The 112,347-nt window shown below is 43.5% G+C and carries 125 protein-coding genes and 2 tRNA genes (2 of these 127 only partly in view); 33 read left to right on the forward strand and 94 right to left on the reverse strand.

Annotation, left to right across the window (positions count from 1 at the left end):
- From ahpC to ICV36_RS07720, 4 genes are all read left to right on the forward strand, one after another.
- Positions 1-509, forward strand: the 3' portion of a protein-coding gene (ahpC, locus tag ICV36_RS07705; protein WP_215379060.1) for an alkyl hydroperoxide reductase subunit C. It extends 55 nt beyond the left edge of the window; only the last 509 of its 564 coding nucleotides appear in the window; its start codon lies off the left edge, out of view; its stop codon occupies positions 507-509.
- A 96-nt stretch (positions 510-605) separates the two neighbouring features.
- Positions 606-2,183 (forward strand): alkyl hydroperoxide reductase subunit F, encoded by a 1,578-nt coding sequence (ahpF, locus tag ICV36_RS07710; RefSeq protein ID WP_215400127.1) that lies wholly within the window; start codon positions 606-608, stop codon positions 2,181-2,183.
- 142 nt (positions 2,184-2,325) lie between these two features.
- Complete coding sequence (locus ICV36_RS07715) at positions 2,326-2,961, forward strand: NAD(P)H-dependent oxidoreductase (protein WP_215400128.1); 636 nt, start codon at positions 2,326-2,328, stop codon at positions 2,959-2,961.
- Positions 2,962-3,143: 182 nt separating this feature from the next.
- Positions 3,144-4,862, forward strand: a complete 1,719-nt coding sequence (locus ICV36_RS07720) for an amidohydrolase (protein WP_215400129.1) — start codon at positions 3,144-3,146, stop codon at positions 4,860-4,862.
- A gap of 72 nt (positions 4,863-4,934) precedes the next feature.
- On the opposite strand, the gene ICV36_RS07725 is transcribed toward ICV36_RS07720, so the two are convergent.
- The 5 genes from ICV36_RS07725 to ICV36_RS07745 all read right to left on the reverse strand — a co-directional run bounded on the left by ICV36_RS07725 (position 4,935) and on the right by ICV36_RS07745 (position 9,918).
- Positions 4,935-5,510, reverse strand: a complete 576-nt coding sequence (locus tag ICV36_RS07725; RefSeq protein ID WP_215400130.1) for a phasin family protein — start codon at positions 5,508-5,510, stop codon at positions 4,935-4,937.
- A 233-nt stretch (positions 5,511-5,743) separates the two neighbouring features.
- The gene (locus ICV36_RS07730; protein WP_215400131.1) at positions 5,744-6,439 is read right to left on the reverse strand and encodes a nitroreductase; all 696 of its coding nucleotides are present in this window, start codon (positions 6,437-6,439) and stop codon (positions 5,744-5,746) included.
- A 33-nt stretch (positions 6,440-6,472) separates the two neighbouring features.
- Positions 6,473-8,668, reverse strand: a complete 2,196-nt coding sequence (locus tag ICV36_RS07735; protein WP_215401606.1) for an OsmC domain/YcaO domain-containing protein — start codon at positions 8,666-8,668, stop codon at positions 6,473-6,475.
- A gap of 96 nt (positions 8,669-8,764) precedes the next feature.
- Complete coding sequence (locus ICV36_RS07740; protein WP_215400132.1) at positions 8,765-9,193, reverse strand: DUF2244 domain-containing protein; 429 nt, start codon at positions 9,191-9,193, stop codon at positions 8,765-8,767.
- Positions 9,194-9,231: 38 nt separating this feature from the next.
- Positions 9,232-9,918, reverse strand: a complete 687-nt coding sequence (locus ICV36_RS07745; RefSeq protein WP_215401607.1) for a cupin domain-containing protein — start codon at positions 9,916-9,918, stop codon at positions 9,232-9,234.
- Positions 9,919-10,075: 157 nt separating this feature from the next.
- Between ICV36_RS07745 and ICV36_RS07750 the strand changes: the two genes are divergently transcribed.
- From ICV36_RS07750 to ICV36_RS07765, 4 genes are all read left to right on the forward strand, one after another.
- Positions 10,076-10,771 carry an SDR family NAD(P)-dependent oxidoreductase gene (locus tag ICV36_RS07750; RefSeq protein ID WP_215400133.1) on the forward strand — a complete coding sequence of 232 codons (696 nt, stop codon included), beginning with the start codon at positions 10,076-10,078 and terminating at the stop codon, positions 10,769-10,771.
- Positions 10,772-10,882: 111 nt separating this feature from the next.
- Positions 10,883-11,467: a DNA-3-methyladenine glycosylase I gene (locus tag ICV36_RS07755; RefSeq protein ID WP_215400134.1), complete on the forward strand. Its 585-nt coding sequence runs from the start codon at positions 10,883-10,885 to the stop codon at positions 11,465-11,467.
- Positions 11,468-11,587: 120 nt separating this feature from the next.
- Positions 11,588-12,565 (forward strand): hypothetical protein, encoded by a 978-nt coding sequence (locus ICV36_RS07760; RefSeq protein WP_215400135.1) that lies wholly within the window; start codon positions 11,588-11,590, stop codon positions 12,563-12,565.
- 51 nt (positions 12,566-12,616) lie between these two features.
- Positions 12,617-13,978: a TAXI family TRAP transporter solute-binding subunit gene (locus ICV36_RS07765; RefSeq protein ID WP_215400136.1), complete on the forward strand. Its 1,362-nt coding sequence runs from the start codon at positions 12,617-12,619 to the stop codon at positions 13,976-13,978.
- 278 nt (positions 13,979-14,256) lie between these two features.
- On the opposite strand, the gene ICV36_RS07770 is transcribed toward ICV36_RS07765, so the two are convergent.
- The 3 genes from ICV36_RS07770 to ICV36_RS07780 all read right to left on the reverse strand — a co-directional run bounded on the left by ICV36_RS07770 (position 14,257) and on the right by ICV36_RS07780 (position 16,498).
- Positions 14,257-14,331, reverse strand: a tRNA-Gly gene (locus tag ICV36_RS07770).
- 22 nt (positions 14,332-14,353) lie between these two features.
- Positions 14,354-16,255 carry a molecular chaperone HtpG gene (gene htpG, locus ICV36_RS07775; RefSeq protein ID WP_215400137.1) on the reverse strand — a complete coding sequence of 634 codons (1,902 nt, stop codon included), beginning with the start codon at positions 16,253-16,255 and terminating at the stop codon, positions 14,354-14,356.
- Positions 16,256-16,339: 84 nt separating this feature from the next.
- The gene (locus ICV36_RS07780; RefSeq protein WP_215400138.1) at positions 16,340-16,498 is read right to left on the reverse strand and encodes a hypothetical protein; all 159 of its coding nucleotides are present in this window, start codon (positions 16,496-16,498) and stop codon (positions 16,340-16,342) included.
- Between the two features lie 226 nt (positions 16,499-16,724).
- Between ICV36_RS07780 and ICV36_RS07785 the strand changes: the two genes are divergently transcribed.
- Entirely contained in the window at positions 16,725-17,189 is a 465-nt protein-coding gene (locus ICV36_RS07785) for an Hsp20 family protein (protein WP_215400139.1), read from the forward strand.
- A gap of 97 nt (positions 17,190-17,286) precedes the next feature.
- On the opposite strand, the gene ICV36_RS07790 is transcribed toward ICV36_RS07785, so the two are convergent.
- On the reverse strand, positions 17,287-17,964 hold the full coding sequence (locus tag ICV36_RS07790; RefSeq protein WP_215400140.1) for a tetratricopeptide repeat protein: 678 nt from the start codon (positions 17,962-17,964) through the stop codon (positions 17,287-17,289).
- 91 nt (positions 17,965-18,055) lie between these two features.
- The gene (locus ICV36_RS07795) at positions 18,056-18,811 is read right to left on the reverse strand and encodes a hypothetical protein (protein ID WP_215400141.1); all 756 of its coding nucleotides are present in this window, start codon (positions 18,809-18,811) and stop codon (positions 18,056-18,058) included.
- Positions 18,812-19,143: 332 nt separating this feature from the next.
- Between ICV36_RS07795 and ICV36_RS07800 the strand changes: the two genes are divergently transcribed.
- On the forward strand, positions 19,144-19,515 hold the full coding sequence (locus ICV36_RS07800) for a hypothetical protein (RefSeq protein WP_215400142.1): 372 nt from the start codon (positions 19,144-19,146) through the stop codon (positions 19,513-19,515).
- 1 nt (position 19,516) lies between these two features.
- On the opposite strand, the gene ICV36_RS07805 is transcribed toward ICV36_RS07800, so the two are convergent.
- On the reverse strand, positions 19,517-20,074 hold the full coding sequence (locus tag ICV36_RS07805) for a hypothetical protein (RefSeq protein ID WP_215400143.1): 558 nt from the start codon (positions 20,072-20,074) through the stop codon (positions 19,517-19,519).
- A gap of 96 nt (positions 20,075-20,170) precedes the next feature.
- Here ICV36_RS07805 and ICV36_RS07810 point away from each other — a divergent pair, with 96 nt between their 5' ends.
- Positions 20,171-20,512, forward strand: a complete 342-nt coding sequence (locus ICV36_RS07810) for a hypothetical protein (protein WP_215400144.1) — start codon at positions 20,171-20,173, stop codon at positions 20,510-20,512.
- An 18-nt stretch (positions 20,513-20,530) separates the two neighbouring features.
- On the opposite strand, the gene ICV36_RS07815 is transcribed toward ICV36_RS07810, so the two are convergent.
- The 5 genes from ICV36_RS07815 to ICV36_RS07835 all read right to left on the reverse strand — a co-directional run bounded on the left by ICV36_RS07815 (position 20,531) and on the right by ICV36_RS07835 (position 23,853).
- On the reverse strand, positions 20,531-20,746 hold the full coding sequence (locus tag ICV36_RS07815) for a hypothetical protein (protein WP_215400145.1): 216 nt from the start codon (positions 20,744-20,746) through the stop codon (positions 20,531-20,533).
- Between the two features lie 494 nt (positions 20,747-21,240).
- Positions 21,241-21,588: a hypothetical protein gene (locus ICV36_RS07820; RefSeq protein ID WP_215400146.1), complete on the reverse strand. Its 348-nt coding sequence runs from the start codon at positions 21,586-21,588 to the stop codon at positions 21,241-21,243.
- Between the two features lie 14 nt (positions 21,589-21,602).
- Positions 21,603-22,151: a hypothetical protein gene (locus ICV36_RS07825; protein WP_215400147.1), complete on the reverse strand. Its 549-nt coding sequence runs from the start codon at positions 22,149-22,151 to the stop codon at positions 21,603-21,605.
- The gene (locus tag ICV36_RS07830) at positions 22,148-23,395 is read right to left on the reverse strand and encodes a hypothetical protein (protein WP_215400148.1); all 1,248 of its coding nucleotides are present in this window, start codon (positions 23,393-23,395) and stop codon (positions 22,148-22,150) included. Before ICV36_RS07830 ends, ICV36_RS07825 begins: the two co-directional genes overlap by 4 nt.
- Before the next feature lie 95 nt (positions 23,396-23,490).
- Positions 23,491-23,853, reverse strand: coding sequence for a hypothetical protein (locus ICV36_RS07835; protein ID WP_215400149.1), 363 nt, complete (start codon positions 23,851-23,853; stop codon positions 23,491-23,493).
- Between the two features lie 137 nt (positions 23,854-23,990).
- Here ICV36_RS07835 and ICV36_RS07840 point away from each other — a divergent pair, with 137 nt between their 5' ends.
- Positions 23,991-24,557, forward strand: a complete 567-nt coding sequence (locus tag ICV36_RS07840) for a YggT family protein (protein WP_256438075.1) — start codon at positions 23,991-23,993, stop codon at positions 24,555-24,557.
- An 8-nt stretch (positions 24,558-24,565) separates the two neighbouring features.
- Here the strand turns inward: ICV36_RS07840 and ICV36_RS07845 are convergent, their stop codons facing one another.
- From ICV36_RS07845 to ICV36_RS07860, 4 genes are read right to left on the reverse strand one after another with little or no spacing between them, the layout of a single operon-like run.
- Entirely contained in the window at positions 24,566-25,477 is a 912-nt protein-coding gene (locus ICV36_RS07845; protein WP_215400151.1) for a ParA family protein, read from the reverse strand.
- A gap of 26 nt (positions 25,478-25,503) precedes the next feature.
- Complete coding sequence (locus tag ICV36_RS07850; RefSeq protein WP_215400152.1) at positions 25,504-25,917, reverse strand: polymer-forming cytoskeletal protein; 414 nt, start codon at positions 25,915-25,917, stop codon at positions 25,504-25,506.
- 12 nt (positions 25,918-25,929) lie between these two features.
- Positions 25,930-26,406: a polymer-forming cytoskeletal protein gene (locus ICV36_RS07855; protein WP_215400153.1), complete on the reverse strand. Its 477-nt coding sequence runs from the start codon at positions 26,404-26,406 to the stop codon at positions 25,930-25,932.
- Positions 26,407-26,436: 30 nt separating this feature from the next.
- Complete coding sequence (locus ICV36_RS07860; protein ID WP_215400154.1) at positions 26,437-26,775, reverse strand: polymer-forming cytoskeletal protein; 339 nt, start codon at positions 26,773-26,775, stop codon at positions 26,437-26,439.
- A gap of 101 nt (positions 26,776-26,876) precedes the next feature.
- On the opposite strand from ICV36_RS07860, the gene ICV36_RS07865 reads away from it, so the two are divergent.
- The gene (locus ICV36_RS07865; protein WP_215400155.1) at positions 26,877-27,344 is read left to right on the forward strand and encodes a surface-adhesin E family protein; all 468 of its coding nucleotides are present in this window, start codon (positions 26,877-26,879) and stop codon (positions 27,342-27,344) included.
- Between the two features lie 49 nt (positions 27,345-27,393).
- Here the strand turns inward: ICV36_RS07865 and ICV36_RS07870 are convergent, their stop codons facing one another.
- Complete coding sequence (locus tag ICV36_RS07870; protein WP_215400156.1) at positions 27,394-27,759, reverse strand: hypothetical protein; 366 nt, start codon at positions 27,757-27,759, stop codon at positions 27,394-27,396.
- A gap of 109 nt (positions 27,760-27,868) precedes the next feature.
- Here ICV36_RS07870 and ICV36_RS07875 point away from each other — a divergent pair, with 109 nt between their 5' ends.
- Positions 27,869-28,804: a M23 family metallopeptidase gene (locus ICV36_RS07875; protein WP_215400157.1), complete on the forward strand. Its 936-nt coding sequence runs from the start codon at positions 27,869-27,871 to the stop codon at positions 28,802-28,804.
- A gap of 42 nt (positions 28,805-28,846) precedes the next feature.
- Here ICV36_RS07875 and ICV36_RS07880 read toward each other — a convergent pair whose 3' ends face one another.
- A complete protein-coding gene (locus tag ICV36_RS07880; RefSeq protein ID WP_215400158.1) occupies positions 28,847-29,221 on the reverse strand; it encodes a hypothetical protein in 375 nt (124 codons plus the stop codon).
- Between the two features lie 385 nt (positions 29,222-29,606).
- On the opposite strand from ICV36_RS07880, the gene ICV36_RS07885 reads away from it, so the two are divergent.
- Positions 29,607-30,173: a hypothetical protein gene (locus tag ICV36_RS07885; RefSeq protein WP_215400159.1), complete on the forward strand. Its 567-nt coding sequence runs from the start codon at positions 29,607-29,609 to the stop codon at positions 30,171-30,173.
- Positions 30,174-30,181: 8 nt separating this feature from the next.
- On the opposite strand, the gene ICV36_RS07890 is transcribed toward ICV36_RS07885, so the two are convergent.
- The 32 genes from ICV36_RS07890 to fliF form a co-directional block, all read right to left on the reverse strand.
- Positions 30,182-31,315 (reverse strand): flagellar biosynthesis protein FlhB, encoded by a 1,134-nt coding sequence (locus ICV36_RS07890; RefSeq protein ID WP_215400160.1) that lies wholly within the window; start codon positions 31,313-31,315, stop codon positions 30,182-30,184.
- Positions 31,316-31,371: 56 nt separating this feature from the next.
- Complete coding sequence (locus tag ICV36_RS07895) at positions 31,372-31,965, reverse strand: tetratricopeptide repeat protein (protein WP_215400161.1); 594 nt, start codon at positions 31,963-31,965, stop codon at positions 31,372-31,374.
- Positions 31,966-31,979: 14 nt separating this feature from the next.
- Positions 31,980-32,381 carry a hypothetical protein gene (locus ICV36_RS07900; protein ID WP_215400162.1) on the reverse strand — a complete coding sequence of 134 codons (402 nt, stop codon included), beginning with the start codon at positions 32,379-32,381 and terminating at the stop codon, positions 31,980-31,982.
- Between the two features lie 27 nt (positions 32,382-32,408).
- Positions 32,409-33,107: a hypothetical protein gene (locus ICV36_RS07905; RefSeq protein WP_215400163.1), complete on the reverse strand. Its 699-nt coding sequence runs from the start codon at positions 33,105-33,107 to the stop codon at positions 32,409-32,411.
- Positions 33,108-33,216: 109 nt separating this feature from the next.
- On the reverse strand, positions 33,217-34,251 hold the full coding sequence (motB, locus tag ICV36_RS07910; RefSeq protein WP_215400164.1) for a flagellar motor protein MotB: 1,035 nt from the start codon (positions 34,249-34,251) through the stop codon (positions 33,217-33,219).
- Positions 34,252-34,256: 5 nt separating this feature from the next.
- Positions 34,257-35,117 (reverse strand): flagellar motor stator protein MotA, encoded by an 861-nt coding sequence (gene motA / locus ICV36_RS07915; RefSeq protein ID WP_215400165.1) that lies wholly within the window; start codon positions 35,115-35,117, stop codon positions 34,257-34,259.
- Positions 35,118-35,136: 19 nt separating this feature from the next.
- On the reverse strand, positions 35,137-36,003 hold the full coding sequence (locus ICV36_RS07920; RefSeq protein WP_371743198.1) for a flagellin: 867 nt from the start codon (positions 36,001-36,003) through the stop codon (positions 35,137-35,139).
- Positions 36,004-36,013: 10 nt separating this feature from the next.
- On the reverse strand, positions 36,014-37,510 hold the full coding sequence (gene flgK, locus ICV36_RS07925; RefSeq protein WP_215400167.1) for a flagellar hook-associated protein FlgK: 1,497 nt from the start codon (positions 37,508-37,510) through the stop codon (positions 36,014-36,016).
- A gap of 13 nt (positions 37,511-37,523) precedes the next feature.
- Complete coding sequence (locus tag ICV36_RS07930; protein ID WP_215400168.1) at positions 37,524-37,967, reverse strand: hypothetical protein; 444 nt, start codon at positions 37,965-37,967, stop codon at positions 37,524-37,526.
- The gene (locus tag ICV36_RS07935; RefSeq protein WP_251374969.1) at positions 37,967-39,091 is read right to left on the reverse strand and encodes a flagellar basal body P-ring protein FlgI; all 1,125 of its coding nucleotides are present in this window, start codon (positions 39,089-39,091) and stop codon (positions 37,967-37,969) included. Before ICV36_RS07935 ends, ICV36_RS07930 begins: the two co-directional genes overlap by 1 nt.
- Positions 39,092-39,098: 7 nt before the next feature.
- Entirely contained in the window at positions 39,099-39,821 is a 723-nt protein-coding gene (locus ICV36_RS07940) for a flagellar basal body L-ring protein FlgH (protein ID WP_215400169.1), read from the reverse strand.
- On the reverse strand, positions 39,821-40,609 hold the full coding sequence (gene flgG / locus ICV36_RS07945) for a flagellar basal-body rod protein FlgG (protein ID WP_215400170.1): 789 nt from the start codon (positions 40,607-40,609) through the stop codon (positions 39,821-39,823). The genes ICV36_RS07940 and flgG overlap by 1 nt, the downstream gene beginning before the upstream one ends.
- 24 nt (positions 40,610-40,633) lie before the next feature.
- A complete protein-coding gene (locus tag ICV36_RS07950) occupies positions 40,634-41,395 on the reverse strand; it encodes a flagellar basal body rod protein FlgF (RefSeq protein WP_215400171.1) in 762 nt (253 codons plus the stop codon).
- A 20-nt stretch (positions 41,396-41,415) separates the two neighbouring features.
- Positions 41,416-43,503: a flagellar hook-basal body complex protein gene (locus tag ICV36_RS07955; protein WP_215400172.1), complete on the reverse strand. Its 2,088-nt coding sequence runs from the start codon at positions 43,501-43,503 to the stop codon at positions 41,416-41,418.
- A gap of 59 nt (positions 43,504-43,562) precedes the next feature.
- A complete protein-coding gene (locus tag ICV36_RS07960; protein WP_215400173.1) occupies positions 43,563-44,261 on the reverse strand; it encodes a flagellar hook assembly protein FlgD in 699 nt (232 codons plus the stop codon).
- A gap of 37 nt (positions 44,262-44,298) precedes the next feature.
- On the reverse strand, positions 44,299-44,706 hold the full coding sequence (flgC, locus tag ICV36_RS07965) for a flagellar basal body rod protein FlgC (protein ID WP_215401609.1): 408 nt from the start codon (positions 44,704-44,706) through the stop codon (positions 44,299-44,301).
- Positions 44,700-45,116, reverse strand: a complete 417-nt coding sequence (gene flgB, locus ICV36_RS07970) for a flagellar basal body rod protein FlgB (protein ID WP_215400174.1) — start codon at positions 45,114-45,116, stop codon at positions 44,700-44,702. Before flgB ends, flgC begins: the two co-directional genes overlap by 7 nt.
- A 292-nt stretch (positions 45,117-45,408) precedes the next feature.
- Positions 45,409-46,479, reverse strand: a complete 1,071-nt coding sequence (locus ICV36_RS07975; protein ID WP_251374971.1) for a carbonic anhydrase — start codon at positions 46,477-46,479, stop codon at positions 45,409-45,411.
- Between the two features lie 83 nt (positions 46,480-46,562).
- Positions 46,563-47,222 carry a hypothetical protein gene (locus ICV36_RS07980; RefSeq protein WP_215400175.1) on the reverse strand — a complete coding sequence of 220 codons (660 nt, stop codon included), beginning with the start codon at positions 47,220-47,222 and terminating at the stop codon, positions 46,563-46,565.
- A 103-nt stretch (positions 47,223-47,325) separates the two neighbouring features.
- Entirely contained in the window at positions 47,326-48,108 is a 783-nt protein-coding gene (locus ICV36_RS07985; RefSeq protein WP_215400176.1) for a flagellar biosynthetic protein FliR, read from the reverse strand.
- A 2-nt stretch (positions 48,109-48,110) separates the two neighbouring features.
- Complete coding sequence (locus ICV36_RS07990; RefSeq protein WP_215400177.1) at positions 48,111-48,380, reverse strand: flagellar biosynthetic protein FliQ; 270 nt, start codon at positions 48,378-48,380, stop codon at positions 48,111-48,113.
- Between the two features lie 5 nt (positions 48,381-48,385).
- The gene (gene fliP / locus ICV36_RS07995) at positions 48,386-49,132 is read right to left on the reverse strand and encodes a flagellar type III secretion system pore protein FliP (protein WP_251374974.1); all 747 of its coding nucleotides are present in this window, start codon (positions 49,130-49,132) and stop codon (positions 48,386-48,388) included.
- Positions 49,129-49,446: a flagellar biosynthetic protein FliO gene (fliO, locus tag ICV36_RS08000; RefSeq protein WP_215400178.1), complete on the reverse strand. Its 318-nt coding sequence runs from the start codon at positions 49,444-49,446 to the stop codon at positions 49,129-49,131. Before fliO ends, fliP begins: the two co-directional genes overlap by 4 nt.
- A 27-nt stretch (positions 49,447-49,473) precedes the next feature.
- Positions 49,474-49,851, reverse strand: a complete 378-nt coding sequence (gene fliN, locus ICV36_RS08005) for a flagellar motor switch protein FliN (RefSeq protein WP_215400179.1) — start codon at positions 49,849-49,851, stop codon at positions 49,474-49,476.
- A 40-nt stretch (positions 49,852-49,891) separates the two neighbouring features.
- Positions 49,892-50,995 carry a flagellar motor switch protein FliM gene (fliM, locus tag ICV36_RS08010; RefSeq protein WP_215400180.1) on the reverse strand — a complete coding sequence of 368 codons (1,104 nt, stop codon included), beginning with the start codon at positions 50,993-50,995 and terminating at the stop codon, positions 49,892-49,894.
- Positions 50,996-51,028: 33 nt separating this feature from the next.
- Positions 51,029-51,781, reverse strand: a complete 753-nt coding sequence (locus tag ICV36_RS08015; RefSeq protein WP_215400181.1) for a flagellar basal body-associated FliL family protein — start codon at positions 51,779-51,781, stop codon at positions 51,029-51,031.
- Between the two features lie 32 nt (positions 51,782-51,813).
- The gene (locus ICV36_RS08020) at positions 51,814-53,385 is read right to left on the reverse strand and encodes a flagellar hook-length control protein FliK (protein WP_215400182.1); all 1,572 of its coding nucleotides are present in this window, start codon (positions 53,383-53,385) and stop codon (positions 51,814-51,816) included.
- Between the two features lie 26 nt (positions 53,386-53,411).
- Positions 53,412-53,858, reverse strand: a complete 447-nt coding sequence (locus ICV36_RS08025) for a flagellar export protein FliJ (RefSeq protein WP_215400183.1) — start codon at positions 53,856-53,858, stop codon at positions 53,412-53,414.
- Positions 53,859-53,874: 16 nt separating this feature from the next.
- Positions 53,875-55,263, reverse strand: coding sequence for a FliI/YscN family ATPase (locus tag ICV36_RS08030; RefSeq protein ID WP_215400184.1), 1,389 nt, complete (start codon positions 55,261-55,263; stop codon positions 53,875-53,877).
- Positions 55,260-56,054, reverse strand: a complete 795-nt coding sequence (locus ICV36_RS08035; RefSeq protein ID WP_215400185.1) for a FliH/SctL family protein — start codon at positions 56,052-56,054, stop codon at positions 55,260-55,262. Before ICV36_RS08035 ends, ICV36_RS08030 begins: the two co-directional genes overlap by 4 nt.
- Positions 56,041-57,138 (reverse strand): flagellar motor switch protein FliG, encoded by a 1,098-nt coding sequence (gene fliG / locus ICV36_RS08040; protein WP_215400186.1) that lies wholly within the window; start codon positions 57,136-57,138, stop codon positions 56,041-56,043. The genes ICV36_RS08035 and fliG overlap by 14 nt, the downstream gene beginning before the upstream one ends.
- 17 nt (positions 57,139-57,155) lie before the next feature.
- Positions 57,156-59,105, reverse strand: a complete 1,950-nt coding sequence (gene fliF / locus ICV36_RS08045; RefSeq protein WP_215400187.1) for a flagellar basal-body MS-ring/collar protein FliF — start codon at positions 59,103-59,105, stop codon at positions 57,156-57,158.
- A 176-nt stretch (positions 59,106-59,281) separates the two neighbouring features.
- Here fliF and ICV36_RS08050 point away from each other — a divergent pair, with 176 nt between their 5' ends.
- The 5 genes from ICV36_RS08050 to ICV36_RS08070 are packed head-to-tail and all read left to right on the forward strand — an operon-like array spanning position 59,282 to position 64,069.
- The gene (locus ICV36_RS08050) at positions 59,282-60,427 is read left to right on the forward strand and encodes a PAS domain-containing sensor histidine kinase (protein ID WP_215400188.1); all 1,146 of its coding nucleotides are present in this window, start codon (positions 59,282-59,284) and stop codon (positions 60,425-60,427) included.
- 41 nt (positions 60,428-60,468) lie between these two features.
- A complete protein-coding gene (locus ICV36_RS08055) occupies positions 60,469-61,986 on the forward strand; it encodes a sigma-54 dependent transcriptional regulator (protein WP_215400189.1) in 1,518 nt (505 codons plus the stop codon).
- A 46-nt stretch (positions 61,987-62,032) separates the two neighbouring features.
- A complete protein-coding gene (fliE, locus tag ICV36_RS08060) occupies positions 62,033-62,356 on the forward strand; it encodes a flagellar hook-basal body complex protein FliE (protein ID WP_215400190.1) in 324 nt (107 codons plus the stop codon).
- 43 nt (positions 62,357-62,399) lie between these two features.
- Positions 62,400-63,359 carry a hypothetical protein gene (locus ICV36_RS08065; protein WP_215400191.1) on the forward strand — a complete coding sequence of 320 codons (960 nt, stop codon included), beginning with the start codon at positions 62,400-62,402 and terminating at the stop codon, positions 63,357-63,359.
- Positions 63,356-64,069 carry a hypothetical protein gene (locus ICV36_RS08070; RefSeq protein ID WP_215400192.1) on the forward strand — a complete coding sequence of 238 codons (714 nt, stop codon included), beginning with the start codon at positions 63,356-63,358 and terminating at the stop codon, positions 64,067-64,069. The genes ICV36_RS08065 and ICV36_RS08070 overlap by 4 nt, the downstream gene beginning before the upstream one ends.
- Positions 64,070-64,177: 108 nt before the next feature.
- Here ICV36_RS08070 and ICV36_RS08075 read toward each other — a convergent pair whose 3' ends face one another.
- From ICV36_RS08075 to ICV36_RS08115, 9 genes are all read right to left on the reverse strand, one after another.
- The gene (locus ICV36_RS08075) at positions 64,178-64,438 is read right to left on the reverse strand and encodes an EscU/YscU/HrcU family type III secretion system export apparatus switch protein (RefSeq protein WP_215400193.1); all 261 of its coding nucleotides are present in this window, start codon (positions 64,436-64,438) and stop codon (positions 64,178-64,180) included.
- Positions 64,431-65,504, reverse strand: a complete 1,074-nt coding sequence (locus tag ICV36_RS08080; RefSeq protein ID WP_215400194.1) for a hypothetical protein — start codon at positions 65,502-65,504, stop codon at positions 64,431-64,433. The genes ICV36_RS08075 and ICV36_RS08080 overlap by 8 nt, the downstream gene beginning before the upstream one ends.
- A 61-nt stretch (positions 65,505-65,565) precedes the next feature.
- Positions 65,566-66,009 carry a flagellar export chaperone FliS gene (gene fliS / locus ICV36_RS08085; protein WP_215400195.1) on the reverse strand — a complete coding sequence of 148 codons (444 nt, stop codon included), beginning with the start codon at positions 66,007-66,009 and terminating at the stop codon, positions 65,566-65,568.
- Positions 66,010-66,017: 8 nt separating this feature from the next.
- Entirely contained in the window at positions 66,018-67,751 is a 1,734-nt protein-coding gene (gene fliD / locus ICV36_RS08090; RefSeq protein WP_215400196.1) for a flagellar filament capping protein FliD, read from the reverse strand.
- A gap of 68 nt (positions 67,752-67,819) precedes the next feature.
- On the reverse strand, positions 67,820-68,212 hold the full coding sequence (locus tag ICV36_RS08095; protein ID WP_215400197.1) for a flagellar protein FlaG: 393 nt from the start codon (positions 68,210-68,212) through the stop codon (positions 67,820-67,822).
- 72 nt (positions 68,213-68,284) lie between these two features.
- Entirely contained in the window at positions 68,285-69,523 is a 1,239-nt protein-coding gene (locus tag ICV36_RS08100) for a flagellin (protein WP_215400198.1), read from the reverse strand.
- Between the two features lie 171 nt (positions 69,524-69,694).
- Complete coding sequence (locus tag ICV36_RS08105; RefSeq protein ID WP_215400197.1) at positions 69,695-70,087, reverse strand: flagellar protein FlaG; 393 nt, start codon at positions 70,085-70,087, stop codon at positions 69,695-69,697.
- A gap of 72 nt (positions 70,088-70,159) precedes the next feature.
- On the reverse strand, positions 70,160-71,392 hold the full coding sequence (locus ICV36_RS08110; protein WP_215400199.1) for a flagellin: 1,233 nt from the start codon (positions 71,390-71,392) through the stop codon (positions 70,160-70,162).
- Positions 71,393-71,685: 293 nt separating this feature from the next.
- Positions 71,686-73,599: a tetratricopeptide repeat protein gene (locus ICV36_RS08115; RefSeq protein ID WP_215400200.1), complete on the reverse strand. Its 1,914-nt coding sequence runs from the start codon at positions 73,597-73,599 to the stop codon at positions 71,686-71,688.
- Positions 73,600-73,841: 242 nt separating this feature from the next.
- Here ICV36_RS08115 and ICV36_RS08120 point away from each other — a divergent pair, with 242 nt between their 5' ends.
- The 5 genes from ICV36_RS08120 (at position 73,842) to ICV36_RS08140 (ending at position 82,066) form a co-directional block, all read left to right on the forward strand.
- Positions 73,842-76,400 carry a flagellin gene (locus tag ICV36_RS08120; protein ID WP_215400201.1) on the forward strand — a complete coding sequence of 853 codons (2,559 nt, stop codon included), beginning with the start codon at positions 73,842-73,844 and terminating at the stop codon, positions 76,398-76,400.
- 343 nt (positions 76,401-76,743) lie between these two features.
- On the forward strand, positions 76,744-78,834 hold the full coding sequence (flhA, locus tag ICV36_RS08125; protein ID WP_215400202.1) for a flagellar biosynthesis protein FlhA: 2,091 nt from the start codon (positions 76,744-76,746) through the stop codon (positions 78,832-78,834).
- Between the two features lie 34 nt (positions 78,835-78,868).
- Positions 78,869-80,515: a flagellar biosynthesis protein FlhF gene (gene flhF / locus ICV36_RS08130; protein WP_215400203.1), complete on the forward strand. Its 1,647-nt coding sequence runs from the start codon at positions 78,869-78,871 to the stop codon at positions 80,513-80,515.
- Positions 80,512-81,330, forward strand: a complete 819-nt coding sequence (locus ICV36_RS08135) for a hypothetical protein (RefSeq protein ID WP_215400204.1) — start codon at positions 80,512-80,514, stop codon at positions 81,328-81,330. Before flhF ends, ICV36_RS08135 begins: the two co-directional genes overlap by 4 nt.
- A 46-nt stretch (positions 81,331-81,376) precedes the next feature.
- On the forward strand, positions 81,377-82,066 hold the full coding sequence (locus ICV36_RS08140) for a FliA/WhiG family RNA polymerase sigma factor (RefSeq protein ID WP_215400205.1): 690 nt from the start codon (positions 81,377-81,379) through the stop codon (positions 82,064-82,066).
- Between the two features lie 24 nt (positions 82,067-82,090).
- Here ICV36_RS08140 and ICV36_RS08145 read toward each other — a convergent pair whose 3' ends face one another.
- From ICV36_RS08145 to ICV36_RS08200, 12 genes are all read right to left on the reverse strand, one after another.
- Positions 82,091-82,777, reverse strand: coding sequence for a tetratricopeptide repeat protein (locus ICV36_RS08145; RefSeq protein ID WP_215400206.1), 687 nt, complete (start codon positions 82,775-82,777; stop codon positions 82,091-82,093).
- 49 nt (positions 82,778-82,826) lie between these two features.
- Positions 82,827-83,240: a hypothetical protein gene (locus ICV36_RS08150; RefSeq protein WP_215400207.1), complete on the reverse strand. Its 414-nt coding sequence runs from the start codon at positions 83,238-83,240 to the stop codon at positions 82,827-82,829.
- A 38-nt stretch (positions 83,241-83,278) separates the two neighbouring features.
- Positions 83,279-83,614 carry a flagellar biosynthesis anti-sigma factor FlgM gene (gene flgM, locus ICV36_RS08155; RefSeq protein ID WP_215400208.1) on the reverse strand — a complete coding sequence of 112 codons (336 nt, stop codon included), beginning with the start codon at positions 83,612-83,614 and terminating at the stop codon, positions 83,279-83,281.
- A 95-nt stretch (positions 83,615-83,709) separates the two neighbouring features.
- A complete protein-coding gene (gene flgA / locus ICV36_RS08160; protein ID WP_215400209.1) occupies positions 83,710-84,393 on the reverse strand; it encodes a flagellar basal body P-ring formation chaperone FlgA in 684 nt (227 codons plus the stop codon).
- The gene (locus ICV36_RS08165) at positions 84,390-85,988 is read right to left on the reverse strand and encodes a hypothetical protein (protein WP_215400210.1); all 1,599 of its coding nucleotides are present in this window, start codon (positions 85,986-85,988) and stop codon (positions 84,390-84,392) included. The genes flgA and ICV36_RS08165 overlap by 4 nt, the downstream gene beginning before the upstream one ends.
- A gap of 32 nt (positions 85,989-86,020) precedes the next feature.
- Positions 86,021-88,027, reverse strand: coding sequence for a hypothetical protein (locus ICV36_RS08170; protein WP_215400211.1), 2,007 nt, complete (start codon positions 88,025-88,027; stop codon positions 86,021-86,023).
- Between the two features lie 43 nt (positions 88,028-88,070).
- The gene (locus ICV36_RS08175; protein ID WP_215400212.1) at positions 88,071-88,478 is read right to left on the reverse strand and encodes a hypothetical protein; all 408 of its coding nucleotides are present in this window, start codon (positions 88,476-88,478) and stop codon (positions 88,071-88,073) included.
- Positions 88,475-89,452 (reverse strand): PDZ domain-containing protein, encoded by a 978-nt coding sequence (locus tag ICV36_RS08180; RefSeq protein ID WP_215400213.1) that lies wholly within the window; start codon positions 89,450-89,452, stop codon positions 88,475-88,477. The genes ICV36_RS08175 and ICV36_RS08180 overlap by 4 nt, the downstream gene beginning before the upstream one ends.
- Positions 89,453-89,509: 57 nt before the next feature.
- Positions 89,510-90,319 carry a hypothetical protein gene (locus tag ICV36_RS08185; RefSeq protein WP_215400214.1) on the reverse strand — a complete coding sequence of 270 codons (810 nt, stop codon included), beginning with the start codon at positions 90,317-90,319 and terminating at the stop codon, positions 89,510-89,512.
- A gap of 44 nt (positions 90,320-90,363) precedes the next feature.
- The gene (locus ICV36_RS08190; protein ID WP_215400215.1) at positions 90,364-91,122 is read right to left on the reverse strand and encodes a hypothetical protein; all 759 of its coding nucleotides are present in this window, start codon (positions 91,120-91,122) and stop codon (positions 90,364-90,366) included.
- Between the two features lie 9 nt (positions 91,123-91,131).
- Entirely contained in the window at positions 91,132-91,581 is a 450-nt protein-coding gene (locus ICV36_RS08195; protein ID WP_215400216.1) for a surface-adhesin E family protein, read from the reverse strand.
- A 105-nt stretch (positions 91,582-91,686) separates the two neighbouring features.
- Positions 91,687-91,869: a hypothetical protein gene (locus ICV36_RS08200; protein WP_215400217.1), complete on the reverse strand. Its 183-nt coding sequence runs from the start codon at positions 91,867-91,869 to the stop codon at positions 91,687-91,689.
- A 348-nt stretch (positions 91,870-92,217) separates the two neighbouring features.
- On the opposite strand from ICV36_RS08200, the gene rpoN reads away from it, so the two are divergent.
- The gene (gene rpoN / locus ICV36_RS08205) at positions 92,218-93,606 is read left to right on the forward strand and encodes an RNA polymerase factor sigma-54 (protein WP_215400218.1); all 1,389 of its coding nucleotides are present in this window, start codon (positions 92,218-92,220) and stop codon (positions 93,604-93,606) included.
- A gap of 20 nt (positions 93,607-93,626) precedes the next feature.
- Here the strand turns inward: rpoN and ICV36_RS08210 are convergent, their stop codons facing one another.
- Genes ICV36_RS08210 through ICV36_RS08220 form a run of 3 tightly spaced genes read right to left on the reverse strand, consistent with a single transcriptional unit; the run spans position 93,627 to position 95,374 of the window.
- A complete protein-coding gene (locus tag ICV36_RS08210; RefSeq protein WP_215400219.1) occupies positions 93,627-94,334 on the reverse strand; it encodes a GGDEF domain-containing protein in 708 nt (235 codons plus the stop codon).
- On the reverse strand, positions 94,335-94,832 hold the full coding sequence (locus tag ICV36_RS08215) for a hypothetical protein (protein ID WP_215400220.1): 498 nt from the start codon (positions 94,830-94,832) through the stop codon (positions 94,335-94,337). It lies immediately after the preceding gene.
- Positions 94,829-95,374 (reverse strand): hypothetical protein, encoded by a 546-nt coding sequence (locus ICV36_RS08220; protein ID WP_215400221.1) that lies wholly within the window; start codon positions 95,372-95,374, stop codon positions 94,829-94,831. Before ICV36_RS08220 ends, ICV36_RS08215 begins: the two co-directional genes overlap by 4 nt.
- A gap of 244 nt (positions 95,375-95,618) precedes the next feature.
- On the opposite strand from ICV36_RS08220, the gene ICV36_RS08225 reads away from it, so the two are divergent.
- Positions 95,619-95,891 carry a hypothetical protein gene (locus ICV36_RS08225; RefSeq protein ID WP_215400222.1) on the forward strand — a complete coding sequence of 91 codons (273 nt, stop codon included), beginning with the start codon at positions 95,619-95,621 and terminating at the stop codon, positions 95,889-95,891.
- A 21-nt stretch (positions 95,892-95,912) separates the two neighbouring features.
- On the opposite strand, the gene ICV36_RS08230 is transcribed toward ICV36_RS08225, so the two are convergent.
- Genes ICV36_RS08230 through ICV36_RS08240 form a run of 3 tightly spaced genes read right to left on the reverse strand, consistent with a single transcriptional unit; the run spans position 95,913 to position 97,853 of the window.
- Positions 95,913-96,347 (reverse strand): hypothetical protein, encoded by a 435-nt coding sequence (locus ICV36_RS08230; RefSeq protein ID WP_215400223.1) that lies wholly within the window; start codon positions 96,345-96,347, stop codon positions 95,913-95,915.
- Between the two features lie 25 nt (positions 96,348-96,372).
- The gene (locus ICV36_RS08235) at positions 96,373-96,846 is read right to left on the reverse strand and encodes a polymer-forming cytoskeletal protein (protein ID WP_215400224.1); all 474 of its coding nucleotides are present in this window, start codon (positions 96,844-96,846) and stop codon (positions 96,373-96,375) included.
- A 35-nt stretch (positions 96,847-96,881) separates the two neighbouring features.
- Positions 96,882-97,853 (reverse strand): helix-turn-helix transcriptional regulator, encoded by a 972-nt coding sequence (locus ICV36_RS08240; protein ID WP_215400225.1) that lies wholly within the window; start codon positions 97,851-97,853, stop codon positions 96,882-96,884.
- A 243-nt stretch (positions 97,854-98,096) separates the two neighbouring features.
- Between ICV36_RS08240 and ICV36_RS08245 the strand changes: the two genes are divergently transcribed.
- Together ICV36_RS08245 and ICV36_RS08250 are read left to right on the forward strand one after the other, a co-directional pair.
- Positions 98,097-98,429, forward strand: a complete 333-nt coding sequence (locus ICV36_RS08245) for a hypothetical protein (protein ID WP_215400226.1) — start codon at positions 98,097-98,099, stop codon at positions 98,427-98,429.
- A gap of 90 nt (positions 98,430-98,519) precedes the next feature.
- Positions 98,520-98,915 carry a polymer-forming cytoskeletal protein gene (locus ICV36_RS08250; RefSeq protein WP_215400227.1) on the forward strand — a complete coding sequence of 132 codons (396 nt, stop codon included), beginning with the start codon at positions 98,520-98,522 and terminating at the stop codon, positions 98,913-98,915.
- Between the two features lie 40 nt (positions 98,916-98,955).
- Here ICV36_RS08250 and ICV36_RS08255 read toward each other — a convergent pair whose 3' ends face one another.
- The 8 genes from ICV36_RS08255 to ICV36_RS08290 all read right to left on the reverse strand — a co-directional run bounded on the left by ICV36_RS08255 (position 98,956) and on the right by ICV36_RS08290 (position 104,630).
- A complete protein-coding gene (locus tag ICV36_RS08255; RefSeq protein ID WP_215400228.1) occupies positions 98,956-99,843 on the reverse strand; it encodes a hypothetical protein in 888 nt (295 codons plus the stop codon).
- 42 nt (positions 99,844-99,885) lie between these two features.
- A complete protein-coding gene (locus ICV36_RS08260; protein ID WP_215400229.1) occupies positions 99,886-100,338 on the reverse strand; it encodes a polymer-forming cytoskeletal protein in 453 nt (150 codons plus the stop codon).
- Positions 100,339-100,652: 314 nt separating this feature from the next.
- The gene (locus ICV36_RS08265) at positions 100,653-101,291 is read right to left on the reverse strand and encodes a cytochrome b/b6 domain-containing protein (RefSeq protein ID WP_215400230.1); all 639 of its coding nucleotides are present in this window, start codon (positions 101,289-101,291) and stop codon (positions 100,653-100,655) included.
- Complete coding sequence (locus tag ICV36_RS08270) at positions 101,288-101,746, reverse strand: diheme cytochrome c (RefSeq protein ID WP_251374976.1); 459 nt, start codon at positions 101,744-101,746, stop codon at positions 101,288-101,290. The genes ICV36_RS08265 and ICV36_RS08270 overlap by 4 nt, the downstream gene beginning before the upstream one ends.
- A gap of 7 nt (positions 101,747-101,753) precedes the next feature.
- The gene (locus ICV36_RS08275) at positions 101,754-102,131 is read right to left on the reverse strand and encodes a DUF1924 domain-containing protein (RefSeq protein ID WP_215400231.1); all 378 of its coding nucleotides are present in this window, start codon (positions 102,129-102,131) and stop codon (positions 101,754-101,756) included.
- A 772-nt stretch (positions 102,132-102,903) separates the two neighbouring features.
- Positions 102,904-103,866 (reverse strand): DUF6803 family protein, encoded by a 963-nt coding sequence (locus ICV36_RS08280; protein ID WP_215400232.1) that lies wholly within the window; start codon positions 103,864-103,866, stop codon positions 102,904-102,906.
- A 70-nt stretch (positions 103,867-103,936) separates the two neighbouring features.
- Entirely contained in the window at positions 103,937-104,335 is a 399-nt protein-coding gene (locus tag ICV36_RS08285) for a hypothetical protein (RefSeq protein WP_215400233.1), read from the reverse strand.
- A gap of 16 nt (positions 104,336-104,351) precedes the next feature.
- Positions 104,352-104,630: a heavy-metal-associated domain-containing protein gene (locus ICV36_RS08290; RefSeq protein WP_215400234.1), complete on the reverse strand. Its 279-nt coding sequence runs from the start codon at positions 104,628-104,630 to the stop codon at positions 104,352-104,354.
- A 65-nt stretch (positions 104,631-104,695) separates the two neighbouring features.
- Here ICV36_RS08290 and ICV36_RS08295 point away from each other — a divergent pair, with 65 nt between their 5' ends.
- Complete coding sequence (locus ICV36_RS08295) at positions 104,696-105,310, forward strand: Crp/Fnr family transcriptional regulator (protein ID WP_215400235.1); 615 nt, start codon at positions 104,696-104,698, stop codon at positions 105,308-105,310.
- A gap of 126 nt (positions 105,311-105,436) precedes the next feature.
- On the opposite strand, the gene ICV36_RS08300 is transcribed toward ICV36_RS08295, so the two are convergent.
- Positions 105,437-105,513: transfer RNA gene (locus tag ICV36_RS08300), tRNA-Ile, on the reverse strand.
- A 112-nt stretch (positions 105,514-105,625) separates the two neighbouring features.
- On the opposite strand from ICV36_RS08300, the gene ICV36_RS08305 reads away from it, so the two are divergent.
- Both ICV36_RS08305 and ICV36_RS08310 read left to right on the forward strand, forming a co-directional pair.
- On the forward strand, positions 105,626-105,856 hold the full coding sequence (locus ICV36_RS08305; protein WP_215400236.1) for an AbrB/MazE/SpoVT family DNA-binding domain-containing protein: 231 nt from the start codon (positions 105,626-105,628) through the stop codon (positions 105,854-105,856).
- Positions 105,846-106,250: a PIN domain-containing protein gene (locus ICV36_RS08310; RefSeq protein WP_215400237.1), complete on the forward strand. Its 405-nt coding sequence runs from the start codon at positions 105,846-105,848 to the stop codon at positions 106,248-106,250. Before ICV36_RS08305 ends, ICV36_RS08310 begins: the two co-directional genes overlap by 11 nt.
- A 26-nt stretch (positions 106,251-106,276) precedes the next feature.
- On the opposite strand, the gene rpoD is transcribed toward ICV36_RS08310, so the two are convergent.
- The 4 genes from rpoD to rpsU all read right to left on the reverse strand — a co-directional run bounded on the left by rpoD (position 106,277) and on the right by rpsU (position 111,890).
- Entirely contained in the window at positions 106,277-108,853 is a 2,577-nt protein-coding gene (rpoD, locus tag ICV36_RS08315; protein ID WP_215400238.1) for an RNA polymerase sigma factor RpoD, read from the reverse strand.
- 243 nt (positions 108,854-109,096) lie between these two features.
- Positions 109,097-111,064 (reverse strand): DNA primase, encoded by a 1,968-nt coding sequence (gene dnaG / locus ICV36_RS08320; protein ID WP_215400239.1) that lies wholly within the window; start codon positions 111,062-111,064, stop codon positions 109,097-109,099.
- Between the two features lie 36 nt (positions 111,065-111,100).
- Positions 111,101-111,547: a GatB/YqeY domain-containing protein gene (locus ICV36_RS08325; RefSeq protein ID WP_215400240.1), complete on the reverse strand. Its 447-nt coding sequence runs from the start codon at positions 111,545-111,547 to the stop codon at positions 111,101-111,103.
- 130 nt (positions 111,548-111,677) lie between these two features.
- Positions 111,678-111,890, reverse strand: a complete 213-nt coding sequence (gene rpsU, locus ICV36_RS08330; RefSeq protein ID WP_011903537.1) for a 30S ribosomal protein S21 — start codon at positions 111,888-111,890, stop codon at positions 111,678-111,680.
- A gap of 77 nt (positions 111,891-111,967) precedes the next feature.
- On the opposite strand from rpsU, the gene tsaD reads away from it, so the two are divergent.
- Positions 111,968-112,347, forward strand: partial view of a tRNA (adenosine(37)-N6)-threonylcarbamoyltransferase complex transferase subunit TsaD gene (tsaD, locus tag ICV36_RS08335; RefSeq protein WP_215400241.1) — the 5' portion only. The gene runs 694 nt beyond the window's last position; only the first 380 of its 1,074 coding nucleotides appear in the window; its start codon is at positions 111,968-111,970; its stop codon lies off the right edge, out of view.

The following is a 112,347-nucleotide window of genomic DNA, read 5'->3' on the forward strand; positions in this document are numbered from 1 at the left end:
GCAAGTTCGTCACCGTTACTGATGAAACTCTCAAAGGTCACTGGTCAGTACTGATTTTCATGCCAGCAGCTTTCACTTTTAACTGCCCAACAGAAATCGAAGATGCGGCTGAGAACTATGCTGAATTTCAAAAGCTAGGTGCAGAAGTGTATATCGTGACAACCGATACTCATTTCTCACACAAAGTTTGGCATGAGACATCACCTGCCGTTGGAAAAGCAAAGTTCCCACTCGTTGGCGATCCAACACATACATTGACAAATGCTTTTGGTGTTCACATCCCTGAAGCTGGCTTGGCTTTACGTGGCACATTCATCATTAATCCAGAGGGCGTGATCAAGACTGCAGAGATTCACTCAAACGAAATCGCTCGTGATGTGTCTGAAACATTGCGCAAGCTAAAAGCTGCACAGTACACGGCCGCGCACCCAGGCGAAGTTTGCCCAGCGAAGTGGAAAGAAGGCGCAGCTACATTGACACCATCTCTAGACCTCGTAGGCAAGATCTAAGTTAAAGCCTTAAACAATAGACTCTCTTAAGAGAGTCTATTGGAGAGGACAAGAGCCTGCCCAATAGACTCACCTAAAAATACCAAGGAATTCATCATGCTCGATACCAATATCAAATCTCAGCTAAAGGTGTATTTTGAAAAGATTGTTAGCCCAATCGTTCTCGTAGCTAGCGTGGATGACAGCGATAGCTCAAAGCAAATGCTAGAGCTCTTAAACGAAGTGGCTGAGCAATCTGACAAGATCATTGTCAAAACAGATGGTGCTGCCGAACACAAGCCTAGTTTTACCGTTAGCACGTTAGATCACGAAGCACGCATTACTTTTGCAGGCTTGCCTATGGGTCATGAGATGACCTCATTCATCTTGGCAATCCTGCAAGCGAGTGGCTACCCAGCAAAAGTTGAGCAAGAAATCATTGAGCGCATCACCAAACTTGATGCAAAACTCAACTTCCAGACATTCATTTCCTTGTCATGCCACAACTGCCCTGACGTTGTGCAGGCCTTGAACTTGATGGCAGCCCTCAATCCAAACGTCACTCATGAAATGGTTGACGGCGCCCTTTACCAAGGCTTGGTAGATCAATACCAAATCATGGCCGTACCAACCGTGATTTTGAATGGCGAAGTATTTGGTCAAGGCCGCATGAGTGTTGAAGAGATTGTTGCCAAGCTCGATACTGCCAGCCCCAAGGAGGCGGCTGCAAAGCTCTCCGCTAAAGATCCATTTGATGTGTTAGTGATTGGTGGTGGCCCTGCTGGTTCTGCTGCTGCAATTTATGCCGCACGGAAAGGTATTCGCACCGGTATCGTTGCTGAACGCTTTGGTGGTCAAGTAATGGATACCATGGGTATCGAAAACTTCATCTCTGTAAAAGAGACCGAAGGTCCAAAACTAGTTCAAGCACTTGAGCAGCATGTGAAGAGTTATGAAGTTGACATCATGAACTTGCAGCGCGCTAATGCATTGCGTAAAACCGCAAATGGACTTGAAGTGGAATTGGCTAATGGTGCAGTTTTGAGCAGTAAATCAGTCATCATCAGTACTGGAGCACGTTGGAGAGAAATGAATGTTCCTGGCGAACAGGAATACCGCGGCAAAGGGGTCGCCTACTGCCCCCACTGCGATGGTCCCTTATTTAAAGGCAAGCGTGTAGCTGTAATCGGCGGCGGGAACTCTGGCGTTGAGGCAGCAATTGATTTAGCAGGCATTGTTAGCCATGTCACCTTGATTGAGTTTGATAGCAAACTGCGTGCCGATGCCGTCCTACAGAAGAAAATGGCAAGCCTGCCAAATGTCACCGTCATCATGAGTGCGCTTACCAAAGAAGTATTGGGCGAAGGCGGCAAAGTAAATGGCTTGCGCTATCTTGATCGCATCAATAATACCGAGCATATGATCGCGCTTGAAGGCATCTTTGTACAAATTGGATTATTGCCCAACACCGATTGGCTCAAAGGCACTATTGACCTCTCTAAACATGGTGAAGTGATCGTTGATGCCAAAGGTGAAACCTCATTACCAGGCGTATTTGCCGCCGGTGATTGCACGACAGTTCCATACAAACAAATCATTATTGCAATGGGCGAAGGCGCAAAAGCATCTCTCGGTGCATTTGATTACTTGATTCGCTCATCTGTTGCCGAGCCAGAAGAAGCGGTTGCCGCTTAAGAGTTTCAAGAGCGTCTGTATTAAATCAAAGGGGTCTTAGGACCCCTTTGTTATCAATAAATGAATTACCTGTTATTCAGGCTATCAAGATATAAATTACACTGAATCATCTTTTCGCACTATAAAATTCAAAGGAGTATGAATGAGCTTGATCGACAAATTACAGTGGCGTTATGCAACCAAGAAAATGGATCCTACAAAATCCGTACCTCTAGCAAAGGTAGAGCAAATTCTGGAAGCTATTCGTTTGACTGCTAGCTCTAGTGGTTTACAGCCCTATGAGGTCCTTGTGATTACCAATAAAGCGATTCGCGAAAAAATCAAAGCAATCTCATGGGATCAAACCCAAGTTGTGGATTCTTCTCACCTGCTCGTTTTTGCTGCTTGGGATACTTATACGGCCGACCGGATTAATCATTCATTTGATATGACGGAGAAGTTACGCAACTTCAAGAGCGAGGCTGGTGACATCTATCGCCAAAAGCTTCTCGCCGGATACACCACAAGAGATGCTGAAACCAACTTCAATCATGCTGCAAAGCAAGCATATATTGGCCTTGGTACCGCCCTTATCGCCGCCGCTTACGAACAAGTGGACTCAACACCAATGGAAGGTTTTGATGCTGCTGCTCTAGATGAAATCCTCGACCTCAAGTCAAAAGGATTACGTAGCGTTGTGATGCTACCCCTCGGTTACAGAAAGACAGATGAGGACTGGTTAGTAAACCTGAAAAAAGTAAGAAGGCCCAAGGAAAACTTTATTACTTGGATAGAGTAGATACAAAAGTGCCATGATAAAAGCCAGCCAGCGTGCTGGCTTTTTAACTTACAACCCATGAATACCTCAAATTTCCCATTAACCTCTGTGGGGATTGATCTATATCAACGTATCCGTAGTGGATACTGCTTAAATGTTTCAATCTATTCATCACTACTTCCACTCTAGAAAAGGCGTATCCCATGCACAGCCGATTTAAAACCGCCCTTATTAGCTACCTAACACTGCTGATCTGTTTTAGTCATTCTATCCAAGCGTCTGAACAAGCTGATACCGTTTTTATCAATGGTCAGATTGAAACACTTAATGCAAAACAACCTAAAGCAAGTGCTGTGGCTGTTAAAGATGAAACGTTTATAGCAGTTGGGTCGAATCAAAAAATAAAAGCATTCATAGGGCCCAATACCAAGGTAATTGATCTTCAGAAGAAATTGGCAGTCCCTGGCTTGGTAGATGCGCATACACACCCCATGGAAACCATTTGGCTCAAAGAGACATGGGTTGATGCCCGTTATCCAGGTACACCCTCAGTGAAGCAAGCGCTGTTGAATATTGCCGCACGCGTTAAAACAACACCACAAGATCAATGGATTTATGTTGCTGGGGTCTCTGCTAGTGAAAATAAGTTTGCAGAAAAGCGTCTCCCCACTAAAGCAGAATTAGACCAAGTGGCTCCGAATAACCCAGTCATCATGGCTAATGGTGCGCACATGGCAATTGCTAATAGTGCCGCTCTTGTAAAAATGGGAATCAAAAAAGGGGTAACAAAACTCCGCCATGGAGCCGGCGTACTCGCTGACAAGGATGGCGAACCTAACGGCGTTATCACCGATGGCATGGGTGACATTCCTGGCAGCCCAACCCCGCAAGAAATCGCCCGCTATTACGCAACCGATATTGCTAAATTCTGGAATTCCTATGGTTTCACTTCCGTGATGGCAATCACACCAGCTGCCGCAATACCAGTAATGCAAAGTGTTTCAGTCAGCACCCCCACGCCGAATATTCGCTATACCGCATCAGTATGGGCTGCGCCGAATGGCGAAGGCATGCCAAAAGATTTAAGTGTTTTTGAAATGCCCAGTAAGGCAAATCCCGCCTACTACCGCTTTGCTGCAATCAAAGCATGGGTAGATGGGGAGAATGATTGCAGAACAGGCTTCATGTATGAACCTTATGTTGGCGTACAAGATACTGACCCACCTGGTGGCAAAGGCACCTTGGTCACCAACCAACAATTAGCAAATCAATTTTCCGCCTTAGCAAATCAAAACCAGAAAATTAGTATGCTGCATTGTTCTGGTGATGCAGCAGCCGATATCGGGCTCAATGCATACGAGTTGGTCAGCAAAAATCAAACCAGCAATACCATTAAACGAATAGAGCACTTTGGAATGTTTCAATTAACCCCAGAACAGCTAAAACGGGGCGTAGCACTTAAGAAGAATAATTTTCACCTCTCATCTCAGCCAATTTGGCTATTAGAGTTAGTCAATGCAGATTATGAAAATATGGGCGCCAAAAGATCCAAGACCGGCTACCAATTTAAAACCATGATCAATGCTGGCCTAGAACCAGCTGCAAGTACTGATATGACCGGCATTTACTTGGGCAACATCGATCCATTCAAGGCAATATATGCAACCGTTACAAGACAGTCTGATGCGGGAGTCTTTGAGCCTCAAGAGGCAATCACCGTTCGAGACGCCCTAAGAATGTGGACAATTTGGCCAGCCAAGTCGGTTGGCGAGGATAAGGTCAAGGGCACGATTGAGGTCGGCAAATATGCCGATATGACCATACTTTCTGACAATATTTTTACCATTCCCAAAAGTGCTTTGAAAGATGTCAAAGCGTCAATGACGGTCGTTGGTGGTAGGGTCGTCTACAAAGCTGAGTAATTGCTGAATCAGAAAAGATAAAAGCCACCCGAAGGTGGCTTTTATTTGCAGCAAAATTAACTAACTGGTTAATTAAGCAGAAGCTTTGCGGCTTTTAGCGGCTGGCTTAGCAACAGCGTATTGACCTTGAATGTTAGCCAAAGCAGCATCAACACTTTTCTCAAAGTTAGCGAATGCGTCAGTTGCAGTTGCACGAACCTGGTCGAACTGTTGGAGTGAAGACTCAAATGCAGTTTTGAATGCAGAAACAAATGCCTCAGAACCAGTAGGAGCTGTCTTAGTAGCTTCTTTAACAAACTTAACCAAATCAGCGCGTGCGTCATCGATAGAAGCGTCAACTACTTGAGCAACTTCTTTATTGCCGTTACGAACTACTTGGTTTACTTTAGCTTGGTAAGCAGCAGCGTATTTAGCAGCTTCTTGAGCAGCTTCAGGCTGAGCTAATTTAGCCAATTGTTGTGGATCCTTGATTGCCAACAATTGTGAGCTTGTATCTTGAGCAGCAACTAAAGCATCTTTAGCAGCAGCTTGGTTGATTTCAGCTAATTCTTGAGCGCTTTCAACGGCAACTTGTGCCAAATGTTTAGCGTTTTCGATAGCTTTAGCTTGTGCAGCAGCGAATTGGTCGTTTAATTGAGTTTGAAACATGATGAATCCTTTACATAGTGTTAGAACAAAATTTGTTGCGATGCACCATTGTAAGAGCCCCATTTTCCAAAAGCAAGGTATTTTTGTTGCAAAGCAACATATTTTTACTAAACCCCATTTCAAGGCTTTAAATGAGGTTTTTCAAGGGCTTAGCTAAGGCTAAAAATGTAGAAATGAGTGGATCTGAGGCCAAAACTGATCAAAAACTGACCACAATCCACAGCCCAGGAAAGCTACTTTACCCAGGTAGTAAAGTCCTCGGCGCTCACTCTAGGGGTATGAAAGCTGTTCACCAGCTCATTTGTATCGGCATAGCCAAGCGCCATACCGCAAACCAGCATTTCATTCTCTTGAGCGCCAATAGCGGGCAAGATGATCTTCGCATAATCATTCCACGCAGCTTGTGGGCAAGTATCCAAACCCTCACCTCTTGCTGCGACCATGATGTTTTGCAAGAACATTCCATAGTCAAGCATTGAACCCCTGCCAAGCTCTTTATCGATAGTAAAAAACAAACAGACGGGAGCACCAAACGCTTCAAAGTTTTTGCGATGCTGAGCATGCATCTTATCTTTATCACCCTTGGTAATTCCTAGTAGCCCATATAAGCCCCAGCCATTTTCACGACGTCTATCGATATAGGGACTAAACCATTTTGCAGGGTAATAGTCATAAGCCGGTTGAAATTCTTTTGCTAACTCTGGATTTGCGGCGATAGCGTCATAAGCTGTGCAAACTTTGCCGCACAACTCTTTTAGCGATTCACCCTCTACAACATATGCTTTCCAAGGTTGTGTGTTGGTGCCAGAAGGTGCGCGTGATGCAATATTCAAAAGCCTCAGAATGACATCGTTTGAGACCACATCTTTTGTAAATGCCCGCACAGACATGCGAGATGTAATCGCTTCAGCTGGAGTTAATGATTTCATCGCTTACCCTCTAATTTTTAAATACAAATACCGTTAAACCGCCTTGCTAGCTCGGGCCTTATGCAGCTTTCTGTAGCTATCTATTAGGCGATGGTGCCTATCAAGACCTTCCAATTTCATGCTGGTTGGCGTCAACCCAAAGAAGCGGATGCTACCATCGATTGAGCCCAAAACAGCATCCATCCTAGCGTCACCATACATGCGACGAAAACTCCCTTCATAGTCGTTCATCTCTAATTCGTCATCGAGAAGAACCTCAAGGGCAGCGTCTAGGGCCTGATAAAACAATTTGCGGTCAACCGTATTGTCGTTGTACTGAAGAAAAGCACCGACCAAGTCATGCGCCTCTTCAAATTGCCTTAAAGCCATATGAATTAAAAGTTTTAATTCGAGAACGGTAAGTTGACCCCATACGCTATTCTCATCAAATTCAATACCTATCAGAGTAGCGATATCACCATACTCATCCAGCTCGTTATTCTCAAGACGATCTAGCAGGTCTGCAAGACTGGCATCATCCAACTTATGTAAATGCAAAATATCATTGCGGAATAACAATGCTTTATTTGTGTTATCCCAAATTAAATCCTCTATCGGGTAGATCTCAGAATAGCTTGGCACCAAAATTCGGCATGCCGTAGCGCCCAATTGATCATATTCAGCCACATAGACTTCTTTACCCATCTTTTTCAAGATGCCAAATAAAGCCTCTGCCTCTTTAGCGTTTGAGTCAGTCCCTTTGCTTGAGAAATCCCAATCTACGAACTCAAAATCCGACTTAGCACTGAAGAAACGCCAAGATACGATGCCACTGGAATCAATAAAGTGCTCTACAAAGTTATTGGGTTCAGTAACAGCTTCGCTAGCAAAGGTAGGAGGCGGCAAATCATTAAGGCCCTCCAAACTTCGACCTTGTAATAACTCAGTCAAACTTCGCTCAAGCGCAACCTCTAGACTTGGGTGTGCGCCAAAAGAGGCAAAGACACCGCCTGTGCGTGGATTCATCAAAGTAACACACATCACTGGATAAACGCCCCCAAGTGACGCATCTTTAACAAATATTGGGAAACCCTGCTCTTCTAGACTTTGGATACCAGCCAAAATACCGGGATACCTAGCCAGCACTTCCTTAGGGACATCTGGAAGCGCAATTTCACCTTCCAGAATTTCACGCTTGACTGCTCGCTCAAAAATCTCAGATAGGCATTGCACTTGCGCTTCAGCTAGCGTATTCCCAGCACTCATCCCATTACTGACGAACAAATTTTCAATGAGATTAGATGGAAAATACACGGTCGCACCATCTGATTGACGAACATAAGGCAACGAACAGATGCCGCGCTGTACGTTTCCAGAATTGGTATCGACCAGATGGGATGCACGTAACTCACCGTCTGGGTTATAGATTCTTAAACAGTAGTCATCCAAGATTTCTGTCGGCAAAGCATCTTTCTTGCCAGGCTTAAACCAACACTCGTTGGGGTAATGCACAAACTCTGCATTAGCAATATCCTCACCCCAATAAGAGCCAGCATAAAAATGGTTATTACTCAGGCGCTCGATATATTCACCCAGAGCGGATGCCAACGCACTTTCCTTAGTTGCGCCTTTGCCGTTGGTAAAGCACATTGGCGAATGTGCATCACGAATATGCAAGGACCAGACATTTGGAATGAGGTTGCGCCACGAAGCAATTTCAATCTTGATTCCCAGATTGGCCAGTAAGGCGGACATATTGGCGATTGTCTGCTCTAGCGGAAGGTCTTTACCAATAATATGAGTACTGGATCCAGCATTAGGCTTGAGAGTCAGTAGACTTTGCGCATCAGCATCTAAATTAGCCACCTCTTCGATAATAAATTCTGGTCCAGCCTGAACCACCTTCTTGACAGTGCAACGCTCGATAGAACGCAAAATACCTTGGCGGTCAGCGGCAGAGATATCTGCTGGCAATTCAACTTGAATCTTAAATATCTGTTTATAGCGATTTTCCGGATCAACAATATTGTTTTGCGAGAGGCGAATATTCTCAGTAGATAAATTACGGGTCTCGCAGTACAGCTTCACAAAGTAAGCTGCACATAAAGCAGAGGAAGCTAAAAAGTAATCAAATGGTCCGGGAGCAGAACCATCACCCTTGTAACGAATAGGCTGGTCAGCAATGACCGTGAAGTCATCGAACTTCGCCTCTAGACGAAGCTTATCGAGAAAGTTGACCTTAATTTCCATGGGGATGATTCCAAAACACTGCGAAAGATGACATAAGGCACCATTATCCACCCCAAAACCAATGCTGTGCAGCATCAGCCCCTATTTGAGCAGGCCTTATCCTAAGTGCAAACGTACTGAGGCAATGATGGGCGTCTGCTGCTCTGGTCTCAAAAACTGGCCTAATTCCACACGGAGTTTAGATTGACTGATATGGAATGTCTTTGATCCCGGTAGCGGCGATTCAATTTTTGCCCACTGTGTATTGAATTCATACACGGTTTCTTTATAGCCAATAAATTTTTTAATAGTGAGGCGTTTACCATCAATCTCAATCGTTTCACTATCAAGCGCATGCCTACAGTAAATTAAAAAACCAAGTGTTACCGCACTCAACTCCAATGCAGTAAAAATCAAGATAACCCAAACACCTGCTAAAAAGAAGCCTGTTGCGACCGCCACCGAAAGACATAGTAAAGCAACATAAAACTTCAAAAGCTGCTTTGGTGTTAGTGCGCAATTTCTGCGCATTTGCCAACGTTTCATAACTTGATCAATGAAGACTGATTGATGAGATTTAAGGGCTAGCGATAGGGTGTGGCTGACTTGCTATCACCACCATCTAAAAGATGGCCAGTCTTTACAAAAATAGTGCAACCTTCTTTGCTAAAAGGTTGGTGTAGACTCATGTGTGGACTCCTTATCCATGAACCGGCAGGATAGCGCCCATGCTCATCTTCAAATACACCATCGACGACAAAGATTTCTTCACCGCCATAATGCCTATGCGGAGTAAAGTAAGTTTGCGGATCCCAACGAACTAGGGTTGAGCCGCTCCCCTGCTGCATCAGCGGCATTACATTCAGACCAGGAACCATGCCCTGATACCAGGGAGAAGTTTTAGTATCAACAACCTCCCGCACCTTTTGATCCAAACCAAGATGGCGCAATTTCACAAAGAGAGTACAGCCAGATTTACTAAATGGCGCATGAGAAGATCCTGGTGGATTCATTAGATAGGTGCCAGCAGAGTAGTCACCGGTCTCATCACTAAAGACACCATCCAGAACCAAAATCTCCTCACCAAATTCATGAGTATGGGCTTTGAATTGTGTTCCTGGTTGATAGCGGACTATAGAAGTTGCCTTGGCCACCTCATCGCCTATGCGATCGAGCATGCGTCTTTCCACCCCTAGCTCAGGACTCGGCACCCAAGGCAGGTCGTGATGATTAATTACCACCCTTTTGCTGTAATCAGAATGAATATTCACTAGATATACATCGCTTATATGTAAACATCCTAAAGCATAGCAAGCAAACAGAAACTGTGCTTGAGCAACATTAACCCCTGCGTACATAAATTAACGAACTGCGCTACAGTCTCTTTAATAGATCAAAACTGCCTAATAGCCCCCTCTTAAAAACTTTATGAGCTTACTTCCAAACCCATTTAATGCACTCATTATTGGGGCCTCAGGCACTATAGGGTCCCATTTTGTGAAACTACTAGAGAATCATTCCTCTTGCTCAAAGGTGATTGGCATCCATCGAAATTCACCTCATGCAATTGACTATTCTCATCCAGAGACTATTGAGCAATCCGCAAATAGCTTGGCCGAGTTCGGGCCATTTCAGTTAGTCATCAATACCATTGGGACACTGCACTCCGAACAATGGATGCCTGAGAAGAAGTTGGATGACTTGAATCAGGATCAACTAAGCGAAATGTTTAATACCAATACCATTGGCCCAGCTTTAACCATAAAGCGCTTTTCAAAACTGCTAGATCCGAAGCATGGGGTTATGGCAACACTATCTGCCAAAGTAGGCAGCATTGAAGATAACCGTCTTGGCGGCTGGTATAGCTACAGAGCTTCAAAAGCCGCACTCAATATGATCATTAAAACTGCTGCAATCGAATTTGCAAGGACAAAGCCCAATATTGCGCTTATTGCCCTCCACCCCGGTACCGTCAACTCAGGATTATCACAACCATTTCGCGGGCAACAAATTGGCAGGGATCCCCTAGAAGCAGTGAATGATATGTTTAACGTCCTTGCGAAAGTTAACAAAGAAGATTCTGGAAGCTTTTTGACATATGCCGGAGAAAAACTCCCCTGGTAAAAAGGTGTCATACCTACCGCGCCCTGAGCTGTTCATTTCAATGATGACCAGAACTCAAATCAGGTTAAGCGCTTTTTACTGCAATTCATATAACCATCTTAGAATCATGGCATGAAACCACTCGTTCGCTGTCCATGGTGTGAAAGTTTTGATCTGTATCGGCAATATCACGATACTGAATGGGGCGTTCCCCTTCGTGACAGCAGGCAGCTATTTGAATTGCTGATATTAGAGGGCGCCCAGGCCGGTCTTTCTTGGTCAACCGTCCTCAAGAAGCGCGAATCTTATCGTGAAGCCTTTGATTTCTTTGATCCAAAGAAAATTGCTAAATATAACGATAAAAAGATTTCTGAATTATTGACAAACCCTGGAATTATTCGCAATCGATTAAAGGTGGCTGCCGCCATAGGCAATGCTAAAGCGTATTTGGCATTAGAAAAAAGTGGTCAGCCATTTAATGAATTTATTTGGTCGTTTGTAAAAAATAACCCCATTCAAAATACACACCAATCTTTGAATAATGTACCCGCAAGATCCGCTGAATCTGATGCAATGAGCAAAGCACTTCTAAAAGCAGGATTCAAGTTTGTTGGCACAACAATTTGTTATGCATTTATGCAAGCCAGCGGAATGATCAACGACCACCTCACATCTTGTCATCGATATGCTGCAGTGAAAAAGATGTCAAAAAAATAGCGCCTACTAAAGGAGCTCTATACAAAAAAGTCCGACGGAAGCTTGATGTAAATCAAACTTAAGAGAGTCTGCCATCCGGCAAAGGAAGTAGTATTGACGACTAAATTAAAAGGAATACATATGCTTGATTCTCAATACTTTTCGGCTGCCCACGCAACACCTTACTATCAAGATGAATTTTTTAACATCTGGAAGTTTCCCACAACAAAGGGAAAGAAGAAGCAAGAGAAGCCCATTATTTTAAATTACTCAATAATGACCCGCGCCTATGGAACTATTTGCAATCGCGATAATTTTGTAGAGTACTTTAATCATGAAGGCTTTGATGTTTATTTAATGGATTGGGGAAAAGATTCATTATTTACCCTGAGCGGATGGGGTGTAGACAAAATTTGCGATGAGTTACGGGATAAAGCAGTTCTGCCTCTTTTGAAAGAATATAAAACAGACAGCCTTAATATTTTTGGCATTTGTATTGGCGGGATGCTTGCGGCGCATATGATTAATAAAAATATGCAAGATGATCCTAAATTTGCCAAAAAGTTTAACAAAATTGCATTTTATGGCTCACCCATCTTAGGTGCTCGCGACCTTGGTATCGCTAAAACTTTTTTAACTTTTTACAAGCAAATGAAGCCGTTTCGCAAATCAATGCATGAAACTGGAATTTCCTTGTTCACGCTGGATGCCTATCTTTTACAGGGCATTAGCAAGTCGTTGCTTGAATGGTCATGGAATCAATTTGCCGAAGAAGGCTCCAAGACTCTATCTGAAATGGTAGGCTTAACATTAAAAGACCGCTGGGTACCTTTTGCTGCTTTCATGGATTTACTTGAAGAGGCATTCGAAAAAACCCAAGTCGAAGATGGCAATGGCTTCCATTTTAAGGGTAATGTAAAGAATATTCATTTTTATAATATGGTCGGCGATAGCGATGTTTTAGTTATGCCTTCAGCCTCTATTGTTGAATATGGATCTACAGTCCCCCAGCAGTTCGCCTCTTTTGAACAGGATATATTTGTAGGTGGTCACTTTATCTTTGCCCAGCCGGGATTTCAAAAGGAAAAGAAACGCCTAGCCGAATGGTTTTCTGCATAAAAATGCCCAAAGCCATCTCATAGTAGATGGCTTTTTAATGATTCAAAATATATGAACACATTTTCATATCTTAAATTAATCTTTAAAGAAGAATTATTAGCGATTAAAGAGCTCTTGGTAGAGCAACGCTGGCTAATAGTATTGCTAATTGTTTTCCTAGGAAGTCTAATTTATTACCTAAACCCTTTTCCACCTCGCACCATCTCTATTGCCGCCGGGGATAAAAATGGTGCTTACTGGAAGACGGCAGAGGCCTATGCGCAGTACTTTCATGAAAATGGCGTTGAACTCAAAATCGTTGAGGCGGCTGGCTCTATAGAAGATGCTAATTTACTTGAAGATTCTGGGAGGAATATTCAAGTAGCCTTTGTGCAGGGCGGTGCATTAGATTCAAAGCTTGCTGAAAAATTTTATTCCTTAGGTAGCATCGCTTATGAGCCCATGTGGGTTTTTTATAGGAAAGAATTAATTAATGCGCCAAATAACTTAACCGATCTAACTAAATTTCGCATCGGAGTTGGACCCAAGCTTGGCGGCACCCAAAAACTATTTCATGATGCAATGCAACTAAATGGAATAGATGTGAATGCTATTGCAGGAATTAGCTACAGCTCTTACCAAAAAAATTTAGAGGACTTTTTATCAGGCAAGCTTGATGTGCTTATCAAGGTCGCTGCCTATCATGACCAGTCCATACAAACACTATTAAGAGATCGAAATGTCCGATTGATGTCTATCTCAGATTCTGATGCATACCAGAAAAACTTACCTTATTTATATTCATTAAAAATTCCAAGAAACTCAATTGACATTGAACGAGGGATCCCTAATGCCCCAATTTCACTGATTGCGACTACCAGCTCCATCATCATCAATAAAAGTTTGCACCCAGACATACAAATGCTACTTCTTGTTGCCAGCAGAGATCTTCAACGGTCATCACAATATCTTTTCTTTGCTAGTCGAGGAGAATTTCCAGCTTATGTAGACCCAACTATTGAAGCTAGTCCAACGGCTCTTCACTATTATGACTACGGCGTTCCTCCGGGAATGCGCTATCTTCCATTTTGGTTGGCTGGATTTATTAATCGGATGTGGATTTTAATTCTTTCCATTATTGCTTTTACATACCCGCTTGCAAAATTAAACTTTCAATTAAGAGAAATTCGATACCGGATCAAACACCGCAGACTTTACGAAGAACTGCTCGAAACAGAGCTTTTCTTATGTGAGAATGATCCCCCAATTGCCGAGCTTAAAAGAATGGCAGGAAGACTAAAACATTTAAACCGAGAAGCCATCCAAATTAGAGTTCCAGTTGGCTCAGAAGTTGAATATTTTAATTTACTTCAAGCAATAGAACTCCTTCGCAGCAAAACAAATGAAAAAATTGACTCAATCTCATGCTCTTAATTGCTCAACTATAAAAAATTAGAATCCCAACCAAAAAATTTATTCAATTCTTTTATTAGCACCTGAAGCATCAAACAAAAGCCACTCCGAAGAGTGGCTTTTGTTTCTGGTGAGCCCACCAGGACTTGAACCTGGGACCAAAGGATTATGAGAGCAGAAGGCTAGGATAGAGCTCCATAAACAGGGGGCCTATAGCTGATCAATAGCGGTGGGCAGTGAAATGCGTAGTGAGCTTTAGTGGAAGCAAGCGTTACTTTAAGTAATGCCTATCAAATTACTGGAGCGGGTGAAGGGAGTCGAACCCTCTTCTCTAGCTTGGGAAGCTAGGGTAATAGCCGTTATACGACACCCGCAACAGGGACGAGTCATACAAGCTCAATTCAGCAGCAATTGATTCATGCGTTTAACAAAACCGGCAGGATCATTTAACTGACCGCCTTCTGCCAATAAGGCCTGATCAAACAAAAGGTTGGTCCAATCATCAAAATGCTGATCATCACTTTTGAGCTTGGATACTAAAGGGTGCTCAGGATTAATCTCTAATATTGGCTTCATATCAGGAGCGTTTTGACCGGCAGCTTTGAGCATACGCAACAAGTTTCCAGATAGTTCATTTTCATCAGCAATCAAACAAGCTGGAGAATCTGTTAAGCGAAAAGTCACACGCACATCTTTTGCCCTATCTTCCAAGACTTTTTTCATACGCTCAATCAAGTCCTTGAACTGCTTCTCAGTTTCCTCATGCTCCTTCTTTTCTTTTTCATCACTAAGGTTTCCTAAATCTAATCCACCCTTCGCAACGGATGCCAATTGCTTACCATCAAACTCAGTGATAAAAGAAAGCATCCATTCATCAACACGATCCGATAATAAGAGTACTTCAACACCTTTCTTGCGGAAGATCTCTAAATGCGGACTATTTTTAGCTGCGTTAAATGATTCACCCGTGACATAGTAAATCTTGTCTTGTCCTTCTTTCATGCGTGAGACATAATCGGCTAAAGATACTGTCTGATCCGCAGAGTCAGTATGGGTGCTTGCAAAAAGAAGAAGCTTGAGGATTCTATCTTGATTAGCTTGATCTTCGCCAATACCCTCTTTGAGGACTTGGCCAAATTGCGTCCAGAATATACGATATTTTTCTTTTTTTGTCTCATCATCGCTATTAGCCAGCTCCTCAAGCATACTCAGTACTCGCTTGGTAGAGCTCTCACGAATAACTTTGATATCACGAGACTCTTGCAATATTTCTCGAGAGACATTTAGAGGCAAATCGACTGAATCAATCACGCCCGTGACAAAACGCAAATACATCGGCATAAGCTTTTCGGCATCATCCATAATGAAAATACGTTTGACATACAACTTGATGCCACTACGCTTATTACGATCCCATAAATCAAATGGAGCCTTACTTGGTACAAAGAGTAACTGGGTAAATTCACTCCTACCCTCTACCCGGTTTAATGAATAACACAATGGGTTTTCATAATCATGCGATAGGTGCTTGTAAAACTCGTTGTATTGTTCTTCGGTAATTTCTGATTTATTGCGAGCCCATAGAGCAGAAGACTGATTAATGCTCTCTAACTCGTCTTTAATAACCTGCTCTTTCTTATCAACATCCCACTCCTCCTTGCGCATCTGAATGGGTAAAGAAGTGTGGTCAGAATACTTACGAATAATCGTCTTCAGCTGATAGCTATTGAGGAAATCATCTTCTCCATCACGTAAATGCAATGTAATGGAGGTGCCACGCTGCGGACGATCAATCGATTCAATTGTAAATTCGCCTGAACCATCCGACTCCCAACGCACGCCATCAGAAGAAGGTAAGCCTGCACGACGAGTGTCAACGGTAATGCGGTCTGCAACAATAAAGGCGGAATAAAAACCAACGCCAAACTGACCAATTAAAGCAGCATCCTTTTGCTGATCCCCGGATAGCTTAGAGAAAAACTCCTTAGTGCCAGAACGAGCAATAGTGCCCAGGTTGTTAATCACTTCTTCACAGCTCATACCGATGCCATTATCTGAAATGGTTAATGTTCTGGTGGCTTTATCAAATTCCACTTTAATCTTAAGATCTGGGTCATCCCCATACCAGTCTGGATGAGCAATTCCTTCAAATCGCAATTTATCGGCCGCATCCGACGCATTTGAGATAAGCTCACGCAGGAAAATTTCCTTATTTGAATACAAGGAATGGATCATCAGCTGCAGGAGTTGTTTTACTTCCGCTTGAAATCCAAGGGTTTCTTTAGTTGTGATAGTCATTTCATTTTTCCAATAATTCAATTGATTAATTCTATCTGGGGCTAATTTTCAGCATTTCAAGGGTTTCAGAAAGTCCTGAGACAACTATTCAAATGGATCGGCTCTCTCATCGCCAGGGTCCTCCTGAAGAATTTCTTTGCGACTTCTTTTTTGAAGATACTCCAAAATCAAGCGCTTGAGCTTAGGTCTAGCAATAGGCTCCTGGCGATTTTCCTGGAGCTCTAAATGGTCAGTTTCGAGCATTTTATTTTCTCCATTTAATCAGTTGACTATTTAATTCGTTGGGGATGACAAAGCCAAAATAACCCTATTTATGATGAAGAATTTATGCCATCAACTTTTTATCTATGGTCAAAATTCAGGATTTCAACCCCCTTGAAATTCAAAAGTGGTGCCCTTAAATACTCTTTACCTAGGTGCCTTAGGGGCCTGGGAAATTAAGAACTTGCTTAAATTTAAGGAGAAAACGATGGCATATCCATTTGGTCGTAATGTATTACTCAGCTCAGTAGGTTTTGATCGTCTGATTGACGCTATTGAAGAAATGAGCTCCGGAGAGACCCTAAATAAGGCGCAGAGCTACCCTCCCTACAACATCATCAAAAAAAATGAGCGTGATTACGCCATTGAAATCGCAGTAGCGGGCTTTAAAAGTGATGAAATTGATATTACCGCCGAGGGCAATAAGCTAACAGTAGTTGGTAAGGTGAAAGCCGAGCAAACTGGCGAGTATCTGCATAAAGGCATTGCCAACCGAGACTTTAGTCACGACTTTACGCTGGCAGAGACCGTGATTGTGCGCTCTGCAGATATCGAGAATGGCTTATTGATCATCAAGCTTGAGAATGTCATTCCAGAGGAAAAATTGCCGCGCAAGATTCTCATTGGTGGAAATTCAAAATTAGTTATTGAAGAAGTCAAAGAAGCAGCTTAATGAATTAAGGCTAGCCCAGCACAAGGGCTAGCCTCTCTTTAGCATTACAAAAGCGATTTTAGAAAACCCTACAACGCAAAGAATCACTTACCTCTAACTAGACGCACTTATAGAGTAGGCGCAAATTCTGTATTTTTCCAAATTGACGCTCAGCAGCCTCCATTTCAGCGTCGTAATTCTCTTTGTGAGTATGGACAAAAATATGCAAGACTCTTTTAGCCTGATCATGGCCTTGCAAAGCAGCTAAAGATAAAAAGTAAAATGCTTTCTTGAGATCTAACGGTACAAATTCACCTTTACCATATAGCGACCCCAGAGTGTAAGCACACTGCCGACTACCCTCTTCTGCGCCGATCGTTAGATATTTGATACCCAACTCCACATTTCGCGGAACACCTTGCTCCATACCTAAACCCAAGGCATAAATATTGCCTAAATTGCAAAATGCATCTTTAACCTCCTCCTTGATTGCTTTTTGATAGTACTCAACAGCAACTTTATAACTTTGGGGAACTTTACCAAGACCCCGCTCATGCATCAAGCCGACGTTAAAAAGCGCGTAACCATTTCCAAGACTGGTATGGCCATTTTGCAATTCATAAAATTTTTCCATTTGCTCGGCATTTAAATTTCCATCAAATGTCATTTTGGTCAACAAAAATAGAGCGTCATCGTTTTGATCATTTACGGCGCTCTCATAAAGAATATCGAAGGCAACTTCATATTTGCCTCTTTGCATATTTAATTGCGCTAAATCTATTGCTCCGTAACTCATAAATACTTTCTATAAACTTTGCATAACTAAAAATTTTAAAAAATTATTTTACCTGTAAATGGCAAATTTTCTAACAGCAAAGTTATCCCATTTAAGTCCAGGATGTATCTTGATACCAATAATTGATTCGGCGATTAACTCTTGCATTTTGAATGGCCGACCTTGTACTGTAAAACTCATTTAAATTTAACTTTGTTGGCTCATGCAACTCACATCCCACTCGAATACGAGAGGATTCGACAGAGCTAGAACGCAAGCTTCTAATAATGAGGTCAAACTTTGCTGTTCTGGCTGTCAATCGCTCAAGAGTGCAATTTTTCCATAGAGTGCCGATCTCCATATGTGTCGCACCCAAACGTAAATCAAGTTGCAAGCCATGGTCTGAAATATCGACAATATCCCCAATCATTTCCTTACCAACAGCGAAAAAAATAAGCGCCTTAAAGGCCCTATCAGGAGGGGCTTTCGCTCTAAAGTGCTCCCTCCTTTGCAGCAAAGACATCGTATTTGGAATATCACAAGCCAATAATCCCGACTCAGCAGACCTCAAACCGCTGATAGGAAATTGTAGCTTTCCCACCTCAAGACCAGCAACAAAGTAACACTCTTGACCCATAAATGAATTGAGGGCAACTTTGGGCAATTCCTCAACTTTTACCCGAATGCCCTTCCCCGGATCAAGACCCTGTACGCTCACCGGAAATCTTTCGCCCGTTTTGATGTTGACAACACTGGAGATTGGCCCTGGGGAAAACATACGCTCTAAATTTTTATAGATGAAGCGGGGATCAATTCGATATTTAGCAGCTGCCTCCCCAAGGTCTGGAGCATACGTTTCAAATGTCATATAAATTTTTTTACTGGGAGTATGATGAAGTTTATTTCTACAGTTTTAAGTACACGCTCAACAGTTATAAAATTTACTAGCGAAGCATACTAAGGTCGACGTGAAAAATTATGAGATTCTCTCAATTGAAGCAAGTGACTTAGCCCATTTCTGGGTTGTCAGTTACATTTTAACGCATGGTGAAATCCAAAAGGCAGTAATAGAAGCACTCGACCCAAATGAAGCATTTATTAAATTTCGCAATGAGATGATCAGACAATCTAAGGTTAAATTTAAAAAGTAGTTAATTGAAAGTACAATAGATTTTAAGTATTCATGGAGGATAATTAAGAATGACGCCCGCAGAACTTGAAAGACATGCTGATCTAATCCGAAGAGCTAAGATTCTCAGTGCAGCTAGCGAAGAGTATTTCAAAGCAGCGCAAGCAATTGAAATGGGCGAGTCCGAAGAATTAAGATACCGCCACATCAAATCCGCTAAAGAGTCTATTGAAGACGCTTTTCCCGAAGTATTTCAGGTACGGCAGGCAACACCCAGATATGTCATTAAAGAAGAAAATGATCATCGTGTAATTAAAACCATCGGCATTGTTATCCTAATTTTAGGCACCCTTTATGGCTTCGTGAAGTTTGGGCCAACAGGTGACCTCAGTAAAACATGGACCACTGACGATATTCCAAAAGCAACTGCTTACCCAAAATGACCTACATCTCAGACGCCACTTGGGCTTCAGCAAATTTCATTTCCAACGCCAAGCGCTTAAATCCAGATCTATCAGAATAGGTTTTGGAAAGGTAGTAAATCAACTCACGATCAGTCTTACCGTACTGATGATCCTTAAGCATAGTTCGTAATGCCCAAATAATCTGCAGAGTATTACGTTCGTCTCTTAGTAAATTCGCTTTTTCTTCGGCATTTTCATCCAAGGTATCAAGATCAACCCCTTGTGCGAACGCGGCAAGTCTTGGTGGCATATCCCATTTGCGAACATGGAGCGCCCAAAACAAAAAGCGCTTGAAATCTACTCGGAGATTTTGCGCAGAAAAATTTTGAATCCAAGCATGCTCTGTCAGCAAATCAAGCTTTATGCGAAACTCTTCATAGCGACCATCAAAGTTTGCATGATCAAAATGCAGCTCTCCGGCTGCATCACGCACTGGAAATTTTATTTTCTTGGGATTGATTCCATGAATTAAGGCGGCGGCCTGCCATGTATATATATAGGGCTTTGAAAACCAAAAATCCCAGTCAATGTCCGCCATAAGTTATCCTTGTTCATATCGAATACCTCATAGCTTACTATGGGTTGAATAGTATCTGTTAAATTGGAAGCCTAATTTAATTGCGGAAGAAGAATCATGATTAAAACCTTATTAGCCATCATCGGGGCTCTAACCTCTCTTCAAGCTTATGCAGATTTATCAATCGCAGACTTTGAGAACAAAAGTAAAACGCGGTCTACGAATACCTATTTGCTGGGCCTTAGCGCGGGCCTGAATGCCGCAAACAATCAACTTAGCAACATCAATCAGGTCCCTTTATATTGCTTTCCACCATACTTAAATCTGACAACAAACAATTACAGAGAAATTATTTCTTTAGGCATCAAGGATCTAACACCAAGCAACCCAGTAAAACCCACTGTTGACGAAGTTTTACTTAAACAACTAATCAAACTATATCCCTGCGGGTACAACTAAGTATTGGAATATGGCAAGCTAAGGCTGTGCACGAGGATTTTCAGAACCCTCCTTAGCGAAATACTCAGCTTGAACTGTAAAGTATTGCAGTAACTCAGCATCTAATACGCCAGTCATGGGGTCTACAGCATTATTTTTAGGCGGAAATCCGAGCAACAAATAGAACCCAACCAGCATGGCGAAAAGGGCAAACGCCAGTGGTGCCACCCAACCCTTTGTGCGCATGACTTTCATCGAACGGCAACTAAACTAGGATCCACTTTATGGATGACGCTAGGCAATACATCAGTCGGGTAGGTACGCCTACTCACTTGCTCATGCCATGTCAGACAATCCTTGACGAGATCCTCTATGCGTAACTCCACAAATACATGTGAATTTGTCGTAAGCCGGTTTATCTCATTCTTTTGCCCCATAAAACCTCCGTAAGGAAGGAAAAATATATAGGTCAATCCTAGGGGGAATTCATAAATACGCAAAGTGGATTGCTGCATTAAAAGCAGATTTTTTACCTGCTGAAATTTACCTTCAGGTATATGATTTTTATGGCTTTTATTTTTTCATGGAAATTTAATGCTGGGATAACAAGGGGGTAGGTATGAATACTCAGATTCAGATAATAAAAAGCCTACAAGTTATTGATTTTGATGGTTTTTATGGAAAAAGGGGTAAGTCTATATGATCAAAAGTAACAAAGAGGGGAGATTTCATCCCAAAATGATCTAAGCCTAACCCCTCATTAACAGTCGACTTAAGGCGCCACGAGCTTCCGCTACATTTAGATCCATCGCCAACTGGAGCAAAGTTGTTGCCTTGGCAATATCACCAAAATGACTCTTCACAACCCCGTAGTTATATATCACTTGAGGATTTTTATTTTTTACCTCACGCTCCAATTCATTAAAAAGCACCTCCAATTGTGATTGGGTAAGTTGGCCATCCATAGCCATCATGCAAGGCTTTAAAAAAGTGCATTCAAAACTACCCACCTCAAGCGCCATGAATGCCTCAAATGCTTGGGGATATAAACCCAACTTCAGATACTGTTCGGCTTGGTAAAAATCAGAGTTATCCATAGGAAGAGTCCAAATTAAACTTGAATTTGCTCCCACGTACCATTTAATTTGGCATGAAATGGCTCGTGGTATCGATAGAATTCTATCTCCTTGAATTGACTCTCCGTCTCTAACATGCGGTTCGACAACTCCGTAATATTTGATGGCCTCCAACTGAAATCAGGTTGCTCGACCCATGCTCGAATCCCCTCCTCACGTTTAATGAAGTGATCCATTGAACCGATCATCTTAGTTATATCAGCTCCATAGGTAACAAGCGCACGAAGATAGTTAGGCGAATCGGCATAAGCAAGTTGTATAACAATATATGGCAACACGAATGCAAGCGCCTTATGCTTCCGAACATTACGAAAATAAACCTGCTGTGTAATATCCCACTGCTTATCAGTACTGTTCAATGAGAGATCAAATACCCAATTTCGACTATAGAAAAAGATGCACTGCTGGCCAACAATTTCGTCGCTAATAGTACGAATATGAGTCTGCTCGCGCAATAGTCGCAACTGCTCATAAGGCTGCAAGAAAGAGCCCGGAGCGACATCTATCTCTGACGATGAACTCATTCTTGTTTCTTAAATTGCTCTATAACTACATCAACCTTATCACCAAGATCTCTACTAATGCGATAAACGTAATTTTGATCATAGATGAAAAAGTATTTTTTAAGGTAAGGGTCCGCCAGAACGATACGCTTGAAATTTCCATCGCTTAAACCATTCACTAATGCCAAAGTCTTTTGTGCATCCGGTTTAAGAATCCCCCCAGGCTCTTGAGCCCCCGAGATTCTGGCTAGTAGGTCAGATTTATTAGTGGTACCTTCGTAAAATGCTAAGCAACACTCAACAACTCCTTTGGGCCTCGTTCCGACCCAAGTAAAGTCCTCGTCATTTAATCTCAACTGATTTGCATTAACTACCAGCTTTAGCTTGGAGCCCTCAACAATCCAACTGCCTACCCATCGTTCATTGATTGGAACTGAAGCTGTGGGCTTAGTTGACTCTTTAGGGTCACTAACAGCAGATGCTTGTTCAGTTGATATGGATCCAGAAACCACTTGATCAGAATTAGGCGCCTCTGATAAAGCTGGCACTGGAGATGTTGGCGCTACAGGCTTTGGCGTAAACGTCAACGAATTGGAATTGGAATTGGCGTAGAACAGACTACCCAGAACAACAGTAAACATAATTGCGCCTGAAATACCAATGACTTTTAGACGCTTGGCCTCATCCCATGGCTGGACTGTAATTTGATTGGGCGGGTTTTGAATATCGATAAAGGGATTTTTAAGGCCCCCCTGTATAGCCTCAGCATGTTCAAATGACTCAGCAAGGCTTTCTTCCGCCTGATCCAGAGACTCGCTATCGGCTAAGTCATTGGCTGAAACTACTGCTGCCTTTAAAGGGCACTCAATCAGATGTACATAAGTCAAAGCATCATGAATTGAGGGGAAAATTTTGTTGCAAGCAATATGCTGATCAAGCACTAAATTTTTTTCAATTTGATACTTGTCTACTAAATACAAGACATATGAATCATTGCTAAGTTCTTTGTCTCCCAAAAAATTTCTTTGCTTGCTGACTCTAATAGGAATAAAGAAAATGCCGGCCGACAAAAAAATAATTCCGCATAACCATTGCAGCTGAGAAGTGTTTTGTACTTGGCTTGCAATAAAACTCAAAAATGCATTTAGGTCTAGCGAAGCGCTATTAGAATGCGCAGAAGCAAGCAACAAAATACAGCCGCATACGATTGCAATAATTTTGAGACTTAACTGCAGCTGTCGAGATTGGGAGGTGGCGTCTAACATCAATTTCCTTAAATATTTAAAAGCCTTGCCAATCCGAACTCAACTGTTAGTATGCAAGTCTTGAATCCTGCAATTTTAACCGCATTAAGCCCAATTTATTCGAGCCTAGAAGGCCTTACATTAGACGATTGATCTCCAGCGCCATCATCAGACGAGACCACAGGTGGTGATGCAGTCGACTCTTGAACTTCCTTTGACTCTGTTTCAACATCAGCTGATGAGGCAACGCCCCCCTGCAGCAAAGCGTTCTCAGAGAAGGTATCGGTTGAATCAAAGTTCTCAACCCATCTAAATTGCTCTAAAAATTCTGATTGCGGTAAAAAGCGTAGATTTGAATCTACTAAATTTTTATACTCCACAAAGGAGATGCCGAGAGCATTAGGGGGGAAAACCTGCCTAACAGCAACCCTTGTACCGTTTTCATCTTCAAAAATATCGTGTCTTCTAGGGTCGCTCATCTTGGATCTAACTAAGTTTATATTGGAAAAGGTTATCTAGTGCCCAAATAATTTCGGCTTAAAGGCATTTTCTATTGACCAAATCTAAATGTCAATTAAGGATTTAGAGCCTAAAATAGATCTTTATCAAGCCCATCATGCCCTTTGAAATTATCTTTCTCATTGTTGAGGCGTCCTCAACAATCCTCATTGCAGCATGCCTGCTACGTTTTTATTTGCACTTATTAAAAATTAATTTTGCACCGAATTCAGGCAACCCTTTTAGTAAATTTTTAATACCCCTTAGCAATTGGTTGATTACACCAATTGGGAAAATAATTCCTTTTGGCGGTCGAATTGATGTCAGATCTTTACTAGCAAGCTATCTATTGGTGCTAGTTAAAGTACTTTTTTTATTAGAAATATCCAATGCGAAATATTCGGGAATCCAAATTCCAGTATTAGCACTCTTCTCGTTGCTTGAATTAGCGCTATCAGGCTTAACTGGCTTATTAATAGTGCATGTATTTTTTAACTGGACACAGACGCGCTCGCCGACACAAATACTTTTTTATGAAATGGTCGAACCACTACTAGAGCCAATTAGAAGATTAAGCCCTGAAATTTCTGGAATTGATGTATCAACATTCGTCTTATTCTTACTAATTCAAGCAATCAGCCTGGGTCTCAAGAGCGCGCAAAGGGCGCTGCTAACAGCAAGTTAGAAAATTCCCTAATCTTGATTTTTACGTAAAAAACCCGGGACAAATCGATTGCCAACAGATGTTTTAGTCGAGGCATCTTGAGGTGTATCAGGATTGGAATCCTGCTTTAATTCGGCCATCGCAGCTCCACCATAAAAACCTAGATTTTTTGCTCTTTTTCGGTAATCATCCAATACGCTTACTTTTTTTGAAATTTCACGATTGATTGATGGACCCGATATTGATAGCGTTTTTACAGCCTCTTTACGCTCGCTAATCTTTTGTGCAATATACCTGCCAAAGGCAGAAAAATTATCGGCTACCGCCTTATCGGAACATACACAAAAGAAATCTTGATAAACATAACTATCGATTTCTGGAGTGCGATGAACTGGCGGTGCAACAAAACAATTAGCCAAGAAGTCTAAATTTGTGAAGGCACCCTGAGAAGCATAATTTTGATCAACCCTACTTGGAACCACAATCAAAATTTGTTTGTTGGCAGCTAAACGCGCCATCCTTTTTTGCACATATTCAAGAATAAAAATTTCCGTGCTAGCCATTTCAAATTTTGCACTAGAACTTGGGATCAACACCATATCAAAGTCCATCATAAAATCTTGAGACATAGCTGGCGTCCATGTGAAATCACAAATACTAATTTGTGCTCCTGATGAATATTTGCGTAGATTAGCTCGAGCACTTAGTAGAGCCAAACCAGTGCTTTGGTAATTAATTTCCGCCTGACTTACCCTAATTCCAATATCAGGAGCCTTCTTGGTCCAATGAGATGAGGATGCCTGCCTATCAAAATCAATTAAAGAGACTTCTAGGCTTTCCTGAATAGCAAGGTATGCGGCTAAATTTGCAGAAATTGTGCTTTTACCAACGCCCCCTTTTTGGTTGGTAACGAGAATTTTGATTGGTTCGCAAGTAGGCATAACAAATCTCTCTCCATTAACTAGGTTTAGCTATCTAACGGATCATCGGGTAACAAATCCTGCTCGGTAATCTTGGATAACAGTCCACTTAAACGAGCACCCTGTTCAATACCAATTTGAGCATAAATGATGTCGCCATGAACATCAGCACCACTATGCAACTCCACACGCTCTGTAGCCCGAACATTGCCTTCTACTCGCCCAGCTACCAATACTCGCCCAGCAGAAATATTTCCTTGCACTAATCCAGTTTTACCAAGAGCGACGCAAACATCTGCACCCTGCTTGGTCACGACATCACCAATGATTGTTCCATCGATTCGTAAGCTCTTGGTGGCTACAATTCGCCCAATTATCTCTAGGTCAGAACCAATAATGGAGCCAAAGGTTTCCCGTGAGGGATCTAATATTCGTATCGCATGACTTTGTCTAATTGCCATGAGATTTAAATTTTAGTTTTTGATAAATTTACCGGCAACCTTGCCACCGCGCTGAATGTGAATGTATTTATAACTAATATTGCCATCCACATGGGCAATCGGACCAACATTCAGGTCTTCGCAATTCACGTCGCCCTTGAGCTGACCCTTGATTACAAGCTGCTCTGAATTTAGCTCACCGTCAACTTGACCGGTAGAGTCAATCAATACGGACTTCGCAGTAATTTTTCCGCGAACTGTTCCAGCTATATTGAGAACACCATCAGAAGTGATAGTTCCCTCGAAAGTAAATCCCTCGCTAATAATTGAGGGCTTCGATAAAACGCTTGGTCGACTTGCTGACTCTAATCGAGTAACCGGCTCAGGAACGTAAGCAGCCAAATCAGATGCCTGCTCTTGAGATGTGGTCTCTTGAACATTTTCCTCGCTCTCATGAGGACTTGAATCAGTATCGGTGGTTGGTTGATTTTTAGAAAAAATAGACATCATTAAGTATTCGGAAATAAATTTAAAAAATAATTAAGAATGTGGATTGAGGTTATGCAAGTCGCCATGCAAGTGACCGCCCTTCTCAATTTCAATTTCTGAGTAATGGATCGAGCCTGTCACCTTACCGGTGGAGCGGATGATTAAGCTACGTGATGAAGATACTTGTTCATTTACTTCACCGCGAATATCGATTGATTCTCCACTGAGTTTGCCACGCACAATTCCAGTAGATTCAATTAATATTTGCTTGGCTACCAGTTCACCCTCTACGGTTCCTGAAATAGATGCGATATCAGGAACCTCAAAGTTACCCTTGAGAACAACTCCCTCACCCACAAATAGGCAACCCTGTTGATTTACTTCAGCCATACTTAGCACTCCTTAGCGAGCAATGTCATTAATAAAGATTTAGGCAATTCTAGCAGTTGATCTTCACTTTTGGGCTTTAAAATGCATAAAATTAACTATAAATGGCAATATTAGCCACAAACCTAAAAATGCAAGCACTCTTGAAAAAATTGACTTTGTTGGTCGCCACGCCTTTTTTACTAAATCCTATTAGCCCTGCTTTTGCGAAATGGGTTTTTCTATCGATAGATAACGTTGGCAACGCCTACTATTATGAGGATAGCAAAACAGTCATAGACCCCGCAAATGAGCAAGTCAGCACATGGCAGCTCATCAGCTACACGGAAACACTCTCTGCACCCAATGGGGAGCCAACCTTATCGGTAATTCAGGATGTGTCATATTTCTGTAAAGTGGGCTACGAGAGCTATAAGCAGTTCTATATTGGCTATTACTCGGGTCCTGGGGGATCTGGTGTTAGCGTAGACCAACTTGACACTTCAGATTCGAACTGGGAAAGGGTTATCCCAGATACCATGAGCTATGTACTTTATAAATTCTTCTGCAAACCGCCTAATATCCCCAGCTAGATAGTCAGATTGAAGGGTCCAATAGTAGAAGGCCGACTTTTTTAAGCGACTACTGCCTGACCTCAGAACTCTCCTCAGATTTCGAGGCACCAGCTGGCTTTGTAAAATAACTCATCGGGAAAGTGGATTCGGCGCCAAAAGGCCCCTTGATCCAAATTTGATCGTTATATCGAACATAACAACTTCTAGTTACAGTTCCCAAGGCATTAACTGAATAAGAAAAGTACCAGTTTGGTTCAATCCGACCAGATTCTGCAGTACAGGGCTCAGAAGTGATATACAAAACCTCACTAAAAGAAGGCATTTGGCCAATAATGGCGGCCTTGAGAGGAGCAGCAATTAGCATTAATACCCCAGTAGCAGCAAGCCAAAGTGGGGCTTTAGGCTTTAAAAACAAGGGTTTGGACTTGATCACAGTTTTACTTTTAAGGCTAAAATTACATTCGATCTGATGATTATAGGTCTTTTATAGATCCCATATTTGGTAAATTATTTAAAATAAATCAAACACTTATAATCTATACATGCAATTATTTTGGGTATCGGGCTCTACTGGAGCCATCAAACAAATTAATATCACCAAGGAGCGCCTCACTCGCCTTGGGATAATTGTTGGCGGCTCATTTCTCCTGCTCGGAGTCCTCATCTTCTCCACCGGCATCCACATCGCACTAGAAGTCAACCCAGACTTTGCCAGAGAAGTCAGTGGAGTGGTAACCGTTAAAGAACGCATGGCATTAGATAACAAATATGCAAAGCAGCTGAAAGCTTTTCAGGAGCAACTAGCCAAGGCAGCCATGCAATTTAATGAATTGAAGTCCATAAAAGAGCGCTATTTAGCAATATCGACGCCGTATACCATCAAAAACAAATTTGCTGAAAACAACAGTGTTGGCGGCCCATTGAAACCCCTCAGCCTCAAATACGAACCCACCAAGACCTTAGCTGAAAATTTCGAGGACTCAGTCTCTAAGTCAACTGAAATGGCTGAAATATTTGAGAAATCAGAACCCGAATGGAGCAAGCAATATCGGTGGTTGCGCACTCTACCTATTGGCCCCCCTATTGACGCCCGCCTAGGAATGACCAGTAATTTTGGTGTACGCGTTGACCCATTCACAAAACAACTTGCACAGCACTCTGGCATTGACTTTGTTACACCGGTAGGCACCCCAATTGTGGCCACCGGGGATGGCACGGTCATTAAGGCCGGTCATGATCCAGCCTATGGCAACTTTATCGAAATAGCCCACGGGGATGGCTTTGTTTCAAAATATGCCCACAACAGCAAGCTGTTTGTAAAACCCGGACAATCAATTACCCGCGGTCAATTAATTGCTAATTCAGGTTCCACAGGAAGATCGACGGGTCCACACCTGCATTACGAAATTCACCAACACAGCAATTACTTAAATCCTGCAAAAATCCTTGTATATGCACCTCCATCGGCATACTGGTAAACCGCTATCAATGCAACCTTACCGCTCGAATTTGCAATAACTCTATTCAGCTCTCATCGTTTTAAATTTACCCAATAACGCCAAACCGGACAAAACTCGGTTGGCCATTTCAGCGTTGAGCTTACCTACAGCAAGGCCATAGAGGATCTGATCTGCCCTTTCATGCTCTGGCGAAGTCAGTAACACCTTAAATACTTGAGCCTCACTCATATTGGGTTGAATATCTAAAGGGGTGAAAACAATATCTACCTTGCCACCTTTGATGCCATAACGAACCTGTGCAATTTCTAGCAACTCATGGCGCTGCTTTTCCTGAAGCTCAGCCAGGGTTGGAAAACTTGTGGACGGATTTTCTTTAGCAAAATTGCTTAGATTGGCATGAGTCTTTTTGTATTTTGTATAAACCAAATCATCCATAAAACTCCCCCACTGAGCCTCAATCGCAGAAAGCAGCCTATCGGCTAAAGTAAATTAATGATCCTTTGATAAGCACTAATTCGACGATCTGCACTCATAGGTATCGAATCTAGGGGATTTGGACTATTCAGCTTGACATCAACATTTACTGAAGGGGCTGGTTGGGCAACCTTCAAGTCTTGAGGTGCTGGATGAGATCTGCTGACCGTCGCCCTTGGAATCGTCGTCCGACGCTCGTGAATAGTCCCCCCACTTCTTTGGGATCCAGCATTTAAATACTGAGATTGAAGATTTAGCTTATCCAAGTGAAAATAGAGTTAAATTGGTTAATGTGAATATATTAGCAAAAATACGCCACTTAATTACCAATAAAACTGAGGTTGTCATGACAAAATTAATTCGTTTGATTTTTCCAGCATTTACTATTGCCTTAGGAGTTTCGCTGACCGCCTGCGGCAACAAGGAAGAGCAGGCAAAAGCAGAGATTTGGCTACCAGATACCAAGGTAGTCAAAATGCCCATGGATGACTATGCTGGAATCTCTTTTAATACCACCCGCGAAGAAGCAAAAGAAAAATTCAATTGCACAGCATATGAACTGTCATTTAGCTGCAAGGTGAAAGTGGATGATAAAGAAGAGGCGATTTGGCTCATTTATAACGAAGCAGGACGCCTTGTTTTGATGAAAAAAGAATTGGGTTACTACAACAAGCAAATCGCTGATACGATTATTGAGCGGTTCACCATTAAATATGGTCTTGACTACACTCCATCGGAAGGTCAAGAGAGCGCATTTGCTGCAGGAATTCGTAAATCAAAGACCTATATTTTTGGCGGTGGTCAAGTTGCCTTTCAAATTGGACGCAGCTTAAATAATCGCAATGAATTAATGTTGGTTTACTTCTTCCCAGAGGATGTTGGAACTACTTTTGCCAAAAGCGTCATGAACTAAGCTGAAACTTACAGCAAGGGCTTGTTTGGCCTTAGCTGTTCTGGGATGAAATTGATTTCGGGCACTTCGCTCTGAACCCCGCCTGACTCTCTCACTTCGTATGCCCATGCAAGTATCCTTGCGACTGCTTCAAAAAGCGACATTGGAATTGCCTCACCAATCTCTAGCTGACTATATAGGTAGCGGGCTAAAGGTGGTATCTGGGCAACGGGTACATCATACTCTCTGGCTACTTCTTGAATACGGAGTGCAACTAAATCCATTCCTTTAGCCACCACAATTGGCGCAGACATTTTCTCCATGTCATAACGCAATGCTACGGAATAGTGATCAGGGTTAGCTAATACCACATCGGCACGTTCAATAGCAGCCATCATTCGTGATGAAGCAATTTGACGCTGTCGTTGACGTAAGCGTTGCTTGATCTCTGGAGAACCCTCGGACTCCTTCATCTCCTGCTTCATCTCTTCGGGGCTCATCCGAATTTGCTTACGAAAGTTAAACCATTGTAACCAGCCATCGCCTACGGCAATCAATAACAACGGAATCATCAGCAACAAGAAACCATTTAAGATGAAATATGAGGTATGCAATAACGCAGCATCAAAATCCTGACTCACAATGGATCGTATGTAAACAAATAGCCCAGATAAATAGGCCATTCCAATACCTAAAACAAGGATTGTTTTCAGAATATTCTTGATCAGCTCTGTCAATGCATTAAGTGAAACCATTCTGCCAAGACCAGAAATAAAATCCAGCCGCTCCATATCAAACTTGGGAGCAAAGTAGGCACGAAAGTTGACCAAGGATAAAGGTGCGAAAACGGCAACCAACCAAATGGGTAAAAAAATCAAGCTCAACAAAAGCAAGACAACCAGAAATGCCCCACCCAACCACTCTTGAATATGATCTAAAAGCTCAATTGGCTTAGAAAAAATAAAGCTGGATTTGGTCATTAAAACCAACTGCTGCATCAGCAGAGGCCCAGCCGCTATGACAAAAATAATAAAGACTGTTAATAAAGCAAAGGTTGCTATATCTCTAGATTGTGGTAACTGGCCTTGTTCGCGCGCACGTAAAATTCGCCGTTCACTCGGCTCCAGTTCCCGTTCTTGAGCATTATCTCCGCCTTCAGCCAATCTATACCTCTTTTATTACTTTTCCAGTAGAGGATAAACGATTTGGTAGCAAAGACCTAAGGCATAGTCTTCTTGAGCTTAGCTATCATCACCTCGGCATTTTCTAGCTCCGCTGGACTTAATTTCGCCTTTAATTGCTTGGCCTCCGATGCAGCCATTGGGTTGCCCGAACGGTGAGATAAAACCATCCAAACATAAGCCTGCAGTAGATCCACAGGAGTCTGATTACCGTCCTCATACAGATGAGCCAAGTTGTACTGGCCAGCAGCGCTTCCCGCTATTGCCGCCTTCTGGAACCACATAAATGCCATTTGCTCAGAATTATCCAAGGCAGGGCTCTTTTGGTAGCGAACTGCCAACTCCAGCATAGCCTGAACATTACCGCCGTTAGCAGCTCGATTCATCCAGACCCAGCCTTTTTCTATATTTTTATTTGTGCCGATACCCTGTAAATACATTTGCGACAGATCATATTGCGCCTGACTGTCACCCGCATTAGATAACTGCTCGAAGATAAGTAAAGCTTTTGCATACTCGCCTGCCTCATAAGCTGATCTAGCTTTGCGGTAATCGGAACATCCGGCAAGCACAAGCGCAAACAATAAAAAAATTGGCACTCGAATAAAGGAGCGCCAATTAATCAATCTCATTGATAACCCCTCAATTATTTTTTGTCAGCAGCTTGCTTTTCTTTAGGGGCTACTGGTTTCTTTTCATCCAAATCCTCTTCATCTTCTGGCGGCGCATCGGCTGGTTTTAAGTTCAAGGCAGGAGCAGGAGGCTCAACACGATAGCTAGCACCTAAATCACCGCCAATCATCCTAGCGTAAGCACCAAAATAGCGTCTGCTCAAATCAGGGTAGTAAGGAGCACTAGCCAAATAACCTTTACTACGAATACACGATGCATTATTCATAGCGCCCTCGCAGCTGGCGATCGCAGAAAGTCTACCTACCTCAAATTGCTCACCCAAGATAAAACAGAAAATAAGTATCACTAAAGGCAGAATGAACCAGAGCAAGACTTTCTTAAGAAGTCCAACAATTAATGCTATTTTTTCATTCATGCTTTGCAATCTCCAATGTATTTAGTGTTAATGCTGTTGCGTTTTTTTACTTGCAGGCTTTTGAACCAAGTCACTAGGGAGCTTCCTCCAAGAGGCAATCGGCTCTTCATTATGTAGCTTTGCATACACCTCAACAATGCGTGAGTCTGCTGGGTTGGCATTCTCTTTCATTGCGTTGTACATCTTAGCCCCATCAATCTTATTACCTTGATTGATAAATTGCATAGCGGCAGTATAGTAATAATTAGTTGCCTTATCTTTTCGAGGGGCACCCAGAATCGCTGAACTATATACATTGCCTAAATATTGGCAAGCATAAGGGTTTTGTTCTTTGGCTGGTATGGTTAGATACTTTTCGGCAAGCAAAAACTGCTGCTTAGCATATCGACGATATACGGTTGCAGTTAAAATAAAATCAGGATGTGTAATGATCTCAGCTTGAGAGTCATAGTAAACACCGCGCTCATAGGCTATCAAACCACGATAGTAGCTCGCTTGCACGTCACCCTCGGCGGATAACTCATCTAGTTTTTGCAGAACTCGAAGCGCCTCTTTGCTATATCTAAGAACTTCATCTTCAGGCTCGATACATTTGGGATTGCGTACACATGCAATTGCCACAATGGCTTTATCAGTGGCTTTTTTATAACGTTTATAGAGTTTTTTTGCCTCAGATGGTGGGCCTACAAATGGCTCGCCACTATTTGCTGTTCCTGATTTAGACACTACTCCATGGGCTGCCTCTGCCGAGGGCTGAGCATCGCTTGCAAATCCTATATTGGAAATGAACGCGATTATTAGAAAAAAACCAAACCTAGAGATTATGGACAAGGTTCTACCTCGCTGGCTTGTCCGCAGGCGGGCTTAACTTCGAAGGAATCTCCATTGCTGGCGCCTTAGGCGCGTTATCTTTTGAAAGGAACTGAGCTGGCGCGCGCAAATTCGGAGGTATCTCTTGAGCACCTTTTTCAATTGCATCAGGAACCTTTTCAATCGGACGAACTACCGTTTTCTTTTCTTCCTGCTTAGGCTTTTTATTGAGCAAGGTAATCGAAATGCGGCGATTAAGTGGATCGTTTAAATCTTCTGGATTTAGAGGAACGGTATTGGCAAAGCCAATTACCTGAACCACTAAGGCAGGATCTAAACCACCAGCAATCAACTCACGACGTGCGACGTTTGCTCGATCGGTAGATAGCTCCCAGTTTGTATATCCAGTCTCACCATTGCCGAACTTCGCTCCATCAGAGTGACCCTCAATTCGTACTGGGCCAGGAGACATCTGAATCGACTTTCCAATAATCCGAAGTAATCTTCGTGCCGAGACGCTTGGCACCGTCCCACCACTACTGAATAGGGGTTTGCCTTTCTCGTCAACAACCTGAATGCGCAAACCTTCGCTATTAATATCCATAAATACTTGGCCCTTAGCATTTTTGAGCTCAGCATCTGCCTCTATCTTCTTTTGAATATCCTCTTTTACCAATTCATTTTTAGTCTTATCTTTACGCGCATTCTCAACGTCAGTAACTGAGGAGTCACTTATACGGCGCTGCTCAGTATCAGCATCAGCCCGGGACTCTTCACCCACAGTTTTTGTGATGTTATCCCCGCCCCCCTTAATAATGCGGGTAGCATCACCCGAACCCTGTCCTCCAGACAAAGAGACGCGCAATGGATTCTGAAAGTAGGCAGAAATACCAGCCAAGTCACCCGCTGTTGTTGATCCAAGTACCCACATCAACAAAAAGAAGGCCATCATGGCCGTTACGAAGTCGGCGTAAGCAATTTTCCAGGCTCCACCGTGATGACCGTGGCCACCCTTCTTAACGCGCTTAATGACAATAATTGGCGCGTCGTTCTTAGCCATACCGCTTATTTCCCTTTAACGGCTTTAGTACCCTCATCAAGCTCAGTAAATGTTGGACGCTGATAGCTAAAGAGAACTTTACGACCAAACTCTACTGCTGCTGCAGGAGGGAAATTATTTAAGCTGGCAATCAAAATTGCTTTTACCGCCATATAAGCTCGGCTATCAGCCTCTGCATTTTGCTCAAGCACTTTGGCTACCGGAGAAACAATTGCATACGCGAGCAAAATACCTAAGAAGGTTCCCACAAGAGCTGCGCCAATCAGCTTACCCAATTCGGCAGGCGGTAAACCAATTGAGCCCATGGTGTGCACCACCCCCATAACTGCCGCCACAATACCAAACGCCGGCAAACCATCACCGACGTTAGTTACTGAAGCCACTGGGATATGGGTTTCCTGATGATGAACTTCTAATTCTTGCTCCATCAAGCTCTCTATTTGAATTACATCGAGAGAGCCGCCAAGCATCATACGCAAATAATCCGTAATGAAATCGACCAAGTGATGGTCTTTCATAATCAAGGGATATTTTTCAAATAAAGGGCTTGCCTCTGGCTCTTCAATATCACCCTCTAATGACATCAAGCCATCACGTTTAATCTTTTGCAAAATCTCAAACATGAGGCAAAGTAAATCCAAGTGCATCTGCTTGATGTTGCCTTTAGATTTAAATGCGCCACCCAAAGCAGAGAGTGTCTTCTTCAGATTTATCATGCTGTTCGACGCAATCATGGTGCCAACAGCAGCGCCCACAATGGTTAAAACCTCCGTTGGCTGCCATAAAACCATAATATGGCCGCCGTGCAAGGCATAACCTCCCAGGGCACAAGCAAGCGCAATAATCCACCCTAAAGGAATATTCATACTTCGATCAACTCAGTTTTTATAGTTTAGAAAACAGATTACTAGACTGAAGCTTAGCAAACATTGCTTGGGCTGCGTTTAATAATGTCTGAGCTCTAGTATAAGCCGCAGTTGCCTCTGCCATGTCAGTATCCAGCAGGGTGGACTGGGAGGAGGCCAATTCAACGCCAAATGCGCTCATAGCCATCTTTGAGGCATCGACCTGGGCTGAAATTCCCCCGCTTATCTGCTGGGCCATGGTTAACTGATCAAATGCTGTTTTTAGGCCTGATTCAATGCTGCCCGCAGTTTGGGTGGTAGCTACACCACGGGATTTTTCGTCTAAATAGGTCACAAATTTGTTAATGCTGTCATAAAGCTGAGAGGATTCTGGGGTTAAAAAAGTACCCCCCGCCCCAAAAGCATCGGTAAATTTCACCCCAGAACTGACCATCACACTCGGTTCAATTTGCACTTCATTAACAGCATCGTTAAAAATCGGGTTACCAGTGGCATCCTTAGCGATCATCTGACTTTTAATCGTGTCGCGCATTTGCTGTGCCTGAATTTTCAATGCCCCAAAATTGGATGTGTTTAACGCACCATTTTGAGATTGTGTGAAAGTTTGTTTAAGGCTATTTAACCCATCAATAATGCTGCTGATTTGTGTCTGGGCTATAGCATGTGAAGAGGTTAAGAAATTTTGATTGGCTTTATACATTTGAAGCCTTCCAATATCAAAATCTAATCTTACCCCTCTTGAGACTGCATAAGCATTATCAGAAGCCTTACTGTACTGCTTCCCAGAGCTAATTTTTTTCTGCCATGCAGTAGCCTCTACTAGGCTGTTATCCATTGCCTGTGTGCCTGCATCCAATACCTGATTTGAACTAATTCGCATACTCATCACCTACTCCTTAGTTCATGATTGATAAAAGGGTGTTAAACATTTGATTACCAGCCTGCAAGACTTTAGTAGACGCGGTATAGAGTTGTTGATACTTTAATAAATTAGCCGCCTCTTCATCCAAACTCACGCCAGAAATAGAATCACGCTGATCTTTGAGGTTTGACATCACTACTGTGTCAGCCTTCTGATTATTCTTCCAAGTGGCAACTTGCACACCAATATCATTAACAAAGTCAGATGCTCTTGATGCAAATACTGTACTCAATTGCTGCAATGAATTGGCTTTTGCTGATGTGATCAGCGGAGCCCCTCCATCAACTGCGCCTGTGGAATACTGCAAAAAGTTACTTGGTGCAACAGAAACAAAATTAGCCGCCTTTAATCCATTAGCAGTCATCAAATTGGCGGGAGATTCTAAATCGTTATACAACGACGTCATGTCAGCATTTGAAGCGATGCTTCGAATATTGGCGGTTCTATCGCCGGTAGCAAGACTGGAATAGGTGGTAGACCCAACTTTAAATCCAAAGATAGCTAAGCTAGTTGCATTTCCCGCGGCGCTCTGTGCAGCGCTATTAGCAACCTTTACCAACCCCAAAGCGATTGTGTCGAGCTGTCGAACCATATCGGGAACAAACTGATTGGATATTTTTAACAATGCTCCAGCTTGACCACCATCTAAACTTTGAACGGTTGTCTGAAAACCTTTATTAGGTCCATTTTGTAGGTTAAATGTCAGGGCTACATGCTCCAGATCGGCATTAATTGTTACCTTATTTGAAATTGCCCTCTCGACTAATGGCATGCCTGCCACCAGATGAGTTGCAGTTTCGTCTGAGTTAATTAAACTTTGGCCACCAATTAATTTTTGCAGTTGAGAGAGGAGACGATCTCTCTCATCCAATAAATCAGCAGATGGAGCGCTGTTACCAGGACTATTAGCCTCAATGATTCTTTGATTTATGTCTGCTAGAGCAGGCAAAAGAGTATTTACTTGAGAAACTGTGTCGGTCAGCCCTTTTTGAGCGTCTGATTGAATCTGAGCTGCAAGTGTGCTCATTCCCGTCATTCGCTGAGCAACTGCATTCGCCGCCCCACTAATCGCTCCCGCCATTGATTTATTGGTGGGGTCTGCTGCATATGCCCCAAAGGCATTAAAGAAATCATTTAATGCAACGTTGAGCCCTGTGGACTTATCGGCAACTAACGCATCAACTGTTTGCGTGTACTGAACTAAAGTATCGGAGTAACTAGACTTCGCTTGTTGATTTAATAACTGACCATTTAACAAACTTGAATATTGACGTGTAAAACCCTCTACCGCAAAACTAGATCCATTTAACATCAATGAATTCGGTGCCAATTTATCCATAATGGTATTGGCATTGCGTCTTGTGTATCCCTCAACAGATGTGCCTGCAACGTTTTGCGAAGTCGTCAAAATTCCTGCTTGAGCAATATTCAAGCCGGAAAGTGCAGATTCTGTTATGGAATAGATACCCATTTTGCTTCCTTAATTATTTAGCTAGCCCATAAAAACCATTAGGCCTTTTAAGGGCATTTAAGGTTTCGGGTGAAGCCACACCTTCTCTTGGTGCATTTAATGGTTTAACGGCAATTTCACCGGTTCCGATTAGTTTTCCAGCATTTGCTTGCTGTATGAGTTGTTCGGCCATTTTGGTCGCAAAACCAATGCCATTACCCCTAGAAAGCATGTCTGCTACGTTGTCATCCATGATTTCTAAATAGGATTTAGAGCTATTGCTAGCTTCCTCGGTTCCGCGCAAGTTTGTACTTCGAACGGTACTCAACATTTGGCGGATTAGCGTACGCTCAAATCCTTGAGCAGCTTTTTTAAGCTTATCTTCGCTAGTTGATACAGGGACATTCACCTTGGCAGGCATCAATAGTCTTGCACTATTTTGGTCAATTGGTGCTGAGATGGTATTAGAGGTAGACATTAAATTACCTCTAGCTCGGCTCTTAGAGCCCCAGCAGATTTTAGCGACTGCAATATAGAAATTAAATCCTGTGGGGTGGCACCCATCATATTGAGGGCCTTGACCACCTGATCGAGAGAAGCACCAGATGGAACAGAAATTAAACTATTTTCTTTGCCGCTGTCATTTAAGGTTGCAGTATCTTGACTGGCAACTGTTGTCTGTCCACGACTAAAAGGTAATGGTTGACTAACTGTTGGTGTTTGTTGAATTTTTACAGTTAGATTACCGTGCGCTACTGCGGAAGGTGATAGCTGCACTGCTTGATTCATGACCACTGATCCTGTTCGCGAATTAAGGATGACTCTGGCAGGGCCGCTCACCATTGGCACGTCCAAATCCTGCAAAGCGGCCATAAATGCAGTACGCCTAAGTGGTTCAACAGGTACTCGCACATTCAATGTTCTTGCATCAACAGGAAGGGCGGTACCTAAACCAAATCTTTTTCCAATTGTTTCTGCTGTTCTTTGCATGAGGGAAAAGTCGGCTCTATGTAAATCTAGCTGAATAAATTCATCGGCAAGCAAAGATGGCACTGCCCTTTCAATCAATCCACCCGATGGAATACGTCCTGCATTTAGGTGGTTCACTGATGTGGCTGCGCCACCCGAAGCAGCCCTAGACCCACCGATGACTAGATTTCCCTGAGCTTGTGCGTAGACTTGTCCATCCGCTGCTTTTAGGGGCGTCATCACCAATGTGCCCCCCTTCAAACTAGTAGCATTTCCCAAAGAAGAGACGGTAATATCAATTTGCTGTCCGGGGCGAGCCAATGCAGGAAACTCAGCAGTCACCATTACGGCTGCAGTATTTCGTATCTGAGTTTGACCACCGCCTTGCGGAATTGTGACCCCTAAAACACCAATCATTTGCAAGACGCTTTGCAGTGTAAATGGAGTTTGTGTAGTTTGATCGCCTGTACCATCCAAGCCAACAACTAATCCATAGCCAACCAATTGATTTGAACGTTGACCAGCAATGTCTGCAAAATCTTTGATGCGGTCCGCAAAGCTATTACTCGAAAACATTCCAAGGCTTACCAATATCAGCAAACCTTTTTTTAGTGAGAATGTAGGCATATTCATGATCAAATTAGAATGGCGCTAATTTCAAGAAAAGTCTTGTGAGCCATCCAGTACTTTGAGTATCATCCGTAGCACCTCTGCCACGGTATTCAATACGCGCATCAGCTACCTGCTGAGATGAAACTTGATTGAAGACTAGTGTATTTGGATTTACTACTCCACCAAAACGGATAATTTCTTCTTCGTTGCTAACGGCAACCTGCTTTTCTCCAGCAACCACTAGGTTGCCATTAGAAAGCACCTCAACAACTGTGACTGTAATAGTACCTGCAAATGTATTACTAGCTGCGCTTGCTCCTGTACCTTCGCTTTTTATATCACCAGCACCTCCAAAGTTCGCAATATTAGCAATACTGGTGTAGGGACCAAATGCCATAGGTCCTGTATTGGAGAAATCAGAAGCTGCATTCGCTTTTCTTGCAGCAGACATACCGGTGTTCTTAGCAGCACTCGTAGTTTCATTCAACACCACGGTAAGTGTGTCACCTACGTTACGTGCACGACGATCCTCAAATAATGGGCGATGACTCACAGCATTTACATAAGGCCCGCCAGAATTTGCAGGATAAAGACTCCCCATGTTTGCAGAGGTTTCCTGAATCGGACGAGGTCTTGCAGTAACAGGGGTTGTCAATAATGTTGGGCGGTCGGCACTCGCACAACCCCAAAGCACTATAGCGCTGAAGATCAACGCAATATAGTGACGATATCTTTTAACTAGTCCGTTCATCACTGCCCCATATTACTTACACGTTGCAGAATTTGATCTGAAGCAGTTACTGCACGAGTATTAATTTCATAGGCACGCTGTGCAGCAATTAGATTAACCAACTCTTCCGCTACGTTAACGTTTGACTGCTCAATGTAATATTGATTCGTTGTACCCATACCGTTCGTGCCAGCAATATTATTCTGAGCTGTTCCTGATGCTGGGGTCGGAATAAAGTTGCCACCACCAAGTGCAAACAAACCTGCTGGGTTTACAAAGTTAGCCATCGTTATTTGGCCAGCGGTAATTGCAGTTTGATTACCTTGTAATGTGTATTGAACAAGACCTGCCTGGTTAATCGTTATAGATGTCGCATTTGCTGGAATCACCCCTGCGCCGGCAACCACATTACCCGAGGCTGTCACAATCTGACCTGTTGCACTTTTACTGAATTGACCGTTTCTAGTATAGGCTAATGTTCCATCTGCCAGTTGAATTTGAAAAAATCCATTACCCTGGATGGCCACATCCAACTGGTTACCAGTCTGGATTAGTGTGCCTTGAATATTGTTTCGCTCAGTCGATGTCACTGCTGCACCAGCACCAATTTGTAAGCCAGTAGGCAATAGATTCTGAGCATTTGCTGCCGATCCCGCCGTCCGCAAAGTGGTATACAGCAAGTCTTGAAACATTGGCTGTACACGTTTAAATGCTGTAGTTTGTGAGTTCGCTAAGTTATTGGTAATAACATCCAAATTGAACTGCTCTGCATCCATTCCAGTTTTAGCGATCCATAATGAGCGTATCATTTTTTCTCTTTTTCTTATTAATTATTAGGCGCGTGAAAGGGACAACAATGTCGTTGCTGATCGCGCATTCTGATCAGCAAAGGTAATAGACCTGGTATTTAGATCAAACATTCGACTTTGGTCAATCATTTGGACCATTGCTAATGCAGGGTTGTTATTGCTTAATTCAAATGCACCCTGCACAACTCTGACTTTAGGATCAGCAGCTGCTTGTTCACCCGGAATATCAAATAATCCATCAGCAGCCCTTACCAAGCTTTCCGTATTGGGATTGACTAGCTTTAACTTGCCAGCCTGATTAAGGTATTGGTTTCCTGGAATCTGGGTATATACAGCCCCATCCTCGGCTATTTGTACAGAAGCACCAACTGGGATCGTGATCGTACCGCCAGCACCAACGACAGGTATATCTTTCCCGAGCATGAGCATTCCTTGCTCATTGGTCATAAATTTACCTGCTCGTGTATACGCCTCTTGTCCATCCGGACGGCGCACTGCAAACATGCCATCGCCTTTAATGGCAACATCCAATGAATTGCCCGTCGTTTGAATTTGCCCTTGGTTGAAATTACTTCCAGGCGTTGTGTCAACAACAAATACTCTTGAGTCAGCACCATTGCCAGTAAATGGTTCGCCATCACCCTTTAGCGGAACCGCTCGAAACGCACTAATCACTTCACGGAACCCTGGCGTTAAGGCATTTGCCAGGTTATTCGACGTCACAGCCAACTGCTGCGTTGCAGAAGTTGCTCCTGTCATTGAGGTGTAGGCGTAGCGATTAATCATGATTACTTAGTTATCAGCCCTTATCGACCAATATTGATAGCATCATCAATTAAGGTTGCAGCCATGACTTTAGTAGCTTGAGATACTGCTGAATACTGACGTTGCAATACCATCAGTCTTACCAACTCTTCTGTTAAATCAACATTGGATTGCTCAACTGCTTTTGAGCGAATCGCACCTAATGTTCCATCACCCGGGAAACTTAGCAATGGATCACCCGAAGCAGATGACGCCTCATAGGTGTTATTACCATTTGGGATTAATCCCTCTAAATTATTAAAGTAAGCAAGTATTAGTTGACCCTTAACAACAGATTGTCCGTTGTCATACTGGGCAACTAACCTACCACTTGAATCCACATTGTATGAAGCTAGCTGAGCTGTAGCTGAGCCATCCTGTGTATTGGTATAGGTCTGACCAGCCGAGGAGTAAGCTGTACTTCCGTTTGCTTCAATCGTCAATTGAACTGCACCACCATTAAGGGTTTGTCCATATCCTGATCCGGTACCCCGTGAAGCATCAATTTGAAATCTTGTAGCAAACTGTGGGTTTCCAAAAGAGTCTTTTGATAATGAGTCGATGTTTTTGCCAGCCACAAATCCAACTACACCCAGAGCTTGTTGTTCAGCAACAGGAGAGCCTTCAATCAATACACTTGCTGCAGATGTACCACCTGTTACTGGGTTTAACACGCTAGTTAAATTGGTTACATTTCCGGTGGCTGTGGTGCTACTAAAAACCAAAGTAGATCCGCCTGGAGCTGTAGTGGTTAAAGTTGTCCAACCTGATGCCAGACCAGATGTAAATGTGCCGCCAGCTGGTGAATTTGCAGTATTTATAGTTGAAAAACTATCACCATTATGAATATTTTGAAAGGCTGCTGCCACTTGTGCTGAAGTTGCTCCAGACGCTCCTGCCGTAAATGTCAGACCAGCCATAGTCAGGCTTTGGCCAGCGCTCAAATCTTTGAATAATACCGATGCTGTTTCTCGAGATCCCAAACCTGCACTTGTGCCATCTGTTGTAGTAATCACAGGTGAGATTGACGGAGCATTGCTAGCATTTGCAGTAACTGGGTTGCCATCCATGGTTGCAAATACTTCGAAACGATCTACGTTAACCGTATATTGCGCTTTTACTGAACCTGTTCCAGCAACCGTTTGAGTCAATGTAAGATTAGTGCCATCTCTGAGACGCAAATTGTAGACTGTACCTACAGTGTTTGCTGCTCCGCTTATTGGCGTCAATGTTGCCTCATAAATTGACTCTGTGCTTGCTGTACCTGCTCCAAGTGCAACGGCTGTAGAGGCAATTTTATTGAATTGCTCACCTGGAGGTCTGTTGTAAGAATCTACTGTTGAAATACTTGGATCAATCGTTTGTGTGGGGCTAAAGGTAAAGTTAGTGCCAGCCGCGGTCCCAACAGCATCAGCACTAATTGTCAATAACTGAGAACTTACCTTTTTATAGAATACTGAAAGTGTGTGGGCGAAACCCTTATCGTCATAAACTGTTTGTGAGGTAGCTTGACTATAAGTTGTTGGATCTGTTGGTGAAAATACATTGCCAGTTTTTGGATCGACACGATCATCAAGATTGAGCTCTAGAGTTGAATTTCTAGTTGGAGTTTGCGCCAAAGGTTCGCGATCCAAAACTAATACAGACTTCGCACTAGAAATAATCGTTCCAGAGGCGTCAGCAGGATATCCAACCAAATACATTCCGTTCTCATTCACAATACGATTTTGGTTGTCTACAGCAAACTGGCCATTACGGGTAAATTGGAATTTAGTAGGGTTCTCAGTTGGAACGGTGCCGTCAACTTGCTTTGCCAACATAAACATACCAGGACCAGTAATCGCCATATCCAATGGGTTTTGAGAGTTGACTACAGTGCCATACCCACCAGTTCGACGAATACTCATACGGTAAGAACCCATACCAGCTCGATCTAGGGATTGCGGATCTTGCGCCTTAAAAAACTGGTCTGAAAATACATACTCTCCAGACTTATAACCAATTGTCTGCGCATTTGAGATGTTATTACTGGTTACGTCAATTGCTTCTGAGGCTGACTTTAAACCTGATAATCCAATTCCGTATCCCATTTTTATTTCCTTTGTCTAACTTTGTTCTGTTTATTTGCAACCATTGAATCAATATCAAATTAGCTGATCCACTGCTGCACTTCTGAGGAATTAATTGTTCTGCCATCTAAAAGATTCAAGATTGCATCTCCATTACTACCTTTACTTACCGAAGCTACCGGTGAAGCAACATACGCTGCTGGGCTTTCTGTAGCATTATCTGCGTTCTTGCCTGCAAGACTTAAGTAATACATCCCGGCAGAGACAGTATTACCATCAGAATCTCGGCCATTCCAAATGAAGTTGGTCATGCCGGCGTTGACATTACCAAGATCGACGCTATTGACCACATTTCCACTCGCATCAGTAATAGTCGCCACTACGGATTTCAATGGATTAATTGCATTTGCCCCAAGCATCACTTGGTTTGTGCCATCAAATGCAATTCCATTGCCAGCAACTACAGGGCTATGACCAATCAAAGCGGCTTGATTCATAAAGTTCACGCTTTGCATTTGCGCAAGCATGGCAGTCATTGAGGTATTCATATTGCTCATACTGCTGACCATGTTGAGCTGTGACATTTGCGATGTCATAGTCGATGCATCCATGGGTGCCATCGGGTCTTGATTCTGAATTTGAGCAATAAGCAATTTCAAGAAGTTTTGAGTTTGCTCAGTAGCTGAGCCACCTGGTGTTGAATTCGAGGTTGCATCAGCCGGCTTATTAGCCGTGGCTGGGTCGTAAACTCTGATTCCGCTTAATGGATTGGTTGCCATGATCTCCTCTTATCTCTTACTTTTCAGGCTCAACTATTTACTTACCTAAATCTAAAGTCTTTAACATCAACTGACGCGATACATTCATTGCTTCCACATTCATCTGATAGGAGCGTGATGCTGAAATCATGTTCACCATCTCCTCCACTGGATTCACGTTTGGCATTTCTACATAACCAGCAGCATTTGCTTTTGGGTGACCAGGTCGGTACTCAATCCGCAATGGGGAATTACTCTCAACAATCTTGCTCACCTCAACACCAGCACCAGGCTGCCCTGGCTTATAAACCGCACTAAATTCCACTTGACGAGCACGGTATGGGCGGCCATCGGGACCTGACACACTTTCTACGTTGGCAATATTGGAAGCGGTTGTATTTAATCGCAAAGATTGAGCCGTCAGCCCAGTAGAGCCAATATCAAATGCGCCTAATAAACTCATGATGCCTGTCCTGTGATGGCTGACATACGAGAACGAATGGTGCTGCCCAACATATTTAATGCGGACTCTGTAAATACAGAGTTCTTAGTAAATTCACTTAACTCAAAATCTCCATCTACCGTATTACCATCCATCGATGGTTGATTAGGAATGCGATAGAGCAAACGCGGATCTTCCTCAGGCACCCTGCCTGGAATATGCCCTGAATGGGTGGTAGCCAGACCAATCGCGTTAGATGGCGCAACACCCTCTAATTGAGCCTTCAGCACGTCAGCAAATCGAATATCCCGCGCTTTAAAGCCCGGGGTATCGGAATTTGCCAAATTGTTACCCAGCACTTGTTGACGAAAAGTCCGCAATTTAAATGCGGTTTCGCCAAATGTAAGTGGGTCGTACTGCGGCACTGCGTTCATTTAATCTCCTCCCTAATCGGGGACGATGACACCTGAGGGGAAAGTCCTCAGGTATGAATATGCAAAGACCGTGCCAATGTTGATTTTTAGGAAAAAGATAAGTGGTCGCTAACCTACCTGGACTTGAAAGTTCCGAAAGTTAAAACCGAAAATTAGATCAAAAACAATAAAAAAGCCCTATTTCTAGGGCATTTTTATTGTAGGCGGCAAATTTTGCCGTTCTTTGGTCGTATGAGCCTCTAATTTTTGGCAAATCCTGCCAAATGATGGCTAAGTCAAACTTGAAGGCTTATTAGCTGCCCCGAGTTTCCTTGATTAGGCGATCACCCTTAGGCTGCAGTGGACGTGCATTCATAGGATAAATGCGGTCAAAGTTCTTGACCTGCTCTTCACTGACGTAAATGGGGTTTTTCATCACAAACCAGAGAACATTTTCACTACAAGGCGGAGTAGTTAAAGAGCCCATGTATGTGAAATAGTTTCTATCTGCTGGCAACAACTGATTTACATCGATCATTACGCCAGGCATTTCAGTTTTACCCTTGATTAAAGGTATGTTATTCCAAAGCGTCTGAATCATGGGATTTTCTATGACGGCATCATCCCCAAACCATGATTTTCTAACTGAACTCGGTTTTTTGGTGCTCATCAATACACCAACCACTGCTAGGCTACCATCATGGTGCTGGTGCACCAAATGTGCCACCATGTCGGTACGCTCACCATTGATAGCCTCTTCACTTGGCTTATGGAAATGGAATTGAACCAGGCGATATTGGCGACCATCTACAAGTAAATTACTTCCCTCACCATAATTGACCATGATTGTGTGCCCGTTATCAACAATTGATAAGGGAGATGGTCTGTAGAGAAACTCCAAAGGGGCCAATTCTGCTTTAACAGCCCGATCGACATTAATGTTGATTGGAGACTGTGTTTTTCCTTTAGAGCATGCTAGATTATCTTTACTTAGATTGCCCCAGTTTTCAGGGCCGCCAGGACCATCCACATAAGACCAGTGCACGTCATGCGCATCTTTGTCAGCCGGCTTAACTGCCAGCTTCGCTGCTTTGGGTTTATCAGCGGGCTTTACTTCGCTTGGCGCTGCACCAGCCGGCAAATCACCAGTGCGGATAATAATATCTCCAGAGCCCTTGCTAATCTTTTCAAACAAGGCCTTGCTCATCTGATCATCATTGACTGCAGGAGCCGCCACTTTTGCTTTAGGTGTCGCTGGGGTTGCAGCTGCAGTTGGGGCGGGCGCCTCATGGGAATCACTGGATAGCGCATTACCCGTAATAAGTAAGCTCAAAAAGGCGGCAGCCATGCCGATAAAACGTGGAGATTGTGAGATTGTTTTCATAAGTTCGCTAACGGCTTTTGTGAAGATAGTGTTTATATTGCCATATAAATCAAGGCTTAAGCCAAATGAATGGGTATCTTTTTTTAATTTGAGGTGGCTTTTTTGGGTTTAGCTTTTTTTACCGGAACAGGAGTTGGCGCAGGACTTGGGTCCGTCAAACTTCCCCCAGGCAAAACATCAATGACTGGTGATCGACTACGCGAGAACATCCAGTCGCATTTCATGAGTCCAGCGGTATCCTGCTTACTTTCCAGTGGAGTTGATTGCTTTAACGCTACCTCTAGGGCTTCATCCGATGGCGGAGGCGTCAGGTCGTTACTAGTTGCCCATCTTAAAAAGCGTTGGTACCAGCCTTGCTTAGGCATTCTGCCAGGATCGGCATAAAAATTGGCGCTGCAGATTTGCAAGCGACGTTCAATTTCGCTGGCAGCCATGTAATAACCGTCCACCAAAATATTCGCCACACTTGTATTGCATCTCGCCCAAGCTGCCAACTCAATTTTGGATCCAGTTGTGCTTCCAGAGGGCTTTTCTGCAACCAATGCATTAATTTCGCAAATCATCCTTTTACCACGAATTTGCAATTTTTTACACACTTCTGCCCCATTTTCCGCATAAGGATTATTCGAAGTAGTGGCTGGAAACGGATACTTCATTTCACAATCATCTGGACCAGTAGGCGCTTGATCTAGGGAATTTTGATTGAGCTTATTCTTTTGCGCAGAACTAAGATTATCTTCCACAGAGGGACTTGAGGGGGCTTCAGAATAAACCTGAGCCTGTACTAAGGAACTAAAACTGATGGTCACAAGGGATAGGCTGACCATGAAAATATTGGATAAAGGTTTACTGAACATTAGGAGTCTCTAAGCCTTGGCGAATAAGTTGTAATGGATTTTCAAGAGATCGCTCCAAAACGATTTGTAAATCTGGAAGAATCATAAATATAACCAAGAATGCTAAAGGAATGCTAACAGCAAAGCCTACAGAGAATAAATTCATCTGCGGACTCGTTCTGCCCAAAAAGGCCTGGGTTAGGTTAAACATCATATAGACCAAAAGGATGGGCATTGAGAGAATGAGCCCCAAACGAAAGGATGCCGACACTAAATCCACAATCCCTTTTGAGGACCAAGTACTTGGCCAGGCACCAACGGGAATATTTTTAAAGCTTTGCAAAACGATGTCTATCAGTATCAAATGAATATTGAGTGAAAACGCTAGGGCAATCACGGTGAGGCCCAAAAATTGTCCGACCAAGCCTGAATCTAAGGTTGGATCGCGAAAATAGGTCGAGGCAAAACTAAATCCTGCCTGAAACGAGAGCACTTCAGCGGCAATGTCAACCACCATAAAACCAAGCCTGATGACAAAACCAATGAAAGCGCCAATCGCTAACTCTATGATGGATGCAAAAAAAGTAATGCTTCCTGGATTAGGTATCTGCTCACCGCCAACTAATGGCATTAGATAGAAGGCGAACGACAATGCTATCAATAAACGAAACTGCATCGGGAACGCCCTAAAAGCAAACATGGGAGTAGTTAAGAACATTCCAAACACCCGCAACGAAGCAAACATGAAGATTGCCATGTACTGCTCGATTTGTAGACCAGTTATGGTCAACATGATTAATTTACCAAACCCGGGATGCGGGCAAAAAGTTCTCTTATGTAGTCTATAAACAATGACAAACTCACTGGACCAATCAACAAAATCACTATTCCAAAAACAATTAGCTTGGGAACAAAGGCAACCGTTGATTCATTCACCGAGGTAGCAGCTTGCAAAATACCAATAATTAAACCTACTACTAAGAGCGCCATTAATATCGGACCCGCAAGAATGCCGGCCATGCGCAGAGCCTGAAATACTAAATCGAGGATAACTCCGCTTTCCATGACACCTAATTAATGTAACTTTGCACCAAAGAAGTTGAAAGTAAGGCCCAGCCATCAGCCAAAGCAAAAACAATCAACTTTAAAGGCAAAGAGAACATCATCGGCGACACCATCACCATACCGAGTGAAGTCAAAATACTAGCAACCGCAAAGTCAATCACCAGGAATGGCAAATAAATCACGAAACCTATTAGAAATCCCGTTTTAATTTCCGAAATAGCAAATGCTGGAATCAGGACTGTAAACGGTACATCTTCACGTGCTTCAATCTCCTTGCCATATAACTTGGCAAAAAGATTCAAATCATCCCGTCTCGTTTGCTTGAGCATAAATTCTTTGAGGGGTTTTGCACCCACTTCCACCGCCTGAGGAAAGCCCATTTTTCCAGCGGAATAGGGTTGATAGGCATTCTTATAAATCGACTCAAATACTGGGTTCATAATGAAGAGAGTCAGAAAGAAAGAAAGCCCAATCAATACGATATTGGGCGGCATAGTCGTCAAACCTAATGCCTGTCGTAGCAATGAGAAAACAATCAAAATACGTGTGAAGCTAGTCATTAATACTAGCGCTGCTGGCAAGAAGCTTAATGCTGTTAATGCCAGCACAGTTTCAACTGGTACAGCATAGATTGTGCCGCCACCGCCTTGTTTAGCAGTCACTAAAGGTAAAGTTTGACTCCATGCAAATAATGGAAACAGCCCGATGATGACTGTGATTGCAAATGACCACCAAAAGACTTTGCGTTTCAACCTAATTTCCTTTTGACAAATTGCCGTAAATTATTTGCAAAATCAACATTAGGACTTTGTGGCTTTAAGTTGGCCACATCTTCTGGCTCCAGCTCTGTAAGCAACGAAATTTGCGAAGGAGTATGCCCCACAACCAATATTCGATTGAGAACATTCACTACAATAATCCGCTCTCTAGGACCAAGAGCTTGCTGGGCCAAAATCTTGACATGTGGATTACTTGCCCGTATTGCGCTATCACGTTTAACTAGAAAGGCAACTACCCAAATGAGAGCTGCTGCAAGTGCAAGCCAAATAAATGAAAAGAGCAACATACCTCCGACCGAGGAGCCCATGTTCGATTAGCGATTGATCTTACGAAGTCGTTCAGCAGGAGTCACGATATCAGTTAAGCGAATACCGTAGCGATCATTAACAATAACCACTTCACCTTGAGCCACCAAGCACCCGTTAACAACAACTTCTAGAGGCTCGCCTGCTAAAATGTCCAACTCAATTACAGAACCATAAGTCAAATTGAGTAGGTTGCGAATTTGCATTTTTGCTCGACCCAGCTCAACAGTGACCTGAACTGGAACATCCATGACCAAATCAATCTCATTGAAATCGGCACCAGCTTTGGCGCCATCTTCCAAAGTATTAAAGGTTGCCTTCCGCAATGAACCAGATACGTCAGTGCTGGTAAGCGATTTCGCTAAATCATTGTCATTTTCAGCCATGGGGACTCTCTGTTTTGCCTTTTGTATGCGTGAATGCTATTTAAGCGTTAGGGCCATCTGGCATTACGCCATCTGCAACAGTATTCATTGTATCTCCAGACGCCATTGATGCCAGGTTTTCAGCATGACTTTGGGCGGCTTCAGGCAGTTGCTCATAAAGCTCACCCTTTTCAGCGCTGCGCATCATGCTTGGACCGAGGCGGGCACTCTCAAGCGGGCTCTTAAGGAACTCAGCAGGATGCTGAATTGTGCCCACTTTCACGGAATATCGACCATCCTTTGTGCCATATTGGCCCTTGATAACCGGTAAACCATCAACATAAACGGTTACGGGGTCATTGATCTCAATCGGAATAATATCCCCAACTGATAGAGAAGTTATTTCTCGTAATAGCATTTGCTTACGCGCCAAAACCGCTACCGCGGTAACCGGGGCCTCGTGAACTTGGTCATTCAAAAGATCGGTCCAGTGCTGGTCTGGCTCTGTAGCAAAACCCTGCATATTGTTGTACAAAATACTCTTGACGGGCTCTAAGACCCAAAATGGAATGCACAAATCGATATCGCCTGGACGACCATTAATTTCAATCGTGAATTTGGAATGTAATACCATTTCACCAGGCGATGTAATTTTGGCAAATCCAAAATTAGTTTCCTGGCGCATGAAGTCAAATTTAATTTCATAAACAGACTTCCAGGCTTTTTCATACTCATTCAAGAAAGCATCTACTAGACGGCGAATGATGCGCAATTCTGTAGCGGTGTATTCACGCAAGTTTAAGCGAGGGGCAAGGCGCCCCTCCCCGCCAAACATATTGTCAATAGCAATATATACAACTCCAGGATCGACAATCCAGCACCCAACGCCACGCAGTGGACGAATACCTACAATATTAATATTGGTGCGCTCAGGGAATTCATCTACAAACTTCTGATAGCTTTTTACAATCGGAAGATGCATTTGCACCTCGATCGGCGCACGAATCATATTAAAGAGGGTTAAGCGCACGGCACGACTGAAACGCTCATGAATGAGCTCCAGCGTCGGCATGCGGCGCCGAGCAATAATTTTCGATTTATCAAACATTGCACGCTGATCTTCAGCGTCAATATTCATCTCGACATTTATCTCATCTGCCGCCATGATTTCCTAAATGGACTTTCTAGGGAAGATTGGTTATTGCATTACAAACGAACTAAACAACACAGCTTGCACTGGCAAATCCATTTCGGTGACATTCCAAAATTCTGCAGCCGCCCTAGCAGCCTCTCCCGTGATCTTTTGCCCAGATGAAGTCTCTTTTGGCATAGCCCCAATACGCTCAAGATTCTGCATATCAGCGGTTCCAGGTTGCTGTTGCAAGACATAAATTGCGGTCAATTGTGGCGCGATAATGGAGTTAATCACTAATGCAATCTCGCGAGCCATCATTACCTTACCCTCAACGGTGGCCAATTCTTGCATTTGACGCGAAGACAAAACAGTAATGATCTTGTCGCGAATTACAGGCATGAAGTTTTTGATCTTGCCTTCGGTTGAAGAATCACTTGTTCGCAACACAATTTTGGTTTGCAAGTAATGCTCGCCACCACGACCTGGTAAATTGACCACCATTTCTTCAAGCGGTATGTAGATTGGAGGTACATTCTCTTTACGCTCTGTAAGTTGTTTCTTGAGAATATTTTCTGGTCGCTTTGCCTCTTCAGCGAGACGATGTTTTTCTTCAGCAGCATGTTGGCTATACATATAGCCACCAATACCACCTACAATGACAACCACTAGACCTATAATGGCAAAAAGTTTGACTTTACTCTTAGACTTGGGAGTGTCTTCAACGGCATCGTGTCCAACCGCAGGAGCGGGAGGGGCGGCCTGCGGGGCGGCTGCACTTGGATCTAAAGTTGGTTCGATGCGCTCTTCATCAGCCATTACTATTCCTCTTAACTTAATGCTCAATAATATCAAGCATACAGGTGAACTGCACTGCTATTTTCCCTATTATCACCTGAACCAATGGAATTGACCGAGACTACCGAGCTTAAGCCTTGCGTATTTGAAGAAATGCCGGTGTAACCTGGCTGACGACCGCCAAAAGATGCTTGATCACGCATATGCTGCGATTGAGTGCCCTGCCTCAAATCCAAAGAGAGGTTAAGGCCCATTTGGGCAAACTCATTTTTTAGGTTCTGACCGCCCTGATCCAAGCGTGACTTGGTGGCGTCACTAGCGCCCTCAACTATCAAATGCGCCTGACCAGCAGAGTTGATACGTAAATCAATGCGGATTGTTCCCTGCTCAGGGGGCGTTAACTCCAACATAATCCTGCCCCCTCCAGATTTGGCGGCACTCATGACTTCCGAATGCAAGGGTCCAGAAAGGAGTGAAACGTCTGAAGCCTTCAGCTCCAGTTTTTGCGCTGAGGCTGTAGGATTGCCATCTAGCCTTATGAGACCTCCATTGCTGTTTGCCGCACCTAACACATTGAAATCTGGCTGAGTAAGGTTATCTTGCGCGCTCAAATGGTCGACATGTGTGGATTTAACCGACTCATTTTGAGCCTTAGCCATTGCTGAGATTGCATCATCAATCAATGTGCCTGATTTTGGATTACGTGACTTATCGCTAATCGCATTTAAAGCAAGTGGGGTCTCTAATGTTTTTCCTTTTTGCAATTTCTCTGCGGAGCTAGTCATTGCGCCAGGCACAACCTGAGCTTTATTAGCCTCAGTCAAGTTTTGAATAGTAGTCGCTTTAGTGGGATCAACAGTGCCGGCCTGTAGGGTGGCATCACCCTGAACACCAAGCAATTTAATGCCAGATGCTTGATCGTTGCCTTGATTGATAAGGATGGTTAATTGAGTCTGAAGCTCAGGTGGAAGGCTAATGCCGTTTTTCTGAGCAAAAGCTTGAATCGCACTAGCAATCTGAGCAGGCGTTTGGTTATTAGTCTGATTCAAGAGGGAGTTTTGGGATTTTTGTACCGCACCACCTTGTATGGACTGCAGTAAGGCCGCTACCTGACTTTGCATCATGGCGTCCGGTGTTTGACCGCTAGCCTTCATTGCTTTAGTTAATGCCTGGCTAATGAGTGCTGCTTGCTTAGCATCAATTGGCTGACCTACCTGACCCATCAACGCCATTAAATCAGTATTCGAACCATTTGTACCAAGTGATGCCTGATTTGCGGCATTAAAGGTTTGAACTGCTGCATTTTGAGCGGCCAAGCTTTGAGCTGCTAGTTGAGCCATTAATAGCTGCAATGGTTCGGAATTTTTTGCAGGGTCTGATGAATTTTTGACTGAAGTAGGCAAATTTTGCCCCCTCAGTGCTCCTGGTAACGCATTTTGGCCTCCAAAACGATCAGAATCACGTCTAGCACTCAGACGTGCCATCTGCGTTTGGTCTAAAGCTGCCAAGAAAGCCTCAAATCCACCGGGCGTAGCAGAGCTGCCAGGCATAGAGCCAGGCTTAGCCATAGCGCTATTTACGCTATTAGCTGCTGCTTGCATCCGAATTTGACTTACTGTTGGCATAGCCTCTCCAAAAGGAACACTTCTTACTATGCATCTTTCGTGCCAGAATTGGCACTTAGCCTTCCAGCGTAGTTATCCTCAAACTGATTCATTTCTGCCTTGGCCTTCTTTAGCCTAGCTTCTTGGCGTTTTTTCTCGACCAATTTTGTCAGCCCACGCGTACGCATTCTTGCTTGGGTAGCGGTCATCAATGTCTCTTCGGAAGCTCTAGCAAGCCCTTGAATTTGACTATCCATCTCAACCGAGCTTTGAATTAACTTCTCTCTGAAAGCATTGACGTCCTGAATAAAAGCAATAGGCAAGCTTCCTGAAGTGGCCGCTAACATTTGCCCCTCATATTCTTTAGCGTACTCAAGCACTTGATTTTTAAAGGATTTTGTCTGATTTACTTGGCTGGCCGCCCTTTTTGCCCTAGCCATTGCTTGGTCCTCACGGATTTTTGCTAAGCGAAGTAATAGTTCGATGGCTGTCATTTCTAAACCGAAATAGTTATTGGACCATTGGTGGAGCTATCTCAAACAGCAGGTTCTCAGTCTGATCAATTGGAATCGCCACCTCTGCATCTTGTTGCAAAAACGCCTGTATTTTGGGCCAAGCTGCTAAAGCTGCATCCAAGTCTGGATCCGTACCGGCAATATATGCGCCCATTGAGACTAAGTCTCTGCCTCGCATATAACGACTATATAACTGCTTTAAACGACGGGCTGATAACAAATGCTCTTTTGAGACTACTTTGGGCATCACACGGGAGATGGACTTTTCAACGTCAATCGCTGGGTAATGGCCGCTATCAGCCAATTCCCTGGAGAGGAAAAAATGTCCATCTAGGATTCCTCTAGCCGTATCGGCTACTGGGTCATTCGTATCATCGCCCTCTAAAAGGACTGTGTAAAAGGCCGTAATGGATCCATTAGGGTTGGCACCATTACCAACACGCTCAACTAATTCGGGCATTCTGGCAAATACACTAGGGGGATAGCCGCGTGCCACCGGGGCCTCGCCCAAGCTCAAACCTATCTCTCGCAAAGACATGGCGTAGCGTGTTAATGAGTCAACAATTAACACCACATGCTTACCTTGGTCTCGAAACCAAATCGCTACATCTGTGGCATAGGATGCGCCTTTTGATCTCGCCAAAGGTGAGGCATCTGCAGGAGCTGCCACCACCACTGAACGCTTAAAGGACTCGGGACCTAAGGTGTCTTCACAAAATTCTCTGACTTCCCGGCCGCGCTCCCCGACAAGTCCAATCACAATCACATCGGCAACGCAATTACGCGCCAGCATTCCCAACAACACACTTTTGCCAACGCCAGAACCCGCAAAAATACCAACACGCTGGCCACGGCCAACGGTTAATAATCCATTCACCGCTTGAATACCGACATCCAAAGGCTCATGAATCGGTATTCTATCCAAAGGATTTAAAGTTCGTTGAATAATGGGTGTGAGTTGCTTCTCACCATAACCTTTACCATCAATCGGTCGGCCAAGACCATCGACAACGCGACCTAACAAATCCTCACCAATCGGTAATGGATCACCAATGCTATTTGAGGTGTATCCACTTCCCGAATTGAATGGCGTGTTTGTTGGATAAACCAGTGCCCCAGGAGAAATGCCATCCATCGCATCAATCGGCATGAGATACGTAATTGCCCCGTTAAAACCAATGCACTCAGCATCATAGGTTTTACCGCCGATCTCTGAAAGGATCATTGCGCCAGCGCCAATACTCATTGGCAATCCCTCTACTTCAAGCACAATGCCAGACACACGCTTTAGCTTTCCCTCGCGAATTGACAGCGGGGTCTCCAACAAATGCTGCTTGCGCATCTCTAACTGATTTGCCAATTCACCCGGCTGCAACTGACTCACTCGGGCTTTTCCTCATCATCCGAAGAGGGGGCATGATGAGACCCATCTTGGTCGGAATCATTAGATAAATTGGGATTGTCTTGATACCCCAAAGCTAGACCCTCTAACTCTTGCTCTTTACCTTCTCGATCTAATCCTAGTGCAGCGCGAACCAATGCAATGCGAGCCTGTTTGCCAACATCAATTCGTGCCCCACTGACTTCCACATATGCATGCCCTGGACCAATGTCCGCATCAACCAATATGGTGCAATTAAAAGGCAAACCAGGATCCTCAACAATTCTTCTCCAAACCTCTACCTCTTCTGCGTTGAGACGTAGATACAGATTTTCACCTGGACGCGGTAAACGCATTAATGCCTCTTGAACTGCAGCAACAAATGGCGCACGCTCCATGGAGGCATTTGCAGCCAAACGCGATGCTGTTTCATAAGTGAACTCAGTCAAGGGCTGAGCAATGGCTTCGGGCATACCCCTTAGCGCCTCAAGCAATTGACCAAGCGCATTTTGGAGTCGCCGAGTTTCGGTATCGGCATCGGCATAACCCTGCTCGTACCCCTCACGATATCCCGATTCTTTGCCTTCTTTGTATCCGGCATCACGACCCTCAATAAACCCTTGATGATTTCCTAGCTCGTATGCTTCTTTAAAAGCTTTCTCGCGAATCGCCTCTACCTCCTCAACTGTAGGGTAAAGGACTGTTGGAACCTTAGGAGGCTTTGGGGGCTTTGGAGGATCAAAGGAGGGTGGCTCCCACCTCGTCAGCAAAGAGTCCTCATCAGAGGAAGGCATCGGCTGACTTACCCCTTTCCATAATCATGCGGCCTTCTTCTGCCAAAGTACGTGCGATACGAATAACTTCTTTTTGCATCTCTTCGACTTCTTGCACCTTGACTGGTGGACGGGTCTCCAGGTCTTCGCGAACGCCATCGGCAGCACGCTTGGCCATATTCTTGAAGAGTTTTTCGCGCAATTTTGGGCTTGCCCCTTTGAGGGCCATAACCAAGGTTTCTTGCGGGACCTCCAGGAGCAAGGTTTGCAAAGAACGGTCTTCGATATCGTTGAAGTCCTCGAAGACGAACATCTTCTCCTGAATGGCATCTGCCAACTCAGCATTAAAGTCGTGAATCGTTTTAAGCGCCTGCTTATCAAGACCGCCAGAGAGCATATTCAGAATTTCAGCAGTAGGCACTACACCACCAACCGTGCTGCGACGGAAGTCGGCATCAGGACCAGCAGAACGTGACATGACTTCGTTCAATTCCTTCAATGCAGCAGGTTGGACTTTTTCTAACAAGGCAATACGCAAAATTAATTCATTACGCAAATCGTCTGGGAAGAGCTTTAAGACCGAAGCGGCTTGGCCAGGCTCCAAGAACACCATCACAGTTGCCACAATCTGCGGATGCTCACCCTTGATCATCTCATAGAGTACATCAGGCTCCATCCGTTTGAGCGTTTCAATGCCTGACATATCGAGTGTAGATTCCAAACGACCGAGCAAGTCTGAGGCACCTTCGGCACCCATCGCCTTAGTGAGCATGTTCTGCATGAAGTCATCTGTATCAAACGCCACATGAGAATTATTCTGAGTGACATCTTTAAATTGCCGCAGCACTTGTAAAACCAAATCACGACTCAAAGAGCGCACAACTGCCATTTTTCCGGAAAGTCTTTGCACCTCAAATGGCGTCATCGTACGCAAAACATTTGCAGCCGATTCAGCACCCACTGCCAATAGAACTACGGCAGCACGGGAAGCCCCATCCAGCTCTTCAAAGGTTAAAGCGCCAGTTTGAGTAGCGCTTTTGACGCCCTCTTTTAAGGCCTCTGCAATCGAGAGGCTTTTCGGTGCTGCTACTTCTTCATCAGCCATGTTTTCTACTCTTTATCTCAACCTGCAGCAGCAGCAGCTGCATTGGCATTATTCGTTTTTTCGGCATCCGCAGCCAACCACTCTTTAAAGATGCCGGATACCACTTTTGGATTTTCAGCAACAAAATCGGTTGCGTACTTGAGAAGCGAGTCGTATTCGTTCTTTTTCTCTTCTTCTTGACGAAGACGCTCTTCCTCCATGCGCTTTCTCTCTTCTTCAATACGCTGACGCTCTTCCTCTTCAGCAATACGCTGACGCTCTTTCAATAGCTCCATTTCCATACGCCGTTTTTCGCGTAGTTTTGGATCCATTTGAGCCATTTCTGCTTTGATTTTCTCGTCAAACTCTTCTTCAATGCGCTGTTCTTCCAATGCATCGTCGATTTTCTTTGGAAATAGTAAGGGCTTAACTACACCAAAGAACATGATGCCAAGCGATCCCAATATGATGGCAAATTTGAAGAATTCCTTACTAAGTTCAATAACACCTGGTTGCTTGTAAAACGCAGGCTCTTCTGGAACCTCAAGCTTGAAGGGAATATTAGCAACACTCACACTATCGCCACGCTTTTCTGTGTATCCAACTGCATCACGAGCAAGATTATTAATCTGATCTAACTCTTTGGCACTAAATGGCACAGGTTTTAATGGCTTACCATCTTTGTCAATACCAGTTGGTTGCTTATAATTGACCACCACTGCAGCAGATACTCTTCTGACTTTGCCCTTTTCGGACTTTATTCGCTCAATCGCACGATCTAACTCATAGTTGACCGTCATATCTTTTTTGATATTGCTCGCTGACGAACTCGAGCTTGATGGTGGTGCATTCAGATTTTGTGGGCCAGTGTTTGCTGCAACGCCTCCTGGGGCATTAATAGGGGCTTGACCACCACCAGGAGGTTGATTTGTAAGTGCACCTGGCACACCTGATGCGGACGAACTTGGTGTTGCGGCCTCATTACTTTGCTGGCTACGAATCGAGGATTGATTCGGTGGGGAGTTTCGACCAAAAGTTTCCTGGGTACGCTCCAGCTCTCCAAAATCCATATCCACCGTCACTTGAGCGCGAACATTTTCCTTACCAGTAACAGGCTCTAAGATAGCTTGCACGCGCTTTGAGAGGGCGCCTTCCAATTCCGCTACGTACTTAAGTTGGTTGCTGTCTAAACCCATTAAACGCTGAGCATTTGGCGCAAGAAGACTACCTTCGGCGTCCACAATAGTCACGTTAGCCGGACCCAAATTAGGAACAGACGATCCCACTAAATTGGTAATCGCAGCGACTTGTTGAGCATCCAAAAAACGGCCAGGGTGCATGGTCACAACCACAGATGCGGTGGGCTTTTCCTGCTCACGCATGAAGGCAGTTTGTTTTGGAATCGCCAACATCACCCGTGCAGATTTAACTTGCGCCAAGGAACTAATGCTGCGAGCCAATTCGCCTTCGAGACCGCGCTGATAATTGACTTGCTCAACAAATTGGCTAGTGCCCATCTTTTGGTTTTCAAGCAACTCAAAACCAACGTTACCGGCCTTGGGTAACCCTTGACCAGCCAAGCGTAAACGGGTTTCGTAGACTGCCGATTCAGGGACCAAAATTGCGGCACCGCCCTCCGTAAATTTGTAGGGCACATTCATTTGTTGCAAGGCCGCCACGATGGCAGCGCCATCACGCTCATTCACGCTTGAGAAAAGCACTCGATAATCGTCTTTACTACGCCCAGAGAAGGTGACAAAAATCAGTGCGGAAATGAATAGAAATAAAGCAGCGGCAACAATAAGCCGTTGCTGAACTCCCAGCGCTTCAAAGCGCATTTGGAGCTCTCCCAATTTTGAAGGAAGTTTTACCTTGCCCGCACGCGGGGCTGATGCTGGAATAGCTGAGGCTGCGGTTTTAGAGCCAATATTGACTACTGCCGCATCCTTTTCGCTTCCCTGTATACCGGGCTGTGCTTCTTCGCTCAATGGCTCATTTCCGTAAGGTCAGGCAAAAATTTTACAAATGATAATAGCACTAAATATAGAACATTTTTGCCTATATTCTCTAAATATTGATATTCTATGCCCATATTAGCTAAAAAGTGGCAAAATTTGCCACCCCCACTACTTAAGAATAAAACACCTAAATCAATCAAAACCCATTGATCAATTCTGAACCCAATATACCCTCAAGCAATACGCAGAGTCTAGATGCTAAGCACCTAGAAGAGGCTTTTGCGATCTTCTATGCTGAGTCACAAAAGCTGGAGGCCCAACAAAGCGCACTTCAGGAAAAGATCAATCAGTTAAGCGAGGAACTACAAAAGTCCAATCAACGCCTTGGCATTCTGGTAAATGCCATTCCAGCTGGGGTAATTTTGCTAGAAAACAATATTGTGCTTCTTCATAATCCGGCAATGTTGCACTTTTTACCCTCCTTGTGTATCGGGCAACCCTTTGACATTCCGAACGATTGGCAACCATCAATTGCCCCGGGTGAATATGTCATTAATACCCTTGATACAGAAGACTCAAGGCCTCTGAAAACTGTGCAAGTGATTCGCATTGACGACGGCATTCGCAGTTACATTCAGATCCAAGATATCACTGCCAACATCACGCTTCACCAAGAAACTCAACGTGAAAATCGCCTATCAGCCATGGGAAAAATGGCCGCTGGCATTGCCCATCAATTTCGGACGCCCTTGGCAACTGCTCTGCTCTATTCATCGCATCTGTGTGATGACGATCTGGCGCCCGACATGTCAAAAGAATTTGCGCAGCGCCTTCGCAAACAATTATTAGATCTGGAAAAACTGTCGCAAGATATGTTGCACTTTATTTCCAATCGCCCAAGTAAAACTATTTTGGTTAGCGCCAGACAAATCATTGATGAGGCAATTGCAAGTATTCAAGCCTTATTTGAGAGTAATCATGTGCAACTGAAGATTGAGTGGGATGTTCCTGCATCAACCCTGCTATTGGTTGAGCCTAAGTCGATTCCAAATGCGATCGTAGCAATTTTAGAAAATGCATTAAGCGTTTCAAAGCCTGCAGATCAGGTGCTCATACAGGCTAAAGTTGAATCAAAAAAGTTAATCCTCAATATTGAGGATCAGGGTCCCGGAATTGCATCAACCATCATTGACTCTTTATTTGAGCCCTTCTCTACCACCAGTGCAAATGGCACCGGCTTAGGGCTATCGATTGCTAAAAACACGATTGAAGCACACCGTGGAAACATAGCTGTAGAAAACTCCGCCAAAGGTGCAATTTTCAAAATCACCCTTCCGATTTCCTCTGAATAGCGTTAATTTCATATTCACTTTACCCAGCGAACAAACCAACCATGACCGAGTTTTTAAATGAGCGCTTCCCAGTGATACTTGTTGAGGATGATGAAGACCTCAGGGAAGCGATTGCGGTAACACTGCGCATGAAGGGTATCGACTTTGTGACGCATCAGCGTGCCGAGACCGTCGTCCCACTTCTGCGGCCCGATCTCAAAACAGTCCTAGTAACTGATTACAAATTACCAGGTATGACAGGTATTGATTTACTCAAAATCGCCCAAAAAGAATGTCCTGATTTACCAGTTGTAATCATGACAGCATTCGCAGATGCCAAGCTTGCTGTTGAGGCCCTGAAAGCTGGCGCCCGCGACTTTTTGATCAAACCATTTGTGCCACAGCAACTCATTGAAATCATCTCACGCTATCGCTCATCGGATGACACTTTTGACAGCACTTCGAGACATACAATGGTTGCGCAAAAAGCTAGCACAACAGAGACCCCTAAGAGTGAGGCAATCGGATCAGAAATTCGATCAGCCGAGCATAGCGTCATTGCAGTAGACCCCCAAACAGTAGCCATTTTTTCACGTTGCGAACGGGTAGCCGGAACGGACACGAGTGTAATGGTTACCGGCGAATCTGGCGCTGGTAAAGAAGTAGTAGCGCAGCATATTCATAAAACGTCCAAACGCGCTAACGGTCCTTATGTAGCCATCAACTGCGCCGCCATTCCAGATACGCTTTTGGAATCTATTTTGTTTGGCCATGAAAAAGGTTCATTTACTGGCGCTACAAAGGCGCAAGCCGGTAAGTTTGAACAAGCCAATAAAGGCACTTTGTTTTTAGATGAAATCGGCGAGATGCCAGCAAGCCTTCAAACGAAATTGTTGCGAGTGCTGCAAGATAAAAAAATTGAGCGCATTGGTTCAACCGATTCGATTCAGGCGGATGTGCGCATCATTGCTGCAACCAATTTGAACCTCCAGGATCAAGTTAAGGCAGGAAAATTTAGGGAGGATTTGTACTTCCGCCTAAACGTTTTTCCCATACATGTTCCTGAACTTCGCAAGCGCCCACTAGATATCATTCCGCTGGGCGAATTTTTCCTCAAGCGTTACAGCGTCAATATCGGCAGAGACAATTTAAGTCTAAGTTCACCCGCCAAAACATTGCTTCAACAATATAGCTGGCCAGGAAATGTACGAGAACTTGAAAACATCATTCAGCGTGCGGTCCTGTTGGCTGATGGAGAGGAAATCTCTGCGCAGGATCTAGAATTAGATCTTCCTCAGGAGACCCAGGCAAGCCCTAGCAGTCCCCAACCACACCAAACCTCTATGGCCAATGAGTCCCCAAATTTAGCACCTCAATCAGGGCAAAATGGCACAGAAATTGCATCAATTAAGAGCGAAATTGGTCAAGATATTGAGTCAGTGGAGCGAGAGCACATCCTCAAGGTTTTGGCTGAAGTAAATGGAAATCGTACAAAAGCCGTAGAGATTTTAGGAATTTCAGCAAGAGCACTACGTTACAAGCTTAAATCCTATAAAGAAGCTGGCTTTTTAAACGAATAAGCAAACTTAGTGATTTTTTGAGTGTTTTTGATAGATAATTGAGCACATGAGTACAAGCAACGTTGATTCTATGATTACCCGGATGCAGGCCTTGGCCGCTGCAGCCAGCGGTAAGCCTGTTGCTAGCGAAAACTCAGCCGCTAATGGCGTTGACTTTTCTGCTGTTCTGAAAAACGCGATCGAAAACGTTAATACGGCTCAAAACAGCGCCCAAGCAAAAGCCCAGTCTTTTTCTACCGGCGCCTCTGATACTTCATTAGAAGATGTCATTGTTTCTTTGCAAAAAGCCAATCTTTCCTTGCAAGGCATGATTGCAGTACGAAACCGACTGGTAGACGCTTACAAAGAAGTGACTAATTTGCAGGTTTAGTTTCCACTTTTTTATATTCAATATAAGAATATAGGGGAGTTAGTTGCAGGAAGTTAAATCCAAAATATCTAGCAAACAATCATTTCTTGTTTGCGCAGCGCCCTATAGAAATTCCTCTGCTGGCGTCATTTGCTTGCATGAGCTCTGCGACGCTTTAGTCAAATTGGAGTACGAATCTCACCTTGTCATTATGGGTGGAGATGCGCCAAATTTTACGTTTCACGCATCAAAAGACCCAGCGCACTTTCACCCCAAGCTAACGCGTTCAGGATTTACTTGCGATGACCTAGATAAGAGGATAAACGAAATTATTCATAGTGGGATCACAATTTATCCCGAAGTAGTCGTTGGAAATCCACTTAATTCAAGAAGAGTGGTTCGCTATTTTCTAAATAGAGACGGCGCCGTAACTGGACACAGGTCAAACTTTACTAAAAAAGATTTTATTCTCACATACGCAGATGAGTATTTTCAAAATCCACATTACACCTTGTACAAACCAATTACCGATGAACACTTTAATGATATTGATGCCCCTGATTGGGATCGAAGGCCATTTAATTTGACCTACATCGGCAAAGGAAGCAACTATATAAAGTGCTCCACCATTAATAAGACGATTGAAATAACTAGACAATGGCCGCAAACAAAAGCCAATTTAGCGTTTATATTACGTAACTCGAAGTATCTATTCTGTTGGGACAATCTTACGCAGTTGCATGCTGATGGAGTCCTATGTGGAGCAAAACCTGTACTTTTGCAAGACATTCAGTCCAATAGGCATAATGGGCTCTATGGGCCCTTTGGTAAACTTCCTTATTTGATAGGGAGCGTAAAGAATAATGAAGTAGAGCTAATGGAGCACGATTCTTATGACGCAGATAGAAGATCCTTTATTGTTAGATATCGAGAAAAATTTGATGGTTGGAATGGAAATGTATTCCAAGCTGTCAATACGATGCTAGAGTTTTTTATTCACTCCAAAAATCAAAGATACCCATGAATCCTATTCTTCTCGTTACTTGCGCTATCAACCCGCCCCTCGGAATTAAATATCTCAATTTGAATCAGCCGAGCGAAAGATTAATTACCACCAAATCTTCAATATTTTTTTGGGCATCTCTCGGAATAAAAAAGCTACTCATCGTAGACTCAACGCTCACAAAGGTATTAAACGAAGAGGATCTTGAGCTCCTTAGAGCTGTTGGAATTGATGTTGAACAACTCTCTTTTCAGCAAAATAATGAAGAAGTTATTCATAAGGGCAAGGGGTTTGCCGAGGGAAAGCTCCTCGAATTTGCCATAGATAACTCAAGATTGCTGAAGACTGAGCCATTCTTCTTTAAAAGCACGGGAAAAGTTTTCTGTCGAAATTTCTCAAAAATAGTCGAACTAATACGCTCCAATCAAATCAAGGGCATATATTGGTCACTTTTTGAACATGGCCAATTTAACACCGTTGATACTCGTTTTTTCTTCACCTCCGTTGAAGATTGCCATAATTTTTTACTGCCTATTTACAATAATCTAAATGAGACTGAAATTGGAAAGTGTATTGAAGAAACCCTCCCGGAATATTTTGATGCAATGCTAACAAAAGGATGGGCGGTGAGACCTCATATTTCAGGATTTGCAGGTGGCCATGGAAGACAATGGGAGGAGAGCAACCTAGGGGAAATAGAGAACTCCTTTCCCTGTTGGTTCAAAAATTAGAGTAAATCATCCCACTCTTTGTTTATCGTAAGCGACGTTGAAGTCTGATAAGCGAACCTGAAACTCATAAGGCTTTTTATTTAAGTGGTTATTCTATAGTATTTGGGGCTATTTTCCATCTACCTCATATGCCCATGCAAGGACCTCTGCTACAGCAGCATACAGTTTTGGCGGCACTAACTCATTAAGCTTAAGTTGCATTAAAAACTCCACCAACTCAGGCTCTGTTCTTGTGGGAATGCCGAATTCTTTTGCTTTTGCCAAGATGGCATCAGCTACAAAACCTTCGCCTTGCCCTGTAATTCGTGGTGCCGCGCTATTGGTCTCATAAGCGAGAGCAACAGCTTTACGGATTTTTTTCTCATCCATTGGAACTAGTCTCAACACCTTTGAGACTCACTTTTGCATCGGGATCTACCTGGGTACGCATTTGCTCTAATAGCCGCGCGAATGAGTTACTTAATGTGGCTTGCGATTCGGGCGATGCCTCAATAGCAACGTGCACGCTCTCCACAAACTGAGTACCAACGACTCTAAATAGACCTAGATTAGGAAGATTAACTTCCATCGTGATCTTGCTGCCTTTTTGCATTTGAGTTGGATCTTGGGGATCTGGTTGCCATGCATCTTCTCGATATAGGCGACCCTGAACATTAGGCATTAATTGACCCTGCCACAGTAAATCACCACGCAACAACAGCTTTACTGAATCCTGAATGGCTGGGCTGCTAGTGCTTAGGTTTGAAATCAACTTTTCAGCTTCAGCTGGTATATCAGTCACGCCACTAGCTTGTATGTCACCATCCTCGCTAGCTGGAAACAAAAGTCTCTTTAATTGATCGGCCGCAAAGATTCCAGAAGTTTGTAAATTTTGGTACAAGACGCTCATGGCGACTTTTGGGTCAGTCGTATTTGCAAGCAGATTGTTTGTTGCATTCATCGACCCTGGCCAGTTAACTACAACATTCTGTGCAGAGCTTTTATTGCGAGACTTATCCGCCTTACCTAATTCAGGAACATCTACCGCCAAAATATCTGAGAGCAACTGCCCTAGAGCTGCTCCACCCAAGTTATCCATGCGACTCAAGCTTTTGGATAGCAAACTATCAATCTGAGATTGGGATGGATTGGCAGCAGCCTCAGCTTGATCAGCGGTAAGGCCAGAAATTTCTAACAACACTGCTTGATCCACAGAGGGCTCAGTTGGTGCCAATGGATTTTTCTGACCATGCCCAACAGCACTTTTTAGAGCATCTTGCAGTGAACCTCCCGCTGAGGAGTCGACTACTGGCAGAGGCATATTGAGTGCAACTCGGGGATCTATAGCTGCAAGGCTTTCTACCACAGCGGGAGCCGCAGGGGGTGAGATTAAATCGTTACGATGAAAATCTACCAGTGGGTTTAAAGGTAAGTTTGGGGGAATAGGAATTGCCATTCTAATCCTCCGTAATTTTTATTAAATTCTTACCTAGGAACAAAAAAACATACTTGCTTCTTCAGTAACTTGAGGCTTGTGATGTCTGGTTCATACTGGGATCGGGAGCGGCCAATCCCACTACCAACTCTTTAGGGGCCAAAGAAACCCAAGCTTCATAGAGTGGGCTCAACACATTAATCACTTCATCAACCTTTTCAGGTGATTTAGAAACTCGAGCATTAATAATTTCGCGCAACGACCATTCATAAATTGCCCCAAGATTCAGGGCAACTTCACCGCCAACATCTGGATTTAAAGCGGCAAGCAGCCCCTGCTGAATCAAATCGTGAGCCTTAGTGAAGGGCTCGACACCATACTCACCATTCTCAAGAGCCCTCTTTGCAACCTTCAGATGATCAAATATGCGCTCATAAATGAGCACAATCAGATCACCCGGCTCCGCGGCGCTAACCGATGTCTGAACTGAACTATCTGCGTAAGCTCTTGCTGATCTTGAGGGCATTTTTTTATCTACTTGTTATTGTTACTATTAGTTAATGCAGTCAAAGCACTCGTTAAAGAATTACTTGTGACGCTTAGTTGATAAAGAAGTGTATTTAATGCTGAGTATTGTGTGATGTAATTGTTTTGAATCTTAGCCAACCTATCTTCTAGGTTGGTCTGTTTAGTATTTAAATCGTCAAGCGCTGAATTCTCATTGGCTATCGTATCCGCGATTAAACCACCGCTACCAGTTACCCCAATCAACCCGTCGATATATTTATTTAAGTAATTTGTATTACTCACATAACCCATTTTTACACCACTTGCTAATTTGGACTGAAGTCCATTTGATTGTGCAGCTGCAAAATTTGTTGAGTTAAATGTAGCAACGCCATCTTTTGCTAGATCTATTCCTAGATCCTTCAAACTGATTGAACTCACACCGTTAACCCCATATGAAACACCCTTGGCAAAACGTGCCTTAATTTCATTTATAAAGTACAACATGGTGGGATTAGCGGCAAATGTCCCGGTTTTCCCAGAGCTCGAATTATGCGAATTGGCGATCATTGACTTATGCGTATCAATGAGGTCGTTATAGGCTGCGATTAAGCTCTGAATTTTTGTTGATGAGTTATCTGCGCCTTCACTAACATTAATTGTGTAAGTATTCGTGGGGTCAGCCGCCTTTAAAGTAAAAGATGCTCCATTAATCACATCAGAGATAGTATTGCTTGATCGTGAGTAAGTTGTACCATCGACCTTAAAACTTGAATTAGTAGCAGTCACAGAGGCCGCTGCGTCCTTATACACACTGCCTGCACCACTAAACGAAGTGGCACCACCGAGAGACCCAAAATCGCCGACCGTAAGGGCATTATCGGCTCCTGTTGCTGTTCCGCGTATTGTAAAAATGTAATCTGAGCTGCTGCTTGTTTTCGTCACCGCAGCGCTTGCACCAATCCCCAGGGCATTAATTGCTGTAGCTAATTCGGTAATATCAATCTGTAGTCCATTAGCAGGAACCGTCAAATTTCCTAGGGAGATACTTGTTGCGGTTGCCCCACCTATAGATGCACTAGAAATACTTAAGGCATCCCCATCTTTAAAGCCACTGCCTACCGAAGTAATTGCGACAGTAAAATTTCCAGAACCATCAACGGTAACGGTTCCATAAGCACCGCCGCCACTAGCCCCAGAAATCAGTACATTGGCATAGGTTCCCGCAGTGTAATGGTTTGCTCCAGCAGAAAAAATTTTGGTCGCCAATGTGGATGCTCCGGTATCCGAAGTCTTTTCTTGACCAGTCAATCCACCATAAACAGTGTAGGTTGACCCAGAACCAACTTGAATCGTAAATTTCCCATGATCTAGTGGCACTGTGGCAGAGGCAGACGGGAAATTTGCGCCAGAAGTGCTTTTGTATGTCAATACAGTGGCTTTAGCAAGTGAAATATTGCTAATGGCATAACTACCAAAAACCGAGCCCGAAATACCTGTGGCAGAAATAACATCAGGATTTGAAGAGCTAGCATTTAAAACTGAAAAATTACTAGTTGTCTCTAGGCCATCTAATGCTGACTGGAAGCTGGCGATTTTTCCCTTGATCACACCAAGATCGCTAATAACTGTCTCTTCCTTGGTAATTTTTGCCTGCAGGGCAGTCAAAGGCACTTTTTCAGCCTTCATGAGGGAATCAACGATTCCCGCTACGTCAATAGAGGTTGTCGAATTTGCGCTGGAAGTAGAGGAAACAGCCATTTTTACCTATCTAAATTTCATAATCCAAGCTAAAGTCTTGCAAGAACTATGCCAATCAAATAAATACTCTACGCCCGCTGGCTCACCAGCACGTTATTCATTCTCTGAAAATCCCTGGCCACCTTCAATAATTCCTCAGAAGGCAGTTGACGAATTAGCTCTCCAGTATCTGGATTGACTACCCGAACTACATGGTAGCCCGTTGTTTCATCTACTGAAAAGTTCAAGTTACGACCCATAGACTTCACAAACTCTTGTAAATCAGCAGCGGCTTTTGCCACCGCTTCGCGGGTAGGTCTACTCGTTTCATTAATATTTGAAGGCTTAATTTCAGCCGCAGCAACTTTAGATACCACCTCAGCATCAGATCTTGTTTGAAGTGCTTGGGGCGGTGTGCTGGCAGGCTGCATTACGCTGGCGCTAGTAGCGGCGCTATTGTATGCATTAACTGTTGTGCTCATTCCGAATTCTCCCGTGTACTAACTGCTGATGCATAGTGTATTACCCATCACACTATGCATCAACTTATCCCATTACTTCAACAAAGACAGAACAATGTTTGGCATCTGATTAGCTTGGGCTAACATTGCTGTTGCAGCCTGTTGCATGATCTGACCCTTCGTCAATTTCGCAGTTTCTGCTGCAAAATCAGTGTCTGTGATCGCTGAACGTGAGCTCTGTAAGTTAGTGCTATAAGCTTCTAAGTTCTGGTTAATGTAGCTGATACGGTTTTGCAATGCCCCCATATTAGAACGCTGCTCAGAAACAACGTCTAGGGCTGCATCCACAAAGGTTCCCATCGTACTAAAGGCATTTGCCCAAGTCGCTTGTGCAGTCGAAGTCGTATAACTGTTAAGCAAGTTAATCTGACCACCCAAATCATTCATTGCCTGGAAGCCACCGGAGGTAGTATCGGTACGCATATTAATTGCATCATAAACCACCATATTTGGAGTAGAGGTATCTGAACCACCTTGGAAATAAAGGTCAGGCACTGTGCCGCCAGTTGTGGTGATTACCTTACCATTTAAATCTGTACTTAACAATGTCGCCGTTGCTATTGATGTAGCTGTAATATTAAGTGACAAGCCAATTTGATCAAAGTTAATTGTCTTAACACCAGCGGCTGTTCCAGCATAATCAGTCAACGCTAACGTCTGAGAATACGTTGTACTAGTAACTGCGCCAGCATATGTACTTGTGATAATTGAGGAAGCGGTCAAGTTGCCAGAAGATCCTGCAAGAGTAAATGTTCCCAGCGCCATGGTATTCGCGGAAACTGAGTTAATAGACCCTGTAGTTGAGGATGTGCCGATGTTTGTACCGCCCGTTGTAATTGATGCGCTTACAGTTGAAGAAATCAAATTATTTCGGTTGAACTTGGTGCGAGCTGCTGTTGCGTTAATTTCAGTATTTAGTTCGTTAATCTCATCAACGATTTGAGTACGCTGACTAGCCGATAATGAGCCATCGTAACCTTGGGTTGTTAGTGTTTTAATGCGAAGCAACATATCCTGAATGGTCCCCAAGGAGGTATCTGCAGTCTGGATCAAATTGGTCGCATCATTCAAGTTACGACGAGATTGATTAACACCATTGATCTGGTTTTGCATGAACTGAGAAATTGCTAGACCAGCAGCGTCATCCTTAGCGCTATTGATACGTAAACCAGATGATAGGCGCTGTACCGAATTAGCTAAGTTATTTTGGGCATTCGATAAGTTATTTTGCGCATATAACGAAGCCAAGTTGGTGTTAATTACTGTTGCCATGACATTTTCTCCATGTGTTCTGTCAAATTGAAGCCAATTTCAATAGATTGACCCCCTGTGATTGATTTAACGGACAGGATGAAGAAAGTGTTTAGGGGGGCTTAAGGGCTAAATACTCGTATGTAAAAAAGCCGCACAAAGGCGGCTTTTTGAAAGCATGAAATAAATACTCTACGCCCGCTGGCTCACCAGCACGTTATTCATTCTCTGAAAATCCCTGGCCACCTTCAATAATTCCTCAGAAGGCAGTTGACGAATTAGCTCTCCAGTATCTGGATTGACTACCCGAACTACATGGTAGCCCGTTGTTTCATCTACTGAAAAGTTCAAGTTACGACCCATAGACTTCACAAACTCTTGTAAATCAGCAGCGGCTTTTGCCACCGCTTCGCGGGTAGGTCTACTCGTTTCATTAATATTTGAAGGCTTAATTTCAGCCGCAGCAACTTTAGATACCACCTCAGCATCAGATCTTGTTTGAAGTGCTTGGGGCGGTGTGCTGGCAGGCTGCATTACGCTGGCGCTAGTAGCGGCGCTATTGTATGCATTAACTGTTGTGCTCATTCCGAATTCTCCCGTGTACTAACTGCTGATGCATAGTGTATTACCCATCACACTATGCATCAACTTATCCCATTACTTCAACAAAGACAGAACAATGTTTGGCATCTGATTAGCTTGGGCTAACATTGCTGTTGCAGCCTGTTGCATGATCTGACCCTTCGTCAATTTCGCAGTTTCTGCTGCAAAATCAGTGTCTGTGATCGCTGAACGTGAGCTCTGTAAGTTAGTGCTATAAGCTTCTAAGTTCTGGTTAATGTAGCTGATACGGTTTTGCAATGCCCCCATATTAGAACGCTGCTCAGAAACAACGTCTAGGGCTGCATCCACAAAGGTTCCCATCGTACTAAAGGCATTTGCCCAAGTCGCTTGTGCAGTCGAAGTCGTATAACTGTTAAGCAAGTTAATCTGACCACCCAAATCATTCATTGCCTGGAAGCCACCGGAGGTAGTATCGGTACGCATATTAATTGCATCATAAACCACCATATTTGGAGTAGAGGTATCTGAACCACCTTGGAAATAAAGGTCAGGCACTGTGCCGCCAGTTGTGGTGATTTTTACGGTATTCAGACCAACTGCCAAATCTCCTGCAGCACCACCAGTTAAGGTTACATTTATTGACAAGCCAATTTGATCAAAGTTAATTGTTTGAACACCACCAGCTTGAGATGTATACCCCGTCAACGCTAACGTCTGAGAATACGTTGTACTAGTAACTGCGCCAGCATATGTACTTGTGATAATTGAGGAAGCGGTCAATGTACCTCCACTTGTACCAGCAAGTGTAAAGGTGCCAACAGCCATTGTGTTCGCTGTAACTGAATTTACTACTCCATATGTAGAGGTATTAACAATACTGGTAGCAGTAGTAGTCGCGCTTACAGTTGAAGAAATCAAATTATTTCGGTTGAACTTGGTGCGAGCTGCTGTTGCGTTAATTTCAGTATTTAGTTCGTTAATCTCATCAACGATTTGAGTACGCTGACTAGCCGATAATGAGCCATCGTAACCTTGGGTTGTTAGTGTTTTAATGCGAAGCAACATATCCTGAATGGTCCCCAAGGAGGTATCTGCAGTCTGGATCAAATTGGTCGCATCATTCAAGTTACGACGAGATTGATTAACACCATTGATCTGGTTTTGCATGAACTGAGAAATTGCTAGACCAGCAGCGTCATCCTTAGCGCTATTGATACGTAAACCAGATGATAGGCGCTGTACCGAATTAGCTAAGTTATTTTGGGCATTCGATAAGTTATTTTGCGCATATAACGAAGCCAAGTTGGTGTTAATTACTGTTGCCATGACATTTTCTCCATGTGTTCTGTCAAATTGAAGCCAATTTCAATAGATTGACCCCCTGTGATTGATTTAACGGACAGGATGAAGAAAGTGTTTAGGGGAGTGAGAACGATTATGAAAAAATACATTAAAAACAAGGATTTGCATTATTTTTTGGATATGCTTGAAAATAACTCCAACCTCAAGAATTAAGTTTTATAGCTCGAATAATGAAAAACTCCAAGGAAATTTTTGCGGCAGTAACTCATTAACTATTGCCGAAAATAATGCAAAAATGTAGTCTCAACTTGTATTTCTCATAATTTATTATTTTTCAGGTCCATAGAAATTCTATTAACTACAGATTCCCAATCATTGGGGCTTAATTGCCGATAGATCCTGAAAGTTGGATACCATGGACTATCCTGCCTCTCCAACAACCATCGCCAACATGTATCAAAACGATTCATAAGCCATACAGGCTTACCAAGTGCACCTGCTAAGTGCGCCGTTGATGTGTCAACAGAAATAACAAGATCTAAATTTTCAATCAGTGCCGCAGTATCAGTAAAGTCATTTAGTGAATCAGCATGATTGATAATTTTTGGGCCGTCCCAGTTTTGTAAATGAAGCATAACTAGTTCTGACTCTGGGAGCTCCCCCTTTTGTAGACTATGGAACTCAATTCCTTCAGTTTTAAAATTCTTTAACTTCGATAATTCAATATTTCTTCTTCGATTTAATGGCCATAATTCTGGCTGATCAGGCCTAAAGCCGCCCGACCAAACCAACCCCACTCTTTTACCATTCCTTGGCCCCAATTTTTGCTTCCACACCTCAGTTTTTTGTGGATCAGCCTTAAGGTATGGAATTTTGTTTGGAATGCTATCGATTTGGGTGCCTAAAAGGTAGGGGAGGCTCATCAAGTTACAGTAATAATCGAACAAAGGTGTTATTTCGCCCATCGAAATAATTTGGCCTAAGCCATCTAAATTTCTTAACAAACTCTTAAGGGGTGGCTGGACTTCTAAAATAACTTTGGCCCCCATTTCTGACAAAATTTTGACATACCTACAAAACTGAATAGTATCCCCAAGCCCCTGTTCGGCACGCAACAAAATTGTCTTATCCCTTAATGGTTGCAGGGATCCTAGCCATTCGTATTTTTTTAACTTATTCCGTTCGTAAGTAAAAACTGCTTTTTTCAGATCTAGTCTACTTTCATATTCCCTCCAACCCCTCTCAAAATCTCCGCTACAAAGAAGCAATAAGGCGCGATTCCATATAAAATCAACTTTCGTCGGCTCAAGCTCGATCGCCTTGTTGTAGTCAGCAAGAGACTGCTCAAATCTCAGCAACCTCTCAGACGCATAAGCCCTATTGAAATAAGCACCTGCATAATTTGGATCAATCGATATTGCCTTGTCATAACATTTGATTGCATCCTCAACCTCTTCAAGCCTCTCAAGTGCTACACCCTTGTTCTGATATGCCTGCAGGAACTCTGGGTTAATTGCAAGAGCAGCATCATAACTTTCGATTGCCTCTTTGTATTGCCCCATCTTTTCTAAGGCAACGCCTTTATTACCCAGGGACTCGAAGAATTTTGGTTGTAGCTTTAAAGCCTTTTCAAAGTAATTAAGGCCAATGTCAGGATTATCCAAATCAACCAAACATAGCCCAAGATTATTAATTGCCTCAATAAAATCAGGCTTAATTGAGATAGCCCTTTCATAAGCGTTAATAGCCTCTAATAATTTACCCGTCGAATTAAGAAGATTCCCTTTGATGAAAAAACCTAGATGATTGGTTGGACACAGAGAGTTAAATTTCTCAAGGGCAACAATTGCTTCATTAGATTTTCCAATTTTTGCCAGAATATTCGCTTTATTATAAAAACTTTCTGCAAAATTAGGGTCTAACTCAATTGCCCTGTCTATGCTGTCAAGCCCTTCTTCAAACTTCCCAAGCCCCTTAAGGGCCATGCCTCTATTACTCCATACGCTAGCTTGCTGATTATTTATCTTTAGAGCGTCATCGAACTGCCTTAGGGCTTCAGCAAAAGAGTTCTTTTGGAGTGAAATTACCCCCATCAATTGAATGGCATCAAAACACCGAGAATCAACCTTAAGAATTTCTTCATAAATCTTCCGAGCATCCTCTAGTGCACCTATCTGATGAAGGGAAACCGCATTGGCCAGTTTTGCCGCAGACTTATCTTGTTTTTTCATATTTATTTACGCCATTAGCCCAATTACCTTTAGAAGGTGATCATATTTAGTTCAAGTGGTAATGAATTTTTTGAAGACATGCAATTTTCTTGCCAAAACTGAGGAATATCCCTTAAGTTCACTATTTTTTCAAATTTATGGGCTGTCAAGACCTAGATTTGGGTCATAATCCGGCGCCCCCACTAAACGAATAATCAAAATTGTCCGTATAGAATTAACCAATAACTCGCTTAGAGACGGCCATGGTTACGATCAATACAAATATAAGCTCGCTTTATGCCCAGCAAAATCTTGCTGAAACTCAAAAAACGCTTACAGACACCATTGCCCATTTATCTACAGGGAAAAGGGTTAACAGCGCCCAAGATGATGCTGCATCCCTAGCTATCTCACAAAGCATGGTGAGCCAAATTCTCTCAATAAATCAATCAGTAAGTAATTTAAATAATGCGACTAATTTGATGCAAATTGCTGATACCGGATTGTCTTCACTACAAGATATGTTTTTACGTATCAATGAGCTTGCTGTGCAAGGACGCAATGACAGCCTAACGGGGTCTCAGAAATTAAGTCTTGTCAAAGAGCTTTCCGCACTAAATGATGAAATTGATCACGTTATCGACCGAACCAAAATAAATGGAAATGGTCTTTTAACGAATTATGGGGTACTCGATATTGGCTCTGGGTTGCAAGTAGGCACCGTAAATGTTGGGGTTTTAGATTCTACTATCGCATCCAGTATTGACGTCGGTGGTGCACGCCCTGGAATCTATAAGTTTTCAAATTCAGGGGCTGAACTCACCCTAACCAAAACCGACTTAAACGATAATACCCTAGGAAATCAAACCGTTACCGTTGCAACCCCAACCGGTGCAAGGGGCAGCACTTATAACCAAGTTCTTGACTTTAGCGCCTTTGGAATTAGCATTAACCTACGAAGCACAACTATTGGCATTAATGGACTAACTGATAGTGGCGACGAGATTGCCCATAACCTTAACAATATTTTTAAACCCATTATTGTTGATGAAGCGGTGCGACTCAATTTTGGAACAGACAGCACTAACGGATCGCCAATCTCTTTTAGGCCAATCAATCTCACCACAATTGCCACTCCCGATGCGGTACTTGGCGAGAATTTAAATCAAAACGGAATATCAAACACGAATACAGGTGCCATACAGGTACTTGCTTCTCCTGAAACCGTAAAAGGCAACTACGCAATCACAGTCAACCAGTCTGCTGCTGCTTCAGAATTCGAGCTTGTTGGATTTAGTAACAGCGGCACTGGAAACGCATCACCAAGTACTGTCGGTATCAATTCTGGATTTACATTAACGGCTGGCGATCGAACTTATAAAGCCAATGGAGATAAGGTTGTTGGAGGAGTTACAACCTCTGGAGCAGTTCCAGTTTTGACCGGATCAAACGTCAACGTAGATACCTTCACATCATGGATAAATAGCCTTAATGACAACAACATCTCGGCTCGCCTGTATCAGCGTAGCACTGGTGATTATGCTATCAAGATTAATGGCGGACAAACTGGTGCTGATAATGCCGTCTCATTTACCAACATGAATTTAGTAGTTGCTAGAAATTTTGTAACTAACACTAAGGTTTATGGAAATGTCAACCTAGCAGCAGACGGGAAGTTGACAACAGGCTTCACTTATACTGTTTCGGATCCCTATTCAGCAACTCCCATCACAACCACTGGCGGGATATCTGCATACGAAGGTAATAGCGGAACATACTTAAGTTACAACAATTCACAGCCAGCTTACTTGAGCAGCAGCTATTCAACCCTACTCAGCGGAACGTCCTCTACAAGCGGCGGCATAGAGGGAAATATAGAGCTCTCACCAACTCCAAGCTATGTTAATTATTACCCTTACTCCAACCCATACAACGCAACGTATGACTCCAAAAGTACACGATACTACGGAGGAACTACACGTAGCCAGCCAGATGCACCGGTAAACGTAACCACTTACGACCGCAATTACACTTATGCCTATTCAGCAAGTTACGCGCGCTATTTGGACGATGGAGTAACACTTAACCCATCATGGAATGGATTAACTAGAGATCAACCCTTAACCTCAACGTATACGAGCGGATCAGCTGCATGGGGAACAACGGGTTACGAGTACGGTTCATCAACATGGGATGTAAATTTCACATCAAATCTTGAATTGTTAAATTCCGTTGTCAATATAGACCCCGCTAGGAATGCAACATTAACCATTACTAATGGCGGAACCACTCGAAGATTAACTGAATCGACCAATACATTTACTGATGCCACTACCGGATTAATTCTGAACGTAGGCACAGGTCGACAGGCATGGGATGGGGCGGCGGCTGCCAATATCGTAGTTGGCGATGAACTTCCACCATTACCCAGAAATAACTCTAACCTTGTTGCAGTAGATCAAAAAATAACTGCCATGGAGAGCTTCACCGCAAATACAAGCACTGTCGACTGGCATGCCGCGTTTGATTTTCTTCAAGATCAATCGGATAAGGCGCTAGATTACCTATCTTATGAGCGTGGGATTATTGGCGCTCAGATTAACCGCGTTGCATTTATCAATACCAATTTAAAATCTCAAGGCCAAAATCTTGATAAATCCAAATCCGATCTAGTGGACGCCGATATTGGGGCAGAAACAGCACAGTTTGCAAAGAGTCAGTTACAACAAAGGGTTGCCTCGCAAATGGTAACGCAGGCAAATTCGCTGGCTAATCCAATTAAGACTATGATAGGTCTATGGGACGACATTAAATCCAAGTAAGCACAGCCCTTCGATCTTTGAGACATCCCTCTTCTGAAAGAGCCCCTTTATTGGGGCTCTTTTTATTTGCCATAGACTTACCTGAAACTAGCCTGATTTATCTCGGATAATCTATATTTTTCAATAGCTTAGGAACTTTTTGCCGTCTTTTTGGGCAAAGATGGGCAAAATTTGCCATTTTTGGTGTTTTTCTCACTGAAATCCAGTATATTTAGGGTTGTTTTTAGCGCTAGCCACTAGATATAGATATAGAGGTTTTGCAAACGGGCGCTAACTACATTGGGCTTGTTTTTCACTGTTTCAACACGTTTTTATTCATTTATCGGGCAAAAGACCTATTCGCATGAAAATCCTGGGTTTTGACACCTCGAAGTTGCCAAGTCCCTCGGCACAAGGCGCCATCCCGATTCTGGTTTTACTGATTTTGATCATGATGCTGGTGCCATTACCAGCCATCATTCTCGACATTCTATTCACCTTCAATATTGCGCTATCAATCATCGTTCTGTTTACGGCGATCAATATTAAAAGCTTTAAAGATTTTGTTGCCTTCCCAACGGTTCTTCTACTCACCACCCTGCTTCGTTTATCACTTAACGTTGCTTCCACCCGTATTGTTTTATTAGATGGTTACAAAGGAACGGATGCTGCCGGCAAAGTGATTGAAGCATTTGGCGTCTTTTTGATTGGCGGCAACTTTGCTGTTGGTATTGTCATCTTCGTCGTCATCACCATCATTAACTTTGTAGTGATTACCAAGGGCTCGGGTCGCGTAGCTGAAGTCTCTGCACGCTTTGCTTTGGACTCAATGCCTGGTAAACAAATGGCAATTGATGCCGATTTGAACGCGGGTCTGATTCAACAAGATGAAGCAAAAGCCCGCCGCGCGGACGTAGCTCAAGAGGCAGATTTCTTTGGATCGATGGACGGTGCGTCGAAGTTTGTACGTGGCGATGCCATGGCCGGCATCATGATTTTGGTCATCAACCTGATTGGTGGTTTGCTGATCGGCGTCTTGCAGCATGGCATGGATTTTGGCAAAGCACTCTCGACCTTCGCATCCCTGACAATTGGTGACGGCTTAGTTGCACAAATTCCGGCACTGATTATTTCTACTGCGGCAGGTATTTTGGTAACCCGCGTTGCTACTGAGGATGACTTTTCTGGTCAGGTATCTAAACAGTTTGAAGCCAATAGCAATGCGCTAGGAGTTGTTGCGGCTGTTCTGGGTATTTTGGGTGTGCTGCCAGGTATGCCACACTTTATCTTTCTAGCTTTTGCCGTTCTATTTGGTGGTCTGGCGTACTTAACACATCAGCGCATTAAGAAAGAAGCAGCACAAGCAAAGATCGCAGCCGCACAACCCGTTACCAATGAAGAGCTCGAGTGGAAAGATGTCCCCATTGTTGAGCCACTCTGCTTGGAGTTAGCTTATCGCCTTATTCCCTTGGTGGATAAAGGTGATGACAGTGATTTAATTAAGCGCATTAAAGCCATTCGTCGTAAGTTTGTAACTCAAGTTGGCTTCTTAATTCCGTCAGTGCATATTCGGGATAACTTACAACTTTCTGCGGAAACTTATCGCGTCCTACTCTACGGCGCAGAGATCGGCCGCGGGCAATGTCTGCCAGATCGACTATTAGCCATTCAGCAAAGCGGCACAGAAAAAATTCCAGGCATCGAAGTCAAGGATCCCACTTTCGGCATGCCCGCCGTATGGATTGAACGACGTCAGCGCGATGAGGCTATTGCCAAAGGTTATACCGTTGTTGAACCAGCAGTAGTAATTACCACCCATTTAGATCATTTGATTCACCAACATGCCGCTGAACTCTTAGGCCGTCAAGAAACGCAAGACTTACTCGACCACTTCAAAATGAGCTATCCAAAATTGGTTGATGATGTGATTCCGAAGATAGTCTCTGTCGCACAATTACAGCGCATCTTACAGTTGCTATTAGAAGAAAATGTCCCCATTAAAGACTTGCGCACCATTTTGGAAGTTGCCAGCGAATATGCAGGCAAGCTGAATGACCCTCTAGAAATTCTGCCGCACATTCGGTATGCATTACGCAGAACCATCGTGCAAGACTCTCTCGGAGATGGCGGTAACTTTAAAGTCTTAGGCATTCAGCCAGAGTTTGAGCGCTTAATTGAGCAATCTATTGGCGCAGGCGCCATTGCTCCCGATGGCTTAATCGAACCATCCTTAGCGCGCATGTTTGGGGAAGAGGTGATCAAAGGAGTACAGGAAATGGAAAATGAGAACCTGCCCCCGGTAATTGTCAGCGGTACTCGTACTCGAACAACCATCTCCAGAATCGCTCGTCGGGTTTGTCCCCAAGCCATCATTTTGGCCTTAAGCGAGCTACCGCCAACTGCAAATCTAGCTTTTTACAAGGTTCTTTGTTCCCAAACGGGCAAAAACCCATAAAATCATACTAAAGAGAATCCTTCGGAGTTAACACATGGGCCCCCAAAAATTTATCGCAGCCAATACCGCTGATGCCCTCAAGCTCATACGTGCAGAGATGGGTCCGGATGCTATGGTTCTCTCAACAAAAGATACCGATCAAGGCGTAGAAGTTATGGCAATTACCTCGAGTGATTTAGCCAACCTCTCTGCCCGCTCTGAACTACTTGATCCACAGTTTGGTGAAACAAGCGCTTTTTCTGAGCGCTCCTTAAAAGAGTCCGGCCTCTCCGATAAATTTGCTAACGCCATTGCACGGCGCGCTGAACCCATCTCACCTGCATTATCTGCAGACTCCACTCAGAGAGGGATACGCACCGATGTTCCCAATGGCGTTTTGCGTCGCAACCCTGCTAGAGTAGAGCGCCCTATTAGAGCGCCAGGCGCTGAAGCGTTTTTACCTACTTCATTTAATAATGCAGAGCGCATCCCCAGGGGATCAGCCAATGTCATCAATCCATCCAATAACGACGCCATCTTTAATGCCAGTCTCGCGGCCAATACTAAGGCGGCCCAAGAGGCGGCTGCCCTCAATGCTTTAAAGAGTGCCGCTCAAGGTGCAGCACAAAAAATTCTTGCGGCCAGTAACCTCAATGAAAATAGCCCCGCTACACCCAGCATATCAACTAGCCCCACCCCTTCAGTAGCTGCACAGGCTGAAAGCTCACCCAAAGTTGAAAAGCTACTTTCAGAAATAAGCGAGGTTAAACACCTTCTGCAGTCTCATGTTGCCGGCAGCTTTTGGGGAAATATCCAACAAGAAAATACCCACATTACTGAAGTCGTCAAACATCTACTCAATAGTGGCTTTTCACCAAAATTAGTATCTGAGATTGCCCAAAATCTCCCTGAGAACTTAAGCACACCACATCTACTCAAAAATGCGCGCGAGCAAGTCAAATGCATGCTTAAGACCTCACGGGCATTTGACATCTTCGATCGCGGTGGAGTGTTTGCATTCATTGGCCCAACTGGCGTCGGGAAAACCACCACCGTTGCCAAAATTGCTGCTCGTTGCGTGCTCCGTTATGGTCGCAATCAAGTCGCCTTACTCACTACTGACACTTATCGTATTGGCGCCCAGGAACAGCTGAAAACGTTTGCCAAAATTCTAGGGTTATCGGTTACCGCTGTTCGTGATAGTGAAGATCTAGCAACCAAGATCAAAGATTTTTCTAATCGTAAGATTATCCTGCTGGATACTGCAGGCGTTAGTCAGCGCGATGCCCTGATGGTGGAGCAATCACACCTGCTTGAGCACGGCTCTAGTAAAGCACGTCGTATTCTTGTAATGAGCTCCACCACAGATTTACGCACCCAAGAAGAGGTAATCAATTTACACAATCAAGCAATGCAGAACACCAATGGTGAGAAGCTTGATTCTGTAATCATTACCAAAATTGATGAAGCAGCCCATCTAGCACCTGTCATTGATAGCGTTATTCGTCATGATCTATCTATCTTGTTTGTCTCCAATGGACAACGTGTACCAGAAGATTTAAGCCAGCCAGATGTCAACTACCTTAGTCATCGAGCAATGGCTATGCGTGCTTTTGCCGAAACCTTCTCATTAACTGATGAACAGGTTCCTGCATTACTCTCCGATCATTTAGGTGACTGGATTCGCAAAGTCAACCAATGAGTACAGCAAGCACTGTTAGCGGCAACGATCAGGCCGCAGGATTACGCGACATTTTTGGCTCAGAGTTGTGTCGCATCATTTGTATTGCCAGCACACTCGACCCCGATTCGACGATTCACCTAGGTCACAGCACTGCTCACAGCATCAAACAGCTTGGCCACCGAGTACTGTTTGTTGATGAAGTGCCTTTAGCTGACCGCAAGACTATGTCAGGGTTTTTATATCCCGTACGCTACGATTTAGGTCAGGTTTTTTCAAATTCCGTTGAGCTGCATAAATCACTTAAGCTAATCGAAGAGAACCTTTGGTATGCCACGAGCGTAAAATTGCGCCCCGAAATATCCAGCAGGTACGCAAAATATCCCAAGTTGGATGAGCGTCTGGTTAAGCATGAAATAGACATTGATTATGTGATTTTTCCAACCGTTGATCCACAGGCCAATATCGTCGCCTACTACGGCAGCAATATCAAACGAATTTTGGTTGCATCTACCGAAGAGTCCTGCCTAAAAAGAGCACTTGTGATGATTCGCCAAATGGCAGAGTTGCAACTTGACGAGCCTTTAGCCGTCCTCATCATTGGCGGCGATGATGAAGCGACTGGAAATGCAGCGTTTGCAAAACTACAAGAAGCTTCGCAAATAGCCCTTCAGCAAAATATTGAATTTTTAGGCTGGATTAGTGCACTTACAGCGCAACGCGTTGAAATTGATCTTGACGATATGAGCTTTAACCCCGTTACGAAGGGGCCAACTCATGAATTTGTTCTGCCTCATGGCTTTTTCAAGGCAATTTCTGCCAAAATTACAACTTAAACCTATTTTGATTTTTCCGATAGATATTCCCTTGCGCGAGATGTGATTGAAGCCATCTAGTTATAAACAGTCCGTTGATATTGATCTTGCAATCAAAGAACACTTGCCGCTCGTTAAGCGTATTGCCCACCAAATTTGTTCACGCTTACCCCCCAATGTTGAAGTAGATGACTTAATTCAAGAGGGGCTTACTGGTCTTTTAGATGCTTTGACCCGTTATGAGCCACAAGCAAATCTCAATTTTGAAGTCTATGCGCGAACACGGATCCGTGGCGCAATTTATGATGCCTGTCGCAAAAATGATATTTTGCCGCGTAATCAACGCGACGAATTAGAAGGTCTTGAGAAGGTCACACGCAAGCTTGAGCAAAACCTTGGACGCCACCCCTCTGAGAAGGAGATTGCTGCTGGCGCTGAAATGACGATCGAGGCTTACCATGCGATTATGGCTAATATGGTTCACCTCATGCCGCTCGATGATTTATCGGATGATCTATTGCCTTCAGATACCGATTCGTCAGACCCAATGAGAGCGGTTGCGATGGGACAACTGGCTGAACGCATAGCCACCATATTAGAAGGCCTCCCCGAAAACGAACAACTCGTGTTTGCGCTTCACTACCAAGAAGATTTGTCTTATCGAGAAATTGCCCAAGTAATGAACATTACACCCGGGCGCATTAGTCAGATTCATACTCAAGGCATGATCCGAATCCGTGCCAAACTCAAAATTTAACCCTTAAAACTCGTCAACATTTTGCTACAGGCACTTATAGAGCCTGCGCATATTTTGAATTTTTCCATACTGCAATTCAGCTTCATCAAATTCTTTATGGAAGTTTCCCTTATTGGTATGCTGAAAAATAATCAGTACGCGGTGGGCCTGCTCATGGCCCGCCAATGTGGCAAGAACTAAGTAGTAACAAGCCTTAGAGTGATCCTGGGGTATGTACTCCCCTTTTTCATACAGACACCCCAAGGTATATGCAGCTTGGCGACTACCCTCTTGGGCTCCCATAGCAAGATATTGGATACCTTTTTGCATATTTCGGGGAACACCTTGCTCCTCGGCTAAACCAAGCGCATAGATATTACCTAAATTGCAATATGCATCTGCCACCTCTTCTTTGATGGCTTTTTCATAATACTCAATAGCAGTTTTATAGTCCTGCTTTATCTCCCCCATACCGCGTTCATGCATCAGGGCGACATTAAAATGTGCATAACCATTACCAGGACTGCTATTGGAATTTACCCATTCAAATAGTTTGGCAATTTGCTCAGCATCCAAATGGCCATCAAAGCACATTTTGGTCAGTGCAAATTGGGCTTCTTCATCTAGATCGTGAACAGCCAATTCATAGAAGATCTCAAATGCCGCTTGATAGCGCCCACGATTTAGGTTTTGCCTAGCGATATCTAGACGAGCATTATCAAAAAATTTCATACTGACCAAGAGAAATAAAAAAACACGGGTGCAAAATGCTATCTATTGACTACACCTTACGCGAAAGCACTCCACCAACAGACCCCGGTACGCCCCCCTCGCTATCATAGGTTGCGCTGGGAGCTTGCTGCGCTATAAATGATTGCATTGCAGCGCTTCGTTGCATCGCCAAGCGTATCAGATCACCATTAATTTGGTGGTTGACCGATGCTTCGTCTAGCAAAGACATTAAGCTTCTTCTTTGCTCTTCAGGGAATAATGCAATATCTGCTTTAAGTTTTTCTGCACCGCCAGGGTATTGATTAATTGCATCTAGAGCAGTATTGGTAAGATCTAGAGCGGTTGGCAAGCAATCCATGTCATTTGCCTCCAATGCACTCCGTAAGTCTAAAACGGCACTGGCAATTTTTTGCAAAAATGATTGCATCCCATCAAATGGCATTGATGGAATTTGTCCTGACATAAACTAGATTATTTGAATGCTAATAGCCGAAGCTTAGCTTAGGCTTGTTTTGGTTTTTGACCAATAGCGGCAACTACATCTTTTAACATTGCCTGAGAAATCTTCTTGTAATCAATTTTAAATTCGCCGTTTGCAACTTGATTTCGTAGTTTTTCAATCAACGCTTCATCAGTCACATTATTGGCTTTAGAGTCGCTTTGGACTTCGGCGAGCTTAGCAGTCAAGCTGATATCTAAATTTACCGCTGGACCAGCAACAGCATCTGCGGCAACTTTGTTTGGGCTAGAGTTAACTGAGGACGAGTTTGGACTGGAATTGGTTTTACCAACTCCTGAGTTTTGCGGAATTAATACTCCACTCTCGTTAACTTTCATCTCACTCTCCTCAGAACTGCAACCATTTTACTATTCTTGGCATTAGCCCAACGACTGATACCCTTAAACACCACTGTAATACAAAAAAAGGCTGCCTACTCGAGCATAACCACTACAACAGATGGCCTCAATACTCGACCTTGCAAGACCTGACCATCAGCCAGTCGAACTCGGACCATATCACCGATCATTCCAGCCGTTTGAGCCACGCCCTCCCCGGAAACCTCAAAATCCTTACCTTTTAAGACAAGCCTTACAGGATCTCCTACCTTTACTACGGATGATTCCTTTAAATCGTTTAGTCCTACAGGAGAGCCCATTTGGAGGGAACGGCTTAAAACACGGTCATATGCATTTTTAGGGGTTCGAAGCACATCATCAGGCAAAGTGCTGAGCTCCCCCTCAATCACTCGAATATCGCCAGGCTCAAGTTTTTGGCCGGCGGGAAGATATTGACTCGCCACAACATAATTACCAAAAACGCGAATATTAAAAGGAATATTAACCATCCAACCTGCCTTAGCGCAGCGAAGTTGAAGAACGGTTCTCCCCCATATGCGGGCGCCTGGTTGAGCACTAATCTGAATAGAACCCCCAAGGCAGGCCGGTACAGTGACATTTGGGTCTACGAGCTCTAGCTGAACGCGCAAGCCATTAATAGCAGGGCTTGATTGCACAAAGCGGAAAATTTCTTTTTCCTGATCGGGCATCAGGGCAGCCAGCGCATTTGTGCCTAAAAAATAGGCAAAAATTAGGAAAGTGGCCCGCCAAAACATCATCGAGAGTGCCGGTCCAAAGCGATCCAAGAGTACACATTATTAGCGCCGTCCAACGCCACCCCTGCCATCCAATATGGACGCTCTAGAGAAGATGGCAAATTTTGGTGCACATTCATATTTTGCACGCCTAAAAACTCATGGGCATGAATCATATAGTCCTGATTTCCCACACGGATGAAAATACTTCTGGCGGGATGAATGATTTCGCCCAAAAAATCGATTGTTGACTCTACTGCCTTAGTTAGCGGCTCTTCGCCAAGATACTGAATGGCAGAAACAGCATATTGCTCACCGTGTCTAGTGAAATAGGCCATCGGCATCCGCAACAAGCTTGATGGGCAAGATAAACGCACGCCATCATAGTGGACCTCCAAAGATCCACCGATTTCCGCCATCATGCTACTTACAGCTAATAAATGCTCATTCGAGAGAGTTACATGATCCAAATCGATAAAAATCATGAGCTCTTGTTGAACCGCAAAAATACTAGGACATGGGGGCAAAATACTCAAAATCGTCAGAAGTTGCTGAGCAATATCTGGATCAGCATAAACTTCATCAATCAATAGTTCATCAGTGAGATTTTCAAAAATATGCCTTAACGATTGCTGACCTGAACGTACCAACTCATCCTGTTCGCGACCAAGCAAGAAATCAACTTCAGCACCGCTCCAGCTATCTACCTTACCTACAAGGCTGCGGGCTTTTTGCATTCGGTTCAAGTTGCTGACTCTATCTAATGTGAAATGCTTATCGAGATAACGCGCCCTACTAGAGTACTCAAAAGAGCTATCCCGATCAATCGGCTTTGCCAAACTCTCAGGCAATGAGAATGGCTTAGGCTCTGGCGGCGTAAACAGCACTGGCGGAGATTCTTTTCTCGGTGCAAATAACTGACTTAATTCATTAACAGCCCGATCTAATGTTTGCTCAAGGGCCTGCTCGCGAGAGACTGGCACATCATGATTAGAAATTCTTGCTTGAGCTAATGCATCCACATCATTTTGCACTTCATCAGCGGAACTCTTTTTTGACTGCAACCCTTGGAAAAGTTCAGAAGAAAATTCTTGGTTTGGGAATGCATCTTCAATTACATCATCAACTGAAGATACTTTTTCATTCATACTCAAAACGGTTTCATCCGCAACCTGTTCCTCAGTCCGCACCCTATCCTCAACCTGCTGAGGCGCTAGATTAACTAATATGGACTCTTGAGAGATTGGTGCGCCTACCTTTAATTGTTCTAATTTTTTTGCAAAACTGGATTTAGCTTCTTGGAGCAATGTGCTACTAACATCTTCATGCGACGAATCTGCTGGATGAATAAGTGCCACCCCAGCATTGGTTAGCGCAATAAAGTCATTCACCAAAAGGAAAGATTGCGGTTTGCTTTCTTTTATCTGATTCGCAAGCTCTTGAGCAAAACCAGACAAATCTTCTAAACCAGCACCATCTAAGGCGTTGGCCAAATCGATGCAATGGATAATAATTGCCTCTGCTTTTGGAGGTTCCGCCGTCCTTTTTGGCATTGAAGACAGTAGACCTTCGATAGCACGATCAATATCTACTAAAAAAAGGGGTTTTTCTTCAGCCATAGGACGTTAGGTCGGGTGGTTGTTCAATTCAATCAAACGTTGATTTCGCGCTTAAGCTCAATAAAAGCTTGACTCAATCCATCAAATTCGCCTTGCCACAAATCAAGGTCACGCATCACTTGCTTGACATCCATATTTAAAAGCTCGACAACCTCTGGAGATATTTGAGGGGAAGTAGTCTGAGCATCGCCGACTTGGTTAAGTGCCTGGGATAATGAAGCTCGCATTTTAGATACCGTTGATTCAATTCGCTCAACTAATAGGTTTAACTGCTCAGTCTCTAGCGCCAACTGTTTACTAGAGTGATTATCCAAAATGGCTAAATACAACCGAACGCCCTGCTGCTTAAGTGCATAAAACGCATCCTGCAACTGATCAAGAGGGCCGCCACGATTGGTGCCAACGCCTGCATCAAGAGATCCTGAGGATGACTCTGAATATCCAAAACGCATTTGGGCACTTTTATCCTGCAAGGTGCTCACTGAGTGACGCAGCTTAATCCCCACTTGGCCAAGAACTTTCATGCGGGCTTCGATACCCACCACTTTTTCTCTTAAATCCTGACTTAATTCAGTGATGACATTGACTACCGTTTTTAACTCACTCCTGCCGGCAGCGGCGAGCTCATCTTGATCATTACTGATATTAGAGTTGGATACAGTGGATAACGGGGGCTCTGATTTTTCTTCAGGCTCCTTAACGCTGCTTGGCTCAGATTTGCTTAAAGTCAAATCAATAGAGCCCAGAAGGTCATCGGCCGCGGTAGCCATCTTCGTAATACGTTGATCTTGAATTGATGTATGTCGGCTATTTTTAAACCACATTCCTCCACCAAGTCCGACACCAAATAAACCGATAATACTAAGCAATGACAATCCTAAGAACCCGCCAGCTGTATTAAAGTCAAACAAGCGCAAGCCCTTAGAATTCTTTAAAGCTACAATCCGCAGAGCCTCGTGATCTGAAGCAAAGTCACGCACAATCTGAATATTACTAACATACAACTTTAGCGCAGCAGCACTTTCTTGGGGTAACTTTGTATGCCATGGACTTTGATGAACTTTAGGCATTACTTGAGTGATGCTTAATGTTGACTTACCAGAAGTTTTTTTGCCTGCCTCAATTTCGATTAATACTTTTTGATCTATTACCGCGCCAAGTGCTTTTTGCAATGCAGTGGAAGCAGAAGCGCTCGTAATATTCTTTTGCCAGACCGTATTTGCTTTCGCAAATTCAGCCAAGCTCTCAGCATATTTTCTCGCTGGAGAATCGGCAGCGATTTTATCTAGGTCCAAAGGACCTTTTGCAGAAATTAGTAGCTCTGCTGATTTGGCCAGAATATCCAATCCTGCCAGACTTTTCTCTTGCGCCAATACAATCGCAATCGATTGCTCGGCTGTTTTGGCTCCAACTAAAATATCTTGAATGTCTTCCGCCTTTGCAGACTTTTGGTCAGGAGCCTGTGAATTCGCAGCAAGGTCGTCGCTCGCAGATTCAGCATACTTATCTGGTTTACCAAATAAGATATTCATAATCTTGGAATCTAGCTTTTGGAAAAAAGCTAAGGCCGGATTATCCGATAATGGCGCAGCTCCAGAGCCTTCTTCAGATGAGCCCTTGCTTGCACCCTGGAGTTTACTGGCACCCGACATTGATGTCGTCTTTTGAATTGCCGAGGAAGATGTGGTGGTATTAGGTGCAGCGTTAGAACTGGCAGTATCAACCGCAGGAGCTTTCACATCATCCGTCATTGATCTTAATAAACGATCTGCCTTCTTTAAGTTGTTAAAAAATTCAGAATCTAAAGTATGGGTGCCAGAAACTTGTTGTTGCAGATCCTTGAGAGCAGGAATGAGGCGTAAGACCTCAATTTGCTCGATATCAATCGCTTGCAGATATCGGCCATCACCCAACCAACTGCGCGCCGTTAAAAATGCACCAACGCTCGAGAGTATTGCAATCGAAAATGCAATGATAGCCAACCACTGCCAGGGCTTAGTCGAGTGCTGAAAGACGTGATTCTTATAAATTTTGCGCATAATGATTGTCTAACTATAAGGTCTAGCCGTTAGTCCGGCAACTTTATAAAACCTCTACTAAATAAAAATCGGATCCGTTGTACTGCAGAAATGGTGATTCAAGAGCAACAGCACAGTGAAATGGCCCGACAATATTGTTAACCCTAAAACCAAGACCCCTACCTAAACCATCTTTGAGAACAACAATCCAGGGCGCATGATCACGTTTAAGTACTTGTTGCCAGGGAACGGCACTTTCGATACCGCGACCCGCTTTAAGCAACTGAAAATGATTGCGCAGATAAACCGGTTCCCCATCATGAACCACAACACCACTGATTTTCAACTCTTTAATAGATTGCTCTGGTTCAGAGTGCAGAAAAACGGTATGTACTTGAGATGCAGGTAAAGCATAACGCTCGCTATTGATACGCAAACCTAGCCAATAATCTTGGTTTTCTAGGGAGTTCATGACTTTTTACCTACAGCTCGGCGTTGATACCAGAACAAAGTCAAAGCAATCAAGAAAATAATCAAGCTACATACAAAACCAACAATCGCATCACCCATGCCCGTTAAATAGAAAGCGTTTTTATTTTCTATTTTTCTCCTTTGGGAGAAGTAGCTATCAATTGCCTCAAGCACTTTTTTATGCTGCCAATTCAACACATCTTTTGTTTGAATCTTGGCTGAAGATGGACCCGCCGAGTCAACCACACCCTTAGCAATTAAGTTGAGGCGCTTGGCATTTTGCATCAGATTATTAGCAGCCTCAGTCCGCCAATCAACAGAGATTGCTGGAAGCATTTCACGGCGATACTGATCAGCCATGCGCTTACTATCACGCTCAGTTAGATAAATTGCCTCAGGCGGGACGGCAAACTTGATGCCGCCATTGCTTTCTGTGATGGGACCCTTAGCGGCATTTTTTAGCACTACCGATACAGTGCCCTGCTTACCCCGAAGCAGCTTAAGGCCAATCTCCTGGGAAAGCTTCTCATTTAAAGCCTGGTAGTACCCCATGACTGATTCGATCTTGTTAGAACCGACATAGAACACAAGATCACCAGACTTCACGCCAGCTATCTCTGCAGGTGATCCTGGCTCAACCGACTCCACAGTTGGCAGAGTCACCGTCAATATAGGCCCAGAGCGCTTATTTTCAAACTCTGCAAAATACTGAAATGCACGATTCACGGCATCGTCTAAGCTAACAGCTACGATCGCATCGTCAGCCAACTTGGGAATATCACTTGGCTTCAATCGGCGCGTATTTAGAGTTGAATTATTAAGACGAAAATCTATTGCCTGATAACTGACAAACTCCTCAATATTGGGCATAACAACTTTTAGGCTCTTTAAATCAGAAGATGAGCTCGATAATTCACCCGCAGCAGTCAATAAAGCAGCTAAAGAAAAAACGAATAAGAGACTCGAAAAAGCCAAAAACCAAAAGTAAATACCTTTTCGAGTTCGGGGAAAGTTAATTTTAAGCACGTTTATTTACTTTTTCTTTGCTGCTACATCAGCCTTAGTGGTAGCCAACTTATTGCCGCCTTGACTCAATATGAATCGCTGTTTTAATAGCTCGACCTCACGATGTTCGGCCATCAACTGAACTTCTGTTTTACGCTTATCCATCAATAAGCGGCAACTAGCAATATCATCAACCCACTCGCCCGCTTTCATTTCTATGATTGCTGACTCCAAGATATCCCTGCCATTTGTCTCATTGGCTTTAATACGCACAACAAATAAACGAATATCATCTACGTCGCGCAATGTAAGCTCAACAAAGTAAGTCCTAGCAAATCGATGATTGATTGCAGTGAGCTTGTAGGGATAGTTGTGCAATGTGAAGTAAATTTCAGTGCCATCGTCTAACGGCATCGGCTCCACTTTTAATTCAGTAATTCCAGCCTGAGCATGCCATTCAAGATCAGTCTGCTGAGCTTCTAAACTCTTTTTTGGGAATGCCCTTGTTTCAAAGTAAATTTGATAGAGCGTTTCAGGTAAATGCCTTTCCTTTGCTAAATTTTTTAAAACTTCAGCAGTCGATGTAATTCTGAGCCGCTCAGCCATTAAATCCAACTTCATGTTGGCTATTTTTTGATTAATCACCTCTTCAAGTTGATGTGTTTTTTGCAAGCTAGCAACCATCACAGGTTCAACAGGTTTAGCCTGCTGACCTTTAACCTCATCTACAACTTTCCCATAAAAATCTCGAATAAAAAAATAAATCAAAGCAATGAACATGAGAAAGCTCACGACAATGATTAATTTTCCAGTGGTAAATGAGGCAAAAAAATTCATATTGAATTTATATCCTTGAGCCTGACAACACTTTATCTAAGGCGTTACTCATACCAAGAAGCACCTAAATACCAACGATTTAAGCGACCTTGAACGCGAGCATTCTCAATTGCACTGCGAGTGCTTTCAAATTCTTTGAGTGCTAGTTTTTTTGGCTCATATAACTCACAACCCGCACGAATACGATCTATGTCCGCACCTGGACGAACATTTTTAATTACCAAATCAATTGTTGTGGAACGGGACCGTAGACGCTCGAAATAGCCTGAGTGCCAATAGCGACCAACCTCCACCTCAGTCGCTCCCAAACGAATGTCAAGCAATATCCCATGATCAGAAATATCAATTACCTTGGTAAGCAATTCTTGACCAGCACCAAGGCAGAGAACAAAATTTAGGTCCTCATCTGCAGGCCCTGGAGTTCTAAACTCCTTGCGGCGCTGAATCAGTATTAAATCTAATGGCAGGGGGCAAACTAAATTACCGTCCTCATTCAACCTTAGGCTTGCAGCTAAAAATTGCATCTTCCCGCTTTCGCCGCAAAGCACCAAAATTCGCTGTCCGCCGATTAAACTTGTAAAGCCACCTTCAGGCTTAATTTCTGGTTGCATTACCACTAGCCCCTGGCGAATTTCCATAAGACTGACAGGCAACGCTGTTCCGCTTCCATCAATTGAGTAGAGTCCAGCTAATGGCTTTCTACCCAATTCGCGCTCGATAGTCTTTGCAATCGCACGAGGCTCTACATGAAATTTTGGCTCAATTTTTTGGAGCCCTTCGGGAGGAAAAATATTAAATCTCATAGTAGTAAATTAAGAACCGCAAACTTGGGTGTAGATGATGGCTAAGGGCGTTCCCTCTGGAACGGGGTCGTCATTTAATTCAAAACCGGTCTCCGTTTGCAAGCTAGGCTTTCCCATAGCATTTGGCTCGGCATAATTAACAGTCGCTAAAGTTGAATAGGTATTGCGCATGCAATTGAATAATATGTTTCGACGAATCGATTGAATTCGTTCTGAGGCAACCCGTTGATCTTGCTTGCGGTTGGTAATAATCCAAACCTTCTTCCAATCTGGTGGCAAGGCTTTGATGGAGCTCTTATAGTAGGAAATTCCGATTTGGCGACCATCCAAAATCGTAACCAAATCATCATTTAGTTGAGCGAAAGCAAATCCGCTACCAAAAGTAGCAGAAAGGATAAAAAAGGAGGTTTTTTGGAAAAGGGAGCAACCCATGCATGGAACCCACATTAAATGGGCCATTATACGGATTTCCTAAATTCCAGCCCCTAGGAATACCTTCAAAAACACCGAAAAAAATTTAGCAAAATCATCTTGCTAACTCACTATCGCCAAAGCCGGCTAAGCCTAAGGCGTAACTTGGGCTATCTCGTCCTTTGGAACTGCCGCGTTCTCGCCATCAACGACATTCTTTATCCAATAACGCGCAGCAGCAATATTGGTTGTATAAAAAGCAATTTTGTTGCGCCTTTCTATGGTGTAAAAGCGCTCACCACGAATTCGGTGCTCGGTAATTACAGGATTTTCCATAATGTGAAATTCCTCTTTTTCAGTGACTGGGAAACTGTAAACGGAAAATTTGCTAAAAGTGATTAACTGAGATCAAAGGATATGTTGCCATAAATAAGACAATTTTTCATAAGCATATGATTTAATTAAGAATTTTTTATAAAATATCCGATGAAACCTTTCTCAAATTAATGAAAACCGCTTTTAAAAAATATATGGTCAACTTGCCCAATCGGAACCGGAAACCCCAGTTGATAAATTTACCCTCAAAGTCCATGGACCAAGCCTTCCATTCCATAAACAGGCAATTACACTAAGCTAATGAAATTTAGGCTTCCCCCTCCGAAATCATCACCTGTCACTAAGTAAATGGCCATTTCACTCAATACTAGAATTAGCCAGACAGTTAGTCTTACGCCACAGCTACAGCAGTCGATCAAGCTTTTACAGCTTTCTAATACAGAGCTAGAGCAGGAGTTAGCCAAAGAGGCCGAAGAAAATCCCCTACTCGAATTTGAGCCAAACCCTGAAATTGAATCGAACATGACCCAAACTAGTGAGCGCCTTGAGCTTAATCAAAGTCCTTGGGCATCAAATCATCGCATTTCTCAAGAAGATGATGAAGATTGGGGTGAACAGTACGAGCGCATTGCTCATAAACAAACTTTATTGGAATACCTTGAAGAGCAAATCCATCTTTTAAATATCGACGCAGAGGAGCAATCGATTGTTGCCTATCTCGCTGGGTGTCTTGATGAGCGCGGCTACTTGCCTGAGGACCTACAAACAATACACACAGATATAGAGACACAATTATCGACCGCTGATTCATTTGGGCGCCTTGAAAAGGCTCTTACAAAATTACAGTCACTTGATCCGCCAGGAGTTGGAGCGCGCAATCTTGCGGAATGTATTTCACTCCAGATTAACCGCGTTCTTGAAAACATAGATACCGATCGAGAATACTGGGAGCTAGCCAAGGAAATTGCAATCTCTCACCTAAGCAAAGTAGGAACAAAAGATTGGCAAAAAATTAGACAGGCGAGCGGCAAGACCGAGGTCGCCGTTCTCAAAGCAGTAAATCTAATCCGCACCCTGCAACACAATCCCGGATCACAATTTGAACGAGAGAACGACCAATGGATTCTTCCAGACGTTGTTGTCAAACAAAAAAATAAACTCTGGGTTGCAGAGTCTAATCCCAATGCAAAACCTCGACTCTCATTAAACAATGAATATGCCAAGATCTTAAGAGAGAATGGTCAGAGAAAGATTGACGGCGCTCTCAAGCAAAAGATGATAGAGGCTAGCTGGTTAGTCAAAAACATTACTCAACGCGAAGAAACTATATTAAGAGTTGCGCAATCAATTGTTTCAAGACAACAACAATTTTTTTCTATCGGAGCAATTGGCATGAGGCCATTGGTTCTTCGAGAGATCGCTGAAGAGTTAGAAATGCATGAATCCACTATTTCCAGAGTAACTACACAGAAATATTTAGCCTGTCCACTCGGAATTTTTGAGTTTAAGTATTTTTTTAGCAGTCAAGTGAGCTCTGAAAATGGTAGCGGCATCTCTTCCACAGCTATACAAGCATTAATCAAAAAAATTGTTGGGGAAGAGTCGCCAAATAAACCCATTTCTGATACGCAAATCGCTCAACTATTGGGCGAACAAGGCTATAACATTGCACGGCGGACCGTAGCTAAATATCGCGAAATTCTTCGCATACCACCCGTACATCTACGTAAGCAATAAGTTTCTAGATTACCCTTTTATTACAATGCTGCAAACTGAATTTGATTTTTACCTGCCTGCTTAGCCGAGTACATCGCTTCGTCAGCAGATTCAATGAGGGTAAGCGCATCTTTACGTTGATGGAAATTTCTAGGTTCAACCATAGAAACTCCTATACTTGCGCCCAAGAAAAGAGTAAGGGGATCATCAGCACTTAGCCTCAATGGGCTTGTGATTGCATTGAGCAGTCGATTTGCTAAGCCTAAAACAAAATCTTTTTGAGTAATATCTTGCAAAACCACGACAAACTCATCGCCACCCCAACGGCACAACAAGTCTTCAGAGCGGATTGAGTTTTTCAAACACACGCTAACCAACCTTAATGCCTGGTCACCAACAAGATGTCCATGTTGGTCATTAATTTCCTTAAAACCATCTAAGTCAATAAAACATACCGCTAAATAATTACCTCGCAGATAGATATCAACCAAAGCTTTATTTAAACACTCTAGTAAACTTGACCTCAACAAAAGGCCAGTTAACTCATCACGCGCAAGAGAAAATGAGGATGCTTGATCGCAAATCAGCTCATTAAAAACATGCCTTTGAAGCTGCGATAAATGTGGATCCGCCTGAATCAATGCGATGGCATCCTGACTCCTAAGCTCTTGAGTCAACCCTTGCATCTGCTTAAATAGAGATATGAATTGCTCGATCGCGCGAGATGGCCTAGCCTGGTGATCCGCCATTTAATTACAGATAATGGATTTGACACTCGACTCAATCGTGTCTGGATTGATAGGCATGACACTAGATTTACTCTTATTAAAAAATACTTCACCTAACGCTTTGGTTTTGGGATCAAAATACATGTAAGAAGCACGGTAAAAGAAAAATTGATTTTCTTTGCAATCTTGAGCGCCACTAAGGCTAAAAAGATTAAACAACTTACCATTTGGCGCCAATTGATCTTCATTAAAATGGGCTGAGACGGTATACCAGACATACGGCTCCTCAGCCTTGCCCCACCCTGACAACAAATACAGAGTAGATTGGGCGTTTTTACGAAGAACAATATCCTTGTCATTAGCAGCCTTGGTGCCCGCCTTAGTACTAACTACTTTTAAAGGATTTGCTTCTTGATGATCAGACTTTGCTTGTGCACTAAGAATAATAAAACCACTCAATAGAATCAAAAGACGGGGCAAATAAGATAGCAATGAATCTCTGAACATAGTATTCATCATTTACTTCCCTCAACGACGATATTGGGATGCCACTTCATAAAAGCTGATGGTATCGACTTTCCGTCTTCGACTCCGTAATAAACAACCTTACCATTTTGACTAATTGCCGCAAAATATTGACTTGTTTCCGCGTCAATGACGTACGCTGCCTCAAGCTCGTTACATGCTTGTTTTTTGCATCCAGACCCTAAAATTTGCTTGCCTACATAAACCATTTGAGCGCTATCTTCCATTGCCTCTTGGAATACCTTGTAGTCGGCTGATAATAAATAGGTAAAAATAAAATTGCGGTTTCGATCCAGAGCATACTCATAGGATGAAGTGCCGATCATGAGCGGAACATAGGAAGATTGATCCTTGGTAAGATCATCATACTTAGTCTTCTGCTGGAGCTTAAGGGCCGATTGCTGAGCTCGATTGCCCTCTAAAGAATAATAAGCCCACACCTTGAATCCGATGTAGATCAAGACCAATAAGGCCAACAACAGGGCGATGCCCTGCAATATTAATTTTGCTAAGGTTTTAATTTTGGCCGCTATCATCAACCCTTGATATCCAATCTGTATTAATAATCCATCTTAATTACCGGCTATATCCAATTAGCGCTTGGATTCATTTAATGACACTATAAAGCAATTATCAAGGCATCCCAAGCCCTATTGAAATTAAGGCCCTAGTACGAAATTTATGAAAGACTCACGAAATTTGCAATAATCCAATATAACTAATAAAACTTAAAGTTAAAACTATGCAAATGTATAAAGCCAAATCGGATTTGGAGCGTTCATGGGGAATCTAGACGATGCAATTACAGAGTTAAGAGAGATCAATGCTCGCTTAACTGAAATCAGCAACACGATTCAAGCAAGAGAAAAAAAGTCGGATGAAAGCCTTAATACCATCAGAAAAGATCTTTGGAATATTAAGAATATTGTTGTCGATGAAAATATTCAAAATAAGATTATTCAAAAAGGGGTGGAGCGTGCTTTGGCTAAGGCAGCGATATACATAGTAGTTTCATCATTAATGCTCTACATTATTGGAAAGTTTCTACTATAGAAGATATGGTTCTTTATCCAATTATTTCAGTAGTTCAATTTTTTGGATCACCACAGAATATTGAACGGCATCAATAAATTTACTTAGCCAATTTTTTTCAATTACTTCGTTGACCACAACATAGGTAAGAGCGTAGTTCCCATCCGTAGTAATCAGTGTTGCAGCACAGGATCGGCTAGAATCGCTATGAGAGAGTTCTCGAATCTGGTCAAAAGCTTGTGTTCGAGCATTTTGGATTAACCCCTCATTACTTCTGATATTTTCATTTAATAGAATCTGAACGGCTTCGTCTTGACATTTCGGAAGGTCGCGATAGTAGTAAACATTGAGTAGCGCACCAACTACTATTAATGGCATTAAACCGGCCAGAAAGAGCCAGGGGATTTTGCTGCGAAAAGAATCTTCCTCTAAGGACCCCTTAAGATGATGCACCTGGTTTTCTGGAATTTGCGCCATCCTAATATCCTCTGACTAATTAATCTTAAGCACTCTCAGATTTTGTCAATGGCACAACATTATTGGCCAAATCCTCAAGATCTGATGGGGTAGTCGTGGTGTGCAGTGAATCTGACAATAAGCATTTAAGATTGCCATTTACCCTGGCATCAGGGTGAACGTTAATTTGCGAATACGTGATGTCGCCGCAAACTATAGCGCCTGGATAAACCTCAACCCTTCCTTTTGCAAGGACTGACCCATTAATGCGCCCAATAATAATTGCATGGGCACTATGAATGTCGCCCTCTAAAAATCCAGTTTTACCAATCACTGCCGTGTATCCATTGACCGCTTCAGGACCATTCTCATCTTGATGAATATCGCCCACCAGATGCCCAGATAGCAACATATTTCCTCTGTGCGTAAAATTTCCGACAACTTTTGATCCCGAACCTATGGTAGTTAAATATGTTAACTGCGAATCGGCCATTGGTCCTTTTTTTGAAAATTCAAACATGCTAATTCCTCCTTATCGAAATGAGAGAATCTGATCTACTGTAAGGGAACTTCAACTAACTTCATTTGCTTCATGCCAACATTTGGCGGTCTAACTCTCCAACCCTGATAAAACATTTCGACATTATCTAAATCCTGAGCTGCCACCATAAAGGGAGGGGCACCCTTAAACGAATGCGCTGTATTCGACTCCAGGTCAACCGAAACTTGCTTGCCATTACTATCAGTCACACACACTACTTGCTTCACTAAAGTTTTGATATTGACAGCATCACCCAATTTTGATGGATTGGGTGACTTATAAACCGTCAACTGATCATCACGAACGGGTGGGCATTGATTTTGAGGGAATGTTGTCACCGAAGAATCGGATTTTGGCTCCGTTTTTTCGAGAGACTCATCCCCCTGAATCTGCTTCGCATCTTGCACAACAAGCTCCATTGGAGGCTCAGGTGGTGCCATTTTTTTTTGGTTGTTTTGCCCCAAAAAATCAATTGCCCGATCAGAAATATGAAACCAATTTTCTAAACCAAAGAATGTCGCACCCCCAACAAACACAACTAGGAGAACACTCATCCACCTTGATCGTTGCACCGGAGATTCCACATGGGGCAGTGAAGTGCCAGAGTTGGTGCTCTCATAAATGAGGTCATCAAGCTGCCCACCGTCATCCGCAACTGATTTGGTTGTATATTCCAGAGCCAATTTTTCGTCTACTAGCAATGGTGCATTATCCAAAACCGCAGAGGATGGAACCTCTTCAACAGCTGACTTAAATTCCTGCAAATAGACCTCAGGAGATAAACCCAAATAAGAGCCAACCTTTTTTGCAACAGAGACCTTTAATTGAAAATTATAGAAAGAAGAAATGCCACCTTCTTCCAGCTCAATAATCATTTTGGTGGAGAGACAGCATTTAGATGCCAGCTCGGCACGTTCCATCCCCTGATTTTCACGAGCGACTTTTAACGCAATTCCATTAATTTCAGGGGGGCGAACCTGGGACATAAATTATGTGTTTTATGGGAAACTGCCGAGTAGCGCAGAATTGGGTTGGTCTCTATTTGTATTGAATTTTCCTCATGTGATCTTAGCACCAATGGGCCTTAAACCTATAAAAATACTGGGCTAACTTTACAAAAAAGTTAAAAACGTCCAAAATAACATGCGACGCCCAACGCGCCCCCGACCATCAATCACAATATCTTTACTTAAATGCAATTAATTTGGATTTCAGGCTCGACTTCGACAATGAAACAAATCAAAATCACAGGAAGAACTGTGATTAAGTTAGCCATTCTGTCATTTAGCGTGTTTATCTTGTTTGGTATTGGGATTCATTTTCTGGGTTTTCGAGTAGCAATCCGCTTTAGCCCGGAAATGACCAAAGAAATGGGCGGAGTGATTACTCGAAAAGAATTGGATGAGATTGAGGCCACATACCGCGAAAAACTACAAATTCTCCAGCGTCAACTGCCAGTAATAGAGTCAAAGATTAGTGCGCTAAACGTTCTAAAAGATCAGTTTTCTGAACTGGCCACTCCCAACCCGATTAAAACCAAACCGCAAAACAATGAAAATTAATGCACTAAAAAAGTGCATTAATTATATATTCGAGAGACATGCAGCAATGCGATATGATCGAATCAAATTTATCAACATAGGAAAATAATCATGGATAACAACCCAAAAGGGTCTCTTTTTGTTGGCGAAGGCGTAGTGGTTAAAGGCACGTTTGAGGTTCCAGAAATGGCTGTTGTCGCCGGATTAGTTGAAGGTGAGTTGAACACTAAAGAAGTATTGGTAGACGCCACTGGAATCGTGAATGGCAGAATTAATGCGGAAGTCGTTGAAATTCGTGGAGAGGTAACTCAAGGATTGCATGTAACCGATCACCTCAATATCAAGTCGAGTGCAAAAATCACTGGCTTAACGCAATATGCTGAAATGAGCGTGGAAAAAGGCGCAAAACTGAGCGGGGAGTTGCGAGTAATAGAATCCAGCCACCCATCCTCTTACTCATCAAGCCCTTCATACGGCTCGGGTATCACCCCTACAGAAAACGAGTAAATCAATTAGAAGGGTAGAGAAGCGCAATTTTTAGCGCTTCTCAAAAAATAGGCTCTCCACTCACATTAAGCATAGAAAGCATTTGGAAATATGCTGGGGGACTCAAGTTATATTCTGAGTTTTCAAATGCGGCGATCTGAGTTTTATCAATTGCCTTAAAAATTTCTGCATCAAAATGAATGCCCCTGCTTGTGTCCTCAAGCTCATAAGTGTCCTGAGTTAATTTTTGTACGGCTTTGAATACAACTGCTCTGCCATTTTCAATTCTAACAATCCAAACGTCTGAGAAACCAGTGGAATCACGAAATAATGTCCACCTACCCCAAGTGATATCCTCATTTTGAATGTAAGAGTCTTGCTCTAAAACCTTAAGCACACTACCACTATATTTGAAGCTCGAACTAAGAGCCTCATTCAAGCCCTCCAAGAAAAAATGGATCTTAGTTGAATCATCAAAACGAACTGGATTTAATTGCGAAATCTTTTGTTCATATTGATATAGATTTCTCATCAACCAATCCACCCGAGTCTCTGGATTGCCAAGCGCATGAGAATTCTTGGCTCCAGCCTCTTGCGCTAAAGCCTCAGCCTTAGCCAAAACTTCCTCGGCCTGAGTTTTAACGACCCCAAATAAAGTAAGGGATTCAAGACTTGTGCCAAATTTCTTATTCCAATACTTCTCAAGCTCCAAACATGCCTCAGACAGTTGCGATCTCAGTGCCTCGTCTTTGGGAAATTTGCTAACTTGAGCATACAAGTTATCTACTAACCGAATTTCCCTCCCGTCAGAGCCCACTGTTTTTGAATGCCAAAAACTTTGGAAATCTTCGAATTTATGACGCAAACTGTAAAACCGAAAAACTATTGCATCAAACAAAGCTTGCTCCATATATTGCGGCGCGGTAGATCCTAAATTAAATAAAGCCATAAATTTTTATTCTAAAAATGCAGGAGAGTTCACTCGAAAGATTTATCTATTCTTTATCTTAGCCCAGTTTGCATGAAATACAGCCGCAGATGTGTCAACCACCCCTTCTGGCTCCTCACCGTTCCTTGAGATCATCAAGCCATTTAATTTGGCGCCATGCTCGATACCTAGCTGACCGTATGTGATATCACCTCGAACCTCCGCACCCTCATGCAATTCAACTCGCTCGGTTGCGTAAATATTCCCTTCAACCCTGCCAGCAACTAAAACTCGGAATGCATAGATATCACCCTGCACTAGCCCAGTTCGTCCTAGGGCAATACTGACGTTTTTTCCCTGACGTGCCTCGATATTCCCAATTACACTGCCGTCGATTCGAAGACTTTCATTTGCAACCAATCTCCCATGAACTTCTGTTGCTGGACCAACAATCGTCTCAAAGGATTCCATAGTAGGCTGCAAGAATTTGATTGATTGAGATTTCTTGAAAAGCATACTCAAACCCTTTTAAGCCTTTGAATGGTTGATCGGAGTTGGTCGCCGCTTTACTTTCGTCCAGACAACCAAGGGAGGATAATTCTAGTCCTATTTCTCCCCCTTCAAAAGATAAAGTTTTGTGAGTGATTACTAACTTTTTAGCTGGAAAGCACGAATTATCCCCGCAACATATGTACATGCCGAGATTTCTTTGAATAAATTCGGCAAATCAAAAGAAAAATCCCTGATCACTACTGATGAGGGTTTGCTTTTCTGGTGGGCCCACCAGGACTTGAACCTGCCTCTAGGAGCTCAGATTGCAGAATCACCAACTATTGGGTGAGCGCCGGCAAAGACCCGCTAACAACAAGGTAAAAGAAATATAAGCACCCTAGTGCTAACATACCGCCGATTAAATATTGCGGAAATTTGATTGATTGTTCTGGGAGCCCTTGCTTTTTCCCATTTAGCATTGCCTGAACTAAATTTTCTTTTTGAAGCAGGCTCATGATGACTGCCGCAGCAATATGAATAATCACTAGCCCTAGTGTAAGGCTTGCAACTGCTTCATGGGCCTCACTCATGAAGTCCCCAAGAAATTCTTTAACGCCCCAATAGCCCGTTAATCCAATCAAAAGAATCAGCAACATTAGGCCGACCATGACGATGCCGCCCACGGGATTATGTCCAGGCGATACATGTTGATGGCCACTTAATAATCCCTTGGCATGCTCAACCATCTCTTTGGGACCTCTAACAAACTGAGAAAAACGAGCATACTTCGTTCCAATAAAACCCCACACCAGCCTAAACAAAACCAATGCAACAGCGGAATACCCAAATGCATAGTGAATCATTTGCAGGCGTTCGCTCTCTGAAGTAAACCAAGCGCCGGCAAAGCTAATTACCAAAAGCCAATGAAAGACACGCGTGGGCATATCCCACACTAAGATAGTTTGCTTATTAGTCATTTACTCGGGATGGAAACATTCTTTTCGCTAAAGATACCTTCTGCCGCACTGGTATGACATGCACCACAGTTGGCGGGGCTTTTAATGCCTGATCTTTTCCACACATCAGCCCTGATCTCATCATGCTTACGAATAAACCAAGAAGTTTTTGTAATGCGATTATCTGGAGCTAACTCAGCGTATTTTTGTCTAGTTGCCGCATTTTTCCTGAGCCAATTAGTAATCTCCGTTTTTTCTTTTTCATCAAGGCTCGCGTTTGTACCAAAGTGCTTGCTCAGACTTCCCATCACATTTTGCCAACTTTGCTCGCTCAATAAACCTGGTGGGTAGGCCATATGACAACTAGCACACTCAGCCTCATACGATTTAGGCATATCGGATGGCATGGGCATCTTTGCCGCAAACACTGAGCTCGCTACCGAAATTGCAAATATGGAAATAAGTAGTTTTTTCATGGGCGTCTTATTTAATACTCATGAGCCAAGCGAGTACATCTGCTTTTTCTTGAGCAGAGCATTCACGGCCAAGCACATCATTGCAGTTTCTCTTGAACCACTTATCCACTTTTGCCTCATCCGTGAAACGAGCTGGATTGGCTGATGGCGCCAAAGGCTTAATTGCCTTACCAGTGACAATATGCTTTGTTTCGTGATTGGGCGGATTTTCATGACAAGAAGCGCAACTCCACTCTTTTCCATGTATTGCATTAAAAAATTGCTCTCCTTTGCTAGCAGATGCTTTTCCCGATTGAACCTCATATGATTTTAAAAGTTCCCGAGGCGTTGTAGCATGAGCCAATCCAAAAACAACTAGCGAAATAAAAAACAGTAGGGCTTTCATCACGTGCGTCCTTTATTAACTTTATAAGTATGCGCTAAACCCAAGGCCATAGATCAAATACACCATCAAAATACTTGGGATTGGGTCTTTGCATAAATAGCTAGTTCAGGAAATAAAAAGCCACTCCGAAGAGTGGCTTTTGTTTCTGGTGGGCCCACCAGGACTTGAACCTGGGACCAAAGGATTATGCTTCCCACTACAGTTTTCACTGCCCGTTTCCGGTTTGTAGTCTGGACCGTCTCTTGTCTTTACGACCTACCCGTACAGTCTCTACACCTTCTAACTATTGCTAGTTAGCTTGGCTCGGGATTACCACGCTGTTACGCAGAGGCTTCCCCGAATTTGAGTAGTTCTACATATAAGCAGAGTGAACTTACTTATATGCAACCCATTGGTAATAAACCATGACACTTTTAAATGCTTTAGGTTTACTACCCTTAAGTCCTCTGCTCTAACCAACTGAGCTATAGGCCCTAAAACTTGTTTTTACTACTAACTACTTAACTTCAAAAACCACATAAAACCGCTAAACACTACACACCATGAAAAATGCCCTGGTGTGTAGTGAATTTAAACCACCTTTTTCACCACTAACCCCTTGAAATCACTGAGGTCTTTACTGCTAGACCCCTAGGGCTTCTTTCTTATGAGAGCAGAAGGCCAGGATAGAACTCCATAAACAGGGGGTCTACAGTTGGTCAGTATTGGTGCGTAGTGAAATGCGTAGCGAGGTTTAGTGGAGATAGGCGTTACTTAAAGTAATGCCAATAAACTATTTCAACCTATACCCTGCATGACAAGCAACGCAAGCTTGAGTAGTATTTCCCAAGGCGATTAATGCTGGCTTAAGGTCGCCAGTAGCAGCAGTATTTTGGACTTCAATAGCAAACTTACTAGCATTGCGATGCATGGTTGATCCAATTTCCTGCATTCCTTTAGGCATGAACTTAGAGTTCTCATAAGCTCCATGCAATTTCAGTGCATTCATGCCTAAGCGATCCTCCGCTAGTTGAGCCGCCTTGTCATACTGACTTTTTCCCATTGCTTCTTGTATCTTTGAAATCGTCAATAAGTGATCACGCATATTTGTCAAAATATGCTCTCTCATTGGAGCAGGAAATTCTACGGCAATACGATTATCTTGCATGGATATGCCAGATTGCATCATGTGCATCTGATGCATCTGCGCCATATCCACATCAACGGCTTGCGATCCTTGCAAAGACTTACCACTTTGCTCGCCATGCATTTGATGTGCATTTTCGCCTTTGTATCCCAAGATACTTGGGTCAACCATACCGGCAATCATAGCGATATGACCAAAGACCAGAAACAAGGCTACGCAGATTGCATGGATTTTGAGCTTGCCCATTTGGTCTAATGCTCTATTAACTAAACCAAACTCTTGCAGGGAAATCCAAATGAGCGGCAAACCTGCAATGACATAACTACCTACTGCAATCGGATCAATCACTGTCCTCCATTGACCTGCTTTAGTAATGGGAATGACAGCATTAGTCATGATGTAATAAATGATGCCAACAAAATACACACCAACAGCAATACCAGTAAAGCGATTGAGGTAATAGACCGCGCCATCAAACTTACGAGTAAAAAGTAGATACAACTCGGTGATCGCTAAAGTCTCAGCCAAGATCACAGGAATTGCCATAAAGATGATTAAGTTCCGGGGCTGATTAACAGCCAATAACTCCATGTAGTGAGTCATATTCATTGCTATCTCCTATTGCCTTAATACACAAAACTACCCGAAGGTGGAGTTGTACTTATCATTTTAAAGCTCGTTATCCGCAATTTTTGCCAGGCATCATCTGAGGACCATGTCCTGCCGGCAAGGTAATTCCTTTTACTTTTGCCCGTTTTTCCATCTCAGCATGTGTTGTGGTCATAATGGCTTGACGCTCTTCCCATGACTTTGCATCAGCCATCTTATCCATCATTGCTAAACGCTCTGCTGGAGTCATGAGCTGTTGCATTATCTTCATAGGCGAGTTGGGGCCCGTTATCTGACCTTGCATCATTTTTCCGCGCATCATCCCTGGACCCATGCCATTACTCATCGGACCTTGTCCCATCATCCCCATTGGTCCATTGCCGCCCATTGGACCTTGTTGAGCATGAACTATCGCAACTAAACCCAATGCGAGGGTAGCGCCAATCACCACTTTATTAATCATCTTCATCTCATCACTCCCTCAATTAATGACAACAGCAACTTTGACCGCCACAACCGTCGCCTTTTGCCCGCTCTTTTGAGGCAACATCTGCCGAATCAATTGTTGATGGATAACCATCCGCCTCCAAGGCGGCCAACAGAGAACTTGCACCACTTGGAAAATCTCCGCTAACGCTAGCCGTACCCGCAGATAAATCTACAACTACCTTTTGCACACCGGCAACTGCACTCAGCGACTTTTCTACATGCTTAACGCATGAGCCACAACTCATTCCCGTTACTTTCAAATGGATTGCTTCCACGACACCCTCCTTTGTAAAAGTTCATTATTGGGCTGCTCCATAAAAAGACGTATGATTCTGATCATATGGAACTGTATATTCCTCAAACCCTCAAAGAGCTATTACCAGATGTACTTTTAAGTCAATGCAAAGCACGCCCCTTTGCCAAGGGTGAGTACCTTTTTCATCTAGGAAAAGCTCCTGAATACATGTTTTTTATTGTGTCTGGGGAGGCTGTGCTGAGAAGATCCAACTCTCAAGGAGAGTCAACCGTCCTGCAACGATGCAAAGGGGGCTTTCTCAGTGAAGCCAGCTTGCTAACGGATGTATATCACTGTGATGCAATTGCCACCCATGCTGGTACTGCTATTACTATGCCAATCAAATCTTTTAGAAGCTCCCTCGAAGATGGGCAATTTTCCCTAAAGTGGATCAGGCTCTTAAGCAGAGAAATCATGCGACTACGAACCCAATCAGAAAGACTTGGGCTAAAAGATGTCAAAAGTAAATTGATTCATCTCATTGAGACCAATGGAAAGCACGGAACTCTGGTGCTGGAATCTGATTACAAGTCTCTTGCAGCAGAACTTGGAATTACGCATGAAGCGCTTTACCGCGCTATTTCCAAGATGGAGGCAGAGGGCTTGATTGAGAAACAGGCAAATTCATTAAAGCTCATCAAAAGACTGCTTAAATCTTGAATTTATATATTCTGAGCCTTATTCCATCTTGCAAAAACAATACAAAAATAAATCGGTGGAATTTGGTAGTCGGTACCCAATAGCACAATCAAATAAAAAGCCACTCCGAAGAGTGGCTTTTGTTTCTGGTGGGCCCACCAGGACTTGAACCTGGGACCAAAGGATTATGAGTCCTCTGCTCTAACCAACTGAGCTATGGGCCCTATGTCTTCATTGTAATTGAAGGGTCAACAACCCCTTACCTAATGGGTGGAATTCATTTACACTCCAATTAGATATACATTATTATATGTATATCTAAAGGAGCCATTGATCATGATCGTTTCCAAATGGGGCAATAGCCTGGCTATTCGACTGCCTTCCCAAGTAGTGGATTATTTAAAACTTAAAGAAGGTGATGATATTGAGGTTCACGTCGCCGATAAAAAACATTTTCAAATTAAGAAGAAACCATCCCTGCAAGAGAGGATTGAAGGTCTGAGAAAATTCCGCGGACGCATGCCCGCTGATTTTCACTTTGATAGATCCGAATTAAATGAACGCTAAGAAAATATTTTTTGATACAAATACCCTACTTTATCTGCTGTCCTCCGATAACAAAAAAGCAGATTGGGTCAGCAAAAATCTTCAGCATCACAATGTAATTAGCGTTCAAGTGCTCAATGAATTTACTTCAGCAAGCCTTAGAAAAATAAAAATATCTAACAGTGAGTTAGATGAGTTTTTAGATCTATTTACATCGACATTTCACGTAAGATCTCTAGATATAGATACCTTTGAGACTGGACTTATGGTTTCCAGAAGATACGGATACCAACACTATGATTCGATGATTATTGCTGCTGCACTCCAAGCAGGTTGCGAGAGACTTTACTCAGAAGATATGCAGCATCGACAAATTATTGATAAGAGACTTCAAATCGTGAACCCTTTTGCATAAAGGGCTCACGATCTTGAGCGCGAAGATCAATCCTCTTCGAGGAAGGTCTTGAGTTTGTCGCTACGGCTTGGATGACGCATCTTGCGCAGAGCTTTAGCTTCAATCTGACGAATACGCTCACGCGTGACGTCAAACTGCTTGCCAACTTCTTCGAGGGTGTGGTCAGTACTCATCTCAACACCAAAGCGCATACGCAATACTTTAGCTTCACGTGGCGTCAATGAATCTAGAACGTCTTTCACAACATCGCGCATAGAGTCATGCAATGCCGCTTCAGCTGGAGCCAAGGTATTTCCATCCTCGATAAAGTCGCCTAAATGAGAGTCTTCATCGTCACCAATTGGTGTCTCCATGGAGATAGGCTCTTTAGCAATCTTCATGATCTTGCGAATCTTGTCTTCTGGGATCTCCATCTTCAGCGCCAAGGTTGCAGCATCTGGTTCATGGCCAGTTTCTTGCAAAATTTGACGGCTGATACGGTTCATCTTGTTGATCGTCTCAATCATATGCACAGGGATACGGATCGTACGCGCTTGGTCAGCAATAGAGCGGGTAATCGCCTGACGAATCCACCATGTTGCATAGGTTGAAAACTTATAACCACGACGGTATTCAAACTTATCCACCGCTTTCATCAAACCGATATTGCCCTCTTGAATCAAATCTAAGAACTGCAAACCGCGGTTAGTGTATTTCTTAGCAATCGAGATCACCAAACGTAAGTTGGCTACAGTCATCTCACGTTTCGCTTCACGCGCACGCTTCTCGCCCGCGATCATCTGCTTGTTTACTTCTTTTAGCTCTGGAAGTGGAATAACGACATTCTTCTGAATATCGATCAACTTCTGCTGCAGTTCTTGAATAGCTGGAACGTTACGCTGCAAGAGTGCACTGTATGGCTTGTTCTCTTTGAGCAACTTCTCAGTCCAAGTCAAATTCATGGACATCTTAGGGAAGTCTTTTAATACTTCACCACGGTTTACGCCAACCTTGTCTACTAACAAGCTCACAATACCGCGCTCGAGTTTCCAAACTTGATCTACTTGTGAACGCATGGTGTCGCATAACTTCTCAACACTCTTCGCTGTTAAACGGAAGCCGAGCAATTCTGCGCGAATCGCATCTTGAGCCTTCACATAGGCTGGGCAGTTATAACCATCTTTGTCGAATGCACGGCGCATCTTGTCTGCTTGTGTGCGAACGATCGCAAACTTCTCCAAAGAGATCTGTTTCAACTCTTCTAATTGCTTAGCGTTTGCTGTTGCAGCACCACCACCGCCACCGCCGCCTTCATCTTCACCATCCTCTTCGCCTTCTTCAGCATCAGGATCAACCTCTGGCTCTTCAGGTCCAAGCTTAATGTCTTCTGCATTTGGATCAACCAAACCATCTACAAACTGGTCGATCTCCATCTCACCACTAGCGATCTTATCGACGTTCGCCAAAATCTCAGCAATCGTGACAGGACATGCAGCTAAAGCCATTACCATGTCTTTCAGACCAGCTTCAATCTTCTTCGCAATCACGATCTCGCCTTCGCGAGTCAGCAAATCCACAGTACCCATCTCACGCATATACATACGTACTGGGTCAGTTGTACGACCGAATTCTGAATCAACTGTAGATAAAGCAGCTTCCGCCTCTTCCTCAGCCTCTTCCTCAGACGCAGCAGCTGAAGCATTGTCAGACAGAATCAATGTTTCAGCGTCAGGAGCTTGTTCATAAACAGTAATGCCGATGTCGTTGAGCAAGCTAATTAAAGTCTCCAATGCATCCGCATCAGATAATTCATCAGACATCACGTCATTCATCTCGCCATGGGTTAAGTAACCCTTGGACATACCCATCTTGATCAAAGTCTTCAAGCGTGCACGACGTAACTCTTGTTGCTCTTCAGTGCCTAACTGTTGTGCTGCGAATTCTTTTAAGAGCGCCTTCTCTTTAGCTTTACGCTCACGCGCTTTTTGACGATCAGTCAAAACTGGCTCTGCGCCCTCTGCAGGAGCATCCGCCTTAGCTTTGCGGCCACGCTTTTTCTCTTCCTCAACTACAGGAACTTCAAGTTCAGCAACTTTAGATTTCTTGCCCTTGGCTTCTTTAGCTTCCTTAACTTCTTTAATTGTTTCCGCCTTAGGTGCAGGCGCAGCCTTGCCTTTTTTAACTGGCTCAACTTTGACTTCTGCTTTTGCAGCTTTTGCTGGAACTTTTGCAACTGGCTTAGCAGGTGCTTTTGCTACGGGCTTCGCAGCAACTTTTACTGGCTTAACTGGTGTTTTTGTTTTAGCTGCTGGTTTTGCAGCAGCCTTCACAGGTTTAGCTGGAGCCTTAGCAACTACCTTTGATTTTGGAGCTGGTTTTGCTGGAGCTTTAGCTTTCGGCGCTGGTTTTGCAGCAGCCTTCACAGGTTTAGCTGGAGCCTTAGCAACTACCTTTGCTTTTGGAGCTGGTTTTGCTGGAGCTTTAGCTTTCGGCGCTGGCTTTGCAGCAGCCTTTACTGGTTTAGCTGGAGTTTTTGCTTTAGCTGCAGGTTTTGCGGCCGCCTTCACTGGTTTAGCTGGAGCCTTAGCTTTTGGAGCTGGTTTTTTGGTCTTGGTATTTGGCATTTATTAGCGCTTACTCACATTACTGTTGTTGATATCGACTGATTAAACACAGCCCCGTAGTAATTCATTTACTTTTTTACCCACTTACCCCAAATTTCATCAAAATAAAGCGCAAGTGGCTGAATTAAATCGGTTTTTTCTTGGGAACAGAGGATTATAGTCGATTGCGACTTTTTTTACCCCCTTCTTACTTAAAAATATGGGGTAATTTCAGGGGATTTCTAGGGGTGTTTAAAGAAATTCTCAAGAGAATTTCAACTTTTCACCCAATTCCCGATAACGGGCTTTGTCTTGCTCAGAAGCACTGCCTCCGGAGATCTTTTGGGCAATTTCGGTCATTTCTTGCTTGAGATGGATTAATTCGAGCTTTTTGAACGCCCCATCTAGGTCAGCAGTCACACCCTCCAGGTCCAAATCAGAGCCCATTACTCGATTCCTTAGGACTTCATACAAAGGCGCCAACTTGCTGCGAGAGAGTTGATCTTGAAACATCGCAAAAGCCCCGGCACCTGCCATCGCTGGTTTATTGCCCTCTCCAGGAATCAATTCAACCAAATCACATTGCGACAAAAGGTCTTGCATCAATGCATGGGCTTTTACAGATCTTTGTTCTGCTGCCTTCAATGCAAGTGCACGTTTACTAGGATCTAGAGCTTTTCCTAAATGCGGAAACTGAATAAGGACGCGCAACATTTGTTCCGCCAAATCCGTTGGCGCCTTGGGAGGCTCGATACTTTGAGTGGCAACTCGTTTTAACGAACCCTTTGAAGCCTGCCAAGGAGCGCCCTGACGATTGCCGCTCCCTGAAAAATTATTCTGATTATTTTGAATGCCTGGAGCACCTTGAGCTCTTGCTTGCATCGGCGAATACGAAGTTTGCCTTACAGGGGCTGGCGCTACTGTTAACCCACAAAATGCTTCAAGCTCTGCTGGGGTTGTATTGGTACGAATTGCCAACTCACGCAAGATTTGTGTTCGCAATGCAATGGGGGGCATCGATAGCAAAAGCGGCTTGGCTGCATGATGGGTATGGGCGCGACCCTCTGGAGTAGTCTGCTCATGACCTTCGCTGACAACCTTAAAGAAGAAGCTAGAAAGAGGCATGGCTTCTTTCACGGCTTTCTCAAATGCAGGCGCACCATAAGCACGCACATAGCTATCAGGGTCATGCTCCGTTGGTAAAAATAAGAAACGAATCTCTTTATCGTCAGACGCCAATGGCAAACAAGCTTCGAGTGCACGTTGTGCCGCACGTTGTCCAGCAGCGTCACCATCGAATGAGAACACTACTTTGTCAGTTTGGCGCAAGAGCATGCGCACATGGTTTGCTGTACAAGCCGTTCCTAGAGTTGCAACCGCATTCGGAAATCCCAATTGCGCCAAGGCAACGACATCCATATAACCTTCACACACTAAGACATATTCTTGTGCTCGAATCGCTTGTCTTGCTTCAAACAAACCGTAGAGCGTATTTCCTTTTGAGAAGAGCGGCGTCTCCGGTGAATTTAAATACTTTGGCTCGCCTTGATCCAGAATACGTCCACCAAAGCCTATGGTTTGACCCTTGGGGTTGCGAATCGGGAACATGATGCGATCACGGAAACGGTCATAGCGCTTTACATTTGTACCTTCCGCCTGCTCACCCTGAATCAGCAAACCGCCTTCCACCAATGTCTTTGCAATTTCTTCATTGGAATAGCTTCCAAACACGGCTTCCAAACCCTGCCAGCCATCAGGCGCATATCCCAAGGCATAACGCTTGGCGATTTCCCCAGTAAGACCGCGGCCTTTTAAATACCCAACTGCCCTGGTGCTGACCTTGAGTTGCTGACGATACCAATCCGCTGCCGTACTCATCACCTCACTCAATGCCATAGCTTGCTGCTGTCTTGCTACATCATGAGCAGTGCGCTCTTCACGAGGTACATCTAGACCAACAGAACGCGCTAAATCTTCAATCGCATCTACATATCCAAGACCAGAATATTCCATCAAGAAACTAATGGCAGATCCGTGCGCTCCACAGCCAAAGCAGTGATAAAACTGTTTAGTAGGCGATACCGAGAAGGATGGGGATTTCTCTGAATGAAAGGGGCACAAACCTTGATAGTTCGCGCCTGCTTTCTTTAGCTTTACGTGCTGCCCAACCACATCAACGATATCAACCCGATTTAAAAGATCGGCAATGAAGGATTGTGGGATGAGTGCCATAAGGCGATTATGAAACGATTTCTCTTATAGAGATGCTTATTTGGCGAGTGCGGCTTTTACCAAACCAGAGACTTTGCCCATATCCGCTTTGCCAGCCAATTGACCTTTGAGTACGCCAATCACTTTGCCCATATCCTGTGGGCCAGCTGCACCAGTAGAAGCAACGGCGGCAGCCACTGCAGCCTCTACTTCAGCATCGGATAACTGCGCAGGTAAATAAGTTTGCAAAATCACCATCTCAGAAGCTTCTACAGCCACCAAGTCATCGCGCCCAGCTTTTTCAAACTGAGAGATGGAATCTTTGCGCTGCTTAATCATCTTCTCAACCGTAGCAATGACACCAGCGTCATCCACGACGATGCGCTCATCCACTTCGCGTTGCTTGATAGCTGCCAACAAAAGACGGATAGTTCCTAAGCGCTCAGTTTCTTTTGCGCGCATAGCGTTTTTCATATCTTCGGTAATTTGATCTTTTAGACTCATGGCTTTATTCCTGGTGTTAATGACATCAAGCTGTATAGCTTTTGTGTAGTAATTCAAAAAGCAAAAACCCGCTGCGTTTCACCGTCAGCGGGTTTCAAAGCTTCTCGGTGAAGAGAGCTTTTAAATTCTATTAGTAAAGCTTCTTAGGCAACATTTGGCTGCGAATACGCTTGTAATGGCGCTTAGCAGCTGCAGCCTTTTTACGCTTACGCTCAGCCGTTGGCTTCTCGTAGAACTCGCGTGCACGCAAGTCTGTCAAAAGGCCATTCTTTTCAATGGTGCGCTTGAAACGGCGCAATGCCACTTCAAATGGTTCGTTTTCGCGAAGGCGGACTGTAGTCATACTTATTTAACTCGTATATGCTCGATAGATATCGAAAAATTAACTGAATTGCGATTCTAGCACGACCAAGCCAAAAAATGATTGTTTTAGGAATAGAAACTTCTTGTGACGAGACCGGGGTGGCTTTATACAACACCGCGCCTTGGGAAGAAGGTACACCAGCCTCCCAGGGCATACTGGGCCAGGGCTTACACTCCCAAATCGCCATGCACAGGGACTATGGGGGCGTTGTCCCAGAATTAGCCTCTCGCGACCACATTCGACGTGTTTTACCCCTTTTGGATCAATCTTTGGCCCAATCTGGCCTCCAATTGGCCGATATTGATGCGGTTGCCTTCACCCAAGGCCCTGGACTGGCTGGCGCCCTCCTTGTGGGCAGCGCTTTTGCCAAATCCTTGGCCCAAGGCCTGAACTTGCCTTCGATTGGGGTGCACCACCTTGAGGGACACCTTCTTTC

It is taken from the genome of Polynucleobacter sp. MWH-UH35A (genome assembly GCF_018687075.1).
In the GTDB taxonomy this organism is placed as follows: domain Bacteria; phylum Pseudomonadota; class Gammaproteobacteria; order Burkholderiales; family Burkholderiaceae; genus Polynucleobacter.

What these genes read in the sequence shown, in the direction of transcription:
- ICV36_RS07835 (WP_215400149.1), bottom strand. Translation starts at nt 23,853, where the DNA reads ATGAGCGACCCTAGAAGACACGATATTTTTGAAGATGAAAACGGTACA.
- ICV36_RS08020 (WP_215400182.1), bottom strand. Translation starts at nt 53,385, where the DNA reads ATGCCAACAGTAAGTCAAATTCGGATGCAAGCAGCAGCTAATAGCGTA.
- fliM (WP_215400180.1), bottom strand. Translation starts at nt 50,995, where the DNA reads ATGGCGGCAGATGAGATAAATGTCGAGATGAATATTGACGCTGAAGAT.
- ICV36_RS07975 (WP_251374971.1), bottom strand. Translation starts at nt 46,479, where the DNA reads ATGAAAACAATCTCACAATCTCCACGTTTTATCGGCATGGCTGCCGCC.
- flhA (WP_215400202.1), top strand. Translation starts at nt 76,744, where the DNA reads ATGAAAATCCTGGGTTTTGACACCTCGAAGTTGCCAAGTCCCTCGGCA.
- ICV36_RS07865 (WP_215400155.1), top strand. Translation starts at nt 26,877, where the DNA reads ATGGCAATATTAGCCACAAACCTAAAAATGCAAGCACTCTTGAAAAAA.
- ICV36_RS07740 (WP_215400132.1), bottom strand. Translation starts at nt 9,193, where the DNA reads ATGAAACGTTGGCAAATGCGCAGAAATTGCGCACTAACACCAAAGCAG.
- ICV36_RS08295 (WP_215400235.1), top strand. Translation starts at nt 104,696, where the DNA reads ATGGAACTGTATATTCCTCAAACCCTCAAAGAGCTATTACCAGATGTA.
- ICV36_RS07880 (WP_215400158.1), bottom strand. Translation starts at nt 29,221, where the DNA reads ATGGATGATTTGGTTTATACAAAATACAAAAAGACTCATGCCAATCTA.
- ICV36_RS07990 (WP_215400177.1), bottom strand. Translation starts at nt 48,380, where the DNA reads ATGGAAAGCGGAGTTATCCTCGATTTAGTATTTCAGGCTCTGCGCATG.
- ICV36_RS08145 (WP_215400206.1), bottom strand. Translation starts at nt 82,777, where the DNA reads ATGAAATTTTTTGATAATGCTCGTCTAGATATCGCTAGGCAAAACCTA.
- ICV36_RS08285 (WP_215400233.1), bottom strand. Translation starts at nt 104,335, where the DNA reads ATGAAGATGATTAATAAAGTGGTGATTGGCGCTACCCTCGCATTGGGT.
- ICV36_RS07935 (WP_251374969.1), bottom strand. Translation starts at nt 39,091, where the DNA reads ATGAATATGCCTACATTCTCACTAAAAAAAGGTTTGCTGATATTGGTA.
- ICV36_RS08210 (WP_215400219.1), bottom strand. Translation starts at nt 94,334, where the DNA reads ATGGCGGATCACCAGGCTAGGCCATCTCGCGCGATCGAGCAATTCATA.
- ICV36_RS08305 (WP_215400236.1), top strand. Translation starts at nt 105,626, where the DNA reads ATGATCGTTTCCAAATGGGGCAATAGCCTGGCTATTCGACTGCCTTCC.
- flhF (WP_215400203.1), top strand. Translation starts at nt 78,869, where the DNA reads ATGGGCCCCCAAAAATTTATCGCAGCCAATACCGCTGATGCCCTCAAG.
- ICV36_RS08265 (WP_215400230.1), bottom strand. Translation starts at nt 101,291, where the DNA reads ATGACTAATAAGCAAACTATCTTAGTGTGGGATATGCCCACGCGTGTC.
- ICV36_RS08190 (WP_215400215.1), bottom strand. Translation starts at nt 91,122, where the DNA reads ATGAGATTTAATATTTTTCCTCCCGAAGGGCTCCAAAAAATTGAGCCA.
- ICV36_RS07755 (WP_215400134.1), top strand. Translation starts at nt 10,883, where the DNA reads ATGAAACCACTCGTTCGCTGTCCATGGTGTGAAAGTTTTGATCTGTAT.
- ICV36_RS07720 (WP_215400129.1), top strand. Translation starts at nt 3,144, where the DNA reads ATGCACAGCCGATTTAAAACCGCCCTTATTAGCTACCTAACACTGCTG.
- ICV36_RS08100 (WP_215400198.1), bottom strand. Translation starts at nt 69,523, where the DNA reads ATGGCAACAGTAATTAACACCAACTTGGCTTCGTTATATGCGCAAAAT.
- ICV36_RS07735 (WP_215401606.1), bottom strand. Translation starts at nt 8,668, where the DNA reads ATGGAAATTAAGGTCAACTTTCTCGATAAGCTTCGTCTAGAGGCGAAG.
- ICV36_RS07825 (WP_215400147.1), bottom strand. Translation starts at nt 22,151, where the DNA reads ATGAGTTCATCGTCAGAGATAGATGTCGCTCCGGGCTCTTTCTTGCAG.
- ICV36_RS08195 (WP_215400216.1), bottom strand. Translation starts at nt 91,581, where the DNA reads ATGGCCCATTTAATGTGGGTTCCATGCATGGGTTGCTCCCTTTTCCAA.
- ICV36_RS07810 (WP_215400144.1), top strand. Translation starts at nt 20,171, where the DNA reads ATGATTAAAACCTTATTAGCCATCATCGGGGCTCTAACCTCTCTTCAA.
- flgG (WP_215400170.1), bottom strand. Translation starts at nt 40,609, where the DNA reads ATGATACGCTCATTATGGATCGCTAAAACTGGAATGGATGCAGAGCAG.
- motB (WP_215400164.1), bottom strand. Translation starts at nt 34,251, where the DNA reads ATGGCTAAGAACGACGCGCCAATTATTGTCATTAAGCGCGTTAAGAAG.
- ICV36_RS07985 (WP_215400176.1), bottom strand. Translation starts at nt 48,108, where the DNA reads ATGTTGACCATAACTGGTCTACAAATCGAGCAGTACATGGCAATCTTC.
- ICV36_RS07730 (WP_215400131.1), bottom strand. Translation starts at nt 6,439, where the DNA reads ATGAAATCATTAACTCCAGCTGAAGCGATTACATCTCGCATGTCTGTG.
- ICV36_RS07805 (WP_215400143.1), bottom strand. Translation starts at nt 20,074, where the DNA reads ATGGCGGACATTGACTGGGATTTTTGGTTTTCAAAGCCCTATATATAT.
- ICV36_RS08015 (WP_215400181.1), bottom strand. Translation starts at nt 51,781, where the DNA reads ATGGCTGATGAAGAGCGCATCGAACCAACTTTAGATCCAAGTGCAGCC.
- ICV36_RS08115 (WP_215400200.1), bottom strand. Translation starts at nt 73,599, where the DNA reads ATGAAAAAACAAGATAAGTCTGCGGCAAAACTGGCCAATGCGGTTTCC.
- rpoD (WP_215400238.1), bottom strand. Translation starts at nt 108,853, where the DNA reads ATGCCAAATACCAAGACCAAAAAACCAGCTCCAAAAGCTAAGGCTCCA.
- flgK (WP_215400167.1), bottom strand. Translation starts at nt 37,510, where the DNA reads ATGGGTATCTATTCCATAACAGAATCTGCACTTTCCGGCTTGAATATT.
- flgB (WP_215400174.1), bottom strand. Translation starts at nt 45,116, where the DNA reads ATGAACGCAGTGCCGCAGTACGACCCACTTACATTTGGCGAAACCGCA.
- ICV36_RS07840 (WP_256438075.1), top strand. Translation starts at nt 23,991, where the DNA reads ATGCCCTTTGAAATTATCTTTCTCATTGTTGAGGCGTCCTCAACAATC.
- ICV36_RS08250 (WP_215400227.1), top strand. Translation starts at nt 98,520, where the DNA reads ATGGATAACAACCCAAAAGGGTCTCTTTTTGTTGGCGAAGGCGTAGTG.
- ICV36_RS08075 (WP_215400193.1), bottom strand. Translation starts at nt 64,438, where the DNA reads ATGGATGAGAAAAAAATCCGTAAAGCTGTTGCTCTCGCTTATGAGACC.
- ICV36_RS07885 (WP_215400159.1), top strand. Translation starts at nt 29,607, where the DNA reads ATGACAAAATTAATTCGTTTGATTTTTCCAGCATTTACTATTGCCTTA.
- ICV36_RS08235 (WP_215400224.1), bottom strand. Translation starts at nt 96,846, where the DNA reads ATGTTTGAATTTTCAAAAAAAGGACCAATGGCCGATTCGCAGTTAACA.
- ICV36_RS07845 (WP_215400151.1), bottom strand. Translation starts at nt 25,477, where the DNA reads ATGCCTACTTGCGAACCAATCAAAATTCTCGTTACCAACCAAAAAGGG.
- ICV36_RS08215 (WP_215400220.1), bottom strand. Translation starts at nt 94,832, where the DNA reads ATGATGAATACTATGTTCAGAGATTCATTGCTATCTTATTTGCCCCGT.
- ICV36_RS07920 (WP_371743198.1), bottom strand. Translation starts at nt 36,003, where the DNA reads ATGAGTATGCGAATTAGTTCAAATCAGGTATTGGATGCAGGCACACAG.
- ICV36_RS08025 (WP_215400183.1), bottom strand. Translation starts at nt 53,858, where the DNA reads ATGACAGCCATCGAACTATTACTTCGCTTAGCAAAAATCCGTGAGGAC.
- fliS (WP_215400195.1), bottom strand. Translation starts at nt 66,009, where the DNA reads ATGCCCTCAAGATCAGCAAGAGCTTACGCAGATAGTTCAGTTCAGACA.
- ICV36_RS07790 (WP_215400140.1), bottom strand. Translation starts at nt 17,964, where the DNA reads ATGAGTTACGGAGCAATAGATTTAGCGCAATTAAATATGCAAAGAGGC.
- rpsU (WP_011903537.1), bottom strand. Translation starts at nt 111,890, where the DNA reads ATGACTACAGTCCGCCTTCGCGAAAACGAACCATTTGAAGTGGCATTG.
- ICV36_RS07760 (WP_215400135.1), top strand. Translation starts at nt 11,588, where the DNA reads ATGCTTGATTCTCAATACTTTTCGGCTGCCCACGCAACACCTTACTAT.
- fliE (WP_215400190.1), top strand. Translation starts at nt 62,033, where the DNA reads ATGAGTACAAGCAACGTTGATTCTATGATTACCCGGATGCAGGCCTTG.
- ICV36_RS08105 (WP_215400197.1), bottom strand. Translation starts at nt 70,087, where the DNA reads ATGAGCACAACAGTTAATGCATACAATAGCGCCGCTACTAGCGCCAGC.
- ICV36_RS07715 (WP_215400128.1), top strand. Translation starts at nt 2,326, where the DNA reads ATGAGCTTGATCGACAAATTACAGTGGCGTTATGCAACCAAGAAAATG.
- ICV36_RS07785 (WP_215400139.1), top strand. Translation starts at nt 16,725, where the DNA reads ATGGCATATCCATTTGGTCGTAATGTATTACTCAGCTCAGTAGGTTTT.
- ICV36_RS08110 (WP_215400199.1), bottom strand. Translation starts at nt 71,392, where the DNA reads ATGGCAACAGTAATTAACACCAACTTGGCTTCGTTATATGCGCAAAAT.
- rpoN (WP_215400218.1), top strand. Translation starts at nt 92,218, where the DNA reads ATGGCCATTTCACTCAATACTAGAATTAGCCAGACAGTTAGTCTTACG.
- ICV36_RS08120 (WP_215400201.1), top strand. Translation starts at nt 73,842, where the DNA reads ATGGTTACGATCAATACAAATATAAGCTCGCTTTATGCCCAGCAAAAT.
- ICV36_RS07950 (WP_215400171.1), bottom strand. Translation starts at nt 41,395, where the DNA reads ATGATTAATCGCTACGCCTACACCTCAATGACAGGAGCAACTTCTGCA.
- ICV36_RS07795 (WP_215400141.1), bottom strand. Translation starts at nt 18,811, where the DNA reads ATGACATTTGAAACGTATGCTCCAGACCTTGGGGAGGCAGCTGCTAAA.
- ICV36_RS07855 (WP_215400153.1), bottom strand. Translation starts at nt 26,406, where the DNA reads ATGATGTCTATTTTTTCTAAAAATCAACCAACCACCGATACTGATTCA.
- fliO (WP_215400178.1), bottom strand. Translation starts at nt 49,446, where the DNA reads ATGTTGCTCTTTTCATTTATTTGGCTTGCACTTGCAGCAGCTCTCATT.
- ICV36_RS07940 (WP_215400169.1), bottom strand. Translation starts at nt 39,821, where the DNA reads ATGAACGGACTAGTTAAAAGATATCGTCACTATATTGCGTTGATCTTC.
- ICV36_RS07930 (WP_215400168.1), bottom strand. Translation starts at nt 37,967, where the DNA reads ATGTCTACCTCTAATACCATCTCAGCACCAATTGACCAAAATAGTGCA.
- ICV36_RS08185 (WP_215400214.1), bottom strand. Translation starts at nt 90,319, where the DNA reads ATGAATTTTTTTGCCTCATTTACCACTGGAAAATTAATCATTGTCGTG.
- ICV36_RS07750 (WP_215400133.1), top strand. Translation starts at nt 10,076, where the DNA reads ATGAGCTTACTTCCAAACCCATTTAATGCACTCATTATTGGGGCCTCA.
- ICV36_RS08240 (WP_215400225.1), bottom strand. Translation starts at nt 97,853, where the DNA reads ATGTCCCAGGTTCGCCCCCCTGAAATTAATGGAATTGCGTTAAAAGTC.
- ICV36_RS07860 (WP_215400154.1), bottom strand. Translation starts at nt 26,775, where the DNA reads ATGGCTGAAGTAAATCAACAGGGTTGCCTATTTGTGGGTGAGGGAGTT.
- ICV36_RS08325 (WP_215400240.1), bottom strand. Translation starts at nt 111,547, where the DNA reads ATGAGTCTAAAAGATCAAATTACCGAAGATATGAAAAACGCTATGCGC.
- ICV36_RS07895 (WP_215400161.1), bottom strand. Translation starts at nt 31,965, where the DNA reads ATGAGATTGATTAATTGGCGCTCCTTTATTCGAGTGCCAATTTTTTTA.
- ICV36_RS07900 (WP_215400162.1), bottom strand. Translation starts at nt 32,381, where the DNA reads ATGAATGAAAAAATAGCATTAATTGTTGGACTTCTTAAGAAAGTCTTG.
- ICV36_RS08310 (WP_215400237.1), top strand. Translation starts at nt 105,846, where the DNA reads ATGAACGCTAAGAAAATATTTTTTGATACAAATACCCTACTTTATCTG.
- ICV36_RS08280 (WP_215400232.1), bottom strand. Translation starts at nt 103,866, where the DNA reads ATGAATATGACTCACTACATGGAGTTATTGGCTGTTAATCAGCCCCGG.
- ICV36_RS07850 (WP_215400152.1), bottom strand. Translation starts at nt 25,917, where the DNA reads ATGGCAATTAGACAAAGTCATGCGATACGAATATTAGATCCCTCACGG.
- ICV36_RS08220 (WP_215400221.1), bottom strand. Translation starts at nt 95,374, where the DNA reads ATGATAGCGGCCAAAATTAAAACCTTAGCAAAATTAATATTGCAGGGC.
- fliD (WP_215400196.1), bottom strand. Translation starts at nt 67,751, where the DNA reads ATGGCTGTTTCCTCTACTTCCAGCGCAAATTCGACAACCTCTATTGAC.
- ICV36_RS08170 (WP_215400211.1), bottom strand. Translation starts at nt 88,027, where the DNA reads ATGCGCAAAATTTATAAGAATCACGTCTTTCAGCACTCGACTAAGCCC.
- ICV36_RS08095 (WP_215400197.1), bottom strand. Translation starts at nt 68,212, where the DNA reads ATGAGCACAACAGTTAATGCATACAATAGCGCCGCTACTAGCGCCAGC.
- ICV36_RS07800 (WP_215400142.1), top strand. Translation starts at nt 19,144, where the DNA reads ATGACGCCCGCAGAACTTGAAAGACATGCTGATCTAATCCGAAGAGCT.
- fliN (WP_215400179.1), bottom strand. Translation starts at nt 49,851, where the DNA reads ATGGCTGAAAATGACAATGATTTAGCGAAATCGCTTACCAGCACTGAC.
- ICV36_RS08135 (WP_215400204.1), top strand. Translation starts at nt 80,512, where the DNA reads ATGAGTACAGCAAGCACTGTTAGCGGCAACGATCAGGCCGCAGGATTA.
- ICV36_RS08200 (WP_215400217.1), bottom strand. Translation starts at nt 91,869, where the DNA reads ATGGAAAATCCTGTAATTACCGAGCACCGAATTCGTGGTGAGCGCTTT.
- flgA (WP_215400209.1), bottom strand. Translation starts at nt 84,393, where the DNA reads ATGATGTTTTGGCGGGCCACTTTCCTAATTTTTGCCTATTTTTTAGGC.
- ICV36_RS07725 (WP_215400130.1), bottom strand. Translation starts at nt 5,510, where the DNA reads ATGTTTCAAACTCAATTAAACGACCAATTCGCTGCTGCACAAGCTAAA.
- htpG (WP_215400137.1), bottom strand. Translation starts at nt 16,255, where the DNA reads ATGACTATCACAACTAAAGAAACCCTTGGATTTCAAGCGGAAGTAAAA.
- ICV36_RS08270 (WP_251374976.1), bottom strand. Translation starts at nt 101,746, where the DNA reads ATGAAAAAACTACTTATTTCCATATTTGCAATTTCGGTAGCGAGCTCA.
- ICV36_RS08070 (WP_215400192.1), top strand. Translation starts at nt 63,356, where the DNA reads ATGAATCCTATTCTTCTCGTTACTTGCGCTATCAACCCGCCCCTCGGA.
- ICV36_RS07780 (WP_215400138.1), bottom strand. Translation starts at nt 16,498, where the DNA reads ATGCTCGAAACTGACCATTTAGAGCTCCAGGAAAATCGCCAGGAGCCT.
- ICV36_RS07960 (WP_215400173.1), bottom strand. Translation starts at nt 44,261, where the DNA reads ATGGCAACCAATCCATTAAGCGGAATCAGAGTTTACGACCCAGCCACG.
- motA (WP_215400165.1), bottom strand. Translation starts at nt 35,117, where the DNA reads ATGAATATTCCTTTAGGGTGGATTATTGCGCTTGCTTGTGCCCTGGGA.
- ICV36_RS07955 (WP_215400172.1), bottom strand. Translation starts at nt 43,503, where the DNA reads ATGGGATACGGAATTGGATTATCAGGTTTAAAGTCAGCCTCAGAAGCA.
- ICV36_RS08260 (WP_215400229.1), bottom strand. Translation starts at nt 100,338, where the DNA reads ATGCTTTTCAAGAAATCTCAATCAATCAAATTCTTGCAGCCTACTATG.
- dnaG (WP_215400239.1), bottom strand. Translation starts at nt 111,064, where the DNA reads ATGGCACTCATCCCACAATCCTTCATTGCCGATCTTTTAAATCGGGTT.
- ICV36_RS08080 (WP_215400194.1), bottom strand. Translation starts at nt 65,504, where the DNA reads ATGGCAATTCCTATTCCCCCAAACTTACCTTTAAACCCACTGGTAGAT.
- ICV36_RS08225 (WP_215400222.1), top strand. Translation starts at nt 95,619, where the DNA reads ATGGGGAATCTAGACGATGCAATTACAGAGTTAAGAGAGATCAATGCT.
- ICV36_RS07815 (WP_215400145.1), bottom strand. Translation starts at nt 20,746, where the DNA reads ATGAAAGTCATGCGCACAAAGGGTTGGGTGGCACCACTGGCGTTTGCC.
- ICV36_RS08275 (WP_215400231.1), bottom strand. Translation starts at nt 102,131, where the DNA reads ATGAAAGCCCTACTGTTTTTTATTTCGCTAGTTGTTTTTGGATTGGCT.
- ICV36_RS07765 (WP_215400136.1), top strand. Translation starts at nt 12,617, where the DNA reads ATGAACACATTTTCATATCTTAAATTAATCTTTAAAGAAGAATTATTA.
- ahpF (WP_215400127.1), top strand. Translation starts at nt 606, where the DNA reads ATGCTCGATACCAATATCAAATCTCAGCTAAAGGTGTATTTTGAAAAG.
- ICV36_RS08165 (WP_215400210.1), bottom strand. Translation starts at nt 85,988, where the DNA reads ATGGCTGAAGAAAAACCCCTTTTTTTAGTAGATATTGATCGTGCTATC.
- ICV36_RS07830 (WP_215400148.1), bottom strand. Translation starts at nt 23,395, where the DNA reads ATGTTAGACGCCACCTCCCAATCTCGACAGCTGCAGTTAAGTCTCAAA.
- fliG (WP_215400186.1), bottom strand. Translation starts at nt 57,138, where the DNA reads ATGGCTGATGAAGAAGTAGCAGCACCGAAAAGCCTCTCGATTGCAGAG.
- flgM (WP_215400208.1), bottom strand. Translation starts at nt 83,614, where the DNA reads ATGAAAGTTAACGAGAGTGGAGTATTAATTCCGCAAAACTCAGGAGTT.
- ICV36_RS08055 (WP_215400189.1), top strand. Translation starts at nt 60,469, where the DNA reads ATGACCGAGTTTTTAAATGAGCGCTTCCCAGTGATACTTGTTGAGGAT.
- ICV36_RS07820 (WP_215400146.1), bottom strand. Translation starts at nt 21,588, where the DNA reads ATGGATAACTCTGATTTTTACCAAGCCGAACAGTATCTGAAGTTGGGT.
- ICV36_RS07875 (WP_215400157.1), top strand. Translation starts at nt 27,869, where the DNA reads ATGCAATTATTTTGGGTATCGGGCTCTACTGGAGCCATCAAACAAATT.
- ICV36_RS08175 (WP_215400212.1), bottom strand. Translation starts at nt 88,478, where the DNA reads ATGAACTCCCTAGAAAACCAAGATTATTGGCTAGGTTTGCGTATCAAT.
- ICV36_RS08035 (WP_215400185.1), bottom strand. Translation starts at nt 56,054, where the DNA reads ATGCCTTCCTCTGATGAGGACTCTTTGCTGACGAGGTGGGAGCCACCC.
- ICV36_RS08150 (WP_215400207.1), bottom strand. Translation starts at nt 83,240, where the DNA reads ATGTCAGGACAAATTCCATCAATGCCATTTGATGGGATGCAATCATTT.
- ICV36_RS08255 (WP_215400228.1), bottom strand. Translation starts at nt 99,843, where the DNA reads ATGGCTTTATTTAATTTAGGATCTACCGCGCCGCAATATATGGAGCAA.
- ICV36_RS08245 (WP_215400226.1), top strand. Translation starts at nt 98,097, where the DNA reads ATGAAACAAATCAAAATCACAGGAAGAACTGTGATTAAGTTAGCCATT.
- ICV36_RS08230 (WP_215400223.1), bottom strand. Translation starts at nt 96,347, where the DNA reads ATGGCGCAAATTCCAGAAAACCAGGTGCATCATCTTAAGGGGTCCTTA.